The sequence below is a fragment of the Mesorhizobium sp. M0894 genome (assembly GCF_040319725.1).
GTDB lineage: Bacteria > Pseudomonadota > Alphaproteobacteria > Rhizobiales > Rhizobiaceae > Mesorhizobium.
Genome location: NZ_JAMYOG010000005.1, coordinates 1 through 111,891, shown reverse-complemented (window position 1 = coordinate 111,891; position 111,891 = coordinate 1). Strand labels below are relative to the sequence as shown.

The 111,891-nt window shown below is 62.9% G+C and carries 109 protein-coding genes and 2 pseudogenes (1 of these 111 only partly in view); 43 read left to right on the top strand and 68 right to left on the bottom strand.

Features of this window, described 5'->3' with window-relative positions:
• Positions 1 to 787 carry the 3' portion of a LacI family DNA-binding transcriptional regulator gene (locus NKH91_RS11970; protein ID WP_352494369.1) on the top strand. 281 nt of this gene lie to the left of the window's left edge, so 787 of the gene's 1,068 nt are visible here — the last part of the coding sequence; the start codon falls outside the window, past its left edge; the stop codon is at positions 785 to 787.
• Here NKH91_RS11970 and NKH91_RS11965 read toward each other — a convergent pair.
• Both NKH91_RS11965 and NKH91_RS11960 read right to left on the bottom strand, forming a co-directional pair.
• A complete protein-coding gene (locus NKH91_RS11965; protein ID WP_023716969.1) occupies positions 772 to 1,254 on the bottom strand; it encodes a flavin reductase family protein in 483 nt (160 codons plus the stop codon). The genes NKH91_RS11970 and NKH91_RS11965 overlap by 16 nt on opposite strands.
• Complete coding sequence (locus NKH91_RS11960) at positions 1,254 to 2,411, bottom strand: LLM class flavin-dependent oxidoreductase (protein ID WP_023716968.1); 1,158 nt, start codon at positions 2,409 to 2,411, stop codon at positions 1,254 to 1,256. The genes NKH91_RS11965 and NKH91_RS11960 overlap by 1 nt, the downstream gene beginning before the upstream one ends.
• A 224-nt stretch (positions 2,412 to 2,635) precedes the next feature.
• On the opposite strand from NKH91_RS11960, the gene NKH91_RS11955 reads away from it, so the two are divergent.
• Both NKH91_RS11955 and NKH91_RS11950 read left to right on the top strand, forming a co-directional pair.
• Positions 2,636 to 3,292, top strand: coding sequence for a GntR family transcriptional regulator (locus NKH91_RS11955; protein ID WP_352589045.1), 657 nt, complete (start codon positions 2,636 to 2,638; stop codon positions 3,290 to 3,292).
• A gap of 60 nt (positions 3,293 to 3,352) precedes the next feature.
• Positions 3,353 to 4,426, top strand: a complete 1,074-nt coding sequence (locus NKH91_RS11950) for a Gfo/Idh/MocA family protein (protein ID WP_502898288.1) — start codon at positions 3,353 to 3,355, stop codon at positions 4,424 to 4,426.
• 30 nt (positions 4,427 to 4,456) lie between these two features.
• Here NKH91_RS11950 and NKH91_RS11945 read toward each other — a convergent pair whose 3' ends face one another.
• The 13 genes from NKH91_RS11945 to NKH91_RS11885 all read right to left on the bottom strand — a co-directional run bounded on the left by NKH91_RS11945 (position 4,457) and on the right by NKH91_RS11885 (position 18,432).
• Complete coding sequence (locus tag NKH91_RS11945) at positions 4,457 to 5,515, bottom strand: ABC transporter ATP-binding protein (RefSeq protein ID WP_352639150.1); 1,059 nt, start codon at positions 5,513 to 5,515, stop codon at positions 4,457 to 4,459.
• A 39-nt stretch (positions 5,516 to 5,554) separates the two neighbouring features.
• Positions 5,555 to 6,376 carry a carbohydrate ABC transporter permease gene (locus NKH91_RS11940; RefSeq protein WP_352483688.1) on the bottom strand — a complete coding sequence of 274 codons (822 nt, stop codon included), beginning with the start codon at positions 6,374 to 6,376 and terminating at the stop codon, positions 5,555 to 5,557.
• Complete coding sequence (locus tag NKH91_RS11935; RefSeq protein ID WP_352494401.1) at positions 6,377 to 7,279, bottom strand: carbohydrate ABC transporter permease; 903 nt, start codon at positions 7,277 to 7,279, stop codon at positions 6,377 to 6,379.
• A 35-nt stretch (positions 7,280 to 7,314) separates the two neighbouring features.
• Positions 7,315 to 8,652 (bottom strand): extracellular solute-binding protein, encoded by a 1,338-nt coding sequence (locus NKH91_RS11930; protein WP_023716964.1) that lies wholly within the window; start codon positions 8,650 to 8,652, stop codon positions 7,315 to 7,317.
• Between the two features lie 61 nt (positions 8,653 to 8,713).
• On the bottom strand, positions 8,714 to 9,373 hold the full coding sequence (locus NKH91_RS11925; RefSeq protein WP_023716963.1) for a GntR family transcriptional regulator: 660 nt from the start codon (positions 9,371 to 9,373) through the stop codon (positions 8,714 to 8,716).
• Positions 9,374 to 9,412: 39 nt separating this feature from the next.
• Positions 9,413 to 10,297 carry a dihydrodipicolinate synthase family protein gene (locus tag NKH91_RS11920; protein WP_023716962.1) on the bottom strand — a complete coding sequence of 295 codons (885 nt, stop codon included), beginning with the start codon at positions 10,295 to 10,297 and terminating at the stop codon, positions 9,413 to 9,415.
• A 202-nt stretch (positions 10,298 to 10,499) separates the two neighbouring features.
• Positions 10,500 to 12,296 carry an ABC transporter ATP-binding protein gene (locus tag NKH91_RS11915; RefSeq protein ID WP_352859165.1) on the bottom strand — a complete coding sequence of 599 codons (1,797 nt, stop codon included), beginning with the start codon at positions 12,294 to 12,296 and terminating at the stop codon, positions 10,500 to 10,502.
• Positions 12,293 to 13,237, bottom strand: coding sequence for an acetamidase/formamidase family protein (locus tag NKH91_RS11910; protein WP_023716959.1), 945 nt, complete (start codon positions 13,235 to 13,237; stop codon positions 12,293 to 12,295). Before NKH91_RS11910 ends, NKH91_RS11915 begins: the two co-directional genes overlap by 4 nt.
• A complete protein-coding gene (locus NKH91_RS11905) occupies positions 13,227 to 14,870 on the bottom strand; it encodes an ABC transporter substrate-binding protein (RefSeq protein ID WP_352589034.1) in 1,644 nt (547 codons plus the stop codon). The genes NKH91_RS11910 and NKH91_RS11905 overlap by 11 nt, the downstream gene beginning before the upstream one ends.
• 32 nt (positions 14,871 to 14,902) lie before the next feature.
• On the bottom strand, positions 14,903 to 15,823 hold the full coding sequence (locus tag NKH91_RS11900) for an ABC transporter permease (RefSeq protein WP_352547582.1): 921 nt from the start codon (positions 15,821 to 15,823) through the stop codon (positions 14,903 to 14,905).
• Positions 15,820 to 16,686, bottom strand: a complete 867-nt coding sequence (locus NKH91_RS11895) for an ABC transporter permease (protein ID WP_352589251.1) — start codon at positions 16,684 to 16,686, stop codon at positions 15,820 to 15,822. Before NKH91_RS11895 ends, NKH91_RS11900 begins: the two co-directional genes overlap by 4 nt.
• Before the next feature lie 19 nt (positions 16,687 to 16,705).
• On the bottom strand, positions 16,706 to 17,308 hold the full coding sequence (locus NKH91_RS11890) for an ANTAR domain-containing response regulator (protein WP_023716955.1): 603 nt from the start codon (positions 17,306 to 17,308) through the stop codon (positions 16,706 to 16,708).
• Positions 17,305 to 18,432, bottom strand: a complete 1,128-nt coding sequence (locus NKH91_RS11885) for a transporter substrate-binding protein (RefSeq protein ID WP_023716954.1) — start codon at positions 18,430 to 18,432, stop codon at positions 17,305 to 17,307. Before NKH91_RS11885 ends, NKH91_RS11890 begins: the two co-directional genes overlap by 4 nt.
• Positions 18,433 to 18,949: 517 nt before the next feature.
• Between NKH91_RS11885 and NKH91_RS11880 the strand changes: the two genes are divergently transcribed.
• Positions 18,950 to 20,065 (top strand): hypothetical protein, encoded by a 1,116-nt coding sequence (locus tag NKH91_RS11880; RefSeq protein ID WP_352483695.1) that lies wholly within the window; start codon positions 18,950 to 18,952, stop codon positions 20,063 to 20,065.
• Between the two features lie 54 nt (positions 20,066 to 20,119).
• Here NKH91_RS11880 and nadE read toward each other — a convergent pair whose 3' ends face one another.
• The 8 genes from nadE to NKH91_RS11840 form a co-directional block, all read right to left on the bottom strand.
• A complete protein-coding gene (nadE, locus tag NKH91_RS11875; protein ID WP_352483696.1) occupies positions 20,120 to 21,127 on the bottom strand; it encodes an NAD(+) synthase in 1,008 nt (335 codons plus the stop codon).
• On the bottom strand, positions 21,124 to 22,671 hold the full coding sequence (locus tag NKH91_RS11870; RefSeq protein WP_352884922.1) for a class I adenylate-forming enzyme family protein: 1,548 nt from the start codon (positions 22,669 to 22,671) through the stop codon (positions 21,124 to 21,126). The genes nadE and NKH91_RS11870 overlap by 4 nt, the downstream gene beginning before the upstream one ends.
• 22 nt (positions 22,672 to 22,693) lie before the next feature.
• Positions 22,694 to 22,957 (bottom strand): acyl carrier protein, encoded by a 264-nt coding sequence (locus tag NKH91_RS11865; RefSeq protein WP_156948004.1) that lies wholly within the window; start codon positions 22,955 to 22,957, stop codon positions 22,694 to 22,696.
• Positions 22,958 to 22,976: 19 nt separating this feature from the next.
• Positions 22,977 to 24,914, bottom strand: a complete 1,938-nt coding sequence (gene asnB, locus NKH91_RS11860) for an asparagine synthase (glutamine-hydrolyzing) (protein ID WP_352589032.1) — start codon at positions 24,912 to 24,914, stop codon at positions 22,977 to 22,979.
• A 294-nt stretch (positions 24,915 to 25,208) separates the two neighbouring features.
• Positions 25,209 to 26,177 (bottom strand): NAD-dependent epimerase/dehydratase family protein, encoded by a 969-nt coding sequence (locus tag NKH91_RS11855; RefSeq protein WP_352884921.1) that lies wholly within the window; start codon positions 26,175 to 26,177, stop codon positions 25,209 to 25,211.
• Between the two features lie 109 nt (positions 26,178 to 26,286).
• Positions 26,287 to 29,745 carry a chromosome segregation protein SMC gene (gene smc, locus NKH91_RS11850; RefSeq protein ID WP_352884919.1) on the bottom strand — a complete coding sequence of 1,153 codons (3,459 nt, stop codon included), beginning with the start codon at positions 29,743 to 29,745 and terminating at the stop codon, positions 26,287 to 26,289.
• 117 nt (positions 29,746 to 29,862) lie between these two features.
• Positions 29,863 to 30,591: a DsbA family protein gene (locus tag NKH91_RS11845; protein ID WP_352483701.1), complete on the bottom strand. Its 729-nt coding sequence runs from the start codon at positions 30,589 to 30,591 to the stop codon at positions 29,863 to 29,865.
• 129 nt (positions 30,592 to 30,720) lie between these two features.
• Positions 30,721 to 31,221, bottom strand: coding sequence for a DUF721 domain-containing protein (locus NKH91_RS11840; protein WP_352483702.1), 501 nt, complete (start codon positions 31,219 to 31,221; stop codon positions 30,721 to 30,723).
• A 56-nt stretch (positions 31,222 to 31,277) separates the two neighbouring features.
• On the opposite strand from NKH91_RS11840, the gene mutY reads away from it, so the two are divergent.
• Complete coding sequence (mutY, locus tag NKH91_RS11835) at positions 31,278 to 32,390, top strand: A/G-specific adenine glycosylase (protein ID WP_023716943.1); 1,113 nt, start codon at positions 31,278 to 31,280, stop codon at positions 32,388 to 32,390.
• A gap of 11 nt (positions 32,391 to 32,401) precedes the next feature.
• On the top strand, positions 32,402 to 33,013 hold the full coding sequence (locus NKH91_RS11830; protein WP_023716942.1) for an HAD family hydrolase: 612 nt from the start codon (positions 32,402 to 32,404) through the stop codon (positions 33,011 to 33,013).
• Positions 33,014 to 33,078: 65 nt separating this feature from the next.
• Here the strand turns inward: NKH91_RS11830 and NKH91_RS11825 are convergent, their stop codons facing one another.
• Positions 33,079 to 34,212, bottom strand: coding sequence for a site-specific DNA-methyltransferase (locus NKH91_RS11825; protein ID WP_023716941.1), 1,134 nt, complete (start codon positions 34,210 to 34,212; stop codon positions 33,079 to 33,081).
• A 180-nt stretch (positions 34,213 to 34,392) separates the two neighbouring features.
• On the opposite strand from NKH91_RS11825, the gene NKH91_RS11820 reads away from it, so the two are divergent.
• Entirely contained in the window at positions 34,393 to 35,082 is a 690-nt protein-coding gene (locus tag NKH91_RS11820) for an HAD family hydrolase (protein WP_352884916.1), read from the top strand.
• Positions 35,083 to 35,120: 38 nt separating this feature from the next.
• On the opposite strand, the gene NKH91_RS11815 is transcribed toward NKH91_RS11820, so the two are convergent.
• Complete coding sequence (locus tag NKH91_RS11815; protein ID WP_352483704.1) at positions 35,121 to 35,825, bottom strand: hypothetical protein; 705 nt, start codon at positions 35,823 to 35,825, stop codon at positions 35,121 to 35,123.
• A gap of 127 nt (positions 35,826 to 35,952) precedes the next feature.
• Here NKH91_RS11815 and thrC point away from each other — a divergent pair, with 127 nt between their 5' ends.
• Genes thrC through NKH91_RS11795 form a run of 4 tightly spaced genes read left to right on the top strand, consistent with a single transcriptional unit; the run spans position 35,953 to position 42,160 of the window.
• The gene (thrC, locus tag NKH91_RS11810) at positions 35,953 to 37,350 is read left to right on the top strand and encodes a threonine synthase (protein ID WP_352483705.1); all 1,398 of its coding nucleotides are present in this window, start codon (positions 35,953 to 35,955) and stop codon (positions 37,348 to 37,350) included.
• Positions 37,351 to 37,364: 14 nt separating this feature from the next.
• Positions 37,365 to 38,657, top strand: coding sequence for a M16 family metallopeptidase (locus tag NKH91_RS11805; protein WP_023716937.1), 1,293 nt, complete (start codon positions 37,365 to 37,367; stop codon positions 38,655 to 38,657).
• A 15-nt stretch (positions 38,658 to 38,672) separates the two neighbouring features.
• Positions 38,673 to 39,269, top strand: a complete 597-nt coding sequence (locus tag NKH91_RS11800; protein WP_023716936.1) for a GNAT family N-acetyltransferase — start codon at positions 38,673 to 38,675, stop codon at positions 39,267 to 39,269.
• A gap of 2 nt (positions 39,270 to 39,271) precedes the next feature.
• Complete coding sequence (locus tag NKH91_RS11795; protein ID WP_023716935.1) at positions 39,272 to 42,160, top strand: EAL domain-containing protein; 2,889 nt, start codon at positions 39,272 to 39,274, stop codon at positions 42,158 to 42,160.
• Positions 42,161 to 42,183: 23 nt separating this feature from the next.
• Here the strand turns inward: NKH91_RS11795 and NKH91_RS11790 are convergent, their stop codons facing one another.
• Positions 42,184 to 42,792, bottom strand: coding sequence for a YqgE/AlgH family protein (locus NKH91_RS11790; RefSeq protein ID WP_023716934.1), 609 nt, complete (start codon positions 42,790 to 42,792; stop codon positions 42,184 to 42,186).
• Between the two features lie 147 nt (positions 42,793 to 42,939).
• Between NKH91_RS11790 and NKH91_RS11785 the strand changes: the two genes are divergently transcribed.
• From NKH91_RS11785 to NKH91_RS11775, 3 genes are all read left to right on the top strand, one after another.
• Positions 42,940 to 43,746 carry a protein-disulfide reductase DsbD domain-containing protein gene (locus NKH91_RS11785; RefSeq protein ID WP_023716933.1) on the top strand — a complete coding sequence of 269 codons (807 nt, stop codon included), beginning with the start codon at positions 42,940 to 42,942 and terminating at the stop codon, positions 43,744 to 43,746.
• An 83-nt stretch (positions 43,747 to 43,829) separates the two neighbouring features.
• Positions 43,830 to 44,330 (top strand): peroxiredoxin, encoded by a 501-nt coding sequence (locus tag NKH91_RS11780; protein ID WP_023716932.1) that lies wholly within the window; start codon positions 43,830 to 43,832, stop codon positions 44,328 to 44,330.
• Positions 44,331 to 44,476: 146 nt separating this feature from the next.
• Complete coding sequence (locus tag NKH91_RS11775; protein ID WP_352483706.1) at positions 44,477 to 44,956, top strand: DUF2938 domain-containing protein; 480 nt, start codon at positions 44,477 to 44,479, stop codon at positions 44,954 to 44,956.
• Between the two features lie 5 nt (positions 44,957 to 44,961).
• Here the strand turns inward: NKH91_RS11775 and NKH91_RS11770 are convergent.
• From NKH91_RS11770 to coxB, 12 genes and pseudogenes are all read right to left on the bottom strand, one after another.
• Positions 44,962 to 45,554: pseudogene (locus NKH91_RS11770) on the bottom strand (histidine phosphatase family protein).
• 42 nt (positions 45,555 to 45,596) lie between these two features.
• Complete coding sequence (gene rnhA / locus NKH91_RS11765; protein ID WP_352483707.1) at positions 45,597 to 46,124, bottom strand: ribonuclease HI; 528 nt, start codon at positions 46,122 to 46,124, stop codon at positions 45,597 to 45,599.
• Entirely contained in the window at positions 46,121 to 47,083 is a 963-nt protein-coding gene (locus NKH91_RS11760; RefSeq protein ID WP_023716928.1) for a homoserine kinase, read from the bottom strand. The genes rnhA and NKH91_RS11760 overlap by 4 nt, the downstream gene beginning before the upstream one ends.
• A 5-nt stretch (positions 47,084 to 47,088) precedes the next feature.
• Positions 47,089 to 48,093 (bottom strand): 4-hydroxy-3-methylbut-2-enyl diphosphate reductase, encoded by a 1,005-nt coding sequence (gene ispH / locus NKH91_RS11755; RefSeq protein ID WP_352884913.1) that lies wholly within the window; start codon positions 48,091 to 48,093, stop codon positions 47,089 to 47,091.
• 107 nt (positions 48,094 to 48,200) lie between these two features.
• Positions 48,201 to 48,956, bottom strand: a complete 756-nt coding sequence (locus NKH91_RS11750) for an SURF1 family protein (RefSeq protein WP_352483708.1) — start codon at positions 48,954 to 48,956, stop codon at positions 48,201 to 48,203.
• Complete coding sequence (locus NKH91_RS11745) at positions 48,953 to 49,339, bottom strand: DUF983 domain-containing protein (RefSeq protein WP_023716925.1); 387 nt, start codon at positions 49,337 to 49,339, stop codon at positions 48,953 to 48,955. The genes NKH91_RS11750 and NKH91_RS11745 overlap by 4 nt, the downstream gene beginning before the upstream one ends.
• A gap of 111 nt (positions 49,340 to 49,450) precedes the next feature.
• Positions 49,451 to 50,332: a cytochrome c oxidase subunit 3 gene (locus NKH91_RS11740; protein ID WP_023716924.1), complete on the bottom strand. Its 882-nt coding sequence runs from the start codon at positions 50,330 to 50,332 to the stop codon at positions 49,451 to 49,453.
• Between the two features lies 1 nt (position 50,333).
• Positions 50,334 to 50,966 carry a cytochrome c oxidase assembly protein gene (locus NKH91_RS11735; RefSeq protein ID WP_352589015.1) on the bottom strand — a complete coding sequence of 211 codons (633 nt, stop codon included), beginning with the start codon at positions 50,964 to 50,966 and terminating at the stop codon, positions 50,334 to 50,336.
• A gap of 7 nt (positions 50,967 to 50,973) precedes the next feature.
• Positions 50,974 to 51,141, bottom strand: a complete 168-nt coding sequence (locus NKH91_RS11730; protein WP_023716922.1) for a cytochrome c oxidase system small membrane protein — start codon at positions 51,139 to 51,141, stop codon at positions 50,974 to 50,976.
• Positions 51,138 to 52,082 (bottom strand): heme o synthase, encoded by a 945-nt coding sequence (locus NKH91_RS11725; protein ID WP_352483710.1) that lies wholly within the window; start codon positions 52,080 to 52,082, stop codon positions 51,138 to 51,140. The genes NKH91_RS11730 and NKH91_RS11725 overlap by 4 nt, the downstream gene beginning before the upstream one ends.
• Positions 52,083 to 52,158: 76 nt before the next feature.
• Positions 52,159 to 53,811: a cytochrome c oxidase subunit I gene (ctaD, locus tag NKH91_RS11720; RefSeq protein ID WP_023716920.1), complete on the bottom strand. Its 1,653-nt coding sequence runs from the start codon at positions 53,809 to 53,811 to the stop codon at positions 52,159 to 52,161.
• 38 nt (positions 53,812 to 53,849) lie between these two features.
• On the bottom strand, positions 53,850 to 54,728 hold the full coding sequence (gene coxB / locus NKH91_RS11715) for a cytochrome c oxidase subunit II (protein WP_023716919.1): 879 nt from the start codon (positions 54,726 to 54,728) through the stop codon (positions 53,850 to 53,852).
• 371 nt (positions 54,729 to 55,099) lie between these two features.
• Between coxB and NKH91_RS11710 the strand changes: the two genes are divergently transcribed.
• From NKH91_RS11710 to NKH91_RS11700, 3 genes are all read left to right on the top strand, one after another.
• Entirely contained in the window at positions 55,100 to 55,624 is a 525-nt protein-coding gene (locus NKH91_RS11710; RefSeq protein ID WP_023716918.1) for an invasion associated locus B family protein, read from the top strand.
• 128 nt (positions 55,625 to 55,752) lie between these two features.
• On the top strand, positions 55,753 to 57,165 hold the full coding sequence (gene tldD, locus NKH91_RS11705) for a metalloprotease TldD (protein WP_352639105.1): 1,413 nt from the start codon (positions 55,753 to 55,755) through the stop codon (positions 57,163 to 57,165).
• A 66-nt stretch (positions 57,166 to 57,231) separates the two neighbouring features.
• On the top strand, positions 57,232 to 57,939 hold the full coding sequence (locus tag NKH91_RS11700) for an NAD-dependent deacylase (RefSeq protein ID WP_352884910.1): 708 nt from the start codon (positions 57,232 to 57,234) through the stop codon (positions 57,937 to 57,939).
• Positions 57,940 to 58,188: 249 nt separating this feature from the next.
• Here the strand turns inward: NKH91_RS11700 and NKH91_RS11695 are convergent, their stop codons facing one another.
• The 4 genes from NKH91_RS11695 to NKH91_RS11680 form a co-directional block, all read right to left on the bottom strand.
• Positions 58,189 to 58,722 (bottom strand): RES family NAD+ phosphorylase, encoded by a 534-nt coding sequence (locus NKH91_RS11695; RefSeq protein WP_502898988.1) that lies wholly within the window; start codon positions 58,720 to 58,722, stop codon positions 58,189 to 58,191.
• Positions 58,688 to 59,059, bottom strand: a complete 372-nt coding sequence (locus NKH91_RS11690; protein ID WP_023716914.1) for an antitoxin Xre/MbcA/ParS toxin-binding domain-containing protein — start codon at positions 59,057 to 59,059, stop codon at positions 58,688 to 58,690. Before NKH91_RS11690 ends, NKH91_RS11695 begins: the two co-directional genes overlap by 35 nt.
• A gap of 75 nt (positions 59,060 to 59,134) precedes the next feature.
• Positions 59,135 to 60,376 carry a class I SAM-dependent RNA methyltransferase gene (locus NKH91_RS11685; protein ID WP_352884907.1) on the bottom strand — a complete coding sequence of 414 codons (1,242 nt, stop codon included), beginning with the start codon at positions 60,374 to 60,376 and terminating at the stop codon, positions 59,135 to 59,137.
• Positions 60,373 to 61,182: a TlyA family RNA methyltransferase gene (locus NKH91_RS11680; protein ID WP_023716912.1), complete on the bottom strand. Its 810-nt coding sequence runs from the start codon at positions 61,180 to 61,182 to the stop codon at positions 60,373 to 60,375. The genes NKH91_RS11685 and NKH91_RS11680 overlap by 4 nt, the downstream gene beginning before the upstream one ends.
• Positions 61,183 to 61,356: 174 nt before the next feature.
• On the opposite strand from NKH91_RS11680, the gene NKH91_RS11675 reads away from it, so the two are divergent.
• A complete protein-coding gene (locus tag NKH91_RS11675; protein WP_352494381.1) occupies positions 61,357 to 61,758 on the top strand; it encodes a GFA family protein in 402 nt (133 codons plus the stop codon).
• A 3-nt stretch (positions 61,759 to 61,761) separates the two neighbouring features.
• Here NKH91_RS11675 and NKH91_RS11670 read toward each other — a convergent pair whose 3' ends face one another.
• The 7 genes from NKH91_RS11670 to NKH91_RS11640 all read right to left on the bottom strand — a co-directional run bounded on the left by NKH91_RS11670 (position 61,762) and on the right by NKH91_RS11640 (position 67,527).
• A complete protein-coding gene (locus NKH91_RS11670) occupies positions 61,762 to 62,055 on the bottom strand; it encodes a hypothetical protein (RefSeq protein WP_352884905.1) in 294 nt (97 codons plus the stop codon).
• Between the two features lie 206 nt (positions 62,056 to 62,261).
• The gene (gene dxs, locus NKH91_RS11665) at positions 62,262 to 64,175 is read right to left on the bottom strand and encodes a 1-deoxy-D-xylulose-5-phosphate synthase (protein WP_023716910.1); all 1,914 of its coding nucleotides are present in this window, start codon (positions 64,173 to 64,175) and stop codon (positions 62,262 to 62,264) included.
• Positions 64,176 to 64,256: 81 nt separating this feature from the next.
• Complete coding sequence (locus NKH91_RS11660) at positions 64,257 to 65,177, bottom strand: pirin family protein (RefSeq protein ID WP_352483716.1); 921 nt, start codon at positions 65,175 to 65,177, stop codon at positions 64,257 to 64,259.
• A 9-nt stretch (positions 65,178 to 65,186) separates the two neighbouring features.
• Positions 65,187 to 65,453, bottom strand: coding sequence for a DUF2277 domain-containing protein (locus tag NKH91_RS11655; RefSeq protein ID WP_023716908.1), 267 nt, complete (start codon positions 65,451 to 65,453; stop codon positions 65,187 to 65,189).
• A gap of 107 nt (positions 65,454 to 65,560) precedes the next feature.
• Entirely contained in the window at positions 65,561 to 65,812 is a 252-nt protein-coding gene (locus NKH91_RS11650; protein WP_023716907.1) for an exodeoxyribonuclease VII small subunit, read from the bottom strand.
• Between the two features lie 3 nt (positions 65,813 to 65,815).
• Positions 65,816 to 66,742, bottom strand: a complete 927-nt coding sequence (locus tag NKH91_RS11645) for a histone deacetylase family protein (RefSeq protein WP_023716906.1) — start codon at positions 66,740 to 66,742, stop codon at positions 65,816 to 65,818.
• A 131-nt stretch (positions 66,743 to 66,873) separates the two neighbouring features.
• Entirely contained in the window at positions 66,874 to 67,527 is a 654-nt protein-coding gene (locus tag NKH91_RS11640; RefSeq protein ID WP_352483718.1) for a TetR/AcrR family transcriptional regulator, read from the bottom strand.
• 118 nt (positions 67,528 to 67,645) lie between these two features.
• Between NKH91_RS11640 and NKH91_RS11635 the strand changes: the two genes are divergently transcribed.
• Positions 67,646 to 68,869: an MFS transporter gene (locus NKH91_RS11635; protein WP_352884903.1), complete on the top strand. Its 1,224-nt coding sequence runs from the start codon at positions 67,646 to 67,648 to the stop codon at positions 68,867 to 68,869.
• A gap of 59 nt (positions 68,870 to 68,928) precedes the next feature.
• Here NKH91_RS11635 and ribB read toward each other — a convergent pair whose 3' ends face one another.
• Entirely contained in the window at positions 68,929 to 70,029 is a 1,101-nt protein-coding gene (gene ribB, locus NKH91_RS11630; RefSeq protein WP_352483720.1) for a 3,4-dihydroxy-2-butanone-4-phosphate synthase, read from the bottom strand.
• Positions 70,030 to 70,127: 98 nt separating this feature from the next.
• A complete protein-coding gene (aroC, locus tag NKH91_RS11625) occupies positions 70,128 to 71,237 on the bottom strand; it encodes a chorismate synthase (protein ID WP_352483721.1) in 1,110 nt (369 codons plus the stop codon).
• Between the two features lie 276 nt (positions 71,238 to 71,513).
• Here aroC and NKH91_RS11620 point away from each other — a divergent pair, with 276 nt between their 5' ends.
• Positions 71,514 to 71,777, top strand: coding sequence for a DUF1344 domain-containing protein (locus NKH91_RS11620; RefSeq protein ID WP_023716902.1), 264 nt, complete (start codon positions 71,514 to 71,516; stop codon positions 71,775 to 71,777).
• A 52-nt stretch (positions 71,778 to 71,829) separates the two neighbouring features.
• Here NKH91_RS11620 and NKH91_RS11615 read toward each other — a convergent pair whose 3' ends face one another.
• Both NKH91_RS11615 and fabI read right to left on the bottom strand, forming a co-directional pair.
• Complete coding sequence (locus NKH91_RS11615) at positions 71,830 to 72,417, bottom strand: histidine phosphatase family protein (protein ID WP_352483722.1); 588 nt, start codon at positions 72,415 to 72,417, stop codon at positions 71,830 to 71,832.
• 31 nt (positions 72,418 to 72,448) lie between these two features.
• Positions 72,449 to 73,267: an enoyl-ACP reductase FabI gene (gene fabI / locus NKH91_RS11610; protein ID WP_031211054.1), complete on the bottom strand. Its 819-nt coding sequence runs from the start codon at positions 73,265 to 73,267 to the stop codon at positions 72,449 to 72,451.
• Positions 73,268 to 73,548: 281 nt separating this feature from the next.
• Between fabI and NKH91_RS11605 the strand changes: the two genes are divergently transcribed.
• From NKH91_RS11605 to NKH91_RS11585, 5 genes are all read left to right on the top strand, one after another.
• A complete protein-coding gene (locus tag NKH91_RS11605; protein ID WP_352884902.1) occupies positions 73,549 to 76,644 on the top strand; it encodes an ATP-binding protein in 3,096 nt (1,031 codons plus the stop codon).
• Complete coding sequence (locus NKH91_RS11600; RefSeq protein WP_352884900.1) at positions 76,644 to 77,792, top strand: YcaO-like family protein; 1,149 nt, start codon at positions 76,644 to 76,646, stop codon at positions 77,790 to 77,792. The genes NKH91_RS11605 and NKH91_RS11600 overlap by 1 nt, the downstream gene beginning before the upstream one ends.
• A 61-nt stretch (positions 77,793 to 77,853) precedes the next feature.
• Positions 77,854 to 78,522: a TfuA-like protein gene (locus tag NKH91_RS11595; RefSeq protein WP_352715676.1), complete on the top strand. Its 669-nt coding sequence runs from the start codon at positions 77,854 to 77,856 to the stop codon at positions 78,520 to 78,522.
• A gap of 135 nt (positions 78,523 to 78,657) precedes the next feature.
• Positions 78,658 to 79,806: a gluzincin family metallopeptidase gene (locus tag NKH91_RS11590; protein WP_502895965.1), complete on the top strand. Its 1,149-nt coding sequence runs from the start codon at positions 78,658 to 78,660 to the stop codon at positions 79,804 to 79,806.
• A gap of 29 nt (positions 79,807 to 79,835) precedes the next feature.
• Positions 79,836 to 80,567: a hypothetical protein gene (locus NKH91_RS11585; RefSeq protein WP_352884898.1), complete on the top strand. Its 732-nt coding sequence runs from the start codon at positions 79,836 to 79,838 to the stop codon at positions 80,565 to 80,567.
• A 63-nt stretch (positions 80,568 to 80,630) separates the two neighbouring features.
• Here NKH91_RS11585 and NKH91_RS11580 read toward each other — a convergent pair whose 3' ends face one another.
• Together NKH91_RS11580 and NKH91_RS11575 are read right to left on the bottom strand one after the other, a co-directional pair.
• A complete protein-coding gene (locus tag NKH91_RS11580) occupies positions 80,631 to 81,560 on the bottom strand; it encodes a DnaJ C-terminal domain-containing protein (protein ID WP_352846037.1) in 930 nt (309 codons plus the stop codon).
• Positions 81,561 to 81,663: 103 nt separating this feature from the next.
• Positions 81,664 to 82,125, bottom strand: coding sequence for an RT0821/Lpp0805 family surface protein (locus NKH91_RS11575; protein ID WP_352588994.1), 462 nt, complete (start codon positions 82,123 to 82,125; stop codon positions 81,664 to 81,666).
• Positions 82,126 to 82,164: 39 nt separating this feature from the next.
• On the opposite strand from NKH91_RS11575, the gene pdxH reads away from it, so the two are divergent.
• The 4 genes and pseudogenes from pdxH (at position 82,165) to NKH91_RS11560 (ending at position 83,747) form a co-directional block, all read left to right on the top strand.
• Positions 82,165 to 82,782, top strand: coding sequence for a pyridoxamine 5'-phosphate oxidase (gene pdxH / locus NKH91_RS11570; RefSeq protein WP_292663882.1), 618 nt, complete (start codon positions 82,165 to 82,167; stop codon positions 82,780 to 82,782).
• A 27-nt stretch (positions 82,783 to 82,809) separates the two neighbouring features.
• Positions 82,810 to 82,982 (top strand): annotated as a pseudogene (locus NKH91_RS32345) (CopG family ribbon-helix-helix protein); the annotation flags it as partial.
• 31 nt (positions 82,983 to 83,013) lie between these two features.
• On the top strand, positions 83,014 to 83,376 hold the full coding sequence (locus tag NKH91_RS11565; RefSeq protein WP_352950976.1) for a type II toxin-antitoxin system RelE/ParE family toxin: 363 nt from the start codon (positions 83,014 to 83,016) through the stop codon (positions 83,374 to 83,376).
• 71 nt (positions 83,377 to 83,447) lie between these two features.
• Entirely contained in the window at positions 83,448 to 83,747 is a 300-nt protein-coding gene (locus tag NKH91_RS11560; RefSeq protein ID WP_023716881.1) for a hypothetical protein, read from the top strand.
• 72 nt (positions 83,748 to 83,819) lie between these two features.
• Here NKH91_RS11560 and NKH91_RS11555 read toward each other — a convergent pair whose 3' ends face one another.
• Positions 83,820 to 84,572, bottom strand: coding sequence for a crotonase/enoyl-CoA hydratase family protein (locus NKH91_RS11555; RefSeq protein ID WP_352483724.1), 753 nt, complete (start codon positions 84,570 to 84,572; stop codon positions 83,820 to 83,822).
• A 36-nt stretch (positions 84,573 to 84,608) separates the two neighbouring features.
• Positions 84,609 to 86,372: an acyl-CoA dehydrogenase family protein gene (locus NKH91_RS11550; RefSeq protein ID WP_352588988.1), complete on the bottom strand. Its 1,764-nt coding sequence runs from the start codon at positions 86,370 to 86,372 to the stop codon at positions 84,609 to 84,611.
• A 554-nt stretch (positions 86,373 to 86,926) separates the two neighbouring features.
• Between NKH91_RS11550 and NKH91_RS11540 the strand changes: the two genes are divergently transcribed.
• A complete protein-coding gene (locus tag NKH91_RS11540) occupies positions 86,927 to 88,087 on the top strand; it encodes a glycoside hydrolase family 25 protein (protein ID WP_352884896.1) in 1,161 nt (386 codons plus the stop codon).
• 21 nt (positions 88,088 to 88,108) lie between these two features.
• Here the strand turns inward: NKH91_RS11540 and purD are convergent, their stop codons facing one another.
• Positions 88,109 to 89,386, bottom strand: a complete 1,278-nt coding sequence (purD, locus tag NKH91_RS11535; protein ID WP_352547529.1) for a phosphoribosylamine--glycine ligase — start codon at positions 89,384 to 89,386, stop codon at positions 88,109 to 88,111.
• Between the two features lie 156 nt (positions 89,387 to 89,542).
• On the opposite strand from purD, the gene ubiA reads away from it, so the two are divergent.
• Positions 89,543 to 90,526 carry a 4-hydroxybenzoate octaprenyltransferase gene (gene ubiA / locus NKH91_RS11530; protein ID WP_352588985.1) on the top strand — a complete coding sequence of 328 codons (984 nt, stop codon included), beginning with the start codon at positions 89,543 to 89,545 and terminating at the stop codon, positions 90,524 to 90,526.
• Between the two features lie 172 nt (positions 90,527 to 90,698).
• On the opposite strand, the gene NKH91_RS11525 is transcribed toward ubiA, so the two are convergent.
• From NKH91_RS11525 to NKH91_RS11515, 3 genes are all read right to left on the bottom strand, one after another.
• Entirely contained in the window at positions 90,699 to 91,265 is a 567-nt protein-coding gene (locus tag NKH91_RS11525) for a DUF6101 family protein (protein WP_023674094.1), read from the bottom strand.
• 185 nt (positions 91,266 to 91,450) lie between these two features.
• Entirely contained in the window at positions 91,451 to 92,881 is a 1,431-nt protein-coding gene (locus NKH91_RS11520) for an FAD-binding oxidoreductase (protein WP_352548667.1), read from the bottom strand.
• A gap of 18 nt (positions 92,882 to 92,899) precedes the next feature.
• Positions 92,900 to 93,880: an L-threonylcarbamoyladenylate synthase gene (locus tag NKH91_RS11515; protein WP_352483729.1), complete on the bottom strand. Its 981-nt coding sequence runs from the start codon at positions 93,878 to 93,880 to the stop codon at positions 92,900 to 92,902.
• Between the two features lie 159 nt (positions 93,881 to 94,039).
• Between NKH91_RS11515 and NKH91_RS11510 the strand changes: the two genes are divergently transcribed.
• Positions 94,040 to 94,483 (top strand): hypothetical protein, encoded by a 444-nt coding sequence (locus tag NKH91_RS11510; RefSeq protein ID WP_352548670.1) that lies wholly within the window; start codon positions 94,040 to 94,042, stop codon positions 94,481 to 94,483.
• Between the two features lie 29 nt (positions 94,484 to 94,512).
• On the opposite strand, the gene glyS is transcribed toward NKH91_RS11510, so the two are convergent.
• Positions 94,513 to 97,095, bottom strand: coding sequence for a glycine--tRNA ligase subunit beta (gene glyS, locus NKH91_RS11505; protein ID WP_352483731.1), 2,583 nt, complete (start codon positions 97,093 to 97,095; stop codon positions 94,513 to 94,515).
• 277 nt (positions 97,096 to 97,372) lie between these two features.
• Between glyS and NKH91_RS11500 the strand changes: the two genes are divergently transcribed.
• Positions 97,373 to 97,546 (top strand): hypothetical protein, encoded by a 174-nt coding sequence (locus NKH91_RS11500; protein ID WP_023716871.1) that lies wholly within the window; start codon positions 97,373 to 97,375, stop codon positions 97,544 to 97,546.
• On the opposite strand, the gene NKH91_RS11495 is transcribed toward NKH91_RS11500, so the two are convergent.
• Both NKH91_RS11495 and NKH91_RS11490 read right to left on the bottom strand, forming a co-directional pair.
• Positions 97,543 to 98,487, bottom strand: coding sequence for a glycine--tRNA ligase subunit alpha (locus tag NKH91_RS11495; RefSeq protein WP_023716870.1), 945 nt, complete (start codon positions 98,485 to 98,487; stop codon positions 97,543 to 97,545). The genes NKH91_RS11500 and NKH91_RS11495 overlap by 4 nt on opposite strands.
• A gap of 64 nt (positions 98,488 to 98,551) precedes the next feature.
• On the bottom strand, positions 98,552 to 100,327 hold the full coding sequence (locus NKH91_RS11490; protein ID WP_352884959.1) for a tetratricopeptide repeat protein: 1,776 nt from the start codon (positions 100,325 to 100,327) through the stop codon (positions 98,552 to 98,554).
• 323 nt (positions 100,328 to 100,650) lie between these two features.
• Between NKH91_RS11490 and NKH91_RS11485 the strand changes: the two genes are divergently transcribed.
• Positions 100,651 to 100,773 carry a hypothetical protein gene (locus tag NKH91_RS11485; RefSeq protein WP_352483732.1) on the top strand — a complete coding sequence of 41 codons (123 nt, stop codon included), beginning with the start codon at positions 100,651 to 100,653 and terminating at the stop codon, positions 100,771 to 100,773.
• An 18-nt stretch (positions 100,774 to 100,791) separates the two neighbouring features.
• On the opposite strand, the gene NKH91_RS11480 is transcribed toward NKH91_RS11485, so the two are convergent.
• Complete coding sequence (locus tag NKH91_RS11480; protein ID WP_023716867.1) at positions 100,792 to 101,397, bottom strand: TetR/AcrR family transcriptional regulator; 606 nt, start codon at positions 101,395 to 101,397, stop codon at positions 100,792 to 100,794.
• A 104-nt stretch (positions 101,398 to 101,501) separates the two neighbouring features.
• Here NKH91_RS11480 and NKH91_RS11475 point away from each other — a divergent pair, with 104 nt between their 5' ends.
• Entirely contained in the window at positions 101,502 to 102,938 is a 1,437-nt protein-coding gene (locus NKH91_RS11475; RefSeq protein WP_198030447.1) for an MFS transporter, read from the top strand.
• Positions 102,939 to 102,963: 25 nt separating this feature from the next.
• Here the strand turns inward: NKH91_RS11475 and NKH91_RS11470 are convergent, their stop codons facing one another.
• Complete coding sequence (locus NKH91_RS11470) at positions 102,964 to 103,980, bottom strand: polyprenyl synthetase family protein (protein ID WP_023716865.1); 1,017 nt, start codon at positions 103,978 to 103,980, stop codon at positions 102,964 to 102,966.
• 160 nt (positions 103,981 to 104,140) lie between these two features.
• On the opposite strand from NKH91_RS11470, the gene NKH91_RS11465 reads away from it, so the two are divergent.
• From NKH91_RS11465 to moaB, 6 genes are all read left to right on the top strand, one after another.
• Positions 104,141 to 104,365, top strand: a complete 225-nt coding sequence (locus NKH91_RS11465) for a putative signal transducing protein (RefSeq protein ID WP_023716864.1) — start codon at positions 104,141 to 104,143, stop codon at positions 104,363 to 104,365.
• On the top strand, positions 104,365 to 105,165 hold the full coding sequence (locus tag NKH91_RS11460) for a tRNA1(Val) (adenine(37)-N6)-methyltransferase (protein WP_352483733.1): 801 nt from the start codon (positions 104,365 to 104,367) through the stop codon (positions 105,163 to 105,165). Before NKH91_RS11465 ends, NKH91_RS11460 begins: the two co-directional genes overlap by 1 nt.
• Before the next feature lie 87 nt (positions 105,166 to 105,252).
• Positions 105,253 to 106,110 carry a S49 family peptidase gene (locus NKH91_RS11455; protein ID WP_023716862.1) on the top strand — a complete coding sequence of 286 codons (858 nt, stop codon included), beginning with the start codon at positions 105,253 to 105,255 and terminating at the stop codon, positions 106,108 to 106,110.
• A gap of 80 nt (positions 106,111 to 106,190) precedes the next feature.
• Entirely contained in the window at positions 106,191 to 106,376 is a 186-nt protein-coding gene (locus NKH91_RS11450) for a membrane protein (RefSeq protein ID WP_023674078.1), read from the top strand.
• A gap of 26 nt (positions 106,377 to 106,402) precedes the next feature.
• A complete protein-coding gene (locus tag NKH91_RS11445) occupies positions 106,403 to 107,305 on the top strand; it encodes a 4-(cytidine 5'-diphospho)-2-C-methyl-D-erythritol kinase (RefSeq protein ID WP_023716861.1) in 903 nt (300 codons plus the stop codon).
• Positions 107,292 to 107,834, top strand: coding sequence for a molybdenum cofactor biosynthesis protein B (moaB, locus tag NKH91_RS11440; RefSeq protein WP_023716860.1), 543 nt, complete (start codon positions 107,292 to 107,294; stop codon positions 107,832 to 107,834). The genes NKH91_RS11445 and moaB overlap by 14 nt, the downstream gene beginning before the upstream one ends.
• 33 nt (positions 107,835 to 107,867) lie before the next feature.
• On the opposite strand, the gene NKH91_RS11435 is transcribed toward moaB, so the two are convergent.
• Together NKH91_RS11435 and NKH91_RS11430 are read right to left on the bottom strand one after the other, a co-directional pair.
• A complete protein-coding gene (locus tag NKH91_RS11435) occupies positions 107,868 to 108,842 on the bottom strand; it encodes a phytanoyl-CoA dioxygenase family protein (protein ID WP_023716859.1) in 975 nt (324 codons plus the stop codon).
• Between the two features lie 189 nt (positions 108,843 to 109,031).
• Entirely contained in the window at positions 109,032 to 109,535 is a 504-nt protein-coding gene (locus tag NKH91_RS11430; protein WP_352884893.1) for a glycosyltransferase, read from the bottom strand.
• 151 nt (positions 109,536 to 109,686) lie between these two features.
• On the opposite strand from NKH91_RS11430, the gene NKH91_RS11425 reads away from it, so the two are divergent.
• On the top strand, positions 109,687 to 110,841 hold the full coding sequence (locus tag NKH91_RS11425; RefSeq protein WP_352483734.1) for a PA0069 family radical SAM protein: 1,155 nt from the start codon (positions 109,687 to 109,689) through the stop codon (positions 110,839 to 110,841).
• Between the two features lie 166 nt (positions 110,842 to 111,007).
• The gene (gene rnhB / locus NKH91_RS11420; protein WP_352483735.1) at positions 111,008 to 111,703 is read left to right on the top strand and encodes a ribonuclease HII; all 696 of its coding nucleotides are present in this window, start codon (positions 111,008 to 111,010) and stop codon (positions 111,701 to 111,703) included.
• The last annotated feature ends 188 nt before the right edge of the window (positions 111,704 to 111,891 follow it).

Sequence of the window (111,891 nt, the reverse complement as noted above, 5' to 3'; positions counted from 1 at the left end):
CGAGCGCGCCCGGTTGCTGGGCGTCGAACTGGTGACCCGGCCGGTTTCGGCGCCCGAGGACGAAATCGCGCTGCTGCGTGAATCCGAGCGCGACGACACCGTCGCCGGCTGCCTGTTTCTGACACTGGACGATGACGATGTGCTGACGCTGACAGCCGGATTCGCCAAGCCGATCGTGCTCGTCAACGGCGACGATCCCTCGATGCGCCATTCGAGCGTGACGCCCTGCAATCGCTCTGCCGCCATGCTTGCCGCGCAGCATCTGATCGGCCTCGGCCACCGCCGCATCCTGTTCCTGATGCGGCGTGGGCGGCGCACGATCGAGCGGCGCTACGAAGGTTGGCGCGACGCGCTGATCACGGCCGGCATTGTCGGCTTCGACGACTTCGTGGTCGAGGTGCAGGACTGGCTGCCGGAACTTGCGAGCAGGGCCGTGACCGAGCGCATCGCGGCCCGCGGCCTCGATTTCACCGCCGTGCTGACGGCCGGCGACAGCCTGGCGTTTGGTGCCATCGCCGGCGTCCAGGAGGCCGGATATTCGGTGCCTGGCGATGTGTCCGTGGTCGGTATGGACGACTTGCCGCTCGCTGCCTTCTGCAATCCGCCGCTGACGGCGATGCACATTCCCATGCGCGAGATCGGATCGGCGGCGCTTAGCCTGTTGCTCGACGACATGGCCCATTCGGGGTCGCCGCCGCGTCGCGTCGAACTTGCCTGCAATCTCGTGGTGCGCCAGTCGACGGCACCAGCCCGGAGCGGCGCCGGCGGTCATCAACTGGCCTCTTGAGCGCGCGACTTGCCGCCAGCAAAGAGCAACGGCAACCCCTCTTGCGTCTCCAGTTCAAGGACACGTCCAAGCAGGATCATATGGTCGCCAGCCGGAAAGCGGTCGGCGACGCTGCATTCGAACCGCGCCAGCGCGCGCGGCAGCAATGGCACGCCGTGCTCGCTCCATGACAGGTCAAGATCGGCAAAGTCCGTCCCCGACTTCGAAAAACGCCAGCACAGATCGATTTGATCTTCCGCCAGCACGTGAATGGCGTAGTGCGCGGAATTGGCGAAGGCTTCGAACCGGCGCGAGTGGCGGCCGATAGACCAGAGCACCAGCGGCGGGTCGAGCGACACGGATGAGAAGCTGTTGGCGGTGATTGCGACCGGGCCGTCGGCCGTGCCGGTGGTGACGACCGTGACGCCGGTGGCGAAACGCCCGAAGGCATTGCGCAAAAGGCCTGGATCGCACACGACATGCTCCATCAGCGGCGCTCCCCCGTTCCCAGTGGTGTCGCCGGGATCCGTTCGGGCACCCGGCCATAGGCGTGCGGGAGCGAGCATGTCTTGAGCTGGGGCAGGACCTTGGTGCCGAAATGACGCGCCTCGTCGAGATGGGGGTAGCCGGAAAAGATGAAGGCGCGGATCCCCATCTTCATATACGCCTCGATTTCCGACAGAACCTGATCGGTCGAGCCCACCAGCGCCGCGCCGCAGCCAGAGCGCGCCCGCCCGACCCCCGTCCACAGATGCGGCTCGACATAGCCTTCGGCATCGGCGATCTGGCGGTTCCTGGCCTGGTGCGATACGCCGAGCGATCGGGCGTCGAGCGCGCGCTCGCGGATCGCCCTGCCCTGCTCGTCGTCCAGCCTCGAAACCAGCTCCCGGGCATATTCCTTTGCCTCTGCCTCGGTATCGCGCACGATCATGTGGACGCGCAGGCCGTAGTCGAGCGTCCGCCCATGACGCTCGGCGCGCTCGTGGACTGCTCTCATGCGGCCGGCAAGCTCCTCCTTGGTTTCCGGCCACATCAGGTAGACGTCGCACTGTTCGGCGCAAAGCTCGAGCGCGTCGGGCGAATAACCGCCGAAATAGAGCAGCGGGCCGCCATTCTGCTGATAGGGCTTCGCCGGCGCCGTCGAGAGCCCTTTGTAGCGATAGACCTCGCCCTCGAAATCGATGCTGTCCCTGGTCCAGGCCTGGCGCAGGATCTGCACCACCTCGCGGGAACGCTGATAGCGGTAGGCGCTGTCGGCTGTCTCGCCCGGAAAGTCCGACGAAATGACGTTCACCGTCAGCCGGCCTTCCAGCATGTGGTCCAGCGTCGCAATCGTGCGCGCCAGCATGATCGGCTGCATCTCGCCGCAGCGCACAGCGGCAAGCAGATTGATCTTCGACGTGATCGGCGCGCAGCCGGCAACGAAGCTCAGCGTGTCCTGGCCGACCTGATAGGACGACGGACACAAGATGTTGCGGAAACCGAGTGCCTCGGACGTCTTCACGATCTCGGAGCAATGCGCCCAGCCCGAGCGCAGTGCGCCGTCCGGCACGCCGAGATATCGATAGTCGTCCGAGCAGAGTGCGGCGAACCACGAGACTTCGGCAGCATCGAGATCCGGCGAGGTGATTGGGACGATGCTCATTGCCACTCTTCAGAAAAGACGTCCGGGCCACTCAATGACGTCCGGAGCTGCGAATAGGGCTTGCGTAGCATTCGTTTCTGTGTAGATCAATACTGTATCAATTTTGGAGCCAAACCCGAAACCGAGATGCGATTGGAACACCGATGCATTTGACAAGGGCGGACCCAGGCCACCGATCCAGCCAGATGCGCGGGCCCTTGCCTGTGCACTTGCAGACCAGCGAAATGCTGATCCGCGAAATCGCGGCCGGACGGCTGCCCGACGGGGCGCGGCTGCCGCCCGAGCGCGAGATGGCCGCGAGCCTCGGGATTGCCGTCGGCACGCTCAGGCGCGCGCTGGCAGATTTGACCGAAAAGGGCCTTCTCGATCGCATCCAGGGCTCGGGTAACTATGTGCGAGCGCGCGGCGACTTGCTCGGGATCTATGCCTTCTTTCGCCTGGAGCGCATCGGCGGTGGCGGCCTGCCGAGCGCCGACGTGCTGTCCGTCGAGCGGCTGCCCAAGCCCGCCGACCTGCCGCAATTCGGCAGCACCGGCGAAGCCCACCGTATACGCCGGCTGCGGCGGCTTGACGGCGAGCCGGCCGCGGTCGAGGAGATCTGGCTCGACGTCAGCCGCGCCGAGCGGCTCAAGCGCGAGGACCTGTCGGAATCCCTCTATCTCCACTACCGGCTCGCGCTCGGCTTTTCGATCGTTCGCGCCGAAGACCACGTCGCCGTCGCGCCTGCGCCGGACTGGGCCCCGCTCGAGTTCAGGCCATCGCCGGGGACGGTCGTGGGTTTCATTGAACGTATCGCCTGGGCTGGCGACGGCGCCAGCGCGGAATATTCCCGCAGCTGGTTCGATCCGGGCGCGGCGCGCTACGTCACGCGTTTCAGATAGGCCGGAGGAAGTCGCAGCGTGACCAGATCATCGATCGGCTACGGCATCATCGGCTGCGGCATGATGGGCCGCGAGCACATCCGCAACATCGCTCTGTTGCCCGACGCGCATGTGGCCGCGATCTTCGAGCCGGACCCCGGCATGTTGGCGGCGTCGCTGGCGACGGCGTCGGGCGCGCGATCGGCGGCATCGATCGCCAAACTGCTGGCCATGGACGAGGTAGACTGCGTCTTGATTGCCAGCCCCAACCACCAGCACCTCGGTCAGATGGAGCAGATCGCCGCACTTCGACCACTGCCGGTGCTGGTGGAAAAGCCGCTCTTCACCGACGCCGCTGGCGAGGGGCGGATCGCGGCGCTGAAAGCTCGGCTTCCGCTCGTGTGGGTGGCCATGGAATACCGCTATATGCCGCCCGTCGCCGCATTCATCGAGCAGGCGCGCCACGCCACCGGCGGCATCCGCATGCTGACGGTCCGCGAGCACCGTTTCCCGTTTCTGACCAAGGTCGGCGACTGGAACCGCTTCAACCGCAACACCGGCGGCACGTTCGTCGAGAAGTGCTGCCACTTCTTCGACCTGATGCGGCTGATCCTCGGATCCGACCCCGTCCGCGTGATGGCGAGCGCTGGACAGGCCGTAAACCATCTCGACGAACGCTACGGCGGTGAGAGGCCGGATATCCTTGACCATGGCTATGTGCTGGTTGATTTCGCGAGCGGTGCGCGCGCCATGCTGGAACTCTGCATGTTCGCCGAGGGCAGCCGCTACCAGGACGAACTCTGCGCTGTCGGCGGCGACGGAAAGATCGAATGTCTGGTGCCGGGTCCCGGTCGCTTCTGGCCGACCCACCTTGGCCCTGCGCCAGTGCCCCAGTTGATCGTCAGCCCGCGCAATCTGCCTGGACCACGCCTGCTGGAGATTCCCGTCGACCCCCGGCTGCTCGAGGCAGGCGACCATAACGGTTCGACCTATTTCGAGCATGTCCGCTTCACCGCTGCGGTGCGCGGACAAGGCAAAGTGGAAGTGACCTTGCAAGACGGCTGGTGGGCCGTCGTCATGGGTCTCGCCGCCCAGAGATCGGCCCGCGAAGGCCGCGCCATCGAACTTGCCGTTGAATTCGCGTTGCCGACCTGAGGCCGACCACGCATTCACCAGACCATAGGGTCAGATGCGCCGACCGGTTGCTGCGTCGAACAGATGCGCACATGCGCGGTCGATCTCGATCCGCACCGGCGCGCCCTGCTTGAGCGGAAGCCGTTCGCGGAAAAGGCAGGAAATTTCCTCGCCGGCGCAGTCGACCTTGGCGAAGATTTCCGAACCTGTGGCTTCCAGAAGCGTGACCGTGCCTGGCATTCCCCCGGCAGTTGCGCGGATATGTTCGGGGCGGATGCCGTAGACGAGTTCGCGTCCTGCGGCATCCGCCGGCTGGGCGCCTTCCGGCAACGGCAGGATCAACCCGCCGGCGCTGCGGAACACGCCCTCCTCGATGCGGCCGGCAATGAAGTTCATGGCGGGCGAGCCGATGAAACCGGCAACGAAGAGATTGGCCGGATGGTCGTAGAGGTCCAGCGGCGCGCCGATCTGCTCGACCAGGCCGTCATGCAGTACGACGATCTTGTCGGCCATAGTCATGGCCTCGATCTGGTCGTGCGTGACATAGATGGTCGTGGTACCCAGCCGCTGGTGCAGGGCCTTGATCTCGCCGCGCATCTGGACGCGCAACTTGGCGTCGAGGTTGGAGAGCGGCTCGTCGAACAGGAAGACCTGCGGGTCGCGTACGATCGCGCGGCCCATGGCGACGCGCTGGCGCTGGCCGCCGGAAAGCTGGCGCGGATAGCGGTCGAGCAGCTTTTCGAGGCCAAGAATGCCGGCTGCCTTCCTGACCCGCCCAGCGGTATCGGTCGGGTCGGCTTTCTTGATCTTGAGGGCAAAGCCCATATTGTCGGCCACAGTCATATGCGGATAGAGCGCATAGTTCTGGAACACCATCGCGATGTTCCGGTCTCGCGCCCGCAGATTGTTGACCATGCGCTCGCCGATTGCGATCCTCCCGCCCGAGATCGTTTCAAGTCCGGCAATCATGCGCAGCAGCGTCGACTTTCCGCATCCCGACGGGCCGACCAGGATGACGAACTCGCCGTCGGCGATATCGACACTGACGTCGTGAATAATCTTGGTGGCCCCGAAGGCCTTCTGCACGTTGTTGATCGTTACCGATGCCATTGGATCTTTCCTGGAAAAAAAGTGATGTCCGGACGCGCCTCAGCCGCCCTTGACGGCGCCGGCGGTCAACCCCGCGACGATCTGCCTTTGCGCGAACATGGTCAGGATCAGCACCGGCAACGTCACCACCAGCGCCGCCGCGGCGAGCGGCCCCCAGCTGACCTGCTCGTAGGACAGCATGTTGTAGACGGCGACCGGCAATGTGCGCGTCTCCCGGCTGGCGAGCACCACGCCGAAGACGAAATTGTTCCACGAGAAGATCACGGACAGGATGAAGGCGACGACGATGCCCGGCTTGGCGATGGGCAGGGCAACCAGCCGGAAAACCTGCCAGGAGTTGGCGCCGTCGATGTTGGCCGCCTCTTCCAGTTCCATCGGCGTGGTCTCGAAATAGCCGATCATCACCCAGACCACGATCGGCACCGTCACCACCAGATGGATGATGATCTGCGGCCAGAGCGTGCCGAGGATCCCGATCCATTGGAACAGCAGAAACAGCGGGATGAGATAGGATAGCCCAGGCGTCATGCGGGCGATCATGATGACGACCGCCGACCGTTCAGCCTTGAGCCGTGCGATGCCATAGCCGGCCGGTACGCCGATCAGCAGCGCCAGCAAGGTCGCCGTGCCGGTCACCAGAACCGAGTTCCAGAGATAGAGCAGGAAATTGTTCTCCTCGAACACCTTTACATAGTTCGACCAGGCGAAACGTTCGGGGATCAGGATCGGCGGATAGGCACCGTTGTCGATTTCGAACTTCAGCGACAGCGAGATCATCCAGAGGAAGAACAGGATCGCCGGCGAGACGAAAACCAGGGCAGCGAAAAACAGACCGATCTGGTTGAGCAGCCGCGAACTCATCTATTTGCCCTCCGTATCGATCCACTGCGAGCGTTGACGCAGCATTAGGAGGACAAAAGACAGGGCCACGATGACAATGAAGAACACCACGGCCATGGCCGAGCCGTAGCCGATATCGTAGTAGGAGAAGGCGGTGTTGTAGAGATAGATGTTGATGGTTTCCGAGGCCGTGCCCGGCCCGCCCTGGGTCATCGCGTAGATGATGTCGAAGCTCTTCAGCGCATCGATGGTGCGGATGATGACCGCGATCATCAGGAACGGTGCGATCATCGGCAAAGTGAGATAGCGGAATTGCTGCCAGGCATTGGCGCCGTCGATCTCGGCGCTTTCGAAGGGCTCGCGCGGCACCGAAGCCAGCCCACCCAGCACAATCAGCATGACCAGCGGCGTCCACTGCCAGGTCTCGACCGCAACCAGCGACGGGATGACCGTGTTGGCATTGAATATCCATTCCTGAGCCGGGATGCCGACCAGCGACAGCAAGTAGTTGAGTACGCCGAGCTGAGGATGGAACATCATGGTCCAAACCAGTGCCACAGCAACGGGCGTCGCCATCATCGGCATGACGAAGACGCCGCGCAGCAGACCGCGCAGCGGAAACCTGGCGTCGAAGATCAGGGCGGCCACGGTGCCCAGGAGCATCGGCGCTGCAACCGAGAGGAAGGTGTAGGTCAACGTATGAACAAGGGATTCCCAGAAACGTGGGTCGCTTGCCAGGCGGAGGTAGTTTTCCATCCCGGCAAAGCTCCGCGACTGGCCGAGCGTCCAGCGGTTGACGCTCATCCACAGCGTGAAAGCCCAAGGAAAAACGATGACGGCGCCAACGACGACGAGTGCGGGGACAACGAAAGGCCAGTAGTTGGGAGCCAGCCGGATCGTCTGGCTCCCGTCGATAACCGGCATCGTCACCCCGGTCTGTTCTGGGGTGGTGGCCGACATCAGCCCTGCTCGCTCCTGTCGAGAACCGGCTGGAACTGCTCGGTGGCCTTCTTCAGCTCGGCGGCGGGATCGGCGCCGGCAATCATGTTGGTCAGCGCCACGCCATAGATGTCGCGGAATTCGGTGACGGGAATGATGACCGGCAGCGCCAGCCGGCTGATATTGCCTGAGCCGATCACGGCATCAAGCCAGCTTGCCGGCATAGTGACGCCTTCGCGCACCTTGGGATCCTCCAGCACGGATTTGCGGAACGGAACGCCGGCGCCGGCCTGCAACAGCCTCGCGCCCATGGCTGGCGATACCGCCCACTGGCAGAACAGATAGGCGGCCTCCTTCTTCTCGCTGGCGGCGGTAACGCCAATCCCGTCGCCAAAGGTGCCCGAGGCATGTGCCTTGGGACCCTTGGGCATGACGCCGTAGCCGACCTTGCCGACCACCCTCGATTTTTCCGGGTTTTCCATCGGCGGGGCAAAACCCACGCCGTCGAGCCACATGCCGATCTTGCCTTGCAGGAAGGCAGACTGTGCTTCGGCCCAATTGAACCCGGTGACGCCCGGAGGGGCGGACTTGGTCATCAATCTTTGATAGAGCGCGGCAGCCTCGATCGCCTCGGGAGCCTCGGTGCGCAGCTTGCCCTTGTCGTCGAGCGGCGTCATGTCGTAGCCGAGCATCAGCGATGTCCACACCGGCGTATTTGCGTTCTTGAGCCCGCGGGCGACGAAGCCGTATGTATTGGTCGACGGGTCGGTCAGCGCTTCGGCGGCGGCCACCAGTTGCTCGAAGGTCTCGGGGTATTTGAGGCCCTTGGCCTCGAACAGCTCCTTGTTCCAATAGAGTATCCAGTAGTCCACCGAGAAGGGTAGCGAGCGCAGCACGCCCTGGCCGTCCTTGGCAAACAGCATGCCGGCCTCGGCGAAGTCGCTTTCGACCAACCCCGGGTCGGTGAGCGACGGGTCGGCGAGGTAGCCGGCGATGTCAGCCAGCCAGCCACCTTTCTCGAACTGGCGCTTTTGCACGTGGTAGCTCAGATGCACGACGTCGAAGCTGGGCTTGCCCGAGCTCAATTCGATCACCGTCTTCTGGCGCTGCTGCTGCTCGGGCGTGGCCTCGGCATTGACCTTGATGCCGGTCAGTTCCTCGAACTCGGCGAGATATTTCAGGATGGTGTCGCTGCGCGGGCTTTTCACCAGATTGACGTCAAGCGTCGTCCCGGCAAAGCGTTTCCAGTCGACGCCTGCGGCAAAGCTAGGGCGGAGCCCCACAAGGCCGGCGGCGGTGAGCGCCGCGGTTCCGGCAAGGAGTTGCCTCCTGGTTGGGTTGAACAGATTGGACGACATTTCTTCCTCCCGGTTGCTGTCGTTGTGGATGCGCCGCGAACCGCGGCGCGGCTATATTTCCTCAGATCTGGAGCGCCAGCCGGCGCGCATTGTCGATATGCAGACTGATCGCTTCAACCGCCTTTTGCGAATTGCGGCTCTCCATGGCTTCGATGACCGCCAAATGTTCGCGCATCACCGGCACCACGCGACCGTCGATGCGGAAACGCTCCTGGTGGATCAGCCGGATTTTCACCGAGTTGACCAGATAGGCCTTGGCGATGATCTCGTTGCCCAGCGCATTGATAAAGGTATCGTGCATGGCCCAGTCGATGGTCTGGGCCTTGGCTTCCATTTCCGGCGTCGGCGCCTGCCCCAGAGCTTGAGCCAGCATCTCCTCGTGTTCGCGCCGCATGCGGGCAAGTTCGGCATCTGAAGCGCTGGCCGTGAATAGCGCCACCGCCTCGCGTTCCATGAATAGCCGAAACTGAAAGGCCTCGCGGATCAGATTGATGTCGATGTGCGCGATTTGCATGCCGCGCTGCGGGATGGTGGTCAGCAATCCCTCGGCCTCGAGACGCGGGACGATCTCGCGAATAGCGCCCAGCGGCAGCCCGGTGAAAGCGACCAGTTCGCGCTGTGACACGAACTGCCCCGGCCGCAGATCACGGGCCAGCAAATGCCGCGTGAAGCTGGCATAGGCTTTCTCCCGGAGAGTGATCGGTTCGCTGCCGTCTTCCACTTCAGCTCGCTTCCTTGTCGGCCAGCCCGGCCTTGTCGGTCAGGCCGCCTCTGTCGCAAACAGCCTGTCGTAGGCCGCGGCAAGCTGCCGCCGTCCTTGTGGGCCGATCGCCTCCAGGGGCGGGCGGACCGCCAGCCAGCGCTCGTCGCCGGTCGTGCGCGCGACCATGACCTTCACCGCCGGTGTGACCGGGTATTTGAGCAATTCGAGCACGAAGTCCTCGACGCGTGGGTCGTCGCGGCCGTCTTCGACCATTGCGAGGATTTCGCCGGTAACAAAATTAGCCATGCCGGAAATCGCACCCTGTCCGCCGCGGCGCACGCTTCTCGCCAGATGCCGTTCGTCGCCGATCAGGATCACCAGATCGCCATGCGCTTCAAGCAGCGCCTCACTGTAGCTCCAGTCCCCGCCGGAATCCTTCACCCCGGCCACCACAGCGGGAAAGGCGGCGCGCAACCGGCCGATCAGCCCAAGCGGGAGCGGCACCATGGTGACAGAGGGGATGTTATAGAGGAGCACATCACGCGCCAGCGGGCCGAGTGCGGCGAAGACGGCGGAAAACCATCCGAACAGCCCGTTCTCGCCGACATTCTTGAAGTAGCTCGGCGGAGCGAGCAGAATGTTGCGAACGCCGCGCTGCAAAGCGTGCCGAGCCTGATCGGCGGCATCTTCGATTGCATCGACCAGCACGCCGGCGACGAGCTGATGTGCCGGTATACCGGCCGCCAACATGGCTTCGGTGACGATCCGCCGCTCGTCGGTGCCCACCGAGGCTCCTTCCCCGGTGGTGCCGAACAGCGTCGCGCTGCTGCAGCCGGCGCCAAGGCAGGCTCGGGCGTGCGCGATCATCGGCGCGAGCGCTATCTGCCCCGACGGGTCGAAGGGTGTGGCTAAGGCAACCGAAAGACCAAAGCGGGAAGCCAATGCGATCTCCGTTGAAATCAATGTGCACGTAGCGTTAGCACGCTAACATGTCAGATGTAAACTGGCGATCTTGCCAACTCGGCATCGCCGATTGGCGCTGCCGCGGCAGCGCCATCACCGATCACATCCTGCCGCCCGAGCATCACATATGCTGCTGTCCCCGAGCGTCTGCGGATTGGCTGGACGAGGCGGCCTAAGCTGATCAAGTGGCGACGAGGTGGCCGTCGCCAACATCTTCAAGCTTGAGTTTCCGGGGCTCGTCACCGATGCGCCGCACAGCGCTTGGAATTTCGCTGTCCAAACGGGCGAACCGGGCGCGGCGCCGGCCTGGATCGGGAACCGGAACGGCTTCGATCAGCCGCTTTGTGTAAGGATGGCGCGGGTTGGAGAAGATCTGGTCGCGGGTGCCCATCTCGACGATCTGCCCCAGATACATTACCGCCACGCGATCGGAGATGTTCTCTACCACCGCCATGTCGTGCGAGATGAAGAGATATGCGACGCCGAATTCGCGCTGCAGTTCCTTCAGCAATCTTAACACGCGCGCCTGCACCGACACATCGAGAGCAGAGACGCTCTCGTCGGCAATGATCAGCTTTGGTCGCAGCGCCAGCGCCCGTGCAACGCAGATTCGCTGGCGCTGCCCGCCGGAGAATTCGTGGGGATAGCGCTCCATCTGGTCAGCGGAGAGGCCGACGCGTTCGAACAGTGCGGCGATCTGGGCGTGCCGTTGCTCTTTGTCGCCGAGGCCGTGGATCAGCAGAGGCTCGGCGACGAGATCGCCTACTCGCATGCGCGGGTCGAGGGACGCGAAGGGATCCTGAAAGATCATCTGCACATTGCGGCGTACAGCCTTGCGCTCCTTGCGGCTGAGCGCCGACAAGTCGTGGCTGCCGATTGAAATGCTGCCGGTGTAGGGCACCAGCCCGGCGATCGCCTTGGCCGTCGTCGACTTGCCGCAGCCCGATTCGCCGACCAGCGACAGCGTTTCGTGCGGCGCGATCGAGAAACTGACGCCCTCGACCGCGTGCACCCTGCGGTCAACGCGACCGAAGAAGCCGCCGCGCAGGTCGAAGCGGACGTGAAGATCGCTGACGGATACAAGCTCGGCCGGCATGTGGGCGGCGTCTTGTCGGTCTTCGGCCGGCCGTCCACCGCCGATGCGTGGCACGGCGGCCAGAAGCTCGCGCGTATAATCTGCCTGCGGGCGGGTGAAGATGTCGGTCGCGCTGCCCTGCTCGACCATCCGGCCATCGCGCATGATGATAACGCGGTCCGCCATCTCGGCGACGACACCCATGTCGTGCGTGATCAGGATAACGCTGGTGCCGTGCTCGCGCTGCAGGTCACGCAGCAACTCCAGCACCTCGCCCTGAACGGTGACGTCGAGGGCGGTCGTCGGTTCATCGGCGATCAGCACATCCGGGTTCAGGGCCAGAGCCATGGCAATCATCACACGCTGGCGCATGCCGCCTGAGAGTTCGTGCGGATAGTGCTCGAGCCGCCGTTCGGCATCCGGAATTCGGACTGCCTTCAGCGCCTCGAGCGCCCTCAGCCGCGAGTTGGAGCGCGACAGCGAGGCGTGTGCCTCGATCGCCTCCGTGAGCTGCCGGCCGATGGAAAGAACCGGATTGAGCGATGTCATCGGTTCCTGAAAGATCATGGCAATGCGGTCGCCGCGGATGCGGCGCATACCACTCTCGCTAAGAGCCGCGAGATCCTGATCGCCGAGCCGGATGGAGCCTGATCTGATGCGTGCCGCCGGCTGCGGCAGCAAGCCCATGATGGCCAGCGCCGTCATCGACTTGCCGGAACCGGACTCGCCGGCGATGCAAAGCGTTTCGCCGCGCATCAGGTCGAATGTCAGGTCGGAAACGACGTCGCGGTCGCCCTCTTCGCCGCGCACGGCGACGCTCAGACCTGAGACGCTGAGTACCGGCCTGACAGAGCCACTCTCCGCGGCGCCCTGCCCGGATCGTTTGATGTCCTCCACCTTCATTCAAAGACGCAGCGGGGGAAGTAGAAAGAAACCACCCAGTTGGGCATGTCGACGATCTCGCTGATGCGCAGGTCGCCGCAAACCGACACGAGCATATAGGCGTCTACCGGATCCATGCGGTAGCGGCCGGAGAGCAGGTCGATCATCTGCGAGACGGCGCTCCTGGCGCCGTCCATCAGATCCGGCCCGATACCGGTTGTCACCTCATAGCCCTTGGCGTCGAGATGTCGCGACACCGGACCGGGCGTCGTGAAACGCGGCGTCCGCAGCCGGGCATCCTTGACCAGATCGAGCGTCAGCACGGCGTCCATGGGGCTCTCGATCGCCGTGCCGCAGACCTCGCCGTCGCCTTGCGCGGCGTGCGTGTCACCGACCGAGAACAACGCTCCCGCGACCTCTACGGGCAGGTAGAGCACCGTGCCGGCAGCGAGATCACGGATGTCCATATTGCCGCCCACGCGCCGCGGCGGGACCACCGAATGCAGACCCGGCTCAGCCGGGGCATTGCCGATGGTGCCGGCGAAGGGCTTGAGCGGCACCCGGCCGCTCTTGCCGAACAGCGCGGGTTCGAGCGAGGCGGCGTCGTACTTCCAGATATTCAGTGCCGGTTGAGTGAAGTCATCCGCCAACAGACCGAATCCCGGGATATTCGCTGTCCAACCGAAGCCGGACGGCTTGAACGCCTCGATGGTGATTTTCAGGGCATCGCCCGGCTCTGCCCCGTCGACATAGATTGGCCCAGTGACCGGGTTCACCTTGGCAAAATCGAGCAAAGCAACGTCGTCAACGGTGCTCTCCATCGTCAGCTGCCCGCCGGACGAGTCCAGGCACTGGAACTCGATCGTCGACCCTGGCGCCACCCGTTCGGCCGGGACAAAGGAATTGTCCCAGCCGAAATGATGGTGGCGCCCGTGGATGGTGTAGTCGCAGTTATTGCACATCGGTCACATACACATTGTCGTAGTTGATCGGGATGTGGACCGGGTCGACATAGAGGTTGTCCGCGCCACCCATGCGGGTTGATTTCATGGTGAAACGCTGCTCGTTGAACACCGGTGCCCAAGGCGCGTCTTCCATGATCTTGCCGTAGATCTCGCTCCACATCTTGGCGCGTTCGCCAGCCTTGGCCGGGTCGACGATGGAGTCGGCTTCGGCCGCCTTGGCGTCGAGCTCCTTGTTGCAATACCACGACCAGTTCCAGCCGCCCGGGACGGCACCAGCGCAGCCAAGGATCGGGCCGTAGAAGTTCGACGGATCGGGGAAGTCGGCGATCCAGGCCATGCCGCCGGACCAGATCATCGGCGCACCGGCCTTGTCGCCGCCGGCGGCGATGACGTTGGCCTGGGCGAGCGACTGGATGCTGGCCTTAATGCCGACCGCCGCCAGATCCTGCTGGATGGCCTGCGCGATACGCGGGTTGGGATCGGTATTCATGGCAAACAGCTGCGTGTCAAAACCACCGGGATGCCCCGCCTCGGCAAGCAAGGCCTTGGCCTTGGCTACGTCATAGGAATAGCCCTTGAATTCTTTGTCGTAGCCAGGCATCGACGGCGGCAATGGCTGATTGGCCGGCACCGCACGGTTGTTGATCAGTTGGACGATGCGGTCCTTGTTGATCGCCATGTTGACCGCCTGCCGCACCTTCACATTGTCGAACGGCGCCATGGTGGTATTCATGGTGATATAGCCGGTGTGCAACTGGCCGCCCTCGACGACACGGGCCTTCTGCTCGGGATCGGCCATCACCTCCTGGAATTTCGCCGGCGGAATGCCGTCGCCGGGAACGTCGATCTCGCCTTTCTGGAGCCGCAGCAGCGCCACGATCGGCTCCTGACCGATCTCAAAGGTGATCTTGTCGAGATGCGGCAGGCCCTTGTGCCAGTAATCCGGGTTACGCTCGAAGACCACGCGCTGGCCGAGCGTCCATTCCGCGAGCTTGAAGGCGCCGGTGCCGACCGGATGTTTGCCGAAGTCCGCGCCGTATTTTTCGACCTCTTCCTTCGGCACGACATGCGAGAAGTTGATCGCCATGACATGCAGGAAGGTGGCGTCGGGCCGGGTCAGCTCGAACTTGATCGTGTAGGGATCGACGACGGTTATGCCGGCCAGGCTTTCCGCCTTGCCGGCAGCGACATCGTCATAGCCTTTGATCGACCCGAAGAAGCCGGCACCAGGGCTCTGTGTCTTTGGATTGGTGACCCGGTCGAGCGAATATTTCACGTCGTCGGCGGTCATCTCACGGCCATTGTGGAACTTCACTCCTTGGCGCAGCTTGAAGGTGAAGGTCTTGCCGTCGGGCGCAATCTCGTAGCTCTCGGCAAGGTCGGGCCGCAGGTTGGTGGTGCCCGGCTCGTAGTCCATCAGCCCGTCGAACAGGCTCTTGATCATCGACCAGTTCTGCCAGTCATAGCCGATGGCCGGATCGAGCGTAGCGACGTCGTCCTTGTAGGTAATGGTGATCGCGCCGCCCTGCTTGGCATTCGGATCGACGGCGTCTTCGGCGCGTACGCTCGTCATGCCAAGCACCAGCGCAAGCGCCGATGCCGCCACGGTCGATATCAGATATTTTCTCATGTCATGTTCCCTTTCTCTGGTGTTCTTGGTTTTCATCTGAGCTTGATGCGTGGATCGATGAACGGTGCGACAGTGTCGGCCAGGAGATTGCCGAGCACGATGGCAAAGGCCGAAACCAGGGTGACCCCCATGATGATCGGAATGTCGATGCGCTGAATGGCCTGCCAGGCTAGCTGGCCGATGCCTGGCCAGCCGAACACGCTTTCGACAACCACGATGCCGCCCATGAAGATGCCGATGTCGATGCCGATCATGGCAATGACCGGCAGGATGGCGTTGGGCAGCGCGTGCCGGAAGATAATGGCGCTGCGTGCAAGACCCTTGGCACGCGCGGTACGCACGTAATCCTGGCGCAGCACGTCGATCATCGACGAGCGCATCATGCGGGCGTACCAGCCTGCGCCGAGAATTCCCATGGTCAGCGACGGCAGCACCAGATGGCGCCAAGTGCCGTAACCGCCGATCGGGAACCAACCGAGCCGCACCGCGAACACATAAAGCAGCAGCAGGCCGACAACGAATTGCGGCGCCGAGACGCCGACGAAGGAGGCGACCATCAGCGACTGGTCGGTGGCGGTGCCGCGCTTGACGGCGGCGATGAGGCCCATCGTAAGCCCGATCACGACTTCGCAAGTAATGGCGCCGACCATCAGCAGCAGGCTTGCCGGCAGCCGCGAGACGATCAGCTCCGTGACCTCCGAGCGCTGAATGTAGGAGCGCCCCAGATCGCCGCTGAGCAGGCTGATCAGATAGTGCCAATACTGGACGACAAAGGGCTGGTCGAGGCCGAGCTGCCGGCGGATGTTCTCGACCGTCTCGGGCGTGGCGCTGCGGCCGGCGATCTGGCGGACGGGATCGGCGGGCAGCAGATAAAGCAGCGCAAAGGTGATCAGAGAGACGCCGAGCAAGATGAGCACGGACTGGACAACGCGGCGGCCGAGATAGGCGATCATCTTCGCCCCCTTTGCGTCGGATCGAGAATGTCGCGCAACGCATCGCCGACTAGGTTAAAGGCTAGCGCTAGCGCCAGGATCGCCGCACCCGGAAAGAAAACCAGCCAGGGCGCTGCCTGAAAATAGGTTTGGTTTTCGAAGATGATGTTGCCCCAGGAAGCAGTCGGCGGTTGCACGCCGATGCCGAGATAGCTGAGCGTCGCTTCCAGAAGCACCGTGGTCGAGATGCCGAGCGTGCCCCAGACGATGATCGTCGGCAAAAGGTGCGGCAGGATATGACGAAACAGGATGCGTGGAGCGCTTGCGCCGATGGTGCGCTCAGCATCGATGAACTCGCGCTCGGAGAGCGAACTTGTCTCGGTGTAGATGACGCGGGCGGTCTGCACCCAGTTCACCAATGCGATCACCATAGCGACGATCCACAGGCTCGGCTGGAGCACCGCCGCCAGGCAGATGGCGAGCAGCAGCGCCGGGAAAGCCATCATCAAATCGGTGAAGCGCATAAGCGCGCTGCCGATCCAGCCGCGGAAATAGCCGGCCGTGATGCCGACCAGCGTGCCGATCAGAAGCGCCACGCCATTGGCGACGATGCCGATGATCAGCGACGTGCGCGCGCCGAAGAGAAGACGGGTCAGCAGGTCGCGGCCAAGCAGGTCGGTGCCTAGCCAGAATTGGGCTCCCGGCGGCAGTGGCGCGCCTTCAAGCGTGAGCCCGTCAAACATCTGCTCGTTCGGATCGTAGCCTGTCAGCCACGGTGCAAGAATGGCGCCGGCCAAGACAAGGGCAATAATCCCGAGGCCGAGCAATGCGAGAGGCCGTTTTAGCAGACGTCGCCAGACGCCGGCGCGAGGCTTGGCTGGCATACGCCCCGCGGCTGAAAGCTCAGGCGCGATCGGATTGGTCATCGTCGCCTTCTTCTTGTGTCATCGCCACGATCCTGCGCGCGGCGTCCTCGACGCTGATTTGCCAGCTCATCGCCAGCGAGCGAAGCTGCGCATAGGCACGGCCGTCCTCGGCGCCCTTCGACAAGACCTCCACCGCGCGTACGATGGTCTGGCGCTCCGCGACCCGCTGACGAAGCGAGGCGATCTCGCTGGCCAGAAGCTTGCGCGCCTCGAAACTCTGCCTTGCGATCAAAAGCGCGCTATAGACGCCGGCGTTGCCGACCGGTTTCAGCAATTGGGCATCGGCCTTGTGCGACAGTGCCCATTCGACACGCCCCGGCGCCTCGGAGCCGATCAGCGCTATCAGCGGCATCGGTGCCTCGCCCGGCTTCCACGGAAATTGCTCGTCAAAGCCGAGGTCTACGTCGAAGAAAACGAAGTCCGCCGCCAAGGCTTCGGCCGGCAGTTCCGGCCAGAAGCCAATCGCCTCAAGGCCGATGGCCGACAATTGCCTTGTGATCGCCTGCACGGTCGGATGTGGACGATGCAGGACAAAAGCCCTGGCGCCTCCAAGGTTCGGGATACGCGCCATCTTGCTCACGACACCACCCGCAGGCGTGGCCGCCCGAACGTCTCCGTCCGGTCATAGCGGGAAAGGTAGGGATCGGGTGCCACGCCCTTCGTCAGCGTGACCGTTTTGAACGATGTCCCATCGATACGTCCGATCTGCACCGGCAAGGTAGCGTGCTGGGTTTGCGGATCGATGGCGATGTCGCCCAGCGGTGTTCGAAATGATGTTCCGGCAAAGACCTTGGGCAGGTCCGTCCATTGTGCACCGGGGTTGCGGGTGAGGATCTCGGCGAGCGTGCGCACCGAGGCATAAGCCGCCGCCTCGAAGGATGAGGCAGGCATGACGGAAGACACTGAAGCCGCTCCGCGATCCGCCCCCGAGGTGTCGTGAAAATAGGGCCCAACGGAAAGATGACCATCCCCTGCCCCGTTGAGCGCCGGCAATTCGCATTCCGTGAGATTGCAGGACAAGATCGGGCAACGCTCCGGCCTGAAATGCGGGTCGCGCCGGCCAAGCTCGGCATAGGCGGCGATAAACGCATAGGAAGAAGGGCCGATGAGATTGTTCAGAATGAAATCAGGTCTCGTCGCCTGTACCTCCGCGATCAGCCTCGCAACATCGACCTCGCCAAGCGGCAGATAGCGTTCGCCCAGCACCTTGCCGCCGGCGTCCGCAATCAGGTCGCGCGCCACACGGTTGGTCTCCCAACCCCAGATGTAGTTGGAACCGAGCAGGAAGCCGTCGGCGCCGAAACGAGGCACGACATAGGCAAGTAGCGGTACCAGATGCTGATTGGGGCAGGCGTGGGTGTAGACGACATGCTCATTGGCTTCGAAGCCCTCGTACGGGCAGGCATACCACAGCGTGCCGCCTGCCCTTTCCAGGATTGGAATGACCTCCTTGCGGCTCCACGAGGTGACGCAGCCAATGATGTGACGCGCGCCGCTGTTGGCGAGAATGTCCGCGCAGCCGCTTGCATACCGATCGATGTTGCCCTGCGGGTCGCGCTCGACCGGGATGAATTCGAAGGGGACAACGGGATCGGCGTTGACGTCGGCGATGGCGTTCATCGCGCCCGCACGGCAGGATTCGGACACCAGCCGGTAGTTGCCGGACCGCGAATAGAGAATGCCGATCTCGATATGCCGTTTCAAGCAAAGCCTCAAAATGACAATGCCCCGCAGCCACCGCCGCAAGGCGAGGCATACGAGGCATTCTTGCCGCCCGGCGGCCAGAGCCGGTATTTGTCTCACCGTATTACGCCCGCGCCCCCAGTCAAGAGCCGCCACACGAAACTTTGGCCAGCCGAAACGGTTCGACGCGGAGCACGCAACTCATGCCGCTGGTCGTGTAGAGTCCGCCGGGAACCAAAATTACTGATGTCCAGGTATGAGGCCGGACAACCTGGTTCGCTACCATTCAAAGCAACGACTTTAATATCGGTTTACCTGAATCTGCTAGCAGCAATGACGCCGGTTTTCGTCGGTCAAGCAAAGGGTCCACCTTGCCGCAGCAATTCAGCACTCCGTTCAGTCACCGGGGCGACCGCAACTGGTCGAGGTTGCACGGCTTCATGGGCGTCGAGTTGGAACTCGCGTCCGATGTTCTCGTGCCTCGTGTCGCCTTGGCCCGGAAGCTCGGCGGACGGGACTTCGGTGCCGGGAGCCGGGCTTGAGCATCATTCGCGCCTTGCAAGGCGCCGACCTCCCGGCAGTCGCGGACATGTTTCAGCGCGTGCTGCTGAAGGAAGGGACGAAAGCGCCGGCCTCTCTCGTCGAATACATGAGACGGTTTTATCTGGATGCGCCCGGTTGCGGCGGCGACCTCCGGTCGCTTGTCCATGTCAACGACGCCGGTCGCGTCTCCGGATTTGTCGGTGTCCACGTGCTGCCGATGACGTTCAACGGCCGACAACTACGCGCCGCCATCTGTAGCTCGCTCATGGTCGAGGACCATGAGCACGATCCGCTGGCCGGCGCCCGCTTGCTGAAAGCATACCTTGATGGTCCGCAGGACATCTCCTTCAGCGAGACGGCCAACGATATCTCCGTGAAATTGTGGACCCGGCTGCGCGGCGCGGTCCTGCCGCAATACAGCCTTGACTGGGTCCGCGTGATGCGCCCCGCGGCCTTCATGCTCAGCCTTTCCGCCAATCGCCTGACGCTTGCCCGAATGCTCAATCCGTTGGCGCGTGCCGTCGACCGATTTTATTGCAGGAGGATGACGCCCAGCGAACGACGCTGGTCAGGTGTGGCGGTGGAAGGGGCAGGCCACGGAGCATTTCGGATATCCGAAATCGACAGCCACACATTTGCCAAGCTCATCGAGCCGTTTACCGCTCAATTCGCCCTGCGCCCGGATTGGACGGAAGGCCAACTCGACCACATCCTGACCGATGCGGCACAGAAGCCGGATTTAGGCGAGCTTGTCTTCGGTTGCGTGACATCGCCAGTCGGCAACAATGTCGGCGCTTTCGCCTATTACGCACGGAAGTATCAAATTGGTCGCGTGCTGCAGATCCTCGCCCTCCCCGGCCAGGCGGGCTCGGTGATAGACTGCCTTATCGATCATGCCGCCGCGCGCGGCGTCAGCGGCCTGCGCGGACGTGTTCAACCTGCACTTCTGGAGGCGATGCTTGGACGACGCATCGCTTTCCTGACCGTTGCCTCAACGGTGGTGCATTCACGTGATCCAGAGCTGTTGGACGCCATGAAGAACTCGCAAGTCTTCCTGAACGGTCTTGCGGGCGAGCAGTGGAGCCGGCTGATCGGGAGCCGTTTCAGCTAGAGTCGGGACACGTTCAAATCGAACCGTCCATCCGTGGCCCGGTTTCGAGGCGGTTCAGGTGCCGATTTCCTCGACTTCATCAACGAGTTGCGGACGCTGGTGCAGATAACGCGTCGCCTTGCGTTTGGCGATGATATCGGCCCAGACGCGTTCCACTTGTGAGGCGGCCAACCCCGCCGCCTGCCCCACCAGCTCAGCCGCCACGCCGTTGTTGAGGCCGTAAAGGCAAATATCCATACGGTCATAAGGAAGCGAGAAGTAGAACTCCTCCTGGGTCTGCGCCAGCGAGTAGGTATCGGTGGTCGGCGGCCGGTTCCGGATTTCCTCCGGAACACCGAGATGGGCCGCCAGCGCATAGACCTGCGTTTTATAGAGGTGCGCGATCGGCTTGACGTCCGCTGCGCCGTCACCGTTCTTCACGAAGAAACCCTGATCGTATTCCAGCCGGTTCGGCGTTCCAAGGACGGCGAAGTTCAAGCGGTCGGCGTGATAGTATTCGATCTGCTTGCGGGTGCGCTGTTTCATGTTGGTGGCGGCGACGATACCAAGATAGACAGGCAACGGCATTCTCAGTTTCGTCTGCTTGCCTTCCGGATCCTGCACCACCAGGGATGAGATATTGTAGCCCTTGCCCTCGAGGGCGTTCGCGATCACGATCTTCGAGGCCCAGCCTTCGGCGTATTCCGGGACCAATTCGCGGATAAAGGCGTCGCGACGCTGGTAGCAGCCCATCGCGCTCAGGGTCGGCCCGATATCCTCTACGATAGCCTCGACGCCAAAAGTTTCGGCGACGAGGCGGCCGAGCCGCAGACTTTCGGGATCGGAATCGCTTTCCGGCATGAACAGGCAAAGCACATTCCGCGGTCCGACGGCTCGCGCGGCCAACGCGACCGACACGCTCGAATCGATCCCGCCCGAAAGACCGAGCACAAGGCCCCGCTTGCGAAACCCGCGCAACTGCTGACGCAAAGCCGTTACGACACGGTCCGTTTCGGCGGCCAGGTCGATCGCCAGAGCCTGCGCCAGAAAGGTCCGCGCGTCCTTGGCGGGGCGAACATTCATTGAGCGGCCTCCATGGTTTCTGCCGCAAGCCGACGACTGACCTTGCCGGTATCGGTCTTCGGCAGTTCCCGGCGGAACTCGATGACCCTGGGGACCATAAAGTCCTCAAGGTGGCGTGCACAATGACGAATGATATCCTTTTCGCTAAGCGCCGGGTCGGACCGTACGATGAGTGCACCGATCGCATGCCCGAGCACGGGATCCGGCACACCGACAACCACTGCTTCCGCGATGCCCGGATGCGCGTGAAGCACGGCTTCCACTTCCTTGGGCGCGACTTTCTCCCCCCGCGACTTTATGATGTCGTCCTTGCGGCCGACGAAATAAAGAAAGCCTTCCTCATCGGCCCGGAACAGATCGCCGGTGTAGAGAACCATCTCCCAAGGATTCGGACCTGGGCGAAGGGCTTGTGCCGTCGCAGCTTCGTTTCGCCAATAACCCTGCATGACGTGCGGCCCGCGAATGACCAACTCACCTGCTACGCCCGGCGGCACTCGTTGCCCGTAGTCGTCGACGACAAAGGCCTCGGTGTTCGGAATGGCTATCCCGACCGACCCCGGCCGGTGGTCGAGTTCCTCGGGTGGCAGATAGGTGCAGCGCTTGCATTCCGTCAGGCCATACATCGAATAGAGCCTGACATCGGGGAAAAGAAACCGCAGGCGTTCTATGTGAGCCGGCGGCAAGGCAGCCGCCGTGTTGGAAATATAGCGAAGGCTGGGCAGGAAGCCCGGCGCCAGGTCACGCATCTGCAGGATCATCGCTGCCATCGTGGGCACGAGCGGAAGACCGGTGACGCCTTCCTGGCGGATACGTTCAAAGACCGCCTGGGGAAAAGCGAAGGACTTCTCGAGCACGAGCGTGGCGCCGAGCCTGACAGCCATCAGCAACTGATAGAGCCCGTAGTCGAAAGCCAGGGGCAGAACATTCAAGATGATGTCGTCCGGCGAATTGCGCAGATAGGTGGTGATTGAGTCGGCCGCCGCGTCGCAATTGCGGTGCGTCATCATCACGCCCTTGGGCCGGCCGGTCGAGCCCGAGGTGTAGATCAACATCGCAAGATCGACGTCAATGCCGCGGTGGTCAATCTCCCTGGCTTGGAACGTCAAGCAATCCGCCAGGGATGTGGCGCCTGCCGGGCATTGGTTATCCGCACCAAGGGTGGAAGCCACGAAGATGCCGGTCTTGCCGGAGGATCCGGACGCCTCGGCGACCAAGGGCATCAGTTTTGCTTGCGTAAGGATCGCAGCTGCGTCGCAATCGGCGATGATGTAGGCAAGCTTTTCGGCCTTGGTAGATACGTTGATCGGACTGAAAGTCGCGCCTGCCTTAAGAACTGCGAAAATCGAAACCGCAGCCTCCCAGCAATTGTCCATGAAGATCAGGACGCGGTCGTCGCGCCTGACGCCATTCGTGAAAAGGGCGGCGGCCAGGCGGCTTGAGAGATCGTCCAGCTCTTCGTAACACAGCCTTTTGTGCTCGGTGATCAATGCCGTTTTGGCTGGATGGGCAGCGGCCTTGGCAGCCAGAAAATGTTCGATCCGCACGGACGCTCCTCGCCAATTGCGCCTACGCTGCCAGCGCTTCTGCTTTCGCCTTGATGAAGGCGGAGATACGGTCAATCGAATCCAGATTGGCCGGTACGATGTCGGTATCGACCATCGCGATGCCGAAATCATCCTCAATGAAAGCTACGAGTTCCAGCACGGCCGTCGAGTCGATGATGTCGTTCTCGATCAGTGATGCCGTGTCTGCAAGCTCGTAGGACGAGTCGCCGAACAGGAAGTTGTCGACGATAAAGGTTTTGACCTTGTCCTTGATTGTTACCATGATGTTTTCTTCCCTCGATTTCTCAGGCCGCTCGTGCTGTACCGACCTTTTGGCCGGTGAAAATCTTCTGCCACAGTTGGGTCGACAAAATGCCGACGAAGGCAGCATTGTCGCGGAACCCGGACGCTGGCTGCAAGCGGCATTTCTCGTGCAGGTTCGCCACCGCCTTGGCGTTGAATAGTCCTCCGGCGGCGATGCTCGCCTCGCTGAGCGAGTCGCGCACGTAGTCCAGTTCTCCGGCTCCAACGAAGGAGCGGGCTTCCGGCGCCCGGTAAGGCTGTTTGGTGCGCTCCCCGATGGCCGTCGGGAGCAAGTGCTTGGCAACTTTGCGCAGTATGTGTTTTTCCACCAGTCCCTTCAGCTTCATTTCCGGCGGAAGTCTTGCTGCAAACTCCACCAAACGATGATCGAGGAAGGGGAAACGCCCTTCAATACCGTGCGCCATGGCCATCCGGTCGCCCTGGCTCGAGAGGATGTAGCCCGGCAGGAGAAAGCGGGTTTCGAGATATTGCCCCTGATGCAGCGGATGCCACCGGGAAAACGCCTCAGGCAACCGGCTGGCCAGTTCCTCGGCTGCGTCATAGCCCTTCAATGTCGCGCGCAGGTCACCGGAAAAGAACATCTTCGCCGCTGATGTGGTCTTGAAACGCGGCCGATGCGAGAATAGGGGATCGTCCAGGGCAGCGCTGCCGGTGCCGAAGAACGCAGCCAGGTACTCCACGGACTGCTGTTGCAGCCCCGGCAGATAGGGATAAAGCTTGCGGAACAGCTGTGGCCTGATGCGCGATGCCGGCTGTCGTCCGCAGAAACGGCGAACCCGCGCTTCCTTGAAGACATCATAGCCGGCAAAGACCTCGTCGGCGCCTTCGCCTGTCAGCACCACTTTCAAACCGGCCTGGCGAACGAGGCCGGACAGTTGATAGAGGGGGGCGGGGGCGGTACGGATGATCGGCCGTTCGGCAAAGCGGATGACTTCGGGAAACACACCGGCGATATCGCCCGCACGGCAGGCGATGGTTCGATGATAGGTGCCAAGCGCCAACGCCATTTCGGTCTGGAAGGCGCTTTCGTCATGCTCGGCGCTGTCGAACGTCACGGAAAATGTCTGCAGCTTAAGAGGAGTCATGCCGGCCGCGATTGCCGAAACGAGGGATGAATCGAGCCCGCCCGAAAGGTAAGAACCGACCGGAACGTCGGCGCGCATGCGAAGCCTCACCGCGTCGGTCAAAAGGGCCTGCAGTTCTTCGGCCGCATCGTCCTCATTGCTGATTTTTGATGGCGCGTCGAGATACGGGTAGTCTAGGTGCCAATATGGTTTGACCGTGACTTGCCCCTGTGTCGCGATCATCACGCTTCCCGGCTCCAGCTCGTGGATGTTGCGGAAAGCCGTGCGTGGAGCGATCGGCGCCCACAGCGTAAAGATCTGGTCGAGTGCGATCGGATCGATTTCGGCCGAGACGCCGGGCACCTTCAGCAGGGCTTTTATCTCCGACGCAAAGTAGAGCACCCCGTCCCTGCTGGTGTAGAACAGCGGCCGAACACCCATGCGGTCTCTTGCAAGCACCATCCGCCGACGCCGATTATCCCATATCGCGAAGGCGAAATCACCGTTCAGGAGCGACAGGCAGTCTTCGCCCATCTCGTCATACAGCTGCAGGAGAACTTCTGTGTCGCTCGACGTGCGGAAGCGTCGGCCCTTGGCCAGCAGTCCTTCGCGCAATTCCACGTAATTGAAAATCTCGCCGTTGAACGCAATCGTCAAATTGCCGGTCTCGTCGGACATCGGTTGCTGGCCATCACCAATCCCGATCACCGACAGCCGCGCATGCCCAAGTCCAGCTTCGGGCGCTACGAATTTCCCTCGTTCATCCGGCCCGCGATGGGCGATCGCAGACGTCATGCGCGCAAGCAAAGCTTCCGCATCCCGGACTGAACCGAAATAGCCCCCGAATCCGCACATCTACACAGCTCATACTGAACAGCAAGCCACAGAACATAGCGTTCATAAGCGCCTCAAAGGTTAATCGGATACTTTTCAGCGAGCATGTGGTTAACAGGATGTTAGGACAGTATGATGCTTTTTGCAGTCCGACTTGTACCCACTCCAGGTCACGCTTGACGGTGAGCTACTGTCGCACGAGCACCATGGGCCAGGTTCTTCAAAGCTTCGCGCCGGATCAGTTGCGGATTTGGGCCGAATGCCAGTGATATCGGTTCGCATCGAGATAGGAGATGTCACAGCGAGCGGTGCAAATTACTGCTTCGAGTACGGCCGGTACCAATCGACAAACTTCTTCAGCCCGTCCTCTATCGAAACGCTAGGCCTAAAGCCGAAATCCCGCTCCAGCGCGGTCATGTCAGCATAAGTCTTCTCGACGTCGCTCGCCTGCATCGGCTCGTTGTGGCGGATTGCCTTGACCCCGAGCAGCCTTTCCAGAATGTCGATGAAGTCGCCCAGCCGCACCGGCCGGTTGTTGCCGACATTGTAAAGCCTGTTCGGCGGAACGTCCGTGGGGGGCTTGTCGAGCACAGCGACAACCGCCTTCACAACATCGTCTATGTAGGTGAAATCGCGCCACATTTCGCCATTGTTGAAGACCCGGATCGGATTGTCCTCGAGCATCGCCTTGCTGAACATCCAATAGGCCATGTCGGGGCGGCCCCAGGGACCATAGACCGTGAAAAACCGCAGGCCGGTCTGCGGTATGCCGAACAGATGGGCGTAGGTGTGGCTCATCAGTTCATCGGTTTTCTTGGTGGCGGCGTAAAGCGAGACGGGCTTGTCGACCTGATCGGCCTCGCTGAACGGCACGCTGCGGTTGCCACCATAGACCGAGCTCGACGAGGCATAGACCAGATGCTCGAATGCCGGTTCGGCGCGACAGAATTCGAGCACTTCGAGGTGGCCCATGACATTGGAACGGATATAGAGCCGTGGATTGTCGAGTGAGTGACGCACGCCGGCCTGCGCGGCGAGATGCACGATTCTGACGATGCCTTTCCCCGCCAAAGCGGCCGCAAGCGCGCCCTGTTCGGCAATATCGATCTGGTGGAACGAAAAATCCTTACGGGGCAAAAGGCGGGCAAGCCGCCCCTTTTTGAGCGCCAGGTCGTAATAGTCGTTCATGTTGTCGACGCCGACGACCGCTTCTCCCCGGTTGAGCAGATGGTGGCAAACATGACTGCCAATGAACCCCGCGGCTCCGGTGATAAGTATAGGCAACAAGCTTCTCCACGCGCACAGCCGGGCGGGTATCTGGAGAGGCAGATCCAGCCCATTTCGTCGTGCTATAGTCGAAAGCCGAGGTGGAGACCACCACTAAGCTGATGCTTCAGCTTGCCTCGCGCATGGCTTCGGCAGCCTGCAGGTCGACCGACACCAGTTGGCTAACGCCTTGCTCGGCCATGGTTACCCCGAACAGCCGGTCCATGCGCGCCATGGTGATCGGGTTGTGTGTGATGATGACGAAGCGCGTTTCGGTGGTTGCGGCCATTTCGTCCATCAGATTGCAGAAGCGTTCGACATTGTGGTCGTCGAGCGGGGCGTCGACTTCGTCGAGCACGCAGATCGGCGCCGGGTTGGTCAGGAACACGGCGAAGATCAGCGACATCGCCGTCAATGCCTGCTCACCGCCGGACAGCAGCGTCATCGTCTGCGGTTTCTTGCCGGGCGGGCGCGCCAGGATCTCGAGCCCGGCTTCGAGCGGATCGTCGGACTCGATCAGTTGCAGCTCGGCGGTGCCGCCGCCGAACAAATGCGAAAACAGCCGCTGAAAATGGCCGTTGACCACCTCGAAGGCGGCGAGCAGCCGCTCGCGGCCTTCGCGGTTCAGGCTGTGGATCGCCTGCCGCAGCTTGCGGATCGCCTCGATGATGTCGTCGCGCTCGGAGACGATGGTCTCCAGCCGGTCCGATAGTTCCTTCTGCTCTTCCTCGGCGCGCAAATTGACGGCGCCCAACCGTTCGCGCTCAACCTTCAGCCGGTCGAGCTGACGCTCGATCTCGGCCATTTCGGGCATCGGGCTGTCGGGTTCGAGGCCAGTGTGGCGGATCACCAGATGCGGCGGCGTGTTCAGCGTTTCCTGGATGCGCGCCTCGACTTCCAGCCGACGCTCGTCGGCGGCGGTCAGCCGCTCTTCGGCGCGAACACGCGTTTCGCGCGCTTCGGCGAGCGACTGAATGGCAGCGGTCGCAGCCTTGTCCAGCTCGGACTGCCGGTTCTCCGCTTCCTGCAAGCGGTCACCTGCAGCTTTTCGCAGGCTTTCGGCCTCGGCGAGTTGCGACAGCAGGGCGCGCCGTTTGCCGTCGATCTCGTCGGGTGCGTCGGCCAGTTGCTCGCGCTCGGCCTCAGCCTCTGCCTTGCGTTCGCCGAGTGCCGCGATCTGCGTCGAGGCGTTTTCGGCGCGCTCCACCCAATTGCGCCGTTCCGCGCCGATCGCGTCGAGCCGGCGCGCACGTGCCTCGGCTTCTCGCCTCAGGCCCTCGTGAACGGCACGCGCATCGGCAAGGGCGGCGCGGTCGCGGGCGACGTTGGCCGCCGACTGCTCGAGCTGCAGTTGCAGATCGCCGAGATCGGGAGCGTCTTGCAGCAGCATTTCCGCCTCGACGAATGCCGCCGCCGTCTCCTCATGGCTGTCGACGATACGCGCGCGCGCCTCGTCAAGTGCTGCACGCCGGCTCGACAGTTCGCCGCCGGCTTTTTCGGCCTCAGCCAGCGTATTGCGGGCAGCATCCAGCCCATGCTGGGCGTCGCGCCCGGCCTGTCGGGCATTGCGTTCGGCCTCGCTCGCCTGGGCAAGCGCCTGTTCGGCCTGCGCAAGCGCCTGTTCGGCTTCGCGCAGGATGCGCGTGGCATGAACCGCTTCGGCATCGAGTTCGGCCAGCCGGTTTTTCTGCGCCAGCCGCTGCGCGGCGGCGGTCGGCGCATCGGCGCTGGCGGTGAAGCCATCCCAACGCCAGAGCGCGCCTTCGCGGCTGACCAATCGTTGACCGGGAGCAAGCAGCGTCTGCAACTTTCTTCCGTCGGCGGCATCGACAATGCCGATCTGGGCCAGCCGGCGGGCCAGTTGCGCCGGCGCGCGCACCACGCTAGCGAGGCTCTTTATGCGTTCCGGCAAAGCGACATCGCCGGGCTGGATTTCGCTCTGGCCCCAATGCACAGGCGCGCTACGATCAAGCGGCACGTCGAGATCTTCGCCAAGCGCGGCACCCAGCGCCGTCTCGTAGCCACGCTCGACGCTGATCTGCTCCAGCACCGAGGGAAACAAATCGCCGCTCGCGGCGTTCAGGATCTTGGCGAGCGTGCGGGCCTCGGTTTCGATCCGCGCCAGTTCGGCCTTTGCGTCCTGAACCGGTGGGCGGGCGGCACTTTCGCTTGCGCGTGCCTCGGCGACCGCCTGTTCCGTGGCAATCGCGGCTCGTTCGGCCCCTTCGAGCAGCGCCTGCGCCTGTTCGACCAGCAGCCGCTTCTCGGCGGGGTCGGGCAGGCCGGCGACCCTGGAGACGATCTCCGACAGTTCGCGGTCGACATCAGCAAGCTGGCGGGCAAAGCGGTCGCGGCGCTCAGCGGTATCGCGCAGCGTCCGTTCAATCTGGTTGCGCGAGGCGGCCGCCTCCGCCCGTTCGGCGGTCAGCGAGGCCAGCTTGGCCTCGCTCGAAGCAAGCGTCGATGCCGCCTGCTCGAAAGCCGCGCGGGTGCTGGCCTCGCGCTCGGCGGCGCCGGCGTTTTCGACATTGAGCGCGGCTTCTTCGGCGGCGAGGCGTTCGAGGATATCCGCATTGTCGCGGACCATGCGCTCCTCGCGGGCAAGGTCGCCATCGAGCTGTTGCAGTCGGCGGTCGAGCTCAGCCTGGCGGGCGCGGATGCGGCCTGCCTCTTCCTCGATCTGTGCCTTGGCGATCGACAGACGCTGGAAGGCGGCGGCGGCGGCGGCTTCCGCATCGCGCAGGTCCGGCAGCCGGTGGGCGTTGATACCTTGTTCCCTTGCGGCAGCCATCTGGGCGGCAGCACGGTCGCCGACCAGCGCGGTGGCAATCGCCAGCGCCGAACGCGCTTCGCCTTCCTGCGTCTTGGCCAGCGTCCAACGCAGATGCAGCAGCTTCGCTTCGGCCTTGCGGATGTCGGCCGACAGGTTCTTGAAGCGCGAGGCCTGGCGGGCCTGGCGTTTCAGGCTTTCGATCTGGCTTTCCAGCTCGCCGACGACGTCATCCAGCCGTTCGAGGTTCTGTTCGGCCGCCTTCAGCCGCAGCTCGGCTTCGTGGCGCCGTGTGTGCAGGCCGGAAATGCCGGCCGCCTCTTCCAGCAGTGCGCGGCGCGCCTGCGGCTTTGCCTGGATCAGCTCGCCGATGCGGCCCTGGCCAACCATCGAGGGCGAGCGGGCGCCGGTCGACTGGTCGGCGAACAGCAGCTGGACATCCTTGGCACGGGCTTCCTTGCCATTGATGCGGTAGAGCGAGCCGGCCTCGCGCTCGATGCGGCGCGAGACCTGCAACTCATCGGCGTCGTTGAAGGCAGACGGCGCAGTCCGGTCGCTATTGTCGAGGAACAGCGTGACTTCGGCGGTGTTGCGGGCCGGACGCGCTCCCGAGCCGGAAAAGATGACGTCGTCCATGCCGGACGCACGCATGTTCTTGTAAGAGCTTTCGCCCATAACCCAGCGTAGCGCCTCGACCAGGTTCGACTTGCCGCAGCCGTTCGGCCCGACGATGCCGGTCAGGCCGCGTTCGATGACGAACTCGCCGGGTTCGACGAAGGATTTGAAGCCGAGGAGGCGAAGGCGCGAGAACTTCATTCGCGCCGACCCATAGCCAAGTTTCGCAAAACTGTTCCGCGGTTTTGCAAGGAGAACCAGCGGCAAGACAAAGAAGTGCGCACGCCGAAGCGCAGCCGCTTCGGCGCTGCCGAAACGTCAGAGCAGAGGGTCGATGATGGCCGACATTTCCGCAATCGACATCGCCCCTTTGTAGGTCTTTCCGTTGATGAAAAAGGTCGGTGTGGAATCGACCTTGAATTCGTCGGCGCCGCGCTTCTGGACGGATCTCACATCGTCCAGAAGCTTCTGGTCCGTCAAGCAGGCCTCGAAGGACTCCTGTGTAAAACCGGCAAGCTTGGCGATTTGCAGCAGTGCGTCCTTGGTATTGTTCACACCAACCCAGTTCGCCTGCTGCCTGAACAGCACGTCGACCATCGGGAAATAGTTGTCCTTGGAGCAGCGCGCCAGCATGAAACCGGCCTCGGCGCTGGGGTCGAACGGAAATTCGCGCAGGATGTAACGGGCCTTGCCGGTGTCGATATATTTCGTCTTCAGCTCCGGAAAAGTGGTCTCGGCGAAATGCGCGCAATGCGGGCAGGTCATCGATGCATATTCAACGATGGTGACCTTTGCGTCGTCCTTGCCGAGCTGCATGTCGGGCAGCGCGCTGGGCTTCAACAAGGCTGCCATATCCACCGTGCCCTGAGCTTCAGGCGCTTTGGCGGCGGCTGGCGCGGCCGGCTTCGCAGGTTCCGCCGGAGCCGCAGGCTTCACATCCTGCGCCTCGGCTTTCTCGCCGGAATCGCTGCAGGCGGCAAGCAGCGCCACCGCTGGTATGGCGGCGAGCGACGACAAGAGATTTCTGCGGGACAAGGAACGGATCATACGAATCACCTGGCAATAGTTGGATTTTGCAATGCAAAGGCTACAAAAAGCGAGAGTTGGCGCGAATTAAGGCATTGCCACCCCTATTCCAATCGGCAAATTCGAGCATGCCATCACGATAGCGCGAGATTACGGCTTCCTTTGGCCTAGAATGGTGGCGCCAAGCCGCTCCAGCGAGGCGCGCAGCCCGTCGTCCTCGATCAAACCGACAGTGCCCGACAGCTTCGCCTTCTCGGCCACGGTCAGCGGCCGCAAAATGGGTTTCGGCTTTTCCTTGCCACTCATTACCGGTTTCTGCACGATCCTGATCCGGCCGATCGCATTGAAGCCGAGAAACGCATTGACCCGGTTGATGATCTCGCCGGTCTCGTGCTGCAGATGCAGTGCCGCCACACCCTCGCAGGCAATCACCAGCACCGCCGGCTCGAACGGATCGTCCTCGTGCATGCGGCGTGGCCACTGGATCTTTTCCGGGCGCGAGCGGCCGGCAAGCCGCGGCCCGGCAATCTCTTCCCACGACTGAACCAGCCCGATCGACATGCCGGCCCGCTTGCGCAGCACCGGGTCGAGGATCTCGGTTGCGAGATCGCTCACCGGAACGGGATTGCCGAAGGGCCTTTTCCCTGCCATGTGCGTTCTCCAGTCACCAGCTTCAGCACCAGTGGATTAGGGCCGACCCTCGATCAATGGCACTGCACGACCAGACCCGCAAGGCCGTATCCGGAGACAATGGCGAGATCGCGTTCCGGCTGCTTGGCTGGTACGACGCGCATCACCGCGACCTGCCCTGGCGCGTTCCGCCGCGCCCGCTGGCAGGCGGCGCGCAGCCCGATCCCTATCTGGTCTGGCTTTCCGAGGTGATGCTGCAGCAAACCACGGTCGAGGCGGTAAAATCCTATTTCCGGGCGTTCGTGCAGAAGTGGCCAACTGTCGAGGCACTGGCGGCGGCACCGATCGAAGACGTCATGAAGGCCTGGGCCGGGCTCGGCTATTATTCTCGCGCCCGCAACCTCAAGGCTTGCGCCGATCTCGTCGCGCGGCTAGGCGGCCGCTTTCCGGACAGTGAGACCGGCTTGAAGGAACTGCCCGGTATCGGCGCCTATACGGCAGCGGCGATCGCGGCGATCGCCTTCGACCGACCAGCCGCGGTCGTCGACGGCAATGTCGAACGGGTAGTCTCACGGCTGTTTTCGATCGCCACGCCGCTGGGCGAAGCCAAGAGCGAGATACGCAGCCATGTCGAGCACATGGTTCCCGGGACAAGGCCCGGCGACTTCGCGCAGGCGATGATGGACCTGGGCGCGACGATCTGCACACCGCGCCGGCCCCGCTGCGTGCTTTGCCCCGTCAGGCAGGATTGCAGCGCCACAATCTCGGGCGATCCCGAGCGCTTTCCGGTCCGCCTGCCCAAGGCCGAGAAACCCTTGCGCCGCGGCGCCGCTTTCGTCGCCGTCAGGGGCGACGGCGCCGTGCTTTTGCGCAAGCGCGTCGAAAAAGGCCTGCTGGGCGGCATGACCGAAGTGCCGACGACCGGCTGGACCGCGCGCATCGACGGCGCCACAACGGAAGCGGCAGCCCCGTTCCCCGGCGACTGGCGGCAGGCCGGACGCATCGGCCATGTCTTTACCCATTTTGCGCTCGAACTCGACGTGTTCAAGGCGGAGACCGACAGCGCCGCCCCGCCCGGGCATTTCTGGTCGCTGGCCCATGAAATTTCCGGGGAAGCGCTGCCGAGCGTCATGAAAAAGGTAATCGAAGCGGCGATACCGGGCGCGACGAAGAAGCAGCGGCCGCATTGAAAGAGAGAAGAATGTCCGAAATCCGCCACATCGTTTTCGACATCGGCAAAGTGCTGATCCACTATGATCCGAACCTGCCCTTCAGCCGCTTGATCCCCGATCCAGACGAACGGAAATGGTTCTTCGACAATGTCTGCACGCATGATTGGAACATCGAGCAGGATCGCGGCCGGACCTGGGAAGAGGCAGAGACGCTCCTGATCGCCCAGTACCCGGATCACGAACAGAATATCCGCAATTTCCGCCGCCATTGGCACGAAATGGCACCGCATGCCTATAATGACAGCGTAGCCATCATGGAGCGCCTGATCGACACTGGCCATGACGTGACGCTGCTGACCAACTGGGCTGACGATACGTTCCGCGAAGCGCGCGACCGCTTTCCGTTCCTGGAGCGCCCGCGCGGCATCACCGTGTCAGCCGAGATCGGGCTAATCAAGCCGGATCGCGCCATCTATGATCACCACGTCACCGCGTTCGGCCTCGAACCGTCAGCCACGCTATTCATCGACGACAGCCAGAAAAATGTCGACGGCGCCAAGGCGGCCGGCTGGCAGTCGGTGCTGTTCACCGATGCAAAGACGCTCAGGGCGGACCTTGCGCGTCTTGGGATCAAGGTGTGATTTGAATCGCTTCCAGGGACTGGCTGAGCCTTCGCATTAACTGATCTGTCGCAACTCAGAAACCGTCAGGCCCCTGCCCGTTCCATGCCTAGCCGCGCAATGCGGCGAAGCTCGTCAATCGGGGTCAGGCCTCCGCTGCGCTCATAATGCCAGAAGGTCCATCCGTTGCAGGCGTCCAGCCCCTGTACCTCAGCGCCGATCTTGTGGATCGACCCGGCACTGTCGCCGATCGCCAGCGTGCCGTCGGCACGCACCTTGGCCGCCCAACGCTTCTTGGCGTCGTAGAGCGTAGCGCCGGGTGCCACCAGGCCATTGTCGAGCAGCGTGACGAAGGCAACGCGCGGCTCGGCGCGCTTGCCGGTCAGCACTGTCAAATTGGCGCCGTCCAGCGGCCGGACCGCATCGATGCGTTCCATGGCGGCATCGATATAGGCTTGCTCACGCTCGATGCCGACGAAGTGGCGGCCAAGCCGTTTGGCCACCGCACCGGTGGTTCCTGAACCGAAGAAGGGATCGAGCACGATGTCGCCGGGCCTGGTCGATGCCGTCATGACGCGGGCAAGCAACGCTTCCGGCTTCTGCGTCGGATGCAATTTGTCGCCATTGTCGTTCTTCAGGCGCTCGCCGCCGGTGCAGATCGGAAACAGCCAGTCGGAGCGCATCTGAATGTCGTCGTTCGATGCCTTCAGCGCCTCGTAGTTGAAGGTGTAACCTTTGCCCTTCTGGTCGCGCGATGCCCAGATCATCGTCTCATGCGCGTTCTGGAAGCGACGGCCACGGAAATTGGGCATTGGATTGGTCTTGCGCCAGACGACGTCATTGAGGATCCAGAAGCCCAGGTCCTGCATCTTGGCGCCGACCCTGAAAATATTGTGGTAGGAGCCGATGACCCAGATCGTGCCGTTGGGCTTCAACACGCGGCGCGCCGCCAGCAGCCAGGCGCGGGTGAAGGCGTCGTAGGCCTCAAAACTGTCGAACTGGTCCCAATGGTCGTCGACGGCATCGACCTTGGATTGGTCGGGCCGGTGCAGATCGCCATCGAGCTGCAGATTGTAAGGCGGATCGGCAAAGATCACGTCGATCGATTTTTCCGGCAGCCGTTCCAGCGCGGCCACGCAGTCGCCCTTCAGGATCGTATCCAGCCACTCGGATTGCTGGGGAGCATCGGAAAGCTCGTCGAGAAGACGCACGGCAGACATTATGACACCCAAGGCACGCGTTACTGTTTACTGTCCGTTATGGTTACCGATCAGCGTAAATATTCAGTGAAGCATACTGCCGAATTTGCGAAGCCCGGCCTGTTGGTGTATGCCGCGCCGCCTGAGCCGTTTGGACCAAAGGCCTCTTGGCATTCCCTTCATCCCGCTTTCCGGATCACCATGCCCCAGCCAGACCTTGTCATCTTCGATTGCGACGGCGTGCTCGTCAATTCCGAAATCATCGCCGCACGCATCGATGCCGAGCTTTTGACCTCGGCCGGCTATGAGATATCGGCGGAGGAGATTTCCGAGGTCTATGCCGGGCTGACTTTCAGGGACATCATGATGCGGGTCGAGGAAAAGTCCCGGATCCCGTTCCAGGCCTCCCTGATCGACAAGGAGGAACAGCTGGTCGATCGCCGGCTGCGCAGCGACGTGCGTGCCATCGACGGGGCGCACGAGGCTGTCGCCGCGGTAATGGTGCCGCGCTGCGTCTGTTCGAATTCGCGTTCGGAGCGGATCGAATTCATGCTGGAGAAGGTGCAGCTTTTGCCGTTCTTTGCCGGCCGTATCTTTTCGTCGCTGGAAACGCCGACCGGGAAAACCAAGCCGGCGCCGGACGTGTTCCGGTTCGCCGCGGAAAAGCTCAAGGCCGATCCTGCGAACACCTTCGTCATCGAGGATTCCGTGCATGGCGTCACCGGCGCCAAGACGGCGGGAATGCGCGTCATCGGCTTCACCGGCGCGGCGCACAGCTATCCCGGCCACGCCGATGCGCTGACCGAAGCCGGTGCCGAAACGGTCATCCGCCGCTGGGCGGAACTGAAAAGCGTGATCGCCGCGCTGTCGGAATGGTCGGCGGACGCCTGAGAGGCCGCCTCCAACCGCCGTGGCGCGAATGCACCGGCTCAGTTGGTCGCGGCGGCTTTCTTCTTCTTCGGCTTGTCCGACGCCCCTTTCGGAGCGCCCTCGTCATACCCGGCAAATGCCTGGTAGTCCCGCGCCGTCGGCTCCGGAACGACGACGTTGGAATCGGTGAAGACGAACTGCGTGGCACTCGAGGGATCGGTAACCTGGACCTGATAGGAGTGAAGCTGCGAATAGAGAACTTCGGTGCCGTGCATCACCGCGATACGGATCGGCATGGTGATGGTACCGGGGGCGAACATCGGACCAGGCACGACCTTGCCGGCAACGGCTATCTTCATCGACAAGGAGCCGTTGGCGCGGCTGCAGTCGCGGGTCACATCGGTGATCGAAGCCTGATAGATGATCTTGGCGGAATCGTCCGGCTGATCGACGCCTGCCGCGTCCGCTGCCGGCTGGGCGGCTTGGGCATCCTCGGCGGCAACATCGGTTTTTTTCTTCGGCTTCGGACCGCTCTTGGCGTAGATATTGAAGAAGGCGGTGCCGTCACGCAACGTCACTTTCGGGCAATAGGCCTGCAGCTGGCTGGAAAGCACCTTGGGGTCGGGTGGCGGTGGTGGCGTCGTATCCTTCTTGCCGAAGCCGAGAATGCTATTGTCGCTCGATTGGCAGCCTGCGGCAGCAAGCATAAAGCCGGTGAGCGCCAGACCCGCGACAAAACGACCGTTGAATGAATGAAACGCCATGAACTGCACTTCCCTCTCGCAAAGCCGGTGACGTATATCAACCGCGCGGCAAAAATGCGACTGAGCCAGCGCAGAAATCCACCACCTTACGGCGGGCGAAGATTCCCGCAGCAATGGAAACGTGACGATGCAATATGTGAGTACCCGCGGGGAAGCGCCCGCGCTTGGATTCTCCGACGCGGTGCTGGCCGGGCTGGCCCGCGACGGCGGGCTCTATCTGCCGAGCGCCTGGCCGCATTTTTCCGCAGCAGAGGTCCGCGCCATGCGCGGCCTTGCCTATCCCGATCTTGCAATCCGCGTGCTGTCGCCGTTCCTCGGTGGCGAGATCGCGGCGCCGGTGTTCGAACGGCTGGTGCGCGAAGCCTATGCGACCTTCCGCCATGAGGCCGTCTGCCCGCTGGTGCAGAGCGGGCCGAACAGCTTCGTGCTCGAGTTGTTCCACGGCCCGACGCTCGCGTTCAAGGACGTGGCGATGCAGCTTCTTGCGCGGCTGATGGACCATGTGCTGGCCGAGCGCGACCAGCGCGCCACCATTGTCGGCGCCACTTCCGGCGACACCGGAGGGGCCGCCATCGATGCCTTTGCCGGGCGCAACCGCACCGACATCTTCGTGCTTTTCCCGCACGGCCGCGTCTCGCCGGTGCAGCAGCGGCAGATGACGACGTCGACCGCCGCAAACGTCCAAGCATTGGCGATCGAAGGCAATTTCGACGACTGCCAAGGCCTGGTGAAGGACATGTTCAACGACCACGGTTTTCGCGACCGGGTGTCGCTATCCGGCGTCAATTCGATCAATTGGGCCCGCATCATGGCCCAGATCGTCTATTATTTCTCCTCCGCGCTGTCGCTTGGCGCGCCCGACAGGCCGGTTTCCTTCACGGTGCCGACCGGCAATTTCGGCGACATTTTCGCCGGCTACGCCGCCAAGAAGATGGGATTGCCGATCGAGCGGCTGATCATCGCCACGAACGACAACGATATTCTGGCGCGCACGCTGGCGACCGGCGAATACCGCATGAAAGGGGTCTTTTCGACCACGTCGCCCTCGATGGACATCCAGGTGTCTTCGAACTTCGAACGCTTGCTGTTCGAGGCGTCCGGCCGCGATGCCTCGACCGTGCGGCGCTACATGGACGGGCTCAAGCAGTCCGGCGCCTTCACCATCGAGGCCGGCGAAATCGCCAAGATCCGCTCCGAATTCGACGCCGGCCGCGCCACCATGGGCGAGGTCGCCGCCACAATCCGCACCACACTTGCGGCGAGTGGCTATCTGCTCGACCCGCATACCGCCGCAGCCGTGCATGTGGCCACCGGCAAAGCCGCCGGTGAGGTGCCAATGGTGGTGCTGGGCACTGCGCACCCGGCAAAGTTTCCGGCGGCCGTCGAAGCCGCCAGCGGCGTGTCGCCTGCCCTCCCCGCATGGCTGGGCGGGTTGATGAGCGCCGAGGAAAAATACACGGTACTTCCATCCGACCTGAAAATGGTGGAAGATTATGTCGGCCGCCACACGCGGGCGGCGCGTTAGGGAGTAATTGCCATATGGGTGTTGAGGTAAGCCGTCTGTCGAACGGCCTGACAGTCGCCACCGAAACCCTTCCAAGCCTCGAATCTGTTGCCCTTGGTGCCTGGGTCAAGTCGGGCGCACGCAACGAGCGTGACGAAGAGCACGGAATGGCGCATTTGCTCGAGCACATGGCTTTCAAGGGCACCAGGCGGCGAAGCGCCTTCGAGATCGCCTCGGAGATCGAGGACGTCGGCGGCGAGATCAATGCCGCGACCAGCGTCGAGACGACCTCCTATTATGCAAGGGTTCTGAGCGACGATGTGCCGCTGGCGGTCGATATCCTTTCCGACATCCTGCAGGACTCCGAATTCGATCCGCAGGAGCTGGAGCGCGAACAGCATGTGATTCTGCAGGAGATCGGCGCCGCGCACGATACGCCCGACGATGTCGTTTTCGATCACTTTACCGAGACCGCCTTCCGCCACCAGACCATCGGCCGCTCGATTCTCGGCACGCCGGAAACCGTCAAATCCTTCACTTCGAAGCAACTGCACGACTTCATCGAACGGCAATACGGCGCCGAGAACATGGTGATGGTGGCAGCCGGCGACATCAAGCACGACGATTTCGTGCGCGAGGTCGAAAAGCGTCTCGGCGGCTTCCGCGGCAAGGCCGACGGCACCATCCCGCAATATGCGCAATATGTCGGCGGCGATTTTCGCGAAGACCGCGACCTGATGGACGCCCAGATCGTGCTGGGTTTCGAGGGCCGTGCCTATCACGTCCGCGATTTCTATGCCTCTCAGGTCCTGTCGATGATCCTCGGCGGCGGCATGTCGTCGCGGCTTTTCCAGGAAGTCCGCGAAAAACGCGGCCTGTGCTATTCGGTCTATGCCTTCCATTGGGGTTTTTCCGACACCGGCGTCTTCGGGGTCCATGCGGCAACCGGACAAAGCGATATCGCCGAGCTGGTGCCTGTGATCATCGACGAGCTGCAAAAGGCCGGCGAAAACATCCTGCAGGAGGAGCTCGACCGGGCGCGTGCCCAATACCGCGCCGGGCTGATCATGTCGGCCGAGAGCCCGGCCAGCCGCGCCTCGCAGATCGCCAGGCAGTTGCTTCTGTTCGGCAGGCCGATCGCCAAGGAAGAGCTGATGGAGCGGCTGTCGGCGCTGACGGTCAAGCGGCTGACGGATCTGTCGTCGCGGCTTTTTTCGACGAAGCCGACGCTTACAGCCGTCGGGCCGGTGGGTACGCTCGCGCCCTATGAAGCGATCCTCGATTCGCTTTCGGGCTCGCAGACCACTGCCCGTAAGCTTGCCGTCTAAGCTTATTCGAGCGTCGTGTTCGCGCTCCCTTTCTTTCGCCGCGACCTGCCGGCACTGAAGGGCGACCTTGTCACGCTGCGTGTGCCGCTGACCAACGACTATCGCGAGTGGTCGGTGCTGCGCGGCGAAAGCCGTGCCTTCCTTGAGCCGTGGGAGCCGCGATGGACCCCTGACGAGCTCGACCGCACCGCATGGCGGCATCGTATCGGCCGCTACCGCGAGGACTATGCGCAGGGGACGGCGATCGCCTTCTTCATCTTCGAGAAAAGCAGCGGCAAGCTTGCCGGCGGTATCACCCTCGGCAATATCCGCCACGGGGTCGCCCAAAGCGGCCATATCGGCTACTGGATCGGCGAGCGCTTCAGCGGACGCGGCCTGATGACCGATGCCGTCAAGGTGGTGACGCGTTTCGCCTTCGAAACGCTGCGGTTGCACCGGATCGAAGCTGCCTGTATCCCCGATAACGCCCGGTCGATCCGCGTGCTTGAAAAAGCCGGATTCCGGCGCGAAGGACTGCTACGATCCTATCTCAGGATCAACGGCATCTGGCAGGACCATTACCTATACGCCCGAATCGCGGACGATCCGCCGGGCGTTGGAACAAAGGGCTGATTTTGACGAATTTTCTGCGCAACGGGTCGCTGCTTGCCCTTATGCTGGCGGCAATCGTCACGCTCTGCGCGGCATCCTCGGCGTTTGCGGTCGAACCGATCAAGATTGCCCGCGACGACGTGGCGCTCGACCTTTCGGGTGCCGTTGAAATCTACCGCAACCAGGGCGAGAATTTCCAGGTCTCAACGGCACCCGGCCCGGACGGCATCGTGCGGCGAATCGAGGTCGAGGCCAATGACGCGCGCTCGACCGGCGACTGGGCGGTGTTCGCGCTCGCCAATACCACCGACCAGCAGCTCGACAGGCTGATTGTCGCACCGCATTTCCGGCTGGTGAATTCCGGCCTGTTCTGGCCGGATCTCGGCTCGACCCGTATCGCCGCGATCACGCCCAGCGAAGGCTTTGCGCTCGACCGCCAGACCAGCCCAGACGCCGACGTGTTCCGGGTGACGCTGAACCCCGGAACGGTGATTACCTTCATCGCCGAGCTCGCCTCGCCCAAGCTGCCGCAGGTCTATCTGTGGGACCCCGAATCCTACAAGGACTCCGTCAATTCCTACACGCTGTTTCGTGGCATCGTCATCGGCATCGCCGGCCTGCTGGCGCTGTTCCTGACCATTCTTTTCGTCGTCAAGGGGACCTCGATGTTCCCGGCGACGGCGGCCCTAGCCTGGGCGGTGCTTGCCTATATCTGCGTCGATTTCGGCTTTCTCAACAAGATCATAGAAATATCCCCGGGCAATGAGCAGATGTGGCGCGCCGGAACGGAGGTGGCGCTTGCGGCGACCTTCGTGGTGTTCCTGTTTGCCTATCTCAACCTCAACCGGTGGCACGGCCATTTCAGCTACGGCGCACTGGTCTGGATCCTCGGGCTGGTGCTGATCGCCGGCGTTGCCATCGTCGATCCGGCGGTTGCCGCCGGCATTGCCAGGCTGTCCTTCGCAGCCACCGCGCTGACCGGGCTCGGCCTGATCATCTTCCTCGGTATACGCGGTTACGACCGCGCCATCATGCTGGTGCCCAGTTGGGTGATGGTTCTGCTGTGGCTATGCGGATCGTGGATGGCAATCACCGGCATGCTGGACAACGATATCGCCCAGCCGGCGCTCGGCGGTGGGCTGATCCTCATCATCCTGCTGATCGGCTTCACCGTGATGCAGCACGCTTTTGCCGGCGGCGCCCTGCATCAGGGCCTGTTCTCCGACCTCGAGCGGCAGGCGTTGGCGGTTGCCGGATCGGGCGATACTGTGTGGGACTGGGACGTGCTGCGCGACCGCGTCGTCACTCGTCCCGACGTCAGCATTCAGCTCGGCCTTGCGCCGAACAGCCTCGGCGGCCCTGCCCGCAACTGGCTGCCGGTGCTGCATGCCGACGACCGCGACACGTTTCGCACGACGCTCGACGTGGTGCTCGAGCACCGGCGCGGCCGGGTGTCGCAAAACTTCCGCCTGCGCGGCGCCGACGGGCACTATCACTGGTTTTCGCTGCGTGCCCGGCCGGTGATCGGCTCGGACGGCGAGGTCATCCGCTGCGTCGGCACCATGGTCGACGTGACGGAGCAGAAGAAATCCGAGGAACGGCTGCTGCACGACGCCGTGCACGACAATCTGACCGGCTTGCCCAACCGCGAGCTGTTCATGAACCGGCTGGAGGCGATCATCTCGATCGCCCGTACCGAAGAGAAGGTGCGCCCGACCGTCTTCGTCATCGACATCGACCGCTTCAAGCAGGTCAATGACGGGCTCGGCATCTCGGCCGGCGACACCATCCTTTTGACCATCGCGCGGCGGCTGCACCGGCTGCTCAAGCCGAAGGATTCGCTGTCGCGATTTGCCGGCGACCAGTTCGCGCTGATGCTTTTGTCGGAGCAGGATCCGGCTCGCATCGCGGCCATTGCCGATGCCATCAAGCACGCCATCAACAACCCGATCACCTTCGCCAAGCGCGAGATCGTGCTGACCGCCTCGATCGGGCTGATCACCTGGACCTCCACGCAGACCTCGGCTGAGGACATGGTCAAGGACGCCGAGCTTGCCATGCATCAAGCCAAGCGCTTCGGCGGCGACAGGATCGAGCCGTTCCGGCCAGCCTTCCGCACCGTCGGCACCGACCGGCTGCAGTTCGAGTCCGATCTGCGCCGCGCTATCGAACGACGCGAATTCACGCTTGCCTACCAGCCAATCGTGCGGCTGGAGGACGGCAGCGTTGCCGGCTTCGAAGCGCTGCTGCGCTGGGACCATCCGCGTCGCGGCATGATCCCGCCGGCGGATTTCATCCCGGTCGCCGAAAACTGCGGCCTGATCGTGCAGCTTGGCCTGTTTGCCATGCAACAGGCTGCCGAAGACCTGGCAGGATGGCAAAAGCAGATCGGCGATGCGCCGCTGTCGGTCTCGGTCAATCTGTCCAGCCGTCAGCTCATCCGCCGCGACCTGGTCAGCGACGTCCGCTCGGTGATCGCGCGGGCCAATCTGAAACCGCGCTGCTTCCGGCTCGAACTCACCGAATCGCTGGTGATGGACAATCCCGAGCAGACCGCCCATGTGCTGACCAAGCTGAAGCAGCTTGGCATCGGCCTGTCGCTGGACGATTTCGGCACCGGCTATTCATCGCTGGCCTATCTGACGCGCTTTCCATTCGACACCATCAAGATCGACAAGAGCTTCGTCGACGACGCGACGCCGAAACGCGCGGTGCTGCTCAAATCCATGGTCAACATGGCGCATGAACTCGGCCTGTCGGTTGTCGCCGAAGGCATTTCGGACGAGAGCGATGCGCTGGAGTTGCGGCAGATGGGCTGCGAATACGTGCAGAGTTTCATGTTCGGAGCGCCGATGCCGGGCGACCAGGTGCTGAAGACGCTGAAGGAACAGTATCCGCTCACTCAGGCGTGACAAATTTCGGGACGTAATGAGGTTCAGGCGTGACCGGCAGCCAGGCTGAGATGCGCGAGATCGATGCCGATCGAGGCAAGGATCCGGTCGTATTTGCGGTCGATGTCGGCGTCGAACAGAAGCTCGGCACTAGCCGGGCAAGTCAGCCAGCCATTCTCGACGATCTCGTTTTCAAGCTGACCCGCACCCCAGCCGGCATAGCCGAGCGCCATCAGAGCCCGCCGGGGTCCGCGGCCGGAGGAGATGGCGCGCAATATGTCGACGGTCGCAGTCAGGCAGACGTCGTCGGACACGGCGAGCGAGGATTCCACCCGGTAGTCGCCCGAATGCAGGACGAAGCCGCGGCTGCGATCCACCGGTCCGCCATTGCGCACGACGAAGTCGCGCGCCGGCGGCGGCAGGCGAATTGCCTCCAGTTCGTTCATGATGCCGAGTTGCACGAGCAGGTCCGGAAACAGCATCTGCTGCGTCTGGTTGATGATCAACCCCATCGCGCCTTCGTCGCTGTGCGCGCAAATGTAGATGACGGAGCGCGTGAAGCGGTCGTCCTTCATGCCGGGCATGGCAATCAGGAACTGGTCGTCGAGAAAGCCGGGTCCTGCGGCCGTCTTTTTATGACGCAACAAATCCATGACCACAGCGTAACGCGTTTCCAGGGCGCCGAAAAGATGGGCGGCGCCCGATTTGATCAGGCTCTTAAGTCAAAGGTCACGCAAATATGATGCCGGCGGCGTCATGAAATCATTGTGCGGCCATCAATAGACGATCAAATCATCGCCATGCAAAGCTTGAAAATCCTGCTGCTTGGCGTGGCCATTGGGTCGGCGACCTGCCTCCCCGCCTCAGCCTCCTCGTCGGCCTGGTACAATAGCGAAGGCGGCCGGGTGCGGCTGGTGACGAGCGGCAAAGCCGACGAGGCCGGGCGTCTCCAAGGTGTCCTCGACATTGCGCTGAAGCCAGGCTGGAAGACCTATTGGCGCGATCCGGGCGATGCGGGCGTGCCGCCACAGATCGACATCTCGGCCAGCACCAACATTGCCGACGCGACGCTTTCGTTTCCGCCGCCGCAGCGCCACGATGACGGCTATGGCAAATGGGCCGGCTACGACCACCCGGTTTCATTGCCGGTGACGTTCACGCTTGCTGCACCCGGCCAGCCGGCCGTCATCGATGCGGACATCTTCCTCGGCATTTGCGAAACCATCTGCATCCCGGTGCAGACAAGGCTGACCATCGATCCCGGCGCCGATCCCGACAACGCCGAGGATGCGGCACTGGTCAAGGCAGGCCTTGCAACTCTGCCCGCCACGGCAACGCCCGATTTCGGAATAAACGTACTGCCGGGCGATCACGAAACCCTGATTGTCGAAGCGAGCTTTCCGGGCACTCCCGAGGCCGCCGACTTCTTCGTTGCCGGCGAACGCGACTACATGTTCGGTGCCCCGACCCGCAGCGAAAAGGATGGCAAGCTGATCTTTACGGTGCCGATCCTCGACAGGCCGTCGACAACGCCAACCGATGGCGGCCTTCACTACACACTGACAAGTGCCGCTGGCGCGGTCGAAGGCCTGCTGCCTTTTCCGTGATGCCAACGTCTGGACGGTTGCCGGGCGCGCCTTAGTTCGCTATCGCAAGGACACTCCCTTTCCATTCTCAAGCGAGGACCATCATGACGATCTCCGTTGGCGACAAACTGCCGGGTGCGACCTTCAAGACAATGACCGCCGACGGTGCAAAGCCGATCACGACGGGCGAGATATTCTCAGGAAAGACGGTCGTGCTGTTTGGCGTTCCAGGCGCTTTCACGCCGACCTGCAGCAATAATCACCTGCCGGGCTACCTGGATAATTACGACGCCATCCTGGCGCGCGGCGTCGACACTATCGCCGTCGTCTCGGTCAACGATGTTCACGTCATGGGAGCCTGGGCTCGCTTCAGCGGCGGTGAAGGCAAAATACTTTATCTTGCCGATGGCAATGGCGATTTCGCCAAATCGGTCGGCCTCGACGCCGACCTCTCCAGCGGCGGCATGGGGCTGCGCTCGAGGCGTTTTTCGATGATCGTCGATGACGGCAAGGTCACCGCACTCAATGTCGAGACAAAGCCCGGCGTCGACGAGTCCGGTGCGGCTCACATTCTCGGACAGCTTTCCGTCTTGGCGACAGCCTAGGCCAGGGATGACAAAGGGCGCCTTCGAGCGCTACGCGTTCAAAGGATGCCGCCTTTTCATCGGCGCATGATCCTTCCGAAAGCCGACCCGGTTTTCGGGGCCATGCGTCGGCGCTTCGGGACTGCTTGCTTTTGGGGACCTCGGTTATGTCTGACATCTTTTGGCGCGCTGTCGCGATCGGTATCGGCGCAACCGCGCTTATGGATATCTGGGCGATTTTCCTGAACAAGGCGTTTGCTCAGCCGCGGCCGAACTGGGGGCTGGTCGGCCGCTGGGTCTGGCATCTCAGGGAAGGCAAGGTCTTCCATGACGACATTGGCGAGGCCTCGCCCTATGCGCATGAATCTGCACTTGGCTGGGCCTTTCATTATGCTGTCGGCATCGTCTACGGCATCATACTGGTCGTGCTGGCCGGAACGGCCTGGCTCACCGCGCCGACCTTCCTGCCGGCCTTTATCCTCGGCATCGTCACCGTCGGCGCCGGTTGGTTTCTGCTGGCGCCCGGCATGGGTGCCGGCTGGGCCGCTTCGAAGCGCCCCAATCCAATGCAGGTCCGCGCCCTCAATCTGGTGTCGCACACGGTGTTCGCGCTCGGACTGTTCGGCACCGCCCTGCTCATCCGATAGCCAAGTCAGCCGTCGCGGCGCTGCGCCGGCCTGTCGATCGGCTGCCATCCATGGATAACGCGACGCGCACCGCTATCGTATGCGAAGTAGTTCCCGCCGCCCGCTGGCTGATCCGCCTCGCGGCTGATTTCCCGACCGCTCAAAGAGAGCAGCAGGAGCGTTCCGACACCTCCGTGACCTATGAATGCGACGTCGACAGCGGCGTCGGTGCCTAGCACAGTGTCTACCTCGCTTAGAATACGACGCTGGGCATCGATAGCTCGCTCCCATCCACGAATGCTGCTGTTTGGATTGGCGAAGAATTGGTCGGCGACCGCTCGAACTCGGAAGGCGGCAGGAAACCGGTTGCCGATCGGTCATTCTCATGCATCCCTTCCCTCACCTCGATCGCAAGGCGGAGATGCCTTCCGAGTATCTCGGCGGTTTCTATCGCCTTGCGTTCACCCGATGACACGATCCGCCGAATCGACCCAACCCACGGCTGATCGAGCATTGCCGATGTTCTCGCTCGCCCGACGTCGGATAGTCCCCATTCCGCCACTGGAACGTTGGCATCGACCTGAACCTGGGGATGCGTGATGTAGTATGCGATCGGCATGATAGAGCTCTTCCTGCCAGAGAGCGGACCCGCAGCCGGAATTCAATAGCTTTGGGTCGAGCGCCGCGCCTTTGTGGTCGTCGGCTGCTTTGACTGCGAACCTGGTACTGGTGCCACAGTCTTGACGAGCCCTTTCTTGAATGGCGCCATGCCGAGCCGCGCCAATTCGTCGGCGCGCTCGTTCTCGGGATGGCCGGCATGGCCCTTGACCCAATGCCAGGTGACCTGATGGCGGTTACGCGCTGCATCGAGCTGCTGCCACAGCTCGGCATTCTTCACCGGCTGCCTGGCGGCCGTCTTCCAGCCGTTGCGCTTCCAGCCGTCGATCCAGCTGAAAATACCGTCCTTGACATAGTTGCTGTCGGTATAAAGATCGACGGCGCAGGGCTCCTTGAGCGCATTAAGCGCCGAGATGGCCGCCAACAGTTCCATACGGTTGTTGGTGGTGGCAGCCTCGCCGCCCGACAGTTCTTTCGTGACACCGTTGAAGCGCAAGACCGCGCCCCAGCCGCCAGGCCCGGGATTGCCCGAACAGGCACCATCGGTGAAGATTTCAACGCGCTTGGTCATGTTAGTCCATATTCGGAAGGAGAGTTGATCGCCCGATGGAAGCGCATCCGGCGGATATATTCGGTCGGGTCGCGTTTCATCACAAGCCCGCCGTCCGGGACCGTCAGCCAGTCGTAGAGCCGGGTCAGCATGAAGCGCAGCGCCGAACCGCGCGCCAGCATCGGCAGCGCCGCTTTCTCGTCGCTGCTCAGCGGCCGCACGCTTTGGTAGCCGGCAAGCAACGCCGTGCCCTTGGTCAGATTGAAGGAAAAATCCTTCTCGAAGCACCAGGCGTTGAGGCACGTGGCAACATCATAAGCGTAGAGGTCGTTGCAGGCGAAATAGAAGTCGATCAGCCCGGACAGTTTCTCGCCGAGGAAGAATACATTGTCCGGGAAAAGATCGGCATGGATGATGCCCTGCGGCAGACCGTTCGGCCAGTTCCGCTCGAAATCTGCGAAATCGGCATCGACCTCGGCCGCCAATCCCGGCTCGACCTCATCGGCGCGGGCGTGGGCGGCGTTCCACAGCTTGCGCCAGCCATCGATGGCAAGGGCGTTGGGGCGGGTCATCGGGAAATCCGCGCCGGCGAGATGCAGTGCCGCCAGAGCCTTGCCGACCTCGCCGCAATGCCCAGCTGTCGGCCGCCGCAGCGATAGACCCTCAAGGAAGGTGATGATGACCGCCGGCCGGCCGGCAAGCGTTCCGATCACACCGCCATCCTGCGCGGTGACCGGGAGCGGGCACGAAATGCCCTTTCTGGCGAGGTGGGCCATGAGGCCCAGAAAGAACGGCAGGTCAGCCTTGTCGACGCGCTTCTCGTAAAGCGTCAGTATGTAGGAGCCGCTGCTGGTGTGCAGCAGAAAATTCGAATTTTCGGTGCCTTCGGCGATGCCCTTGTAGGACAAGAGATCGCCGACCGGATAGTTCCTGAGGAACGCGCCGAGCTCGCCCTCATTGACGTCGGTGTAGACCGCCATCGTTGCTACGCAGCCCCGTTGACGAAGGCCATGTCGGCTGCCGTCAGTTCGACATCGCGCAACACCCGCATCACCGGAAAATCCTCCGTCTCCGTCGCCGTCACGGCCAACTCGATGGTTACGTCGAAGCGCTGCCGGAAGGCATCGACAATCTCGTCGACGATGATCTCCGGCGCCGAGGCGCCCGCCGACAGGCCGAGTGTCGAGATGCCGGCAATGTCATTCCACGGAATTTCGGAGGCGCGCTGCACGAGAAGCGACATCGAGGCGCCGGCGCGTTCGGCCACTTCGACAAGCCGCCGTGAGTTGGAGGAGTTAGGCGCACCGACGACCAGGAAGAGATCGGCGCCGGCCGCTGTTTCCTTGACCGCCTCCTGGCGATTGGTGGTGGCATAGCAGATCGATTCCGCCGCCGGCGCGTGCAACTCGGGAAAACGTTGCTGCAGGGCGCGGATGATGCCGGCGGTGTCCTCGACCGACAGCGTCGTCTGGGTGACGAAACCGAGCGCTCGCGGGTCTACGGGCACGAAGCTTGCGGCGTCGGCTTCGGTCTCGATCAGAGTGACCGCGCCATCCGGCAACTGGCCCATTGTGCCGATCACCTCAGGATGCCCGGCATGGCCGATCAAAAGCACGTGGCGGCCAAGCCGCTGATGGCGCATTGCCTGCTTGTGGACTTTCGAGACCAGCGGGCACGTCGCGTCGAGATAGAACAGGTTGCGGGACCGGGCGTCGGCCGGCACCGATTTCGGCACGCCATGCGCCGAAAAGACGACCGGGCTCTGGCGATGCTCGGGCGGGATCTCGGAGAGCTCCTCGATGAACACCGCGCCGAGGCTTTGCAGCCCTTCGACGACGTAGCGGTTGTGCACGATCTCGTGGCGGACATAAACCGGCGCGCCATATTTCTTGAGCGCCAGCACGACGATCTGGATGGCACGGTCAACGCCCGCACAGAAACCGCGCGGCTGGCAGAGCCGGATGGTCAGCGGTGGCTTTGTCTGAAGCATGATTGCATCTTACGCTGATTGTAGGCCGGTTGATCGGACTATGACTTCTGAGCTCAAGGCGCGAAATGAGGTGTGCGGCCCTGCCCTGTCAAGGGTAGTGGCGGCGATCATTGGTCTTTCGCCGGGCGGCGGAGCCAGGAGATCAGGACACCGGCAAGGGCGACGGCAAGGCCGTACCAGGTTATCGCATATTGCAGATGGCTGTTCGGCAGGTCGATGACGGTGACGCCGCCGACGGGCAGCCCGCCGGGGTTGGCGGCGGCGTTCGCATCGATGAAGATCGGCACCAGCGCCGCACCTGCCGGCAGGCCGGCGCTCGAGGCCATCGCGTCACGATCTTTCCAGTAGAAGATGTTCTTCTGCGGATCATTGTCGGGAAGCATCATCGAGGGCTTGGCCGGCAGCGGGTTGCGGGCGAGCCCCGTCACCGTCACTTTGCCCGTCACCTGCCCCTGCGGCCGCTTGGCGGGGTCCTTGAAATCGTAGGGCACGAAGCCGCGGTTGATCAGCACGAAACGGCCATCCTCGAGTTGCAGCGGCGTGAAGACATCGAAGCCGGACTGGCCTTCCCAGGTGGCGAGGAAATGCCGTTCGCCTTGATGCAGGAAAGTGCCGGTCACTATCACCGGCGTGTAGTCCACGTCTCCGGTGGCAGCAAACCGCTTTTCGACCTCGGCCAATGGCACAGGCGCCGAATGCGTGCGCTGGTCGATCGTCTGGAGAAGGCCCTCTTTCCAGTGCAGGCGCTGAACCTGCCAGGTGCCGAGCGCCAGCAGGATCAAAGACACGACGATACCCAGGCCGAGCGCCAATGCGCGTTTCGGCCGCGACCGGCCGGCCACCAAACCTGATGCCTCGCTCATTCGCCGCGGTCCAGCCGGCCCTCGGCCGCCTTGTTGCGGTATTGCAGCGTCAGCAGCACGCCCTTGATCAGCCTGAGCGCCGCCAGGCACAGCACCAGCGTCAGCGGAATCCACAGCAACAGATGCAGCCAGAGCGGCGGATTGAGCGTCACCTCCATCCACAGCGCCAGGCCGACGACGATGAAGCCGATGATCAGAATAACGAACACCGCCGGCCCGTCGCCGGCATCGGCGAAGGAATAATCGAGGCCGCAATTGGTACAGCGATCGCCGACTGTGAGGAACCCGGAGAACAGCTTGCCCTCGCCACAGCGGGGGCAGCGGCCATGCAGGCCGGCCGAGATCGGATCGATTGGTGGCCAGATCGCCTTGTCGTCGCTCATGGGGTCATCCTAGGAGCATTTGCCGCAAAAGATAAGGCGGCCACGTCGCCGCAGCCGCCTTGTCTATTTCCTCGGCCCCATTTTCCTCGGGCCCATTTCCTCGGGCCAATGTCAGTGCGGTTCGATCATTGCGCCGTTCGATGCCCAGACATAGATCGAGGCAAACAGGAATAGCCACACCACGTCGACGAAATGCCAGTACCAGGCGGCGGCCTCGAAGCCGAAATGCTGCTTGGGCGTGAAGTCGCCCTTCATGGCGCGGATCAGGCAGACCAGCAGGAAGATAGTGCCGATGATGACGTGGAAACCATGGAAGCCGGTCGCCATGAAGAAGGTGGCGCCGTAGATCGAATCCCTGAAGCCGAACGGCGCATGCATGTACTCGTAGGCCTGCACCATGGTGAACAGCATGCCGAGGCCGACGGTCAGCACCAAGCCATTGATCAGCCCTTTGCGGTCGCCGTGGATGAGCGAGTGGTGCGCCCAGGTCACCGTGGTGCCCGACAGGAGCAAGATGACGGTGTTGTAAAGCGGCAGATGGAAAGGGTCGAGAACTTCGAGGCCCTTGGGCGGCCAGACGCCGCCGGTGAAGGCGGTACGGGCATACTGATGGACCTCGCCGGGGAACAGGCTGGCGTCGAAGAAGGCCCAGAACCAGGCGACGAAGAACATCACCTCGGAGGCGATGAACATGATCATGCCGTAGCGCAGATGCAGCGACACGACACGAGTGTGGTGTCCCTCATGCGCTTCCTTGATCGTATCAGACCACCAGGCGAACATCGTGTAGATGACGATCAGCAGGCCGATGAAGAACAACCATGGATTGGCGATGTTGAAACCGAAGATGGGGAAATCGCCGCCCTTGAGATATTGCATGTAACAGACGCCGCCGATCGCGGTCACCAGCGCCCCGACGGAGCCCAGGAAAGGCCATGGGCTCGGGTCGACGAGGTGGTAGTCATGTTGTGGTTTTGCGTGTGCGTCTGCCATATCAACCCCCGAGGCTTGCTTCGGTATCTGAACTCTTGTTGCGGCGGCCGTCGGCCGGCACCGATGATGCGACCGGCTTGGTTTTTTCGACCGGGAACATCGTATAGGACAGGGTAATCGTCCTCAAATCCTTCAGTTCCGGCGCGTTGACGATCTCGGGATCGACATAGAACACGACCGGCATGTCCAACGTCTCGCCCGGCTTCAGCGTCGTGTCGGTGAAGCAGAAACACTCGACCTTGTTGAAGTAAGGTCCGGCCAGTTCAGGCTGTACATTGAAGGTGGCGCGTCCTGTGATGGGCCGGCTGAATTTGTTGGTCGCGCTGAAATGCGCCTCGGCTGTTTCGCCGATCTTGATGGTGATCGAGCGGGCGACCGGCTGGAATTGCCAGGGAATGCCGACGGTGTTGGCATCGAAGCGGATGGTGATGTCACGGTCGAGCACCCGATCGGCATATTGCTGGGTCGCCCGTTTAACGGTGCCGCCGTAGCCTGTCGCCTGGCAGAACATCGCGTAGAGCGGCACTGCGGCATAGGCCATGCCGATCATGCCGCCGAAGAACGCGATGCAGACGCCGGCGACGACGCGGTTCGTATTCTTCTTCGTAGGATCGGTGACTGTTTGCCTGGTCATGTTCAGCTCACATCGAACCGGTGACGCTGTGACCAAATTTCACGATGGTCGCGACGTAGAATATGACCACCAGCGCCGCCAGCGCGAAGCCGATTGCGGCCGAGCGATTGCGGCGGGCCTTCTGCTGACGGTCGGTCAGCGTGACCAGTTCAAGCTTCTTTTCGGCCATGCTCATGCTCCACCGATGGTCAGCGCGCGCGCGACGACGCAATCGCCAAGGTAGGCGGCGAAGATGGCGAAGAGATAGAGCAGCGAATAGCCGAACAGGGCCTTGGCCGGCTTCATCGCCCGGTCGTCATCGGCCATTTGCAGCACCTTCCACGCATACCAGACGAAGCCGGCGCCGAGCAGCAATGCAACGACGCCATAGGCTGGCGTGGTGAAGCCGAGAACCCATGGCAGCACGCCAACCGGTGCGAGGACCAGCGCATAGGCAAAGATCTGGCGTCTGGTCGAAGCCTGGCCGGCGACATTCGGCATCATCGGAATGCCTGCCTTGGCATAGTCCTCCGACTTGAAGAGCGCGAGCGCCCAGAAATGCGGCGGCGTCCACAGGAAGATGATCAGGAACAGCACCAAGCTTTCGAGGCTGACCGATCCGGTTACCGCCGCCCAGCCGATGACCGGCGGAATGGCACCGGCAGCACCGCCGATGACAATGTTCTGTGGCGTCCAGCGCTTCAGCCACATCGTGTAGATGACGGCATAGAAAAAGATGGTGAAGGCCAGAAGCGATGCGGCCAACCAGTTGACCAGCACGCCGAGCGTCATCACCGACAGAACCGACAGCACCAGCCCGAAGCTCAATGCCTCGCCAGGCCGTATGCGGCCGGCCGGCACGGGACGGCCGGCGGTGCGCGTCATCACCGCATCGATGTCTGCGTCATACCACATGTTGAGCGCACCGGACGCGCCGGCACCAATGGCAATAGCCAGGATCGCGATCACCGCCAGCAGCGGATTGATGGTCACCGGGGCGGCGACCATGCCGACAAACGCTGTGAACACCACCAGCGACATGACGCGCGGCTTCAGCAGGGCGAAGAAATCGCCCGCCGTCGCTTCCGACATGCGGAAGCCCGGCTCGTCAATCAGTCTGTCTTCGGCAAGGGCCATGCGTACTTAGAGTCCATCATTCCGTTGGCCAAAACCGCCGGACGGCCGGCGGTTCCGTATTAAAGGAGGCAACCGCCTACTTGATCTTCGGCAGCTGTTCCCATTGGTGGAACGGCGGCGGCGAAGGCAGCTGCCATTCCAGCGTGGTCGCACCCTCACCCCAAGGATTGGCGCCGGCGACCCGCTTCTTCTGGAACGCCTCGAAGACGCCGAACAGGAAGATGACGACGCCGACAGCCGAGATGTACGAGCCGTAGGACGACACCATATTCCAGCCGGCGAAGGCATCGGGATAGTCGATATAGCGACGCGGCATTCCGGAGAGACCGAGGAAATGCTGCGGGAAAAAGACCAGGTTGACGCCGACGAAAGTGACCCAGAAGTGGGTGTTGGCGATCACCGGCGAATACATGTAGCCGGTCATCTTCGGGAACCAGTAGTACCAGCCGGCGAAGATGGCGAAGACCGCGCCCAGTGACAGCACGTAGTGGAAGTGCGCAACCACGAAATAGGTGTCGTGCAGCGGGCGGTCGAGGCCGGCATTGGCCAATTGCACGCCGGTGACGCCACCAACTGTGAACAGGAAGATGAAGCCGATCGCCCACAGCATCGGGGTCTTAAGCGAAATCGACCCGCCCCACATAGTGGCGATCCACGAGAAGATCTTCACGCCCGTCGGCACCGCGATGACCATGGTGGCGAAGACGAAATAGCGCTGGGTGTCGAGCGACAGGCCCGTCGTGTACATGTGGTGGGCCCAGACGATGAAGCCCACCGCGCCGATGGCAACCATCGCATAGGCCATGCCGAGATAGCCGAACACCGGCTTCCTCGAAAAGGTCGAGATGATATGGCTGATGATGCCGAAGCCCGGCAGGATCAGGATATAGACTTCTGGATGGCCGAAGAACCAGAACAGGTGCTGGAACAGGATCGGGTCGCCGCCGCCGTCCGGGGCGAAGAAGGTGGTGCCGAAATTGCGGTCGGTCAAAAGCATGGTGATGCCGCCGGCCAGCACCGGCAACGACAGCAGCAGCAGGAAGGCGGTGATCAACACCGACCACGCGAACAGCGGCATCTTGTGCATGGTCATGCCGGGCGCGCGCATGTTGAAGATGGTGGTGATGAAGTTGATGGCGCCAAGAATCGAGGAGGCGCCGGCGATGTGGATTGAAAGGATCGCCAGGTCCATGGCCGGTCCAGGCTGGCCCGATGTCGAGAGCGGCGGATAAAGCGTCCAGCCGCCACCGACGCCATAGGCGCCCGGCGCACTCGGGACGAAGGCCGAGATAATCAGCAGGATGAAAGCCGGCGGCAGCAGCCAGAACGAGACGTTGTTCATGCGCGGGAACGCCATGTCCGGCGCGCCGATCATGATCGGCACCATCCAGTTGGCAAAGCCGCCGATCAGCGCCGGCATCACCATGAAGAAGATCATGATCAGCGCATGCGCGGTGGTGAAGGCATTGTACATGCTCTTGCCGCCGTCGATGGCGGCGTCACCGTTCATGCCGTAGACCATCTGTGCCAGGCCAGTGAATATCTGGATGCCCGGCTCCTGCAATTCCATGCGCATGACGACCGATAAGGCGCCACCGATGCAGCCCGCCATGATCGCGAAGATCAGATAAAGCGTACCGATGTCCTTGTGGTTGGTCGAATACACCCACCGGACCCAGCCATGATACGGCTTGTGGTCGTGGTCGTCGTGAGCTGCAGCGTCTGCCATGGTCGGCTCCGTTCCCTGAATCTTTTCTGGTCGCGGCATCAGTTGCCGGCGGCCGCTACCTTGTTCGTGCCATCGACCTCGGCCATCAGCGCCTTGTTGGCGCCGGGAAGATCGGTCTTGGCTGCCGCCAGCCAGGTCTTGTATTGCGCATCGGAGACGACGCGAATGGCGATCGGCATGAAGGCGTGGTCCTTGCCGCAGAGTTCCGAGCACTGGCCGTAATAGAGGCCTTCCTTGTCGGCCTTGAACCACACCTCGTTGATGCGGCCCGGCACCGCGTCGGTCTTGATGCCGAAGGACGGCATGGCAAAGGCGTGAATGACGTCGGTCGCCGTCACCAGCACGCGGGTCATGGTGTTGACAGGCACCACCATCTCATTGTCGACGGCGAGCAGGCGCGGATAGGCGGCGCGATCTTCCTTGCCGGCAGCAGCCCTGTCGGCATCCTGAAGGATCGCGGAATTGAAGGAAAGCGTGTTGTCGACCTGGTATTCGTAATCCCAGTTCCACTGATTGCCCGTCGCCTTGACGGTCAGCTTGGCTTCTTCCGGCGGCGTGTATTGCGCGGTCAGCAGCTGGAACGAAGGAATGGCGAGACAGAGCAGGATGACGACGGGACCGACAGTCCAGATGACCTCGATCAGCGTGTTGTGGCTGGTGCGCGACGGGGTCGGGTTGACGCTCGCCCGGAATTTCAAAATGCAGTAGGCGATCAGAAAAAGCACCAAGGCGGTGATCACAATGATGAACGCGAACGAATAGTTTCCGAACCACTCGATCTGCCTCATAATATCGGTCGCCGGAGGCTGAAAACTGGTTTCCCAGGGTTGAGGCTGGGCTGCATGAGCGGATGCAGCGGCAAACAACGTGGCGGCGGCACTAGCTACGATTTTGGCGGTTGCCAGGAATTTTCTCATCGCCCTCGTCATCTCCCAGTTCCTCGCGATCGGACCGCAAGAATGCCGAATAATGCCGGGACGGGAATCCCGGACAATTCAAGGCTGGTTCAAACCATACTCTATTTGCCTCCGCAAGAAAGGAGCGGCGGAACCCGTGCGGCATTTTTGCGCGCAAGCGCGGCTGTAGCTTCGTGCGGTGACCGCTCGTCGCGAATCACCGGAGCGGCATCCCGGCAGAATGAGCCGCGCGGCGCGCGAAACCGTCGCAATTAGGGCGAAATTGGCACGGAAAAGCGCATTGTCGCCTATGTCGGGGCAGACCGCGGGGGTCTCGTCCTTTACTTGGGTTTAGTGCGGCTTAAAGTGCCGTGATTCGCAATGGAGCCGTCATGAACGCTTGGCTTTCGAGAACCTTGGCGGAGGTCATCCTTGTTGCCGCCGCAATAGCCTTGTCAGGCGGCGGCCTGGCCAATGCCGCGCAGCCAAGCGGCACGGTGAAGTCGACGCATGGGGCGTGGTCGATCATCTGCGATACGCCGGCCGGTGCTACGTCCGAACAATGCGTGATGATGCAGAACGTCGTCGCCGAGGACCGCCCGGAAATGGGTCTTTCCGTTGTCGTGCTGCGTACAGCCGACAACAAGGCCGAAATCCTTCGTGTGCTGGCGCCGCTCGGCGTGCTGTTGCCCAACGGCCTCGGCCTCAATGTCGACGGCAAGGATATCGGCCGCGCCTATTTCGTGCGCTGTTTCCAGGACGGCTGCTATGCCGAGGTCATCCTGGAAAAGCCGCTGCTCGATACGCTGAAGACCGGTACGTCGGCGACCTTTATCGTCTTCCAGACGCCCGAAGAAGGCATCGGCATTCCCGTCGACCTCAAGGGTTTTGCCGACGGCTTCGCCGCCCTGCCTTGAACGCGGTCTTGTAGCACGATCCAGTGATTGTTGACCGGCCGCGGTCACGGCAAATCTCATTTCAGATTGTCTGTGCAGGCCTTCGCGCCTACATCGTGGGAAACAATCCTCCTGCGAATGGACCTGCCATGAACAGCCTGATCGGCCAATTCGACATTTCCGACGATCGCATCAAGCAGATCGTCGCCGAGACCATCAACGGCGCCGACGACGGCGAACTGTTTCTCGAATACAGCGAAAGCGAAGCGCTGATGTTCGACAATGGCAAGCTGAAGACCGCGAATTTCAACACCGACCAGGGTTTCGGCCTGCGCGCCGTCGCTGGCGAGGCCAGCGGCTACGCCCATTCCAGTGATCTCTCCGAAGCCTCGCTGCGGCGCGCCGCCGATGCCGTTTCGACGGTGAAGAGCGGCTATTCCGGCACGCTTGCCGCAGCGCCCGCCCGCACCAACCGCCATCTCTACGGCGACGGAAACCCGATCCCCTCGCCTTCCTTCGAGACCAAGGCCAAGTTGCTTCAGGAAATCGATGCATGGCTGCGGGCCGAAGATCCGCGCGTCAGGCAGGTGACGGCGTCGCTCGCCGCCTCCTGGCAGCATGTCGAGATCGTGCGCGCCGATGGCCAGATGGTCCGCGACATCCGCCCGCTGGTCAGGATCAACGTATCGGTGGTGGTCGGCGACGGCGACCGCCAGGAGAGCGGCTCCTACGGCATGGGAGGCCGCAAGGATTTTGGCGAATTCCTGGTCGAGGACAGCTGGCGGCACGCGGCCAAGGAGGCACTGCGGCAGGCGCTCGTCAATCTCGAAGCGGTTCCAGCACCTGCCGGCACTTTCGACATCGTGCTGTCGAGCGGCTGGCCGGGCGTCATGTTGCACGAGGCCGTCGGCCACGGGCTGGAAGGCGATTTCAACCGCAAAAAGACGTCGGCCTTTGCCGGCCTGCTTGGCCAGCAGGTGGCGGCGAAAGGCGTCACCGTCGTTGACGACGGCACCATGCCCGAGCGGCGAGGTTCGCTGACCGTCGACGACGAAGGCACGCCTTCGGCCCATAACGTGCTGATCGATGATGGCAAGCTGGTCGGCTACATGCAGGACCGCCAGAATGCACGGCTGATGGGCATGAAGGCCACCGGCAACGGGCGGCGCCAAGGTTACGCGCATGAGCCGATGCCGCGCATGACCAACACCTACATGACGGCAGGCGACATGGAGCCGGAGGAAATCATAGCCTCGGTCAAGAACGGCATCTATGCCGTGTCGTTCGGTGGCGGCCAGGTCGACATCACTTCGGGCAAGTTCGTGTTCGGCTGCACCGAGGCCTACATGATCGAGAACGGCAAGGTGACGCAACCGATCAAGGGCGCCATGCTGATCGGCAATGGGCCGGATGCCATGCATCGGGTTTCGATGGTCGGCAACGACATGAAGCTCGACACCGGCATCGGCATGTGCGGCAAGGCCGGACAGGGCGTGCCGGTCGGCGTCGGCCAGCCGCATCTCAGGATGAACCAGATGACGGTCGGCGGCACCAGGGTTTGATGCGGCTGCCGCCTTCCGGTAACATCGCCTTCCAAATGATGTTTCCGGATGCCGGTGTCTTCGACCATGTCCAAAGCCAAAATCGTCATCCTGACAGGCGCCGGCATTTCGGCGGAATCGGGCGTCGCCACGTTCCGGGATCCCGACGGGGTCTGGGCGAAATACGACCTGCAGGACGTGGCCACGCCGCAAGGTTTTGCGCGCGACCCCGTAAAGGTGCGGGATTTCTACAATATGCGCCGGCGGCAGATGGGCAGCGTCGAGCCGAATGCGGCGCACGCCGCGCTGGCCAAGCTCGAGCAGAAATTCCCAGGCGACGTCCTCGTCGTCACGCAGAATATCGACGACCTGCATGAGCGCGCCGGTTCGCGCAAACTGATCCATATGCATGGAGAACTGGGCCATGCCCTTTGCCTGAGCTGCGGGCAAAGCAGCACCTGGGCCGACGACATCGCTGCCCATTCGGCCTGTCCAGCGTGTGGCGCAAAAGGTCAATTGAGGCCTGACGTGGTCTGGTTCGGCGAAATGCCTTACCGCATGGAGGAGGTCGGCGAGGCGCTGACGCGCTGCGACCTATTCGTGGCCATCGGCACCAGCGGGAGTGTCTACCCGGCAGCAGGTTTCGTGGAGGAGGCACGCGCGGCCGGAGCCGTAACAGCCGAACTCAATCTGAAATGCGCCGGCTGGGCCTCCCGTTTCGACGAGCAGATGGAAGGGCCGGCGACACAAGTGGTGCCCGCCTTCGTCGAGCGCGTCCTTTCAGGCGCAGGCTAGCACCGTCTGGCTATGCAGCCTTGAATTCAGCGCGCGATCAGCATCTTTGTTATCTCGGGAGAGGAAACTGTGATCGCTGCCGGAGAAAAGCTAGAGGTCACCAGTTCGACCGACGATCAAGTCGCACTGCCTGTTCCAGTCTTGCCTTTAACACGGCCAGAGGACGTATTTGGATCCCTGCCCCACATAGGCAGGCCGAAGACGTTGGAAGAGATGGAGGCGGGTGTGCCCGCCGCAGCTCGAACTGCCCTAAAGCCATGATGCCGCTGTTTTCGGCAGGCGATGGTCGGGATCGATGATTTCAAGATCCGGAGCATCGTTTTCGTTCCAGCGCCACAGCGCGACGCATGTGCCGCCAGGCGACATGAAGGACGGGTAGATCACGCCGTGCAGCCCGTCGCCAAGCAAGCGGTCTCTCGGTTGGTGCGTCTCGGGCACAAAGCCTCCATCCACGATGTCACGCCATTCGCACCGGTGAATGTCGGCCGTTACACCGAGCTTCGACAGCGTATCAGCCTCTGTCAGGTCGGCCAGCCGGGCGCCTGACAGTTTCAATTGTGCAATCAGCGCCGGGTGCTGGACAAAACCCTGATTGTACTCGGCCCAAGCCGTGGACAGTTCCCGGGCGGCGTAGATCGCCGGCGTGCCAATCGGATTCCAGCGGCCGCCGAAGCGGGCCGCGCCCTCACCGGAAAGCGGCAGATGGGCCCAGCGCGGCACAAAAGCGCGCCATAGAGTCAGCCTGGGTTCAGGCATAGATGCCGGAGCGGACTGCCTCCAGATAGGCAAGCACCTTGTCAGTCTTGCCTTCGCGAACGAGATCGTAGGCGGTCTTTCCCGCCCAGCCGGGGATCGGCTGATGTTTGAACCAGATCGCGGCACGCTGTTCATCACCGGCCATCTCGCCGGCCATCGCCAGGATGCGGACGATGGGACTCAATGCGGCGTCGACCTTGCGCGCACCGGACTTGGCGGCAAGCGTGTTGCGCGCGAGACCGGTCAGGCCGGCCAGTTCAGTCATATTGACCCCTAGCAGTGCGGCTACCCGCCTCGGCGAGAGAAACGGCGCCCGCTCCTCGCCGAAGCGCGATGCCGAATTTTCAAAGGCTGCGGTGCTCATGGCAATTTCCTAGCCCAGTTTGAACGACGTACACTCAAAATGTGCTTTTTTGGTGCGCATTTCAAGCCCTAGCTGCTAGCGCCTTCGTCTCGGCTTCTCCAACAGCGCGACGGCCTCGACATGCGGCGACCACAGGAACTGGTCGATCGGGATTACGCTCTTCAAGGCGTAACCGCCATCGAGGAGGATGCGAAGATCCCGCGCCAGCGTCACCGGATTGCAGGACACCGCGGCGACGAGCGGCACGTCGGAGCGCGCGATCTGCTTCGACTGGTCCTCGGCGCCGGCGCGGGGCGGGTCGAAGACTACGCCGTCAAAGGCATTCAACTCCTTGAATGTGAGCGGCCGCCGGAACAGGTCGCGACGTTCGCCGGTCACCCGCTTCAGGCCGCTGGCGAAACGGAAGGCCCGGTCAAGCGCCGAGAGTGCTGCCGCATCGCCTTCCACCGCATGAACCTCCGATCTTGAGGCCAGACGCAGTGCGAAGCTTCCGCAGCCGGCGAAGAGATCGGCGACCTTTTTGGCGCGCGCGAGATGCTGGCCGACAATGTCGGCCATCGCTTGTTCGGCGGCCTCGGTCGCCTGCAGGAAAGCGCCCGGCGGCACTGCGACAGCGACGCCACCAAACAGGACGACCGGTTTCTTTGGTTCGATAATGATCTCGCCGTCGACCGACAGCCTGGCTAGCCTCTCGGCAATGACAAAGTTCGAGGCGACGCGGCGCTGGTTCTCGCCGAGCTTACCGGAATCGTGAACCGCGACATCGAGGCCGGAACCGCTCACCGTCACCGCCATGTGGAACGATTTGGTCGTGGTGCAGATCAGTCCGGCAAGCATCCTCAAACGGTCGAGCGCAGCGACGATCTGCGGCAGCGAGATCGGGCATTCCTCGATGGAGATAATTTCGGACGACAGCGCGCGAACGAAGCCGAACTGCATTCCCGCCTCGCTCCGCCGGGCAGTGAAGACGACGCGGCGGCGCGTGTGCGGCGCGCACGGCACCAGCGGGCCGACATCGCAGGCGATGCCCTTGCTCTTCAGCGCATGCACGACCCTTTCGCGCTTCCATTGGTGATAGGCTTCAGTCTCGAGATGCTGGACGGCGCAGCCGCCGCATTCGCCGAAATGGCGGCACGGCGGATCGACTCGCAGCGGCGAGGCCTCAAGCACCGACATCAAGGTAGCGCGATCTTTCTCCCGCCCGGCGGTGACGACCTCTCCCGGCAGCGTAAACGGAATGAAAACCTCGCCGGTCTCGGTCTCGGCGATGCCGTCGCCCTGCGAGCCCAATTTTGCGATTGTGAAACGCGTGGTCATCGCTTCTCAATCCCGGCCCGCCCGATCTTGGCAGGCTTGGTCGCGACGGCCTTGATGCCGCCGAGCAGGAACTCGCGGTTGCCGTCGCCGCCCTCTATCGGCGACAGATGAAGTCCCAACGAGCGCCAGCCGGGAATGGCATCGAGCCAGTCCTGCATCAGGCCGGCAATGCGCGCCGCATCATAGGGGTCCTTCAGCAGGCCGCCCTTGCCGATCGCCTCGCGGCCGGCCTCGAATTGCGGCTTGACCAGAAACACGGCTTTTGCGCCGTTCCTGGCCAAGGCAAGCGCCGGCGGCAGCGCCAGTTTCAGCGATATGAAGCTGACATCCGAGACGATGAAATCCGGCACACGGCCGCCGAGATCGGCGGCCGACAGTTCGCGCGCATTCAGGCCTTCAATCACCGTCACGCGCGGATCGCCGGCAATGTCGGAGTGGATCTGGCCGTGCCCGACATCGATCGCCGTGACATGCGCCGCGCCGCGTTCGAGAAGTACCTGCGTGAAGCCGCCGGTCGAGGCGCCGACATCGAGCGCTTCGCTACCGGTGGGGTTGAGGCCGAAATGGTCGAGACCAGCCTTCAGCTTCAGTGCGGCGCGCGAGACGTAACCTTGCGCCGGATCGTCAACGACGATGTTGCACTCAGGCAGAACGGCCTGGCCCGGCTTGTGGGCGACGATGCCGTCGACCGTCACGGTGCCGCGCGCCACCGCATCGCGAGCACGCGAGCGGCTGGCAAACAGGCCGCGCTGGACGAGTAATTCGTCGAGCCGCTGGCGAATGCTGGCTGGCGGAAGGGAAGTCATCGGCCTTCATGGCGAATGCCAACGATGATGGCAAGGATATTGGCGATGAGACAAGGCATAGTTGGAAAAGCGGGTGAACTCATCAGCCGCTCCGCTGTTTGTCGAACCTCGCACGACACCCGACGCAATGCTAAGAAGAGATGCCGTTTAGCCGTCGAAACGTGGAGGAGGAACATGCTGACGGGAACCTGCCACTGCGGCGCAGCCCACTGGACCCTGGAGGGCGATCCCGGTTCGATCACTGCCTGCAACTGTACGCTTTGCCGTCGCTACGGCACGCTCTGGGCGTATGACTATGTCGACGAACGCATCCGCCTTGCGGGGCCCGTGAGTGCCTATACGCGCGTTGGAAGGGCTCACCCTTCGCTTGAGATTCTCTTCTGTCCAACGTGCGCTTGCGTCCTGGCCTGGCGCGGATTGCGTGCCGATACCGCCGGTCGCCACCGCATCGCCGTCAATATGAGGCTTGCGCCGCCGGAGGCTGTCGCCGACCTCCCGATCGATCATTTCGACGGTCTCGACACATTCGAGGATTTGCCGAGGGATGGTCGCTGTGTGCGGGATATGTGGTTCTAGTTTCTAGAATATGGTCCGCGAAACCCGCCGTTCAACGGCCGGCGTCAGACCGTCGCTGCTGTCGCCGGACACCTGCGGGCGCGGCCGGTCAACGGAAATGGACGCCTTCGGCAAGGTATCTGGCACGACGACGAATTGCGGCGCCTCCTTGTAGGAGAAGCCGCCACGGATTTGGCCGATCTTGCCGGCGGCGATGCCCATCACCGCCTCTTCGAGTTTGCGGTCGTAGCGCGTTTCGGCCACGGCCGACGCGGCGAAGATGGCCGTTAGCGCGATGCCGCCCAAAAGCGATCTCATTGGTCTTCTTTCCCCTGCCGGTCGCTTTCTAGCAGGGCGGCGTTGAAAAACGGCCAAAGGACACGGCAAGCAAATCGCCAAATGGCAGCGTAAACAGTATCTTACGACTGTTCGCCGGTAATTTGATTCAAGCAGTTGAGATTTTGATTCAGACTGGCATTTGCAGCCAAGCAGAATCTTTTGGCGTTGCAGAAACGCGGAAACAACTAGGCGCGCTGGGCCTGCGCGGTATGCCCCAACGCCACGAACACTGTGCGCACGATGCCGGCGCTGTCCAGCCCGGCATCGGCATACATCTTTTCCGGCTTGGCATGGTCGACGAAAGTGTCGGGCAGCACCAGCGGGCGCACCTTCAGGCCGCTCTCCAGCAGCCCTTCGTGGGCCAGGAACTGCAGCACATGGCTGGCGAAGCCGCCGACCGCGCCCTCTTCCACCGTCACCAGTATCTCGTGCGAACGGGCCAGCCGCCGGATCAGATCCTCGTCGAGCGGCTTGGCAAAACGGGCATCGGCGACCGTGGTCGAAAGCCCCGCCGCGCCAAGCTCCTCGGCCGCGGCCAGGCAATCCTGCAGCCTGGTGCCGAAGGAAAGCAGCGCAACCTTGGTGCCTTCCCTGACGATCCGGCCCTTGCCGATCTCCAATACCGAGCCGCGCTGCGGCATCTCGACGCCAACGCCGTTGCCGCGCGGATAGCGGAAGGCGATCGGGCCGTCATCGTAGCTTGCAGCGGTGCGTACCATGTGGCGCAGCTCGGCCTCATCGGCCGCCGCCATGACGACGAAACCGGGCAGCGTCGCCAGGAAGGTGGTGTCGAAAGCGCCGCAATGGGTGGCACCATCGGCGCCGACGAAGCCGGCGCGGTCGATCGGAAAGCGCACCGGCAATTTCTGGATCGCCACGTCGTGGACGACCTGGTCGTAGGCGCGCTGCAGGAAGGTCGAGTAGATCGCCGCGAAAGGCTTGAAGCCTTCCGTGGCAAGGCCGGCGGCGAAGGTCACCGCATGCTGCTCGGCAATGCCGACATCGAAGGTCCTCGCCGGAAACGCTTCGCCGAAGAGGTCAAGCCCGGTGCCGTTCGGCATGGCGGCGGTGATGGCGACGATGCGGTCGTCCTCTCGGGCCTCCTGGATCAGACTGTCGGCAAACACCTTGGTGTAGCTCGGCGCGTTGGCGGGCGCCTTGGCCTGGGCGCCGGTAATGACGTCGAATTTGTTGACGCCGTGATATTTGTCGGCGGCCGCCTCGGCCGGGGCGTAGCCCTTGCCCTTCTGGGTCACGACGTGGATCAGCACCGGGCCGTCGGCATTGTCGCGGACGTTCTTCAGCACCGGGATCAGGTGCTCGAGGTTGTGGCCGTCGATTGGGCCGATGTGGTAGAAACCCATTTCCTCGAACAGCGTGCCGCCGGTGACGTAGCCGCGCGCATGCTCGACCGCCCGCTTGATGGCGCGATCGGCGCGCTCGCCGAGATAGGACGTCAGCTTCTTGCCGAAATCGCGCAACCCCAGATAGGTCTTGCCAGACGCCAGACGGGCCAGATAGGCGCTCATTGCGCCGGTCGGTGGAGCGATCGACATATCGTTGTCGTTCAAGATGACGATTAGCCGGGCATCGAGTGCGCCGGCATTGTTCATCGCCTCATAAGCCATGCCGGCCGACATGGCGCCGTCGCCGATGACGGCAATGACATTGTTGCGGCCATCGGACAGATCGCGCGCCATCGCCATGCCGAGGCCGGCTGAAATCGAGGTCGAGGAGTGGGCTGCGCCGAACGGATCGTATTCGCTCTCGACGCGACGGGTGAAACCGGACAGCCCCCCCTCCTGCCGCAGCGTGCGGATGCGGTCGCGGCGGCCGGTCAGGATCTTGTGCGGATAGGCCTGGTGGCCGACGTCCCAGATCAGCCGATCGTCCGGCGTGTTGAAGACGTAGTGCAGCGCGACGGTCAACTCGACCACGCCAAGGCCGGCGCCGAGATGCCCGCCGGTGTGGGACACGACGTCGATCAGTTCGGCGCGAAGCTCGGAAGCCAGCTGCGGCAGGTCGCCTTCGGCAAGCGTGCGCAAATCGGCTGGGACGCGGACCTTGTCGAGAAGCGGCGTATCGGGCTTTGCGTTCACTGTTTGCGAGCCTGGTCAGATTTTCTGTTCATCGTGAAATATGCCGCTGGCCGGCGAATGTAAATGTGGCGGTAACGCGCATCAGCTTTCGGGCAGCGGGATGAACTCTTGCTCGTCTCCGGGAACGATATCGAAGCGGCCCGTCTTCCATTCTTCTTTCGCCTGTTCGATGCGTTCCTTTGAGGACGATACGAAATTCCACCAGATATAACGTTTCGAACCGAGCGAAGCGCCGCCAAACAGCATGAAATGGGCGCCGCTCTCCGATAAAACAACGATCTCATCGCCGGGCCGGAAAACCAGCAGCCGCTCGGCCGGGAAGCGGTCACCGGATATCGAAACCTCGCCTTCCAGCGTATAGATGGCGCGCTCCTCGGCATCGGCCGGGATCTTCACGCTGGCACCCGGCGCCAGCCTGAGATCGGCGTACAGTGTGTCCGAAGCGGTCGCGACCGGGGAGCGCATTCCGGAAAACGCACCGATGACGATATGGCCGCTGACCCCCTCGGCATCGATTTCGGGCAGGCGCAGCGCCGCGGTGTTTTCGAAGATCGGCGCGACCTCCTCCTTGCCGTCCGGCAGCGCCAACCATGTCTGCAGGCCGGAAACCGACATCGGCGCGCCGCGCAGTTCTTCTGGCGTGCGCTCCGAATGGACGATGCCGCGGCCGGCGGTCATCAGATTCACGTCGCCGGGCTGGATCACCATCTCGGTGCCGAGCGAATCACGGTGCCTGATCTTGCCGTCGAACAGGTAAGTCACCGTCGACAGTCCGATATGCGGATGCGGACGGACGTCGAGCGCCTGGCCGGCCCGAAGAACTGCCGGACCCATACGATCGAAGAAGATGAAAGGTCCGACCAGCCGGCGCCTGGCCGTCGGCAAGGCGCGGCGAACCTGAAATCCGCCAATATCCTTGGCGTTCGGAATGACCATCAGCTCGATCTGATCGCTGGCGAAGGCATCGCCCATCTGCGGATCGTTTCCGGGAAAGAAGCTCACGCGGTCCCCTCAGGCGAAGCGAAGTGCAGATTTGGCCTTCGCCTTGGCCGCCACCTCTTCGCGATTGCGCGGATGCTGCGTCGTCTCGAGGCTGTCGAGCAATTCGCGCGCCGAGGCGGCAATGGCCTCGACGGCATGGTCGAACGCATGCTGGTTCTGTTTTGACGGTCGCGTCGTTCCGCTCAGCTTGCGGACAAACTGAAGTGCGGCATCGCGGACCTCGTCATTGGTTGCCGGCGGATCGAAATTGAACAGGGTTTTGATGTTTCTGCACATCGTTCGCAATCTCCTCTCGTCCTGGAGCCGTTTCAAACGGGATGAGTTTTATCCTCAATCATGGTGATGTCCAAAGCCGGCAAGCACAATCGTCGTTCGAGGCCGCCTCAATCCGCGTCCAACGGCTCTGTCCCCACCGGCTTGCCGTCACGCGACAGCCTGATTTTCTCGACCTTGTCCTCGGCCGCCTTCAACAGCCGGTCGCAATGGGCCTTCAGCGCCTCGCCGCGCTCGTAGATGCGGATCGACTGGTCGAGCGGCACGTCGCCGCGCTCCAGATCGTCGACGATCCTCTCTAGCGCGTCGAGCGCCTGCTCGAAGCTCATCGCCTTGACGTCCTCGTTGATCTCACCAGCCATCGTCTATCCCTTCATCAGCCGCCCGACATGGGCGGCGACTGAAAATGCCAATCCCTGCAGATCGTAGCCGCCCTCGAGCAGGCTGACGACCCGATTGCCGCTAAGGCGCCCGGCGCGTTCGAGCAACTGACCGGTCGCCCAGTCGAAATCATCCTCGGTCAGGTTGATCTCGGCCAGCGGATCGCGGTGGTGGGCGTCGAAACCGGCGGAGATGATGATAAGATCGGGCGCAAAATTGTCGAGCGCCGGCAGGATGCGCGACAGAAAGGCGTCGCGGAAAACATCGCTGCCGCTCTGCGGCGCCAGCGGCGCGTTGACGATGTTGCCGGCGCCGGTTTCGCTCACGGCCCCGGTGCCGGGGTAAAGCGGCATCTGGTGCGTCGAGCAATAGAGCACGGACGGATCGTCCCAGAAGATGTCCTGCGTGCCGTTGCCATGATGCACATCCCAGTCGACGACGGCAACGCGGTCGGCGCCATGGTTCTTCTGCGCGTAGCGTGCCGCGATCGCCGCGGTGTTGAACAGGCAAAAACCCATGGAGGTGGTCTTTTCGGCATGATGGCCAGGCGGCCGTGCGGCGACGAAGACATTGTCGGCACGGCCGGTGAAGACGTCGTCAACAGCAGCGTTGGCAGCCCCGATCGCAGTCACGGCCGCCTGCCAGCTCTTTGGGCTGGCGGTGGTATCGGCGTCGATACGGGCGATGCCGGTGTCCGGTATCGCTGTGCGGACACGTTCGACGAATTCGGGCGGATGCGCGTAAAGGATGGTTGCCTCGTCGCCTTCCGGCGCCTGGACGCGATCGAGCGCCGCGAAGGCCTCGTCGTCAAGCACACGCTCTATGGCGCGCAAACGGTCCGGCCGCTCCGGGTGACCGGGCGGGGTTATGTGCTCGAGGAAAATCGGATGGGTGTAAAGTCTCGTGACCATGCCCCGATATAGGCGCGCCTCGACGCTTTGGCCATGTTTTAGCGTCTCGCTGGTGTGATGTTCAACAGGGTTTAAGCGGGCGGGGCCGGCTGGTTCCAGCGCGAGCCGCCAGATTGCTGGAAAGAACAACCTCAGGCCGGTGACTGGTCAATCTCGGGGTGCATCGACGATAGTCGATCAGGCTGGTGCAGCCTGCCGGTGAGATTGAGCAGCCCTTCCAGAAGAACCTTGAACGCCTTCACTGCCTTCTTCGACGTCGCTTCGGGATCGTTCGAATTTGCGATCCACTGCGCCGCATGCAACGAGGCGCCGCTGACCAGCCTTGCCGCGGCTTCGGGATCGATGGCAAGAATGGTCCCCTCGTCGCTCAGTCTTTGCAGGCTCTCCGTCATCGAGCGGATGCATGTGCTCTGGCTTGGCCATTGCGATGGATCGCCGAGCACCGCCGGGCCGTCGCGAAGCACAATACGCTGGATCTCCGGCTCCAGCGCCATCTCAATATAGGCGGTGCATTCGTCGACAAAGCCCTGCCAGAGATTGTCCGGCTTGGCCGAAACGACCTTCAGCCGGGCCGACATTTCGGCGTCGATCTCGGCGATGACCGCCTGGAGAAGGCCCTTCTTGTCGCCGAAGTGATGATAGAGCGCACCGCGCGTCAGCCCGGCCGATGCCGTGAAATCATCCATCGAGGCTTCGGCATAGCCGAGCGTCCCGAAGGCCTGGCGTGCCGCGGCAATCAGCTTGGCGCGGGTCTCGGCAATCATCTCCTTGCGTGGTCTGTGCATGCTCTGGCCCTATTAACATACGCTTCGTATGCCAATTGACATACGCGGCGTATGATCTATTTAAACTCATACGTTACGTATGTAATCGTCGAACCGTCCGTTGTCGAGGAGCCAGACCATGCAAAATCCCTATACCCAGATCTTTCGCGCGCCTGGCGCCATAGGCTTCGCCGCAGCCGGGTTCGTTGCCCGGCTGCCGATGGCCATGGCTCCGATCGGGATCGTTGCGATGCTGTCACAGACTGATGGCGAATACTGGCTGGCCGGCGCTGTCTCCGCGACATATGCGCTTGCCAACGCTTTCGTCGCGCCACAGGTATCGCGACTGGTGGATCGCCTCGGCCAGACGCGGATTGTGGTGCCGACCACCGTGATTTCCACGCTCGCTTTCGCGATCCTGATTGCGGCGGCCAATCAGCATTGGCCGATATGGACGCTGTTCGTGTCATCGCTGCTGGCTGCTGTCATGCCCAGCATCCCGGCAATGGTGCGCGCGCGCTGGACTGAGATCTTCCGCAACCGTCCCGAGCTGAACACCGCGTTCGCCTTTGAATCGGCGGCGGACGAACTGGTCTACATCGCCGGGGCATCGCTGTCGGTGGGGCTGAGCGTCGCGCTTTTCCCGGAAGCGGGAGTGCTCGCGAGCACATTGTTCCTCGCCCTCGGTTCGACGGCTTTCATCCTGCAGCGTTCGACCGAACCGCGAGCCAGACCGGTGGAACATGGTTCGGGCGGTTCGGCAATCCGCCTGCGGCATGTCCAGATCCTCACCTTGGCGCTGATCTTCATTGGCGCGACCTTTGCAACCACGGAGGTGAGCACAGTGGCGATCACCAAGGAGCTTGGCCAGCCGGGCGCCGCCAGCTTCGTTATCGGCGTCTACGCGCTCGGATCGTTCGTCGTCGGCATCATTATCGGCGCCCTGAACCTGAAAGTGCCGCTGCAAATTCAACTTGCCATCGCAATCGCCATCATTGCGCTTACCACGCTGCCGCTGCTCGTCGCCGACACCGTGCCGCTGCTGGCACTGGCCGTCTTCGTCAGCGGCGTGGCGATCTCGCCGACCTTCATCACGGCATTCGGTCTGATCGAGCGGCGCGTGCCCGAGGCGGTGCTGACCGAAGGCGTGACCTGGGTGATGACCGGCATTGGCATCGGCATGGCGCTCGGCTCATTCGCCGCCGGCTGGGTGGTGGACGCTTTCGGCGCGCAGAACGGGTTCTGGGTATCGGTGGCGTCGGGCACAATCGCATTGGTCATCGTGCTTGCCGGCCAGCGCAGCCTTGCCGCGCCGGATTGCGACATTGCAGCCTGCGACGCTGCTGCGGTCGCTGCGGAATAGCTTCCGGTGCGTCCGGCCCGAGGCGGGGGCCGGACGCATACCAGCATCGTGAGAACGGTCTAAAGAATCTCGGTCTTGGCGATGTGGATGCCAAAACCTTCGAGGCCGACATAATGGCGCTCGCGCGAGGCGATCAGATTGATCGAGGAAATGCCGAGATCCTTGAGGATTTGCGCGCCGAGGCCGATCTCGCGCCATTCGTTCTCGCGCCGGCGCGCCTCTTCATGGTCCTCGCGGTCGCCGGCAGCCGGCCGCTTGCGCTCCTGATGGGCGACGCCGACCGACCCTTCGCGCAGATAGACGATGACGCCGCGCTTGCGCTCACCCATCGCCTTCATGATGGCGTCCAGCCTGTGGCTGGTGCCGAAGACGTCACTCACCACGTCCTCGGAATGAAGGCGCACCGGCACCTCGACGCCGTCGCGGATATCGCCGAAGACGACCGCCACGTGATGCATGGAATCCCAGGGCAGCGTATAGGTAAAGACCTGCGCCTTGCCGCCGGGCGTCTCGATGTCGGAACAGGCGACGCGTTCGACCAGCGTTTCCTTGCGTTGCCGGTAGGCGATGAGGTCGGCAACCGAGATCTGCTTCAACCCGTGCTTTTCGGCGAAGGCCTGCACCTGCGGGCCGCGCATCACGGTGCCGTCATCGTTGACCAGCTCGGAAATGACGCCGACCGGCGGCAGGCCGGCGAGCTTGCAAAGGTCGACAGCGGCTTCGGTATGGCCCGAACGCATCAGTACGCCGCCCTCGCGCGCGATCAGCGGAAAGATGTGGCCGGGGCGCACGAAATCGGACGCGCCGACATTGTCATTGGCGAGATTGCGCACCGTCAGCGTGCGGTCGTCCGCCGAAATGCCAGTCGTGGTGCCGTGCTTGAAGTCGACGCTGACGGTAAAGGCAGTGGTGTGGGCAGAATCATTGTCGGCCACCATCGGCGACAGGTTGAGCCGCTTGGCTTCCTCGCGCGGCATCGGCGTGCAGACGATGCCTGACGTGTTGCGGACGATGAACGCCATCTTTTCCGGCGTGCAATGGACGGCGGCGACGATCAGGTCGCCCTCGTTCTCGCGCCCGTCATCGTCCATGACGACGACGATCTCGCCGCGCTCGAAGGCGCGCAGGGCTTCAACGATCTTCTTCTGGTCGTAAGGCATAAGCGCTCGTTTCACTCGCAGGGGAGTAGGGGAATAGGGCAGTACGGCAGTAGGGAAAAGGAAAAAATTGGCTGCTTGGCGTGCACCAACATACTCCCCTACTCCCCTACTCCCCTCCCTGTCTGTCCCCGATGCCGCAGATAATGATCGGCAATGGCGCAGGCAACCATCGCCTCGCCGATCGGCACGGCGCGGATGCCGACGCATGGATCGTGCCGGCCCTTGGTCATGATCTCGACGTCGTTGCCGTCCTTGTCGATCGACTTTCGCGGCGTCAGGATCGACGAGGTCGGCTTGACGGCGAAACGCGCGACGATCGCCTGGCCGGTCGAGATGCCACCGAGGATGCCACCGGCATTGTTGGACAGGAAGACCGGTTTGCCGTCATTGCCCATGCGCATCTCGTCGGCATTCTCCTCGCCGGTGATGCGGGCGGCCTCGAAACCGTTGCCGATCTCGACGCCCTTGACGGCGTTGATAGACATCAGGCCGGAGGCGATGTCCTGGTCGAGCTTGGCATAGATCGGCGCGCCAAGCCCCGCCGGCACGCCGTCGGCGACGATCTCGATGACCGCACCGACCGAGGAGCCCGCCTTGCGGATACCGTCCAGATATTTGGTGAAGACGGCGACCGACGCCGGATCGGGAGTGAAGAACGGGTTTTCGGCGTCACCGACGAAATTCCAGTTCCAGTTGGCGCGATCGATCGATCTTTCGCCCATCGACACCAGCGCGCCGCGCACCACCATGCCTGGCACGATTTTGCGGGCAAGCGCCCCGGCCGCCACTCGCGCCGCAGTCTCACGCGCCGAGGAGCGACCGCCGCCGCGGTAATCGCGCAGGCCGTATTTGACCTCGTAAGTGTAGTCGGCATGGCCCGGCCGGAACTGGCGGGCGATGTCGCCATAGTCCTTGGAGCGCTGGTCGACATTCTCGATCAGCATCGACACCGGCGTGCCGGTGGTGATCATCGTCTCCCCGTCCTCATCGACAATAAAGCCGGACAGGACCTTGACCTCGTCAGGTTCGCGACGCTGGGTCACAAAACGTGACTGGCCGGGGCGACGCTTGTCAAGTTCGGCCTGGATCTCGTCGCGAGTGAAGCGGATGCCGGGCGGACAGCCATCGACGACGCAGCCCAGCGCCGGCCCGTGGCTTTCGCCCCAGGTGGTGACGCGGAAGAGATGGCCGAACGTGTTGTGCGACATGGAACCAGCCCTGCCGGCGTCGGAGCCGGCCTAGCGCATGACCTCGAAAATCGGCGCGATTTTCGGAAAGGATCATGCGCAAAAAAATCAAAAGTGCTACAGCGTTCGTTGCGCGCCCAGGAGGACGCGGCGCTGCAGCTTGCCTTCTATTGGCGTTTTCCACAGTGGTCAAACTGTGATCCGGCGGATTTAGTTTTGACACATTCGATTGGTTTCTGCTCAGTTCCGTTCCGTTGGACCGAGCCGCTGTACCGGCAATGATTAAAGAGGACGATGATGCGTATCCTGATTGGCGCTGTTGCCGCCACGCTGTTGATTTCCACCGCCGCCTTCGCCGGCCAGACCGAAGGCCTGATCAAGAAGGTCGACAAGGACGCGCTGACGCTGACGCTGGACGACGGCAAGTCCTACAAGCTGAACGCCGAAACCGATCTCGATGCGCTGAAACCGGGCATGGACATCGTCCTCGCGTATGACGTGACGAATGGCGAGAACGTCGTCACCGACATGGAACTGCCGGACACCGGATCGACCGAGTAGGGCGCGTCGGTGCCGGCCCGACCTGGTCTCAACATACGCTACCTCATCGGTCTCAAAGCCACTCCAGGCGCCAGCCGTCCAGCCTGAGCAGGCGGTCCTGCGGCACTTCCATGCTGACCGCATCTTGTTCGGACATCCCCAGCACGAAGCGGAACAGCGCGCGCATGACGCCACCATGGGTCACGCAGACCGTCTGGCGATCGAGCGCGTCGAACCACGGCTTCACCCGTTCGAGCAGCATCTGATAGCTTTCGGCGCCCTCGCCGGGCGGCTGGAAATTCCATTTATCGAGGCGGCGTTGCCTGGTCGAACCGGGATTGTTCGCCTCGAGTTCGGCAAAGGTGAAACCCTGCCAGTCGCCAAAGCTCAATTCTACGAGTAGCGGCTCGGTACGATAGGCGTGCGGATCGAGCTTCATCGCCGCGCGCAGGCGCTCCATCGTCTCGCGCGTGCGCCGCATCGGGCTGGCGACAAAGTCGAAATCTTCGGGCCTGTCGATGAGGTCGGCCAGCCTACGCCCGTTGCGGCTAGCCTGCTCGCGGCCAAGCTCGTTGAGGTCGGTATCGGCCTGCCCCTGCAGCCGGGCCTCGGCGTTCCACGCCGTCTGGCCGTGGCGCACGATATAGACGAGCGGGTACATCAGGTCTTCCGGAAGAGGTCAGGCGGTGGCGTCAGTCCTTGACCGTCGAAATATCCGGCGCGTCGACCGCCTTCATGCCGACGACATGATAGCCGGAATCGACATGATGGATCTCGCCGGTGACGCCGCGCGAAAGGTCGGACAGGAAATAGACGCCGGAATCGCCAACCTCCTCCTGCGTCACCGTCTGCTTCAACGGCGAATTGTATTCGTTCCATTTCAGGATATAGCGGAAATCGCCGATGCCGGATGCGGCAAGCGTCTTGATCGGGCCAGCGGAGATCGCGTTGACACGGATCTTCTTGGCGCCGAGATCGACGGCCAGATAGCGCACGCTGGCTTCGAGTGCCGCCTTGGCAACACCCATGACGTTATAGTGCGGCATCACCTTTTCCGCGCCGTAATAGGTCAGCGTCAGCAGCGACCCACCATCGGTCATCAGCGCCTCGGCACGTTTGGCGATGGTGGTGAAGGAATAGACCGAAATATCCATTGTACGCAGGAAATTGTCGCGCGTCGTCTCGACATAGCGGCCGGTCAGCTCGTCCTTGTCGGAAAAGGCGATGGCGTGGACGAGGAAATCGAGCTTGCCCCAATGGCTGGCGATATCGGCGAACACCGCATCGAGGCTGGCCGGGTCGGTCACATCGCAATGGCCGGCGACATGCGCGCCCAGTTCCGCGGCAAGCGGCTCGACGCGTTTCTTGAACGCCTCGCCCTGATAGGTCAGCGCGATCTCGGCGCCATGGTCGACACAGGCCTTGGCGATGCCGTAAGCGATCGAGCGATTGTTGGCGATGCCAAGGATAAGGCCGCGCTTGCCGGCCATAAGGCCCCGTCCACCCGCCATGTTAGCGCTCTCCGCAAGGTTCTCTACTTTGTGGAGTGCCTATCGCACAGCCACAGTGCCCCTTCAAGCGTTCAAAGCGGACAGTTCGGGGGACAAAGCCGTTGAGTCCCGCCAACCCACAGCGAGAGGTCCTGAGGTTCCGGCGATCGCCGCTCTGTAATTTGTGCTCTGTCATACTTTTGATAGTATGCCCTGTCAGCGAGGGTGACATGTCGCATAAGAGCCGAGTTGATGTTCCGAAGGCGGGGACTGGCTCGCGCCTTCCGATCGGCAGGGAGTTGATGGACGACGGCATCGAGGCCCGTCACGAGCGGCGCGTACTAACCGCCCTTTGCTACGATCTCGTAGGCTCCACCGAGTTGCTCAGCCTGCTCGGCATCGAAGATTTTGAGGAACTTATCTTGGCGTTTCAAATGGCCGCCAGGAAAGCGATCGTGTCGTGCTCCGGAACCGTGAGGGTCGAGGTCGGCGACGGCGGCGTCGCTGTGTTCCCAGTCGATCTGGGTGCGAAGGATGCGGCGTCGCTGACCATCAGCGCCGGACTTGAGATCGTCAGGGCATGCAAGCTCCTTGCCGCGGAGAAAGGGAGGAGCGACCTACATGTGAGGGTCGGTGTGGCGACCTCGATGACGCTAATCCTGAAGGGGGATACCGCTGCAGCGCAGGACACGGTAACCGGCCCTGCATTTGCGCTGGCAACCAGGCTGCAGGCAATCGCCCGGCCAGATACCGTCGTCGTGTGCAACGAGACGCGCAATCTGACACGGCGCTCACACGTATTTAGCTTCTGCGGTTCTCACGTCATCAAAGGGTTCGCGCAACCCGAGCAGGTCTGGCAGGCGCTGAGCCACAAGCGGGGGGTAGACCGTTTCTTCGCGTTCGGACGCCTCACCAGCCCCTTGATCGACCGTGCGGATGAGGCCGAGCTGATACATGAATGTTGGAATGAAGCCGTTTCGGGACGTGGCCAAGTCATCGTGATCGAGGGCGAAGCCGGCATTGGCAAGTCGCGCATCCTACACGAGGTGCGCCGGCGAACGCGCTTCCAACGCAACAGGTTGCTCCTCTTCCAATGTATGCCAGGCGACTCGCGTTCGACGCTGTATCCACTGCGGCAGGCGATGCTGGGCAATTTCGACGACGGCGAGCGTGCACTCACCCCTGCGCTTGTGGCCGAGGTGTTCGCCGCAAATGACGTTCACGACGCCGAAGTCGTCGACATCTTTTCTTTTCTGCTCGGCGTGGAAGGCGCGAGGTCCGGTTTCTATGAGATGGATCCGGAAGTGGTCCGGGAGAAGGCCGATTGGGCTGCGCGCCATGCGTTACAAGCAACGTGCGCCAGTGGCCCAGTGGTCTTGATCGTTGAAGATATTCACTGGATCGACCTTACGTCGAAGCAACTGCTGGGTGAACTTGCAAAGCTGGTTCCTAGTTTCCCCGTGCTCTTGATCGCAACGGCGAGGCCGGGATGTGGCGACTGGCTGGACGATAAAAGCAAGCATGTCTTGCTCGCTCCCCTTGAGCATGCCGACACCTTGCGGGCAATCGCGACCATGTGGCCTCAAGGCAAGCGAGCGCCTGCGCCTGAGCTGATAGAGTTGGTCGAGCGCGTCACCGGCGGTGTACCCCTGTTCATCGAGGAAGTTTGCCAATGGATGGCGGAGAATGCCGCTAGCGGTACGGAGCAGCTGCCACAGGGCGTTTCGCTCGGCCGCGCGGCAGTGTTGGAAACAGTGTTGGATGCCCGGCTTGAGCCTCTCGGCCGCGCCCGCGAGGTGGCGCGTGCGGCCGCCGTCGCTGGCAACAGATTCAGCCTGGACTTGCTATCGGCGCTCTTGCCGGAATTTGACCCGGGCACAATCTCTGCGGCGCTCGATGCCCTGGCCGAGGCAGGCTTCGTACGCGCCAGGCACGCAGCAGCAACAGTGTACGCGTTTCGGCATGTGCTTATCCAAGAGACGATCTATAATGGAACACTGCGGAAACGGCGGCAGATCCTGCATCAGCGTCTTTACGCGGTGGCTAGTGACAACCGCAACCTCGTTGGCTGGCTAACAACGGCAGCTCTTGCAGATCATGCTGAGCGAGGCGGCCTGCTTGACGAAGCGATCGGCGAGTTCGTCAATGCCGGCATGGAAAGCTCGTCCCGCTCGGCCATGGCTGAGGCAAGGCAGTTGCTCGAGCATGCCATTGCGCTTTGCGAGCAGGTTTCTGATCATGACAAACGGGATGCGCTGCGGCTCTCGGCGATGGTGGCGCTCGGGCCGATACTGACCGCCGTCGAAGGGCCAAATTCCGAGCACGCCCGCAGGCTCTATGACGACGGCGTAAAGATCGCACGGCGTCGGCCGATAGCGGAGCGCGCCAAGTGGTTCCCGATCTATTGGGGTTGGTGGTTCACGGGTTCGGTCGTTGACGGCGAGCGGGCGCAGGCCGTCGTCAGTGATCTACAGGAGGTTAACGACCCCGAGATTCAGCTTCAGGCTAGGCACTGCTTGTGGGCAGTCGATTTCAATCGCGGAGACCATGGTGGATGCATAACCGCGATTGATGCTGGACTGCCGCTCTATGACGTGGGCCAGGGGCACGCGAATGCCACGCGTTTTGGGGGGCACGACGCGCGCGTGTGCGGCTTGGCGCATCGTGCACTGTCGCTGTGGTTCTCGGGACGTGCAACGAGCGCTCTCCACTCCATGTCGGAGGCCCGCCGCTGGGCACAGCAGACTGGCCATGTCAGCAGCATTGCGCATGCCTGTATCAACGACGCGATGCTGAGTTGCTACCGCCGCGACTTCACTTCGTTACGTGACGTGATTGAGGATCTGCGACAGCTGACCGCGCTTCATCACCTGCCTTCGCTAGTCGTCTCGGCACAAATCTTCGAGGGCTGGTGCGATGGCAACGCTGGCCAACTCGAGCGGGGCAAGGACAAGATGCGTGAGGCCCTCGGCCTGCATGGACAAGTGCAGACACCCGAGGACGAGCCCGTCTATTGCGGCATGCTAGCGGAACTTCTCGCGCGCTCGGGTGAGATCAGTCACGCGCTTGCCCTGCTTCATTCGGCGGTGGCGCAGGCCGAGGCGGGTGGCAGCCGATATTGGCTGGCGGAACTACACCGGCGAATTGCACAACTTCTCGTCCTTGACAGGGCGGCAGCTGGCCGGGTGGCAGCTGCCCTTGAGAAGAGCCTCAATACTGCAGCCGAGCAAAATGCCGTGCCCATCCTCATCGCGGCCTACGAGACGCTCAGTGCGTCAAATCTCTCGCCCGAACTGCTTCGGCGCTACAACGACCGTGTCGAAGCGGCAAGGAAGTCGGTTGAGCCCGGCGAACCGCTGATCGTGAACCCTGAGCCGGAACTGCGGGCCAGCCGATAGTGGAACAATATGAGCGCCTTGGTCCTCCGGCAGACGAAGCGCTGACCTATCTGATGTCGATGCGACAAGCGTTGGGCATCACCCGTATTGCGGACATTACCGGCCTGGACCGTGTCGGCATCCCGGTCGTGCAGGCAACGAGGCCGTTCTCGTTTTCAAACGCGGTCGCGCAGGGAAAGGGCGCCAACCTAGCTCGCGCTGCGATATCGGCCATTTTGGAATCCGCTGAAAGCTTTTTCGCCGAGCGCATCGAACATCTTGATGCAGCTTACGCTTCGGCCAAATTACTACAGATACCCTACGGGCGATTTGAGATGTGGCTGCGAGAGCCCGCACGTGCTGATTGGCGCGGCCGAGAAATCGCTTGGGTAGAGGCGGAAAACCTGCTGGGCGGCGGCCGCGACTTCGTTCCGCTGGAATTGGTGCACACGGCCTATCTCGTACCGCCGAGCCCCTGTGACGGAATTTTCACGCCAACGACAACCGGACTGGCGGCCGCACTTGATGAAACAGACGCCATCACACACGGCATATTGGAATGCGTCGAACGCGATGCGATCGCCCGCGCTCTCAAGACGCATGGCTTTCTGCAACGCCAGCGAATCGATCCAGCGACCATCGATGACGCAAGGGTCTTGGCCCTATTGGATGAACTTGCACGAAAGGACATGATCGTCGGCCTTTGGCTTGCGCCGTCGCCTGTTGGCCTGCCTGTGATTTGGTGCCATCTGATGGAGAGCAATCCTCGCGAGACGGCATTGCTCCATCTGCCAGCCGATGGCTCGGCCGCTGCATTCGATCCGGCGGCAGCTGCCGTCCAAGCGATCCACGAGGCGGCGCAGGCGCGGCTTGCGGCGATCTCGGGTGCGCGCGATGACATGACCCGGGCGTCTTATCCGAAATATCCCGACTGGCAGCTTATCGAGGCGCACCGCCAGCTGATCACCGACGGCCGAAAAGACGTGAGTTTCGCCCGCCAGCCTGCCCATCGAGCGGCGTACGGGCAGACCTTGCGTGGCAGCCTTCTCGCGAGACTGGAGGAAAGCGGAATCAGCGCCGTTTATCTGGTCCGCCTCAAAACCAGCCCTTGGAACCGGCTGTCGGCCGTCAGGATAGTTATCCCCCAATTGTACCCTTTGGTGGAGTGAGCGGATGCGACCTCGGCTCGTTTTCACCGGCCCCACGCTATCGCATCCAGAGGCACAGCAGGTGGCCGACGTGATCTGCCTGGCGCCGGCGGTGCAAGGCTCAATCATAGCTGCGGTGCAGCGTTATGACCCCGCTGCAATTGTCATCATAGACGGCGCTTTCCAGGCTGAGCCGGCAGTGAGGCACAAGGAGATACTGTGGGCGATCAGCCAGGCCATCCCGGTGATTGGTGCCGGAAGCATGGGAGCCTTGCGAGCCGCCGAGCTTTACCCATACATGCACGGCGTTGGCCTTATCTATCGATGGTACCGCCGCTTTGCTTTGCTGCCTGACGACGCAGTGGCAGTGCTGTACGGTCCGAAGGCGGTGAATTTTTCGCCACTAACGCACGCTTTGGTTGATTTGCGAATGACCATCCGCGCTGCTTGGAGGCGGAACCTGATCTCCACCGATTTGTCAGGAAAGCTTGAGAATGTGGCCCGGAACCTCAATTTTCGGGAACGTACGCTGTCGCGAATGGTCCGCGAGGCATTGCCGGAAGCCAGTGATCATGATTTCGAAGTCTGCCGGCAAATTCTCGCAGGAGCTTTCGTTCAGCAAAAGAAACGCGACGCACTGTCAGCTCTGCAATTTATGCGCGAAAATGCATTGGTGCCGGCGGAATTGAAGAATTTCAGAATGACGGTCGCGTTTGTCCAGGATTTGGAGGACGCCGGCTTAGCAATCTGACGACAGAGTTGCCGGTGATACTTGGTGCAATTTACGAAGTGCAGGCTTCGTGATAGTGTCGCAGACCATGGGAGGGGCCGCGCAGTGGGAGGGGCCGCGAAGTTGAACGCGCTCGATGTCGCCGGTCGGGCGGGGATGTCGGCTGGAACACGCTTCCTGCTATACCCACAAGCGCCTTACGTTTCTGGGTACGAGAAACCCGAGGTAGTCTGGATTTCAACATCGCCTGGTTTGATCCATCCGGGCCCGGAGGATCGTCGCATATACGTGCGTGATCCCGTGCTGGACAAGCAGCCGTACGAGTATCCCTACCTGCCGCCCTTCGTTGGCGCGTATTTCCCACCAGCCGAACCCGGCTTTGATGGTCATTTCGACCACCTCTCTCTTCAGTCGCGCCAGTTCCTGGCAGCGCATGCGTTCGCGGCTGCGAGCCGGGTGCTGGACATCTGGGAAAGCTATCTGGGCAAGCCGATTGTCTGGTACTTCGCCGAAACATACGAGCGGCTTGAGATCATTCCCTGGGTTGACTGGGAGAATGCGCAATCGGGGTATGGCTATCTGGAGCTTGGCCGCGAGCGTGGAGCCGATGGGCACGGCCATCCATATGCTCTAAACTTCGACGTGATCGCGCATGAAATGGGTCACTCCATACTCTTTTCTCTCTTCGGAGTGCCTAAGGAAGGCCTGCAGGACGGCGACTTCGGGCCGTTCCACGAAGCCAACGCCGATCTTATTTCGCTGCTTTCGTTCCTGCATTTCGACAGCGGGATGGATCGATTGTTACGGCACAGCCAGGCAAACCTGCTTGTCCTCAACGAGCTCAACCGCATCGCCGAACTGACGGGCGACCGCCAGATCCGCCTTGCCAGTAACTCGCGCAAGATGACGGAAGTGACCGAAGAGATTCATGACAGGTCCCGCCCCTTCACGGGAGCGGTGTTCGATACCTTGGTCGATCTCTACCATGCCGGCCTGGTGCGGCAGGGCCTGGCCGACGAGCGCCTGCTTCGCTTCGACATCAGGCAGGTTGGCGAAGCCGACATGCGGCACATCTCCAACTTCACGGGCGATGCATTCCGGGCCAGTCCATTCCTTTTCAAGACCGAGCTAATCAAGGCGCGCGACGATGTCGCGCTTGCGCTAGCGCGCGCGTGGGCGCGGCTCGATGCCGATCATCTCACATTCGCAGTCGCAGCCTCCGCCATCATCGAAGTGTCCGACCACATCCGCCCGGCGATAGCGGCAAGCTTCGAGGAGAACTTCAGGTGGCGGGAAATTTTATGAACTGGTGATTACAACGGAGGAGAAGCAACATGAGCGACGATTTTCACCGACCGACACTGACTTTTCCCGATGGCGCGTATAACGCCAGCCAAGCAAGGCTCTACGGCATCCCCGGGAGTCGTGGTCTCGTGTTCCCGGGGAGTTCAAAGGCCGTCGGCACAAACAACACAAGCATTTCTTCAAATATATCTATGGACGATCCAAAAGATGATGAGAAAACTAATGCAGAAGTTAAGAAAGCAATAGAGGAATTAAGAGGTACAGGAAAAAATATATTATCTGACGAAGAAGTATTCAAAAACCTTATTACCATACCTGACTTTCCGTGGCCGATAGGACTGTCGTACCAAATTGCACTCGACACGCGAAAGTTTGGTAAAATCGCTTTATCAACATTGATAACTATAAAAGAGGCACTAGCGGAAGGACAATTGCTTTCTTGTGGGATTATTGTTGGTTATTCATATGAAGGACATTGCTATGATCTACCGAAACCGAAAATCATGTTAATCCCAGCCTTTCCTGAAAAAATCCCGCCCGACGATTGCGGCTATGACAAGAAAAATAACCAAAATGGGAGTGTGGAGGATAGATACATGCTTTGGATCGTCGACAAGCTTGATGAGTGCATTGAATTCGAAACGAACCAGGGGTTCGTCGAACAGATCGTTCTCGATGCAAATCTGCCCGGCAAGCGCTCGCCCACGATGTATGCTTCCCGGATGATGATGGGGCACCGCGGGGGAAGACTTGGCGACTGATAGGCGCGAGTGCACGCATGACCGATCGCGAGTTGTGGTCGGCTAGCCCCAGTTCGGCTTCCGTCAGCCCTTTCGCCGACGCATCAGCGCCTCGAGCTCGGCGTCGCCGCCTTCCGGCAGCATCAGCCGCACATGCGCGTAGAGATCAGCGTGACCGCCGGCTTTTTCCGGCAGGCCCCTGCCCTTCAGCCGCAGAACCTTGTCCGAGCTTGACCAAGGGGGAACATTGACCGCAATCCTGCCGGTCGGAGTTTCGACCGCCACCTTGGCGCCATGCACCGCATCGGCCAGTTCCACCGGCAGGTCGACATGCAGGTCGCGGCCCTCGACGCGGTAGCGCGGGTGCCGGCGAAAGCGGATCTTGACCAGTGCATCGCCCGGCTGCCCCGGCCCTTGCTCGCCCTGGCCTTTCAGGCGGATGGTCTGGCCGTCCTCGACATAGGCCGGCAACTTGACCGCCATCTTGCGGCCGTCGGGGAACATCGCCGTCACCTTCTCCGCGGTGGCGGCTTCCTCGATGGTGACGTCCAGCGTCACGTTGAGATCGGCGGCGGTCGGGGCCTGACGGCGGCCGCCCGCGCCGGCGCCGCGCTGCTGGGTGAAAGCATCGCCGAAGATCTGGCTGAAGATGTCGCTGTTGCCGTCGAACGGATCGCCGCCGGGACGGCCCGTGCGGAATTCGAAATGCGCGCCGCCCGGCCCTTGCTGCCGGCGGAAACCGGCGAAAGGATCGGCGCCGCCGGCCGCGCCTTCGAAACCCTGGAAACGCGGTTTGCCGTCGGCGTCGATCTCGCCGCGATCGAAAGCCGCCCGGTTCTTCTCGTCGCCGACAATCTCGTACGCCTGGTTGGCGGCGGCAAAACGGTCCTTCGCCTTGGGATCATCCGGATTCTGGTCTGGATGATACTTCTTGGCGAGCTTCCGGTACGCCGATTTTATATCCTTGGCCGATGCGTTCTTGGCAACGCCCAGCACCTCATAGGGGTCGCGCATGCTTACTGCCCTGGAGAAGGAGTGAGTCCATGATTTGCTACCCCTATATGCGCTCGCATAGGAAGAAATTCCAGTGGCTTGCCACCATATGGCTGGCGGAAAATCAGAGCGCCTTGAAGTCCTGCATTCGCCAGGCGCTGCCGCCGGCCAGGCATACTTCGCCCTTGAACAGCACGACGCCGTCGAAGCTTTCGCGTGACGCGGTGAAGCGACGGCATGTCTCGCCGTTAGCCCTGAATTCCGCCAGTTCGGTGATGGAGCCGCGCGAGCCGGTGTCGGCATTCGCCCAGGGAACGGCCTGCCCGGCCAGTTGCTCGACGTCGGCGGAGGACACGGCGTTGCGGATCGTGGCCTGGTCGGAGGCGCGGTCCTGATCGAGCGACGTGACTGGGGCCGGCGTGCTCGAGGTCAGCACCGAGCGGTCGACCTCCGCCTGCTCGAGGCTGAAGCCGCCGCCGCCACACGCGGCAAGCGGCAGGACGATTATCACGATCATGGCTTTGGCGCTGGCCGAAGCGATAACGTTCCATTGCCCACTGTCAAAAGCTTGCGCGATACGCGACAATCGGCAATCTCCCCAGCCGGCGACAAATTTGGGAAAACTATGAGCGAAACCGGGTTAACAAGCGGTGACTTTACCGAGGCGGCGGAGCCGTTCCGGCTTTTTGCGGCGTGGCTCGACGATGCGACGAAGAGCGAGATCAACGACCCCAACAGCGTGGCTCTGGCGACGGTCGATGCCGAGGGCATGCCGAATGTGCGCATGGTGCTGCTCAAGGGCTTCGATGAGGGCGGCTTCGTCTTCTACACGAACTTCGAGAGCGCCAAGGGCCGTGAGATCCTGGGCAGCATGAAAGCGGCAATGTGCTTCCACTGGAAATCGCTGCGCCGGCAGGTGCGGGCGCGCGGCCCGGTGGAGATCGTCACCGACGCCGAAGCCGATGCCTATTACGCGACCCGCCCGCGCGGCAGCCGCATCGGCGCCTGGGCCTCCAAACAGTCGCGGCCGCTGGAAAGCCGCTTCGCGCTGGAAAAGGCGGTCGCCGAATATACGGCGCGCCACGCTATCGGCGACATCCCGCGGCCAAAACACTGGTCGGGCTTCCGCATCGTGCCCCAGACCATCGAGTTCTGGCACGACCGTCCGTTCCGGCTGCACGACCGTGTCGTCTTTTCGCGCAACGCCGAGGGCGGCTGGGACAAGGTGAGGCTTTATCCGTAGGGGACGATGCCGCGCTGTTTCAATCGCAGGAGTGACTCCTATGTGGCTGCGCAGGCCATCGAGGATTTTGTAGCCCGTGAGGAATGGCAACTCGCCGAAATAGAGGCAGGATTGGCTGAAGCTCGCGCGGCGATTTTGCCAGTGCCGGCGAGGTAGAGGCTGTTGTCGGGAAATACGTCAAGTCGACCCGCCAGGCATAAGCCACAGTCAATCCGCTAAACCGAGCGGGCGCTGCGGCGGCTTGATGAAATCGGCGCGCATGGCGAGAAAGACAATCCCGAGGCCGCCGCGAGAGTCATTGCGCGCATCGTAACGGCGGCGGGACATCTCGCCGAACAACCGCGATGGGGCGTGTCGGGCGCATCAAGGGGACACGGGAACTCGTCTTGGTCGAAGCCGTATATCATCCCTCATCGCGTCGACGGCGAGACTGTCGAAATCCTCACCGTCATGCACGCCGCCCAGCGGTGGCTTAGGCCTTGTAAGTCGCTCGGCACCCAGGTCAGGCCATACCGCCTGCGCCGAACCACCCGGAACTCCCGGGCTCCAGAGACCTGGCGCTTCCGATCTCACTTCACGGTCTCGTGTGCGTGAAACGTTCCAGCTTGCGGGGACGAACCAGGGAAGGGCCCAACGCGCCGCTGGCGCAAATTCAGGAGGACGCAATGCATTCACTCAGGTTGGTCACGATAGCCGGTCTTGCCGGCCTTTTCGCTTCGCAGGCCTTTGCGGAGGACGCGATGGGGACAATGACGGTGATGAAGGGTGGCGAGGTCATGGCGATCATGCCCGATGGGCATATGGGCACCATGATGCCCGACGCGAAGATGAGCGCCGAAATGATGAAAATGGCGAAACCGATCAAGCATTGCATGATGTTGATGACCGACGCCAAAGGCAAGACATTCATGATCGACACGTCTTCGGCAAAGGCCCAGGCCGAATGTAAAAAAATGGCGATGTGACAAAGAGAGCATGGCGAGAAAACCCGCCGGTTGCTGCCGGCGGGTCCACGATGCGAGACAAGGCCAGAAGGTCTAGGCCTTTTTCCTGGTCAAGAAGGCGGTCAAGGCGGCGCGGGCTTCATCGGATTTGAGCCGCTCGCGGAAATGCTGGCTTTCCTGGCCGATGCGCTCGACAAGGTCTTCGCGCGAGCCGCGCATCAGGTCTCGCGCGATCCTCAGCGCTTGCGGCGGCTTGGCCGCGATCTGGCCCGCCGCCGCCAATACCGATGCTTCGAGTGCGTCTTCCTCGACCACCTCGTAGATCAGCCCGGCGGCCTTCGCCCGCTCGGCCGAAAAGCCCTCGCCAAGGCCAAGCAGCGCGAAAGCGCCCTGCCGGCCGAGGATCTGCGGTGCGAGCAGGCTCGAACCGGCCTCCGGCACAAGGCCGAGATCGACGAAGGGCGTCCGGAATATTGTGCGCGGCGTGGCGAACGTCAGGTCGCAATGCAGGTTGAGCGTGGTGCCGATGCCGACCGCAATCCCGTCGACGCCGGAAACCATGGGCTTTTCCACTTTGGCCAACGCCATCAGGAAATCCCAGACTTCGGTACCGCCTTCGCCGCCCGAGGCGATGACCATGAAATCGGCAAGGTCGTTGCCGGACGAGAAGGCACCGGGCACGCCGAGAAAGACATGGACGCGGATCGCCGGATCGGCGTCGCCGCCGGTAAGAGCCGCCGACATTGTCGCATACATGGCGCGGGTCAGGGCGTTCTTCTTGTCCGGACGGTTGATGCGGATGATCTGGATGGCGCCCTGGCGTTCGACGAGGATGTGGTCTGTCACGGATTGTCCTTTGTGAATTTCGGGCGTTTGCGAACGTCAGGCTGAAATCAGCGACTTGCCGGCAACGCCAAGGCTGTCGGCGCCGCCGATGACGCGCTCCTTCAGCGCGCCCACCTCGCCCAGCAGGTTCTCGGCGAAGAACCGGCAAAGCGCGATGCGGTTTTGGTCGGCAAGCGCACCGCGCGCCAGATAGGCGCTGCCAGCGGCAAGCGAGATCAGCCTGAGATAAGGTGTGGCGCCGGCCAGCGCCTCGTCCGAACGGCCTTCGGCCTGCAGGTCTTGCAGGAAACGGGTTGCCTGGGAGAGGTCGTCGAGCGCCTGGTCGAGCCGATCGGCGGTGCGGCCGAAGCCTTCAAGGTTCGACGCTCGCACCGCATCGGCGACGGCCTTGAGCTCGGCGATGTAGCCATGCACATGCTGGCCGCCGCCGAGCGGCAGTTTGCGCGTCACCAGATCGATTGCCTGGATGCCATTGGTGCCTTCGTAAATGGGCGCAATGCGTGCGTCGCGATAAAGCGCTGCAGCCCCCGTCTCCTCGATGAACCCCATGCCGCCATGCACCTGAAGCCCAAGCGAGGCGACCTCGACGCCGACATCGGTGGAAAACGCCTTAGCCAGCGGCGTCAAAAGATTGGCGCGTTCCTGCCAGTGCTTTGCATCCTCGCTCGCGGACGCGAGATCGATGGCGTGGGCGCAGGAATAGCAGATGGCGCGGGCAATCTGGGTCAGCGCCTTCATAGTCAGAAGACTGCGCTGGATGTCGGGGTGATGCACGATCGGCGCCATGCCGGCACCGCGATAGCTTGCCGCCTTGCCTTGCCGGCGATCATTGGCGTAGGCCAGCGCCTTCTGCGTCGCCGCCTCGGCGACCGCGACGCCCTGGATGCCGACGGCAAGACGCGCATTGTTCATCATGGTGAACATGCAGGCGAGGCCTTTGTTCTCCTCGCCGACCAGCCAGCCAATCGCGCCGGGCGTGCTGCCTTCGAAGCCATCGCCATAGATCATGGTGCAGGTCGGCGAAGCGTGGATGCCCAATTTGTGCTCCAGCGCGGAGCAGAAGACGTCATTGCGCCCGCCCAGCGCGCCATCGTCGCCAACCAGGAATTTCGGCACCAGGAACAGCGAAAGGCCACGCGTGCCGGCCGGCGCGTCCGGCAGCCGCGCCAGCACCAGATGGATGATGTTGTCGGTGAAATCGTGCTCGCCATAGGTAATGAAGATCTTTTGCCCGAAGATGCGGTAGGTGCCGTCGCCGGCCGGCTCGGCACGGGTTCGCAAGGCATTCAGGTCCGAGCCGGCCTGCGGCTCGGTCAGGTTCATAGTGCCCATCCATTCGCCAGAGACCAGCTTTTCCAGATATTTGGCCTTGAGCGCTTGCGAGCCGTGCTTGTCGAGTGCTTCGACCGCACCCATGGTCAGCGTCGGAGCGATGCCGAACGCCATTGAGGCGGAGTTCCACATTTCGAGCGCGGCGGCGCCGAGCATGGCCGGCAGCGCCTGGCCGCCATACGCTTCCGGCGCGGACAGCGCGTTCCAGCCGCCATCTATCCAGCGGCGATAAAGTTCCTTCCAGCCGGTTGGCGTGGTGACGGCAGCGCCGTTGAGCACCGCGCCTTGCCGGTCGCCGATCTCATAGAGCGGCGCCACCTCCTCACTGGCGAAACGGCCGGCCTCGGCCAGAATGGCGTCGACGAGGTCTTCGCCGAGTTCGCCAAAGGTGCCGGCATCGAGCGCCGCCTTCAAGCCGGCGACATGCTTCAGGGTGAAGGCGATTTCCTCGACCGGTGCCCGATACATGGCGCTCGCTTCTCCTCAGCCTGGCTCTCCTCAGTCCGGCAGGCCAAGTTAAGACCCGTGCCGGCGCAAAATCATCTGCTTTCGGAGTTCCCTGTCCATCTTCTTTTTACGTAAACGTCAAACTTTGTCACGTGGATTTTGCAATTGCCACGACGCAGGCTAAATTCGCCAAGATAGAGCAGAATACCGAAATAGGATTGCCTCGTGCTCGCAGACTTGACGCCCATCGCTGCATCGAATGCGCCTGCTTTGGCGGGCGGCCGGTTTTTGCTATCATGAAGGTAAGGTCGAGAACGGCGCAGCCTATTGGTCGGATCGCGGCACATTGTGCTCACCACCATGCTCGCTGACCCCTCATCGCAAACGCGAGGCCGAGGGAACGCTGTCGCAAGTGCCGGCGCTCAATCCGTTTCATATCCCCTCTCGCCAGTGACAACCATCAAGACCATCGACGGAGAAGCTGTCCGAGCCGTGGCATCCGCGGGCCGCGATCGAAAGCATTTCCTTAACCATGGCGGTTCAGGATCTGGCTTTGGCCAGCAAGGACCTGCTGTTTGAAAACGCCGGCGCACCCCCTTGTCCGCTCAGCGCTTCTCCTTGTCGCGGCCGCGATAACCCTGGCGCTGACGCCGGCAAGGGCCTCGGATTTCTCCGAACCGTGGAAGGATGCGGACCGGGCGCTGGTCGTCGACGCCTACGAATACAATTCCATTGACTGGACCCGGCTAGCTGCCGACAAGCGTCTTGTCGGCTTCATCAACAAGGCATCCGACGGAATGCCGCCACCCTATTTCTGTTTCGGCGACGAGACCGAGATGCGTCTGTGCAAGACGCTTTGGAAGCGCCATGCGATGGCACAGGAACTGTTCCAGACGCGCAAGGTGGTGGCCAAGGCGCTGGGCCTGAAATGGGGTGCCTATCATCTCGCCCGCCCTGGCAACCCCGTGGGACAGGCCGATAATTTCATCAATTTCGTGAAACCCGGGCCGGATGACCTGCTTGCCCTCGACATCGAGGACGATGATCCCACCCAATGGATGTCGCTCGAGGATGCCGAGGAATTCGTGCGCCATGTGCATCGTCGGGTTGGCCGCTTTCCGGTGCTCTACACCAACGGCACGACCGCCAGGCATATCGCCGACAATAAGTATAAATACCCGCTCCTGTCCCGGTTGCCGCTGTGGTACGCGCGTTATAAGCCAGACATCGATGTGCATTTTCCGATGGGCAACTGGCAGGGCTATGCGCTCTGGCAGTTTTCGGCGCGAGCAAATTGCGGCCGGTTCCGCTGTCCCTACAGGGTTGCGGGCACGCCCAACGATATCGATGTCAGCGTCGCGCCGATGAACGCGACGGAATTGCGCGCACAGTGGCCGTTCGGCGGCCTGATCGACGTGCAGCCGGATTATCTCGCCTCGATACCGGTGCCGCTCTCACGCGAGGCGGGGCTCGCCGGCACTGCCATGACCTATGCCACAGTGGCAGCACCCGCGAGCCTCGAGCAACTGGTCGCGGTATTCAGGACGCGCTTGGCCAGGTTCAGCAGCGGCTTTCAAATGCCTGCGGCGAAGGCGGCGCCGAGCCTTCCGCGCGGGATTGCCGAATATGTTGCCTGGACGCGAAACGAAGAGCGCCTGGCATCGGTGTCTGGAATTGCCCCCACCGCCGATGCGGTCAGCAGCGTCTCGACCGTATTCGGCCGCGGCCTGCGCTGAGGCTGAGGGCCGCCTGAAGCGTCAGTTCGCCTGCTCGCGCGCCACCGCCAGCCAGCCAATGTCGCGGCGGCAAAAGCCTTGCGGCCAGTCGATCCGGTCGAGCGCGGCGTAAGCCTTCTTCTGCGCCTCGCCGACGGTGCGGCCGGTCGCCGTGACGTTGAGCACGCGACCGCCATTGGCGACGAGTGCGCCGCCGTTGATGGCGGTGCCGGCGTGAAAAATCTCGACGCCGTCGCCTGCCGCTGCCTCGACGCCGCGAATGACCGAGCCCTTTTCCGGCGTGCCGGGATAACCCCTGGCTGCCATCACCACGGTGAGCGCCGCCTCGTCGCGCCAGCGCACCGAGGTGTGCGCCAGCTGGCCGTCGGCGGCGGCGTTGAGTAGGACCAGGAGATCGTCCTTCAGCCGCATCATCAGCACCTGGCATTCCGGGTCGCCGAAACGGGTGTTGTATTCGATCAGCTTCGGCCCGCTGTCTGATATCATCAGCCCGGCGAACAGCACGCCGGAAAACGGCGCGCCTGTTTCAGCCATGCCGCGCATGGTCGGCTCGACGATCTCGCGCATGGTGCGGTCGATCATCTCCGGCGTCATCACCGGCGCCGGCGAATAGGCGCCCATGCCGCCGGTGTTGGGGCCGGTGTCGCCGTCACTGAGGCGCTTATGATCCTGCGCGGTGCCGAAGGGCAGCGCGGTGATGCCGTCGCAAAGGCAGAAGAAGCTTGCCTCTTCGCCGCTGAGAAACTCCTCGACCACCACTTCGGCGCCGGCCTGGCCGAAGGAGCCGTCGAAACAGGCGTCGAGCGCGGCCAGCGCCTCGTCAAGCGTCATGGCGACGGTGACGCCCTTGCCGGCAGCGAGGCCGTCGGCCTTGATGACGATCGGCGCACCCATTCTCTCGACATAGGCCTTGGCCGAAGCCAGATCGCCGAAGCGGCCATAGGCGGCGGTCGGGATGCCGTATTTGGCGCAGAGGTCCTTGGTGAACCCCTTCGAGCCTTCCAGCCGTGCCGCTGCCTTTGACGGGCCGAAGACGCGGATGCCCTCGGCGCGAAGGTCGTCGGCAATGCCGGCGACCAGCGGCCCTTCCGGGCCGACCACGACGAGGTCTATTTCTTTCTCGCGGCAAAACCGGACCACCGCTGCATGATCCGAAACATCGAGCCTCACCAACTCGGCTTCGCCGCCGATGCCCGGATTGCCGGGCGCCGCGTAGAGTTTGGTCAGCAGCGGCGACGCCGCCATCTTCCAGGCCAACGCATGTTCTCGTCCGCCGGAGCCGATCAGCAAAACACGCATGCCTGGATTCCTTGCCCGTTCCGATCAGGACTGCGCTATTGCGCCCCGGGCGGCGGGTCAAGACATTTGGCTGTCCGCGGCGGCGATTCCGCGCCGCGAGCGGATCCGGCCTGCTTGACGCTTGACGGCATTCGCCTCTGCTGCCACTCCAGCAAAATGGAAACCGTCCAGTCGAAAGCGGCCCAGGGCCGCGTCGCCGATGCGCCGAGCGGCCACTGGGTCTATCGCGCGCTGCCGCGGGGGTTGTGGCCCTATGCGCAGCTTGCCCGATGGGACCGGCCGATCGGCTGGCAATTGCTGCTGTGGCCATGCTGGTGGTCGGCTGCACTTGCCGCGAGCGCCTATCCGCGTCCGACGGACCCGCTGCTCTCGCTGCTGCCGTCGCCGTGGTATCTGCTGCTGTTTTTTCTTGGCGCGTTCGCCATGCGTGGCGCCGGCTGCACCTACAACGACCTGGTCGACGAGGACATCGACAACCAGGTGGAACGCACACGCTCGCGGCCGCTGCCGGCCGGCAAGGTTACGCGCCGGCAGGCCTGGATGTTTGTTGTCTTGCAGGCACTGGTCGGCCTCGCCGTGCTTTTGCAGTTCAACAGCTTGGCCATCTTGCTCGGCATCGGCTCGCTGGTCATCGTCGCCATCTACCCGTTCATGAAGCGGTACACCAATTGGCCGCAACTGGTTCTCGGTCTTGCCTTTTCCTGGGGGGCGCTGATGGGATGGGCGGTCGAGTTCGGCGATCTCGATGGGCCGGCAATCATGCTCTATATCGGCTCGATCCTGTGGGTGATCGGCTATGACACGATCTATGCGCATCAGGACAAGGAGGACGACGCCATCGTCGGCGTGCGCTCGACGGCGCGCCTGTTCGGCGACAACACCAAGGCCTGGCTTGCCGGACTTTATGGCGGAGCGCTGGTCTGCTTCGCGATTGCTTTCGCCTCGGCGCAGGCACCGGTGCCGGCGCTCGCCGGGCTGATTGCCGCCGGCGCCCATCTGGCGCGGCAGATCGGCGTGCTCGACATCGACGATCCGGACCAGTGCCTGAGGCTGTTCAGATCGAACAACCAGGTCGGCTGGCTGATCTTCCTCGGCCTGATCGGCGGCGCGGTTTGGGTGGCGCTGAAGCCGCTGGTTTAGGAGCCTTTTCCCTTCTCCCCCTGTGGGAGAAGGTGGATTGGCGCGTAGCGCCAAGACGGTTGAGGGATGTTGGAAGAAATGAGGCGTTGGCGGTCCCTGGAACACCCCTCATCCGACCGAGCTCCGCTCGGCCACCTTCTCCCACAGGGGGAGAAGGAAGAGGCGCTCAGGCCTATTCCCGCGAAATAAGCTCCTCGCCGCCGATGACCAGCCTGAGGCCGAGGTCGCCGGCGCGGCGGCGGGCGAGGAAGCGCGGGCGGCGCATGGTCGAGACGCGACCTTTGCGACGGTCCTGCGCCGGGAGCGCCTTGATGGCGGCGCCGAGTGATTCTTCCAGCGTGCGAGCAATGCCGTCGGCCTCGATCAGAAGCATCGGCAGGCGGTAGGCGTCGGCCCAGGCGCGCCAGTCGGCGGCGACGTCGTCGAGATCGTCGGCGACCAGCAGCGGCACCGACAGCATCGGGTCGTTGTGCAGAAGCTCAAGCGTCACTGTGACATTGCCATCCGGATCCTCCATGGCGCGGGCGGCGACGCCGCGAAACGCGTTGGCGGGCAGAGCGATGATCGCCGGCACGCCACTCATCTCCAGCGTGCGGCGGATAACCGCGCCGCGCTGATCGATGGTGAAGGTAACGTCGCCATAGTCGTCGCGCGTGGCGTAGCTCACCACCTGCGGCAGGCGGAATGGGTCGAGGCGCATATTGCGCCCGGCCCAGACTGGCTTCAGTCCAGTGTTCATATCGTGCCTTTCCTGTTTCTCCTGAGAGCCGGTGTTTCCGGATCTCCGGGCCGGTTTTCCCAGCCTCGTTGTGCAGAAACATTAGCGCGAGCTTCTTATCCTCGCGCTTAAGAAAGTCGGTTAAATTTTGCTGATCCGAGGCGGATGGTTATCGGAATACGAACCGGCGCGGGCCGGCGAAAGGATCAGATAACCTTACCGGGATTCATGATGCCGGCGGGATCGAAAGCGGCCTTCACCCTGCGCATCAGCTCGATCGCGATCGGCGGCGCCGTCGCGATCAATTCGTCCCGCTTCAACTGGCCGATGCCGTGCTCGGCCGAGATCGAGCCATGAAACGAGCGCACGACGTCGTGCACGGCCTTGTTCATGACGTGGTAAAGGCCGAGAAACGCCTCGTCGTCACCGTCGACCGGCCGGGAAATGTTGTAGTGCAGATTGCCGTCGCCCATGTGGCCGAAGCAGACGACGCGTGCGCCGGGACTGACCGATTGCACGGCGCCGGCGGCCTTTTCGATGAAGGGCGGGATCGACGCCACCGGTACCGAGATGTCGTGCTTGATCGAGGCACCTTCGGGTCTCTGCGCCTCGGGCAGCACTTCGCGGAAATTCCAGAACGCATCGCCCTGGGCGATGCTTGACGCGATCACCGCATCGCCGACGATCCCTTGCTCGAGGCCTGCCTCCAGCACCTCTTCGATCAGCGCCCGTGCATCCTCGGCCGAGCGGCCCGACGAGATCTGCATCAGCACATACCACGGCCAATCGCCGGCCAGCGGCCGCACTACGCCTTGTGCGTGGGCAAGCGTGAAGTCGTAAGGCCTCTGGCCGATCAGCTCGAAGGCGGTGAGCGCTGCCCCTGCACGGTCCATCGCGAGGCTGAACAGCGACAGTGCCGCCTCCGGCGATGACAGGCCGGCAAACGCCACCTCGCGCCCCTTGGGCTTGGGGAAAAGCTTGAGCACGGCGGCGGTGATGATGCCGAGCGTACCCTCGGCGCCGACGAACAGGTCCTTCAGATCATAACCGGTATTGTCCTTCTTCAGCTTGCGCAGGTCGTCGAACACTTCGCCGGTCGGCAGCACCACTTCGACGCCGAGGCAGAGTTCGCGCGCATTGCCGTAGGCAAGCACGCCGGTGCCACCGGCGTTGGAAGAGAGATTGCCGCCGATCTGGCAGGAGCCTTGCGCGGCAAGCGACAGCGGAAACAGCCGGTCGGCGGCATCGGCCGCTTCCTGCAGCGTCTGCAGGATGACGCCGGTTTCGACCGTCACCGTGTTGGACAGGGTATCGATCTCACGGATGCGGTTTAGCCGCGACAGCGACAGCACGATCTCGCGGCCGGACGCGTCCGGCACCTGGGCGCCGACCAGCCCGGTGTTGCCGCTTTGCGGTACAATCGGCGTGCCCGTTTCGCTCGCCAGCCGCATGATGCGGCTGACCTCCTCGACGGTCCCCGGCCTCAGCACCAGCGCCGTCCTGCCGTGCCAAAGTCCGCGCCGCTCGGCGAGGTAAGGCGTGATGTCCTGCTGGTCGCGCAGCGCATATTTGTCGCCGACGATTGTCACAAAGCGCGCGATGACGGCAGGATCGAGGTCGGGGGAAATGTCGTTCATGGGTGGAAACTATGGTGCTCAATCCATCTTGTCACGAGGGGCGATCTTGTCACGCGGGGCGGCGGCGCGCGAAAGCCTGTCGTTGATCGCCTCGCCCAGCCCTTCGAACGGGATCGGCTCGACGGCGATGGTTTTGGCGCCGCTGCCATCGAGATCCTGCAGATGAGCGAAGAGATTGCTTGCTGCCTCGCGCAGGTCGCCGGTCTCCGACAAATTGCGCAGTGCGGCTGCATCGCGCCAGCCCTCGGCACGGCGGCGGCCGAAGGCCAGCAAGGCTTCGCCTGTGGCGACCTTGCCGGCATTGAGCCGCACCGCCGCACCCGGAGCGTAATGCGAGGCGAGCATGCCGGGCGCCTCGATGCCCGAAGCGCCGCGCAGCAACTTTGTCCCGGCCACTGCTTCGATCTCTTCGGCGGCAATGCCGCCCGGTCGCAGCAGCCGCAGCTTTCCGGCTTCGACCTTGAGGATCGTCGATTCCAGCCCGACCCGCGTCGCGCCGCCATCGACGATGAGCTTGATCCGGGGACCGAGGTCGGCGGCCACGGCCTCGGCCGTGGTGGCGCTGATCCTGCCCGAGGAATTGGCGCTGGGCGCCGCAAGCGCGCGGCCGAACCTGGCGATCAGCTCGCCGCCAAAGCCTTTCGGCATGCGCAGCGCGATGGTGTCCAGACCGGCGGTGACCAGCGGATGAATGCCGTTGCCGGGCCGCTGCGGGAGAACCAGCGTCAGCGGTCCCGGCCAGAATGCCTGCGCCAATCTTTCCGACAGCGGATCGAACAGCGCGATGCGCTCGGCCATCGTCGGATCGGCTATATGGGCGATCAGCGGGTTGAAGCGCGGGCGACCCTTGGCTTCGAAGATACGAGCCACGGCAACGCCATTGGTCGCGTCGCCGGCCAGCCCATAGACGGTCTCGGTCGGTATGGCGACGACGTCGCCGCTTTCGAGCAGCGCCAACGCCCTTTCCATCGCCTCGCCGACGGTACGAATTTCAGCCACTGTCGTCACCTCACGGATACGGGTGCCTAATACGGCGACGCCGGGCGAGCAAGCCCAGGCGTTGGCGAATCGCAAATCGCTAAAATGCTATGTTTCCCCGCAAGCCGGCATCAACTGCCCTCGGCTAGGGTGCCGTCTTCTTGGGCAAGGGGAACTATCATGCTTTCGATGCGTATCCTTGGTGCGCTTGGTCTGGCGGTTATGGCCGGCACGGCACAGGCCTCGTCGCTGGTTTTTCTCGGGCAGACGACGGCGACGCCTTCGGTGGTCGGTACGGTGGCCAGTCCCGGCTCGGTCGAGCGGACGAAAACACCGTCGATCGTCGCGCTTGGCGAGAAGCTGGCCAACGTCAATGGAAACGTCACCGATGAAAAGGTCGCGGCAATCCCGAGCCAGCCGAGCCATGGCTTCACCGGAAGCCCGATGATCATTCGCGGCGGTATCGTCGGCGATGCCTTTGCAACGCCCGCGCCCAGAGCCGCGCCGGCCACCGCCGCCGCGCCCGCCGCGAACAGCAAGGCCGATCCAAAGGTCGCCAGCAAAACCCCTGAGCCGGCAGCGCCGCAGCCTGCGCCGCTAGCAGCTCCCGACCAGCCCAAATAGCGCCACAAGCGATGATTTTTTCCCAGACGTCAGCCGGCTATCTTGGAGAAATCCGCGACCCGGTCGGTCGCCGCGCGGATGCGGGCGAGCAATGCCAGGCGATTGGCGCGCACCGCCTGGTCCTCGTCGTTTACCAGGACTTTCTCAAAGAATGAATCAACCGGCTCGCGCAACACGCTAAGCGCCAGCATGGCGGCGGAAAAGTCTTCGTTTTGAATTCCTTCGCCGGCTTGCCTCTCGGCCTGATTCACCGCCGCGAACAGGGTTTTTTCGGCGCCCTCCCGGAACAGAGCCGGCTCAACGCTGCTTGCGATCGCTGTCGCCTTCTTCTCTTCGGCAGCCACGATGTTGGCCGCGCGCTTGGTGCCGGCAAGCAGGTTCTTGCCGTCCTCGGTGTCGAGGAACGAGCCAAGGGCTTCGACCCGGCGGACGATTTGCAGAAGGTCGTCGTTTTGCGAAGCCCCCTCATCCGGCCGCTTCGCGGCCACCTTCTCCCCGAGGGGAGAAGAGGTCGCCAACGCCGGTGCCAGCCTCTTCTCCCCAGCGGGGAGAAGGTGGCCCGAAGGGCCGGATGAGGGGGCAGCGCCACTCGCCAGCACCGCGTCGATCAGGTCGTGCCGCGCACCCTGATCGCGGAGATAGACTTTGAGGCGATCGTGGAAGAAGGAGAGGAGATTGTTGATCTCTTGCTGCTGCCTTTCTCCGGAACGCTCAAAGGTGTTGTTTGAGATTGCGGAATCGCGTTCGATGACGAGATCGGTAAGCGAATCTCCTCCGAGTTGCTGCTCTAGCTCCGCAGCAATTTCGAACTGTCGGTCGAGTTTGGGATCGCGTATGTGACCTGCAATATCTTCGGACGCGATATTGGCCACAGATTTCAGGGACAACCTAATCCCGTTCTCAATCAGTATCCTCGTTACCCCCAGCGCCGCTCTCCGCAGCGCATAGGGGTCCTTCGATCCGGTCGGTTTTTCGTCGATCGCCCAGAACCCGACCAGCGTATCGAGCTTGTCGGCGAGCGCCACGGCGATCGATACCGGATCAGTCGGCACGCGATCTGACGGCCCCTGCGGCTTGTAGTGCTCCTCGATCGCAGCGGCGACCGACGGATGCTCGCGTTGCAGCAGGGCGTATTTGCGACCCATGGCGCCCTGCAGTTCCGGGAATTCGCCAACCACCTCGGTGGTGAGATCGGCCTTGGCGAGGACGGCAGCGCGACGCGCCAGCGCGGTAATCTCCCCCCTTGAGGGGGAGATGTCGCCGAAGGCGACAGAGGGGATCGGTGCGTCCTGACGCGACTCTCTCTTGTGGACCGAGGATGCCGGCGCTTCACGCGAAGCGACCCCCTCTGGCCTGCCGGCCATCTCCCCCTCAAGGGGGGAGATTGCGCGCACCACGATTGGTGCCAGTTCTTCGGCCAAGCGCGCAATCCGCTCCACCCGCTCGCCCTGCGTGCCGAGCTTGGCATGAAACGTCACATTGAGATGGTCGAGGCGGGCCATGCGCTGGTCGAGCGGCTTGTTGAGGTCAAGCCCGAACTTTTCCGCCGATGCCTGCAACTGGTCGAGATCCGGCAGGTCGCCCTGGTCGGTCTTCCAGAAATAGAGCGCGTCGGACAGGCGGGCGCGCACCACCTTGCCGTTGCCATGGGCGATCTCCTTGCCGCCATCCTTGGCCTCGACATTGGCGGTCAGGATGAAGCGGTTGGAGAGCTCTTCGCCCGCGCCATGCGGCCGCGTCACAAAACACTTCTGGTTGGCGCGGATGGTGAGCCGGATCACCTCGGCCGGAATGGCCAGAAAATCCTGCTCGAATTCGCCCATCAGCACGACGGGCCATTCGACCAGGCCCGACACTTCCTCCAGCAGCCCCTCGTCCTCGACGAGGTCGAGCCCGCTGGCGAAGGCGAGGTTCCTGGCATCGGCAAGAATGATCTCCTTGCGTCGGTCGGCATCGAGCACGACCTTGGCCGCTTCAAGCTTGGCGACGTAATCGTCAAAGCGGCGCACCGTGATGGCGCCCGGCGCATGAAAACGGTGGCCGTAGGTGACGTTGCCTGAGCGGATACCGTCGATCTCGAAATCGACCACCACCGGCTCCTCGGTTTCCGGGCCGAAGGTGCACAGGATCGATTGCAGCGGCCGCACCCAGCGCAGCGACCCGGGCTTGGCCGACGCCGGCCCCCAGCGCATCGATTTCGGCCAGGGGAAGTTGCGGATGATGCCCGGCACCAGCTCGGCGATGATCTGCTCCGCCGACCTGCCCGGCCTGGAAATATGGGCGACATAGAAGTCGCCCTTCTTCGGATCGGAATGGACATGCGCCTCGGCAATCGAGGCAAGGCCGGCCTTGCGCAGAAAACCTTGCACCGCCTGCTCGGGCGCCTTGGTCGAGGGGCCCTTGATCTCCTCGCTGATGTCCTTCGAGCGGGCGGTCAGGCCGCGGATGTCGAGCGCCAACCGACGCGGCGTCCAATATTCGCGCGCCGCCTCATAGGTCAGCCCGGCTTCAACCAGACCGTCGGTCAAAAGCTTCCTGAGATCGCCGGCCGCCTTGCGCTGCATGCGAGCGGGGATTTCTTCGGAACGAAGTTCTAGAAGCAGGTCAGGCATTGAAAGAGCTCACGCGACAAAAAACAGCCGCCGCTTCGCGGCGTCCTCCCCCATCGAGGCGGAGGTAAGCGGGGCATAGCAACTCGGTCGGCCGCTGTCACCCTTCCCAGCAAGATCGGGCCAGCACGATCAAGGCGTCCAGCGGCGATTTCCGAAAAAATTCAGCCTCCTGTCGGACACGCGCCGGTCCGCCCGTCCTTGGATCAAAGATTTCCATGAACCGAACGCAGCGCTGAAGCGACCAACGCTCAGGCAGAGAGCTATTGGCTGAACGACCATGAAAACGGCATCGACATTCCTGCAGATCCTCGCGCTCAGCGCCTGTTTTACAGCGCAGGTGCACGGTGCCTTCTCGATGCCCGGCGTCCGGCAGGCGCTGCGGACAATAGCCGGTGCAAGCGGCCAAGGCACGTTGCCAATCAGCGCCCCTGTCGAAATCGCCTGGAGCTAAGCCGCCATTCCACCCGCCTGCGTCAGCAGAAACGCCTCGCCGCAGGCTTTGGCCAGATTGCGCACCCGCAAGATGTAGCTCTGGCGCTCGGTGACGGAAATGACGCCGCGTGCGTCGAGCAGGTTGAAGACATGGCTGGCCTTGATGCACTGGTCGTAGGCGGGGAATACCATCCTGTGCATCGCCAGATTGTCGTTCGACGCCGGCGCGCCGGCTTGTAGCAGCGCCTTGCACTCGGCCTCGGCGTCTTCGAAATGCCTGAGCAGCATCACCGTGTTGGCGAATTCGAAATTGTGGCGCGAATATTCCTGCTCGGCCTGCAGGAAGACGTCGCCATAGGTCACCTTGTCGGCGCCTTCGCGGCCGTTGAAGTTGAGGTCGTAGACATTGTCGACGCCCTGCACATACATGGCCAGCCGTTCCAGCCCGTAAGTGAGCTCACCCGCCACCGGCGCGCATTCGATGCCGCAGACCTGCTGGAAATAGGTGAACTGCGACACCTCCATGCCGTCGCACCAGCACTCCCAGCCCAGTCCCCAGGCGCCCAGTGTCGGGCTTTCCCAGTCGTCCTCGACGAAGCGGATGTCGTGCAGCAGCGGATCGATGCCGATCGCGGCCAGCGAGCCGAGGTAAAGCTCCTGCAAATTGGGCGGATTGGGCTTCAGGATCACCTGGTATTGGTAATAATGCTGCAGCCGGTTCGGATTTTCGCCATAGCGGCCGTCCTTGGGGCGGCGCGAGGGCTGGACATAGGCCGCGTTCCAGCGTTTTGGGCCGAGCGCGCGCAATGTCGTTGCCGGATGAAAGGTACCGGCGCCGACTTCCATGTCGTAAGGCTGGAGGACGACGCAGCCATAGTCCGCCCAATAATTATGCAAGGTCAGGATCAGCCCCTGGAACGAGCGGCTGGGATGCGTGTGGGCAGGGATGTCAACGGTCACGGCGGCCTCCGGCGGGATGCGGCACCTCGTAGAGTGCCGCTCCGCGACCGTCAAGGCGATGGGGTCACCCCTTCGGGGCGGGCGCCGGCTCGGGCTTTACGTTCGGGGTTTCCTGCGCCGTGTTGGATTCGATCGGCGGCAGGCCCTTCATCAGCTTTTGCTGCAAGGCGGCAAGCACGTCCGGGTCCGGCTTCAGGTCGCGGGCCTGGTTCCACTGGAAGGTGGCTTCCAGCTTGCGGCCAACGCGCCAGTAGGCGTCGCCGAGGTGATCGTTGAGCACCGGATCCTCCGGCTTCAACGAAACGGCGCGTTCCATTTCGCGCACAGCGTCGTCGAACTGGCCAAGGCGATAATAGGCCCAGCCCAGCGAATCGACGATGTAGCCGTCGCTCGGCCTCAGGTCGACGGCCTTCTGGATCATCGCGAGGCCTTCCTTGAGGTTCATGTCCTTGTCGACCCAGGAATAGCCGAGATAGTTCAAAACCTGCGGCTGGTCGGGGTAGAGCTCCAGCGCCTTGCGGAAATTCGGCTCGGCCTTCGGCCATTCCTTCAGCCGCTCATAGGCGATGCCGCGCTGGTAGAAGATGTTCCAGTTGACGGCGGTCGGCGTCTTCAGCACCTCGACCGCCTTGTCATAAAGATTGGCGGCGGAGCGGAAATCCTCCTTCGAGGAATAGACCCCGCCGAGCGCCAGATAGGCGCGCATGTCGTCGGGATGCGCATCGACGATGGCCTTGAGGTGGGTGATCGCCTCGTCGTTGTGGTCGAGATCGGCAAGGTTGAGGCCGAGCTGCAGGTCCGAAAGCTCCTTCAGCGGCGAACCGGCGGGAATGCGGCGATAGAGCGCGATGGCGCCCTCGCCGTCCTTCAACTGCTCGGCAACGGCGGCAAGCTGAACGAGCGCCGCGTCATTGTCGGGCCGCAGCGCCAGCGCATATTGCAGATAAAGCCGCACGAACGGCTCGCCGCCGCCGCGGTTGAGCGCGGTGGCGAGATCGAGCAGGATTTCCGAGGCGCCGTCCGACGGGCCGGCAGCGAAGGGTTGGATCCTTTCGCCCTTGTTGATCTTGTCGCGAAGGGCTGCAATCTCGACCTTGCCGGGCGCAAATGTCTCGGCCTGGTCGAGCACCGACAGCGCCTTGGCCTTGTCGCCCTTACGGGCGAGGAAAGAGGCGTAGGCCTGCGCGTTGCGCATCCATGTTTCGGGGGCGGCACCGCCGGCGGCCGTGTCCTGCAGGGTGGCGGTGTAGAGCGCATCCGCCCTGTCGGGCAGGCCGGAGGCGTCGGCAATCAAGGCACGGTGGAAGGACTTGAACAGGCCGAACCAGTCGGGGCCCTGCAGCTTGTCGATGGAAGCCATGGCCTCGCCGGCGTCACCCGCACCCTGCTTGGCCCAGCCGGTCATGACGCCGGAAATCAGCCGGTCGAGATCGGATTCGAGCGACAGCTTGAGCCAGTATTCGGCCTTGGAGAAATCCTTCTTGTGGAAGGAATCGATGGCCAGCGCCAGGCGCGAGAAGCGCTCGACATCGGGAACCGCCTTGAGCTTGTCGGCGTAGACCAGGGACTCATCGAAGCGCCCCTGTGCGATCAGCGACAGCATCAGGCTCTGCTGCAGTCCCGTATCGTTCGGATCGAAGGCAAGCGCCTGCTTGTAGTAGGAGACGGCGCTGTCGAGGTCGTTGTCGCCTTCGGCAATCCGGGCGGCGAGATAGGCCCCCGAGAAGGATGTGATCCTGACCGGCTCTGCGGTCTGTTTGGCATGGACCGGCAGAGCCGAGATCGCCATGCCCGTCGCGATTGCCAGCCCCGTCAGCCAGCGCGCATATCCTTGCCGCATCATATCCCTTTCAGCCAAACGCCATCTCCGCGTCAGCGGGATCGCCGTAGACTCGATCTTTACAGGTAAAGCATGGCCTTTTTGGGGTCGTGCTTCAACCCGGCCCGAATTCACAATCGGGTCAAGCAATTAATAAACCATGCCGAAAGGGCCTGAACTGCGACCCTTGACCGCGTGGCGTCCGCTTTGGCGCTGCCTGCGCGTCGCTATTTGCCCGATGCCGTAAGCGATCCATAAGCGCCATCGGTTGAAAGCTTCCGCCATGCAACTTTGCGTGGCAGGATGAGATTTCAATTCTTGCTTCGCCAGCCATGGGGGCGCCGATGCTGGAAGTGCCGCGCGACGAAGAAGCCTTCGCCATCTCGATCGTATCTACGAAGCAGCGTTCGCCGCCGCCGACGCCGGAGGTCAATCCCAGAAGGGCCGCCGAACAAGCCGGTAAGTGAGGCGTCACGGCCCGGAACTCAGGACGTTTGCGAAAGCCTTGCGTCGAGCGCCTGCATGGCGACGGTGACAAGATCGTGCAGCCGTTTTTTCGGAATGCCGTCGCGTGCCTGCACCGAAAGGCCGTGCATCAGCGTGGCATAATAATCGCCCAACGCCGCGGCGTCGGTGGCCGGCTTCAATTCGCCATCGCGCACGGCCTTTTTCAATCGCTCGACGATCGATGCGGTACGTGCCAGCCGGTGCTCCGCCAGCCATTGCAGCACGGCGTCATTTTCGACGGCGCAATTGGTCGCGGCCGTCACCACCATGCAGCCCTGCGGCCGCCCCGGCCGCGTATAGATTTCGACGGCGTCGCGAAGCATGCGCTCGATGACGCGCCGGACGTTTGGTTCTTCCTGCAGCGCGCGCGTGGCGAAGCCGCCCTCATTGGCTTCGTAAAGCGCCACCGCTTCGCGAAACAGGTCCTCCTTCGAGCCGAAGGCGGCATAGATGCGCGCCGATGCGAGGCCAAGCGCCGATACGAGATCGGCCATCGAGGTGCCCTCGTAGCCGCGTCTCCAAAAGGCGTCGCGGGCTTTCTCAAGCGCCTGGTCGCGGTCGAATTCCCTTGGCCTGCCTGCCATGGCGGTCTCCAATTTTTGTCGATCAACAAATAATCCGCTTGACTTCGGATTGCAAATCTCAATTCTTTGTCGATCATTAAATAATTGTCGACAAGGAGACCGGCATGAGTTCACTCGATCAAGGCGCGCCGCTCGGGGCGATGGCAGCGCAAGGAACAACCAGCGCGAAGCGCGGCGCAACGCTGGCGCTGCTCGCCTTCGCGCAGCTCATCATCGCGCTCGACCTCAACATCGTCTTCGTGGCGTTGCCGGAGATCGGCGCCGGCCTCGGATTTTCAGGCCAGACCCTGCAATGGGTGGTCAGCGCCTATACCGTGTTCACCGGCGGCTTCCTACTGTTCGGCGGCCGGGCCGCCGACCTGATCGGCCAGCGCCGCGTCTTCATCTTCGCGCTCTGGCTCTACGCGCTCTCGTCTCTGGTCGGCGGCCTCGCATGGTCGCCGCAAATCATCATTGCGGCCCGCGCCGTGCAAGGCATCGGCGGCGCCTTCCTGTTTCCGGCGACGCTGTCGCTGATCAACCGTCTGTTCGCCGAAGGACCGGAACGCAACCGGGCGCTCGCCGTCTGGGGTGGCGCAGGCGCCAGCGGCCTGACGCTCGGTTCGCTTGCCGGCGGGTTTCTGACCAGCGCCTTCGGCTGGCCGTCGGTCTTCTACGTCAACGTGCTTTTGGCCGGGATCGCCATCATCGCGGCTTTCGCCATCATTCCGCGCGATCCGAAGCCGCACGAGCACCGCAGCTTCGATCTGCCGGGCGCGCTGACCGTCACCGCCGGCGCGACCTTGCTTGTCTTCACACTGGTTCAGGGGCCCGAATATGGCTGGGGATCGACCGCAATCATCGTCAGTGCAGCACTGGCGGCATTCTTCCTGATCGCTTTCACGATGATCGAGGCGAAGAGCGCCGATCCGCTGATGCCGCTGCGCCTGTTCCACAACCGCAGCCTCGTCGCCGGCATGACGATCACCTTCCTCTACATGGCCACTTTCGGAGCGCTGCCCTACTTCCTCACCGTGCTGTTGCAGAACGTGCACGGCTTCACCGCCTTGCAGACGGGCCTCGCCTTTCTCGTGCCGTCGGTCGCCATCGCCACCGGCACGCAAGCCGGCGAGCGTCTGGCGACGCGCTTTTCGACGCGCAGCACGCTGGTCGGCGGCATGATCGTCGGCGCGGTAGGCACAGCATTGATGGTATCAGGCGCGACCGCGGAGAGCAGCTATCTGTCCCTCGTACCCGGCCTGATCGTCTCCGGCGTCGGACAAGGCATCGTCTGGACAGCAATGTGGATTGCCGCCGCTTCCGGCGTTGCGCATGATCAGCAAGGCGTCGCCTCGGGGATGGCTTCGACGACACTCAATGTCGGCAATGCCGTCGGCATGGCCGTGCTGATTGCGATTGCGAACAGCCAAATCGGCGAATTGTCCGGCAATGCCTTGAAAATTGCCGTCGCCGACGGCATCCAGGTCGCCTTCTGGCTCGCGGCGGCGGGCATCGTCGTCAGCCTGCTCGCAGCAATGGTTCTTCCGGCAAAGGCGCGATGAGAACAGGCGCGGGCGCCGACGCCTCTCAGTTCACCCGGCTGATGCAGAAATCGATGACGTCGATCAGCGCCGATTTCTGCGGCGTCGCCTCGAGCGGCGCCAGTGCGTCGCGGGCGATCTCGCCGAAGTGGCGGGCGCGTCCGATGGTGTCGGCAATTGCGCCGTGGCGGAGCATCAGGCCGACGGCCTTCTCCAGTCCGGCATCGTCGGCGGCATTGTCCTCGATGGCGCGTTTCCAGAAGCTGCGCTCGGCCTTTGTGCCGCGCCGATAGGCGAGGATCACCGGCAGCGTCACCTTGCCCTCGCGGAAATCGTCGCCGACATTCTTGCCGAGGTCCTTGCTGGTGCCGCCGTAATCCAGCGCATCATCGATCAGTTGGAAGGCAAGGCCGAGATTCATGCCGTAGGAGCGGAGTGCTGCGCGATCATTGCGCGTCGCCTGGGCGATGACCGGGCCGACCTCGGCGGCGGCCGAAAACAGCGCCGCGGTCTTGGCCTTGATCACGGCGAAATGCTCATCCTCGGTGGTCTCGAGGTTTTTGGCGGCGGCGAGCTGCATCACCTCGCCTTCGGCGATGACCGAAGCCGCACTCGACAGGATGTCGAGCGCTTCCAGCGAGCCGACATCGACCATCATGCGAAAGGCCTGGCCGAGCAGGAAATCGCCGACCAAAACACTGGCCTGGTTACCCCAGATCATGCGCGCCGTCTTCTTGCCGCGCCGCATGCCGCTTTCGTCGACAACGTCGTCGTGGAGAAGTGTCGCGGTGTGCATGAATTCGACCGAGGTGGCGAGCTTGACGTGGCCGTCACCGGAATAGCCGAACATCTGGGCGGCGGCGAGCGTCAGCATCGGCCGCAGCCGTTTGCCGCCGGACGAGATCAAGTGGTTGGCAATCTCCGGGATCATCTCGACGTCGGAGCCGGCCTTCGACAAGATCAGTTCATTGACGCGCCCCATGTCGGCGGCGGTCAGGTCGATAAGGTCCTTGATCGAGGCGGCTTCCCGCTTCCCGTTTTCAATGTTGAGAACGACACCCACGGCAAAACTCCCAACCTCGATATGCACGACGGCAACATGGTCCCTGGACAGACTCTAGGGCGGCAGCCACCGGTGCGGCAAGAGGCGAATTGGCGCGGCGGCTCTGGTACATAATCACGTCCACGTTTACATCAACGCCGCAAACTGCGAGTTTCATCCGATGATAGAGCTCATCCGCACCAACGACGCCGTCATCATTTCCTTTGTCGAATCGCTAATGCGCGATGCCGGCATCGGCTTTTTCGTCGCCGACCAGAACATGAGCGTGCTCGACGGCTCGATCGGCATTCTGCCCCGCCGTGTCATGGTGGACGCCGACAAGGCCGATGCGGCGCGGCGCATCCTGACGGATGCCGGCATCGCCAACGAGATCCGCCAAAAATAATGTCCGCGTCGCCCGCTGCCCTTGTCCCGGACATGCCGGCTCATACGGTCGATGCCTTCCATCGCGGTCGCTTCTGGCTGGTGCAGCCGAGAAAGGCAGGTCACCGCGCCGGCATGGATGCGATGATGCTGGCGGCTGCCGTGCCGTCCTCGTTCGCCGGGCGGCTAGCCGACTTTGGCGCAGGTGCCGGTGCCGCCGGCCTGGCGGTACTGTCGCGTTGCCCCGGTGCCGAGGCAGTGCTCGTCGAGCGTTCTCCGGAAATGGCGGCCTTCGCCACAACCACGCTCGCCCATCCCGGCAACGCGCATCTCAGCGACCGCGCCTCGGTGCTCGTCGCCGATGTCGCGCTGTCGGGCCGGGCGCGAATGGCCGCCGGCCTCGAGGATAACAGCTTCGATTTCGTCATCATGAACCCGCCGTTCAATGCCGCCGAGGATCGCGCGACGCCCGATCCGCTGAGAAAGGCCGCGCATGTCGCGGAGGACGGGCTGTTCGACAGCTGGATCCGCAGCGCGGCGGCGGTGGTCAGGCCGGGCGGCGGGCTGGCCGTCATTGCCCGGCCGGAACAGCTCGGCGCCATCCTCGATGCCATTGCCGGCCGCTTCGGCGATGCCGAGATGCTGGCCGTCCATCCTCGCCCCGAAGCGGCAGCGATCCGCATCGTCGTCCGGGCAGCACTCGGCGCACGCGGCAAGCTGTCGATCCGGCCGCCGCTGATGCTGCATGCCTATTCAGGCAATGGCCCCTCGGAACGGGCAGAGCTGATCAATAACGGGTTGGCGTCGCTGTTCGGAGACTGATCCATTTTGATTGCCGGGGTGACGGCATTGCCGTTGGCCGGCGAATTCCTACATGCCTCAAGCAAATCGACCGGAGACAGCCCCCTCGTGAAACGTCTTTTCAATCGCCTGCTGCCGAAATCCTGGCGCTCGAACGTCGTCACCATTCCGGTCATCCGGCTGCACGGCACCATCATGCCCGGCGGCGGCCAGTTCCGGCCGAGCCTGTCGCTGGCGTCGACTGCCGGCCTTCTCGAAAAGCTGTTTTCCTTCGACGCGCCGGCGGTCGCCATCTCGATCAATTCGCCAGGCGGCTCGCCGGTGCAGTCGCGGCTGATTTTCAGGCGCATCCGCGACCTGGCAACGGAGAAAAACAAGAAGGTCCTGGTCTTCGTCGAGGACGTGGCGGCATCGGGCGGCTACATGATCGCGGTCGCCGGCGACGAGATCTTTGCCGACCCGTCCTCCATCGTCGGCTCGATCGGCGTGGTGTCGGCCTCGTTCGGCTTTCCGGAGCTGTTGAAGAAGATCGGCGTCGAGCGCCGCGTCCACACCGCCGGCCAGAACAAGGCGGTGCTCGACCCGTTCAAACCGGAAAAGAAGGAAGACGTCGAGCGCCTGAAGGCGCTGCAGCTCGAGGTCCACGAGACCTTCATCGATCTCGTCAAGGATAGGCGCGGCAGCAAGCTCAAGGACGATCCCGACCTGTTCACCGGCCTGTTCTGGACGGCCAAGAAGGGGCTCGAGCTCGGGCTGGTCGATGCCCTCGGCGACATGCGCAGCGTGCTGAAAAGCCGTTTCGGGCCGAAGACCCAGCTCAAGCTGATCACCGCGCCGCGCGGCCTGTTCGGCCGCTTCGGCCTGTTCGGCTCGAGTTTTTCGGCGCCCGATATTGCCGCCGCCGCGGCAAGCGGCGTCATCGATGCGGCGGAAGAGCGCGCGCTGTGGGCGCGCTTCGGGCTTTGAAAAGTCGGTGAAAGCGTCTAGCATAAATCATCAACCGACCCGACCGGCCGTCTTGCCGGCCTTGCGAGGGAGAGTTTGACATGCCGCAGATCATCTTCTTCGCCGTCGTCGGCATTGCCGCCTATTTCGGCTACCGCTCCTTCGTCAGGGAAGCCGAGCGGGTGACCGCCAAGGTGCGGCGTACCGAAAAGCAAGCCGCCAACGGTACGATGGGAACGCTGGTCAAGGATCCGAAGACCGGCGAATACCGTCTGGCCAAGGATTGACCGTCGTCTCCCTCGCGGCCGAGCCAGTGGATTCCGAGACCAGCATCCGGGCATCGCATGCGCACGCCAAGATAAATCTCGCGCTGCACGTCACCGGCCGGCGCGCCGACGGTTATCACACGATCGAAAGCCTGGCTGTGTTCACGCGCTTCGGCGACCGCATCGAGACGGAACTTGCCGACAGCGACGGGTTTTCCGTGTCCGGCAAATACGCCTCCGCGGTACCGGCCGACGACAATAATCTGGTGGCGAAAGCGCGCGACGCGCTGCGTCGCGAGGCCGGTCCCCAGCATGCGCCGGCTGTCGCCATCAGGCTCGAAAAGAACCTGCCGGTCGCGTCCGGCGTCGGCGGCGGGTCAAGCGACGCGGCGGCTGTGCTGCGTGCTCTGGTCCAGGCCTGGAGGCTCGACATCGGCGATGCCGAACTGGCGCGGATCGGCCTGTCGCTTGGCGCCGACGTGCCGATGTGCCTCGCAGCCAAGCCGCTGATAGCCCGCGGCATCGGCGACGAGCTGACGCTCGTGCGGAGTTTCCCGGCCCTGGGTCTGGTGCTCGTCAATCCAGGAACTGCCGTCTCGACGGCCGAAGTGTTCGAGGCGCTTGGCCGCCGCGACAATGCGGGGCTGCCGCCGCTGCCGCACAGCCTCGACTTCCACAGCATCCGCAACTGGCTGGAGATCACCCGCAACGATCTCGAGCCTGCGGCGCGTGCAATCCAGCCCGCCATCGGCAAGGCGCTTTCTGTGCTCAACAAGGCTGGAGCCGGTTTTGCCAGAATGTCTGGTTCCGGCGCCACCTGTTTCGGGCTGTTCGAGACCGGCAATGTGGCCAAGCGCGCGGCCGTCGATATCCGCAGCCGCCATCCCGACTGGTTTGTCGCCGCGACGCGAAGCATGACATCGGAGGCTGAGGCGCATGGCCAGGATTGACGAGAGCCGCCCCTTCGTTCCCGTACGCATCGCGGTACTGACCGTTTCAGATACGCGCAGCCTCGCCGACGACAAATCCGGGCAGACCCTGGCCGACCGCATCACCGAGGCCGGCCACATCCTCGCCGCTCGTGACATCGTCACCGACGACCGCGACAAGATCCGCGACAAGGTTTTGGGCTGGTCGAAGGACGATGCGATCGATGTCGTCATCACCACCGGCGGCACCGGCTTCACCGGCCGCGACGTGACGCCGGAGGCGCTGGAGCCGATCTTCGAAAAGCGCATGGACGGCTTTTCCGAAGTGTTCCACCGCATCTCCTACGACAAGATCGGCACTTCGACGATCCAGAGCCGGGCAACCGGCGGCGTCGTCAACGCCACCTTCGTCTTCGTGTTGCCGGGCTCGCCCGGCGCCTGCAAGGACGCCTGGGACGGCATTTTGAAGCCGCAGCTCGACTATCGGCACATGCCCTGCAACTTCGTCGAGATCATGCCGCGCCTGGACGAGCATTTGCGGCGCGGCTGAGACGGAGCGAGGTATCAGCCGGGCGATCCCGCCTCAGCGAATGACCGGCTCGCCGTGAAACCGCCGGCGCGACGGCGGCGAGACGCCGAAGCCGACTTCCATCATCAGTCGTGGCGTGCGCGTCGGCACGGTACCCATATGGAAGCCGAACGGATCCTCGACAAAGCCGAGACCGGCCTGCCCCGTCAGCGTGACCGGGCTCTGCTCGCCATAGACGCCCAGCACCTCTTCCGCCGAATGGCCGACCAGAAGCGTCAGCTGATGCTTCAGGATGCGGCGGTTGTGGGAGCCGCGGACATAGACATGCGGCCCGGTGTCGTTGTCGACCGGCACCAGGTAGAAAAAGAACTTCAGCATGCGCCAGTCGTCGAGGTCGAAATGGTATTTGCCGAGCGAAGCCATGTTCTTGTCGGCGTCCGAGACACCACCGGTCGGAAAGCTCCACCAGACGCGGGTGGTGATCAGCTTGGCCTGGCTGCCGAGATAGTGCGCTGCGATGTCGAGGAGTAGCGGATCGCGCTGCACGGCGACCGCAGCGTTGCAGTCGAGGACCCGCTCGAAATAGTGGCCGCTGAGCAGCGGGCGGCCGAAATGCTTTTCTGCATCGGCGTGTTTTTCGGGCAGGAATTCCAGCCGGCGGTCGAAATTGCCGAAGCATGGCGTGTGCTCGGCGAAGCGGGCGATCTCCTCATGGATGGCGGCTGGCAGCGTCAGGCCCGAATAGAGCCCCTCCGTCCGCAGCGCGCCGACGACGGCATCGCGATCGACGCCGGCGAACATCGTTTCACTGACATTGCGCGCCGGCCGAACCGGCTTCGCACCGCGCCAGTGCAGCCGCCGCGCCGGCATGGTGCGCGCCAGCATGAACATCGGCAGCCATGCCGGATTCTCGCGAAGGTCGGAAAGATAGGTCGGAATGCGGGCGGCGATGCGGCGCAGCGTACCGCCGTTGCGTGCGATCGCCTCGAGGCTTGCAGCGCCGGACTTGTCAGGGCTTGAAAGGGTCATCGGGGTCCTCAAATGTCGAGGGAACAGCATCGACGATAGTCGTCGTCGCCGCTCCGGCACACCCCAAACCCATTCGCCCGTATCGCTGGGAATGGTAACCCCCGGCCAGATTTTGTGCAATGCACAATAAACGACAACCCGCCAGAAAATTTGCTTGGGCGGCGTTTCCTAGGCCGGGATGGTAAGCCGTCACTTCCGCGGCGCCACCCAGATCTCGGCGTAGAGCCTTCTTGTCGCCAGGCCGCGGGCGATCGCTTCGGCGCTGCGGGCGCTCTTAGACAGCGCGGCGGCCTGACGCTTGCTGATCACCAAGCCTTCGGCGAGAGCGCGATTTCCGGCAAAGACCCGCGACAGGAACGGCGCGCGGCTGCCGCGTGCCCGTGAAAATCGCGCCGCCATGGTTTGCCTGGCCGTATGGGCGACGACCTCGTCGATCCAGCCCTCCCCCAGCCGCGCTCCCGGTTCCAGCAAAAGCAGCCAGTCGCCCTTGGCCTGCCTGATGCCGGCGGCGATGCCGCCGCTGACATAGTGGCAGCCGGCATGTTCGGCGACGCGGTGCGTCTGATCGGTCGAGCCGGTGTCGCAGACGAGAACGTCGCGCACCACGCCTTCGACCGCGCCGCCGATCAGCGAGGCGAGCGTGCGGGCGAGGCCCTCCTCGTCATTCAGGGTTTCGATCAGGACGCTGAGCATGTTTAGCCGAATAGCGGAAAGCGGTGGGCAGCGCCAGTTTTTGCGGCACGCCGCGAGAAAGTTCTTGCTTTGTTCCACTCGGTGCGATAGGAATACATTCATGAGCAGAGCGATTCGACAGCGGGCGGACAGTCCCTGGGAAAGGGCCAAAATGGAACAGATCGTGCGTGCCGACATTGCCGCCTTCGGCGCTGGCAGGGCCGAGATGGCGAATGCGATGATCGAGCAGAGCGGCATGCGCGTCCGCCCAGACCGCAATCGCGGCAGGTCGGCGGGCATCAATCCGTCCGGCCGTTTCGAGCCGGTCAGCCGGCATGTGTTCGACGACGGCTGGAATTCGCTGGAGGAGCTGCCGCCCTTCAAGACCGAGGTACAGGTCGAGAAGCCGCGCACCATCATCACCCGCAACGAATCGCCCGACATCTCCTTCGACCGCTCGATCAATCCCTATCGCGGCTGCGAACATGGCTGCGTCTATTGCTTCGCGCGGCCGACGCACAGCTTCATGGGCCTGTCGCCGGGGCTGGATTTCGAATCGAAGCTGTTTGCCAAGCCGGATGCGGCGCGGCTGCTCGACAAGGAATTGTCCAGGGATAATTACCAGCCGCGCACCATCGCCATCGGCACCAACACCGATCCCTACCAGCCGATCGAGAAGCAATACCGGATCATGCGCGAGATCCTCGAAGTGCTGGAGGCGCGCGGGCATCCGGTCGGCATCGTCACCAAGTCAGCGCTGGTGACACGCGACATCGACATTCTGTCACGCATGGCCGAACGCGGGCTGGCCAAGGTGGCACTGTCGGTGACGACATTGGACAGGATGCTGGCCAGAACGATGGAGCCGCGCGCGTCGACGCCGACCAAGCGGCTGGAGGCGATCAGGCAGCTTTCGGACGCCGGCATTCCGGCCTCGGTGATGGTCGCGCCGATCATCCCCGGACTGACCGACTCGGAAATGGAGCGCATCCTCGATTCGGCGCAGGCAGCGGGCGCGCGTGAAGCGGGCTATGTGCTGCTGCGCCTGCCGCTGGAGGTCGCGCCGATCTTCAAGGACTGGCTGCTGCGCCACTATCCCGACCGCTATCGCCACGTCATGTCGCTGATCCGTTCGATGCGCGACGGCAAGGACTACGATTCGGAATGGGGCAAGCGCATGAAAGGCTCCGGCCCTTATGCCTGGCAGATCGGCCGCCGTTTCGAGATCGCCGCCAAACGGCTCGGCCTCAATGCCGAGCGGCGCTCGCTGAGGACCGACCGGTTCGTCCCCGCCGCCAAGGCAACCGAGCAGCTGATGCTGCTGTGACAAAGCGTCTCGCGCCAGCCGCTTGAAGCGGCCGCAGCAGGCGAAAAATCCCGTCCGGCCTGTCCTGTCCCCGGGCTTGCAGACGGTAGCCCCTCCTGGTCCGGTGCCCCGCCCGACCCGGAGGGGACTTGCGGAGAATCGGAGCCGATGCGAACCTCGCCGCACCATGGCTCGCCCGCGTTCCGATTCTCCGCTTCTCTTCGAAATCGTCGAGAAACCCGACTTCTCGTTCGAGACGAAGGCGATGGCCGAAGGCCTGTGGCCGGTGGCGGGGATGGACGAGGCCGGCCGCGGCCCGCTCGCCGGGCCGGTGGTGGCTGCAGCGGTGGTGCTCGATCCCGCCAACATCCCCGACGGCCTCGATGATTCCAAGCGGCTGACGCATTTGCAGCGCGAGGCGCTGTTCCTGAAAATCCTCGGCTCCGCACTCGCCGTATCGATGGCCTCGGTCAGCGCCGAAGGCATCGATGCCTCCAACATCCTCAAGGCCAGCCTGGAGGCGATGCGCCGTGCAGTGGCCGGCCTGTCAATCCGGCCGAAGCTGGCGCTGGCCGACGGCCGCGACGTGCCGCCCGGCCTGCCCTGCGAGGGCAAAGCGCTGATCAAGGGCGACCAGCGCTCGCAGTCGATCGCTGCAGCCTCGATCGTCGCCAAGGTGTTGCGCGACCGCATGATGTGCGGCTGCGGCAGCCATCATGCGCGTTACGGCTTCGAGCTGCATATGGGCTACGCCACTGTGCGCCATCGCACGGCGATCGATCTGCACGGGCCAGTGGCACGGCTGCACCGCGCCTCCTTCGCGCCGTTCCGGTTCGGCGGCACCGAGGTGCTGGAGGAAGAGGGCCTTTCGGGCCTGGATTGAGCGAAAGCGGCTAGGCGTAATCTCCCCCTCGAGGGCAGGGGAATCGCATATGGCGATTTTGGGGTTGAGTTTAGGCTGAGAAAGGATTCTTTGGAGAGGCAGTTGAGCGAAGGAGCGACTGCCATTTCCTGCCTTGAGAGCTACTTTGGCGCGGTGCCTGATCCACGCGCGCCCAACGCCACGCACCG

What these genes read in the sequence shown, in the direction of transcription:
- NKH91_RS11895 (WP_352589251.1), bottom strand. Translation starts at nt 16,686, where the DNA reads ATGCCAGCCAAGCCTCGCGCCGGCGTCTGGCGACGTCTGCTAAAACGG.
- NKH91_RS11845 (WP_352483701.1), bottom strand. Translation starts at nt 30,591, where the DNA reads ATGATCCGTTCCTTGTCCCGCAGAAATCTCTTGTCGTCGCTCGCCGCC.
- purD (WP_352547529.1), bottom strand. Translation starts at nt 89,386, where the DNA reads ATGCGTGTTTTGCTGATCGGCTCCGGCGGACGAGAACATGCGTTGGCC.
- NKH91_RS11955 (WP_352589045.1), top strand. Translation starts at nt 2,636, where the DNA reads ATGCTGATCCGCGAAATCGCGGCCGGACGGCTGCCCGACGGGGCGCGG.
- NKH91_RS11805 (WP_023716937.1), top strand. Translation starts at nt 37,365, where the DNA reads ATGGGTGTTGAGGTAAGCCGTCTGTCGAACGGCCTGACAGTCGCCACC.
- NKH91_RS11725 (WP_352483710.1), bottom strand. Translation starts at nt 52,082, where the DNA reads ATGGCCCTTGCCGAAGACAGACTGATTGACGAGCCGGGCTTCCGCATG.
- NKH91_RS11785 (WP_023716933.1), top strand. Translation starts at nt 42,940, where the DNA reads ATGCAAAGCTTGAAAATCCTGCTGCTTGGCGTGGCCATTGGGTCGGCG.
- moaB (WP_023716860.1), top strand. Translation starts at nt 107,292, where the DNA reads ATGGCCAGGATTGACGAGAGCCGCCCCTTCGTTCCCGTACGCATCGCG.
- NKH91_RS11465 (WP_023716864.1), top strand. Translation starts at nt 104,141, where the DNA reads ATGATAGAGCTCATCCGCACCAACGACGCCGTCATCATTTCCTTTGTC.
- NKH91_RS11940 (WP_352483688.1), bottom strand. Translation starts at nt 6,376, where the DNA reads ATGAGTTCGCGGCTGCTCAACCAGATCGGTCTGTTTTTCGCTGCCCTG.
- thrC (WP_352483705.1), top strand. Translation starts at nt 35,953, where the DNA reads ATGCAATATGTGAGTACCCGCGGGGAAGCGCCCGCGCTTGGATTCTCC.
- NKH91_RS11675 (WP_352494381.1), top strand. Translation starts at nt 61,357, where the DNA reads ATGCTGACGGGAACCTGCCACTGCGGCGCAGCCCACTGGACCCTGGAG.
- NKH91_RS11580 (WP_352846037.1), bottom strand. Translation starts at nt 81,560, where the DNA reads ATGCGCGACCCCTATGAGGTGCTGGGCGTTGCCAAGAACGCATCGGCC.
- NKH91_RS11645 (WP_023716906.1), bottom strand. Translation starts at nt 66,742, where the DNA reads ATGGTCACGAGACTTTACACCCATCCGATTTTCCTCGAGCACATAACC.
- NKH91_RS11780 (WP_023716932.1), top strand. Translation starts at nt 43,830, where the DNA reads ATGACGATCTCCGTTGGCGACAAACTGCCGGGTGCGACCTTCAAGACA.
- NKH91_RS11640 (WP_352483718.1), bottom strand. Translation starts at nt 67,527, where the DNA reads ATGCACAGACCACGCAAGGAGATGATTGCCGAGACCCGCGCCAAGCTG.
- NKH91_RS11650 (WP_023716907.1), bottom strand. Translation starts at nt 65,812, where the DNA reads ATGGCTGGTGAGATCAACGAGGACGTCAAGGCGATGAGCTTCGAGCAG.
- NKH91_RS11490 (WP_352884959.1), bottom strand. Translation starts at nt 100,327, where the DNA reads ATGCGGCAAGGATATGCGCGCTGGCTGACGGGGCTGGCAATCGCGACG.
- NKH91_RS11820 (WP_352884916.1), top strand. Translation starts at nt 34,393, where the DNA reads ATGCCCCAGCCAGACCTTGTCATCTTCGATTGCGACGGCGTGCTCGTC.
- NKH91_RS11745 (WP_023716925.1), bottom strand. Translation starts at nt 49,339, where the DNA reads ATGAGCGACGACAAGGCGATCTGGCCACCAATCGATCCGATCTCGGCC.
- NKH91_RS11460 (WP_352483733.1), top strand. Translation starts at nt 104,365, where the DNA reads ATGTCCGCGTCGCCCGCTGCCCTTGTCCCGGACATGCCGGCTCATACG.
- NKH91_RS11655 (WP_023716908.1), bottom strand. Translation starts at nt 65,453, where the DNA reads ATGTGCAGAAACATCAAAACCCTGTTCAATTTCGATCCGCCGGCAACC.
- coxB (WP_023716919.1), bottom strand. Translation starts at nt 54,728, where the DNA reads ATGAGAAAATTCCTGGCAACCGCCAAAATCGTAGCTAGTGCCGCCGCC.
- NKH91_RS11550 (WP_352588988.1), bottom strand. Translation starts at nt 86,372, where the DNA reads ATGTATCGGGCACCGGTCGAGGAAATCGCCTTCACCCTGAAGCATGTC.
- NKH91_RS11430 (WP_352884893.1), bottom strand. Translation starts at nt 109,535, where the DNA reads ATGCTCAGCGTCCTGATCGAAACCCTGAATGACGAGGAGGGCCTCGCC.
- NKH91_RS11475 (WP_198030447.1), top strand. Translation starts at nt 101,502, where the DNA reads ATGAGTTCACTCGATCAAGGCGCGCCGCTCGGGGCGATGGCAGCGCAA.
- rnhB (WP_352483735.1), top strand. Translation starts at nt 111,008, where the DNA reads ATGGCTCGCCCGCGTTCCGATTCTCCGCTTCTCTTCGAAATCGTCGAG.
- NKH91_RS11690 (WP_023716914.1), bottom strand. Translation starts at nt 59,059, where the DNA reads ATGAGCACCGCAGCCTTTGAAAATTCGGCATCGCGCTTCGGCGAGGAG.
- NKH91_RS11825 (WP_023716941.1), bottom strand. Translation starts at nt 34,212, where the DNA reads ATGTCTGCCGTGCGTCTTCTCGACGAGCTTTCCGATGCTCCCCAGCAA.
- NKH91_RS11840 (WP_352483702.1), bottom strand. Translation starts at nt 31,221, where the DNA reads ATGGCAGGGAAAAGGCCCTTCGGCAATCCCGTTCCGGTGAGCGATCTC.
- NKH91_RS11620 (WP_023716902.1), top strand. Translation starts at nt 71,514, where the DNA reads ATGCGTATCCTGATTGGCGCTGTTGCCGCCACGCTGTTGATTTCCACC.
- NKH91_RS11560 (WP_023716881.1), top strand. Translation starts at nt 83,448, where the DNA reads ATGCATTCACTCAGGTTGGTCACGATAGCCGGTCTTGCCGGCCTTTTC.
- NKH91_RS11500 (WP_023716871.1), top strand. Translation starts at nt 97,373, where the DNA reads ATGAAAACGGCATCGACATTCCTGCAGATCCTCGCGCTCAGCGCCTGT.
- NKH91_RS11710 (WP_023716918.1), top strand. Translation starts at nt 55,100, where the DNA reads ATGAACGCTTGGCTTTCGAGAACCTTGGCGGAGGTCATCCTTGTTGCC.
- NKH91_RS11590 (WP_502895965.1), top strand. Translation starts at nt 78,658, where the DNA reads ATGTCGGCTGGAACACGCTTCCTGCTATACCCACAAGCGCCTTACGTT.
- NKH91_RS11935 (WP_352494401.1), bottom strand. Translation starts at nt 7,279, where the DNA reads ATGCCGGTTATCGACGGGAGCCAGACGATCCGGCTGGCTCCCAACTAC.
- NKH91_RS11960 (WP_023716968.1), bottom strand. Translation starts at nt 2,411, where the DNA reads ATGAGCATCGTCCCAATCACCTCGCCGGATCTCGATGCTGCCGAAGTC.
- NKH91_RS11950 (WP_502898288.1), top strand. Translation starts at nt 3,353, where the DNA reads ATGATGGGCCGCGAGCACATCCGCAACATCGCTCTGTTGCCCGACGCG.
- NKH91_RS11910 (WP_023716959.1), bottom strand. Translation starts at nt 13,237, where the DNA reads ATGTGCAATAACTGCGACTACACCATCCACGGGCGCCACCATCATTTC.
- rnhA (WP_352483707.1), bottom strand. Translation starts at nt 46,124, where the DNA reads ATGACCAAGCGCGTTGAAATCTTCACCGATGGTGCCTGTTCGGGCAAT.
- ribB (WP_352483720.1), bottom strand. Translation starts at nt 70,029, where the DNA reads ATGCCTTACGACCAGAAGAAGATCGTTGAAGCCCTGCGCGCCTTCGAG.
- NKH91_RS11480 (WP_023716867.1), bottom strand. Translation starts at nt 101,397, where the DNA reads ATGGCAGGCAGGCCAAGGGAATTCGACCGCGACCAGGCGCTTGAGAAA.
- NKH91_RS11735 (WP_352589015.1), bottom strand. Translation starts at nt 50,966, where the DNA reads ATGACCAGGCAAACAGTCACCGATCCTACGAAGAAGAATACGAACCGC.
- NKH91_RS11585 (WP_352884898.1), top strand. Translation starts at nt 79,836, where the DNA reads ATGAGCGACGATTTTCACCGACCGACACTGACTTTTCCCGATGGCGCG.
- NKH91_RS11930 (WP_023716964.1), bottom strand. Translation starts at nt 8,652, where the DNA reads ATGTCGTCCAATCTGTTCAACCCAACCAGGAGGCAACTCCTTGCCGGA.
- NKH91_RS11815 (WP_352483704.1), bottom strand. Translation starts at nt 35,825, where the DNA reads ATGGCGTTTCATTCATTCAACGGTCGTTTTGTCGCGGGTCTGGCGCTC.
- tldD (WP_352639105.1), top strand. Translation starts at nt 55,753, where the DNA reads ATGAACAGCCTGATCGGCCAATTCGACATTTCCGACGATCGCATCAAG.
- NKH91_RS11635 (WP_352884903.1), top strand. Translation starts at nt 67,646, where the DNA reads ATGCAAAATCCCTATACCCAGATCTTTCGCGCGCCTGGCGCCATAGGC.
- NKH91_RS11520 (WP_352548667.1), bottom strand. Translation starts at nt 92,881, where the DNA reads ATGAACGACATTTCCCCCGACCTCGATCCTGCCGTCATCGCGCGCTTT.
- NKH91_RS11915 (WP_352859165.1), bottom strand. Translation starts at nt 12,296, where the DNA reads ATGAAGGTGGAGGACATCAAACGATCCGGGCAGGGCGCCGCGGAGAGT.
- NKH91_RS11510 (WP_352548670.1), top strand. Translation starts at nt 94,040, where the DNA reads ATGCTTTCGATGCGTATCCTTGGTGCGCTTGGTCTGGCGGTTATGGCC.
- NKH91_RS11700 (WP_352884910.1), top strand. Translation starts at nt 57,232, where the DNA reads ATGTCCAAAGCCAAAATCGTCATCCTGACAGGCGCCGGCATTTCGGCG.
- aroC (WP_352483721.1), bottom strand. Translation starts at nt 71,237, where the DNA reads ATGTCGCACAACACGTTCGGCCATCTCTTCCGCGTCACCACCTGGGGC.
- ctaD (WP_023716920.1), bottom strand. Translation starts at nt 53,811, where the DNA reads ATGGCAGACGCTGCAGCTCACGACGACCACGACCACAAGCCGTATCAT.
- NKH91_RS11900 (WP_352547582.1), bottom strand. Translation starts at nt 15,823, where the DNA reads ATGATCGCCTATCTCGGCCGCCGCGTTGTCCAGTCCGTGCTCATCTTG.
- NKH91_RS11790 (WP_023716934.1), bottom strand. Translation starts at nt 42,792, where the DNA reads ATGGATTTGTTGCGTCATAAAAAGACGGCCGCAGGACCCGGCTTTCTC.
- nadE (WP_352483696.1), bottom strand. Translation starts at nt 21,127, where the DNA reads ATGAATGTTCGCCCCGCCAAGGACGCGCGGACCTTTCTGGCGCAGGCT.
- ispH (WP_352884913.1), bottom strand. Translation starts at nt 48,093, where the DNA reads ATGCTTCAGACAAAGCCACCGCTGACCATCCGGCTCTGCCAGCCGCGC.
- NKH91_RS11425 (WP_352483734.1), top strand. Translation starts at nt 109,687, where the DNA reads ATGGAACAGATCGTGCGTGCCGACATTGCCGCCTTCGGCGCTGGCAGG.
- NKH91_RS11485 (WP_352483732.1), top strand. Translation starts at nt 100,651, where the DNA reads ATGCTGGAAGTGCCGCGCGACGAAGAAGCCTTCGCCATCTCGATCGTA.
- ubiA (WP_352588985.1), top strand. Translation starts at nt 89,543, where the DNA reads ATGGAAACCGTCCAGTCGAAAGCGGCCCAGGGCCGCGTCGCCGATGCG.
- NKH91_RS11685 (WP_352884907.1), bottom strand. Translation starts at nt 60,376, where the DNA reads ATGACCACGCGTTTCACAATCGCAAAATTGGGCTCGCAGGGCGACGGC.
- NKH91_RS11945 (WP_352639150.1), bottom strand. Translation starts at nt 5,515, where the DNA reads ATGGCATCGGTAACGATCAACAACGTGCAGAAGGCCTTCGGGGCCACC.
- NKH91_RS11965 (WP_023716969.1), bottom strand. Translation starts at nt 1,254, where the DNA reads ATGGAGCATGTCGTGTGCGATCCAGGCCTTTTGCGCAATGCCTTCGGG.
- pdxH (WP_292663882.1), top strand. Translation starts at nt 82,165, where the DNA reads ATGAGCGAAACCGGGTTAACAAGCGGTGACTTTACCGAGGCGGCGGAG.
- fabI (WP_031211054.1), bottom strand. Translation starts at nt 73,267, where the DNA reads ATGGCGGGTGGACGGGGCCTTATGGCCGGCAAGCGCGGCCTTATCCTT.
- glyS (WP_352483731.1), bottom strand. Translation starts at nt 97,095, where the DNA reads ATGCCTGACCTGCTTCTAGAACTTCGTTCCGAAGAAATCCCCGCTCGC.
- NKH91_RS11905 (WP_352589034.1), bottom strand. Translation starts at nt 14,870, where the DNA reads ATGAGAAAATATCTGATATCGACCGTGGCGGCATCGGCGCTTGCGCTG.
- NKH91_RS11450 (WP_023674078.1), top strand. Translation starts at nt 106,191, where the DNA reads ATGCCGCAGATCATCTTCTTCGCCGTCGTCGGCATTGCCGCCTATTTC.
- NKH91_RS11615 (WP_352483722.1), bottom strand. Translation starts at nt 72,417, where the DNA reads ATGTACCCGCTCGTCTATATCGTGCGCCACGGCCAGACGGCGTGGAAC.
- NKH91_RS11525 (WP_023674094.1), bottom strand. Translation starts at nt 91,265, where the DNA reads ATGAACACTGGACTGAAGCCAGTCTGGGCCGGGCGCAATATGCGCCTC.
- mutY (WP_023716943.1), top strand. Translation starts at nt 31,278, where the DNA reads ATGGCACTGCACGACCAGACCCGCAAGGCCGTATCCGGAGACAATGGC.
- NKH91_RS11435 (WP_023716859.1), bottom strand. Translation starts at nt 108,842, where the DNA reads ATGACCCTTTCAAGCCCTGACAAGTCCGGCGCTGCAAGCCTCGAGGCG.
- NKH91_RS11775 (WP_352483706.1), top strand. Translation starts at nt 44,477, where the DNA reads ATGTCTGACATCTTTTGGCGCGCTGTCGCGATCGGTATCGGCGCAACC.
- NKH91_RS11750 (WP_352483708.1), bottom strand. Translation starts at nt 48,956, where the DNA reads ATGAGCGAGGCATCAGGTTTGGTGGCCGGCCGGTCGCGGCCGAAACGC.
- NKH91_RS11740 (WP_023716924.1), bottom strand. Translation starts at nt 50,332, where the DNA reads ATGGCAGACGCACACGCAAAACCACAACATGACTACCACCTCGTCGAC.
- NKH91_RS11605 (WP_352884902.1), top strand. Translation starts at nt 73,549, where the DNA reads ATGGACGACGGCATCGAGGCCCGTCACGAGCGGCGCGTACTAACCGCC.
- NKH91_RS11670 (WP_352884905.1), bottom strand. Translation starts at nt 62,055, where the DNA reads ATGAGATCGCTTTTGGGCGGCATCGCGCTAACGGCCATCTTCGCCGCG.
- NKH91_RS11730 (WP_023716922.1), bottom strand. Translation starts at nt 51,141, where the DNA reads ATGAGCATGGCCGAAAAGAAGCTTGAACTGGTCACGCTGACCGACCGT.
- asnB (WP_352589032.1), bottom strand. Translation starts at nt 24,914, where the DNA reads ATGTGCGGATTCGGGGGCTATTTCGGTTCAGTCCGGGATGCGGAAGCT.
- NKH91_RS11830 (WP_023716942.1), top strand. Translation starts at nt 32,402, where the DNA reads ATGTCCGAAATCCGCCACATCGTTTTCGACATCGGCAAAGTGCTGATC.
- NKH91_RS11760 (WP_023716928.1), bottom strand. Translation starts at nt 47,083, where the DNA reads ATGGCGGTCTACACCGACGTCAATGAGGGCGAGCTCGGCGCGTTCCTC.
- NKH91_RS11680 (WP_023716912.1), bottom strand. Translation starts at nt 61,182, where the DNA reads ATGACTTCCCTTCCGCCAGCCAGCATTCGCCAGCGGCTCGACGAATTA.
- smc (WP_352884919.1), bottom strand. Translation starts at nt 29,745, where the DNA reads ATGAAGTTCTCGCGCCTTCGCCTCCTCGGCTTCAAATCCTTCGTCGAA.